This window comes from Streptomyces sp. NPDC090442 (genome assembly GCF_044769405.1).
Lineage (GTDB): Bacteria > Actinomycetota > Actinomycetes > Streptomycetales > Streptomycetaceae > Streptomyces.
This window is the reverse complement of the sequence record NZ_JBIVXW010000004.1, coordinates 1-115,343: the sequence shown is the minus strand read 5'-3', so window position 1 is coordinate 115,343 and position 115,343 is coordinate 1. Positions and strand designations below refer to the sequence as shown.

Annotated in this window: 73 protein-coding genes and 2 pseudogenes (1 of these 75 running past the window's edge); 37 read left to right on the top strand and 38 right to left on the bottom strand. The window is 71.2% G+C overall.

Going from position 1 to position 115,343, the window contains the following annotated elements:
• Positions 1-402 carry the final stretch of a helix-turn-helix domain-containing protein gene (locus tag ACIQU6_RS04875; RefSeq protein WP_403480206.1) on the top strand. Its footprint begins 546 nt before the window's first position, so the window shows 402 of its 948 coding nt (coding positions 547-948); its start codon lies beyond the left edge, outside the window; its stop codon occupies positions 400-402.
• A 564-nt stretch (positions 403-966) separates the two neighbouring features.
• On the opposite strand, the gene ACIQU6_RS04870 is transcribed toward ACIQU6_RS04875, so the two are convergent.
• Complete coding sequence (locus tag ACIQU6_RS04870; protein ID WP_403480205.1) at positions 967-1,212, bottom strand: alpha/beta fold hydrolase; 246 nt, start codon at positions 1,210-1,212, stop codon at positions 967-969.
• Between the two features lie 923 nt (positions 1,213-2,135).
• On the opposite strand from ACIQU6_RS04870, the gene ACIQU6_RS04865 reads away from it, so the two are divergent.
• A complete protein-coding gene (locus ACIQU6_RS04865; protein ID WP_403480204.1) occupies positions 2,136-3,242 on the top strand; it encodes a DUF5954 family protein in 1,107 nt (368 codons plus the stop codon).
• A gap of 99 nt (positions 3,243-3,341) precedes the next feature.
• Here ACIQU6_RS04865 and ACIQU6_RS04860 read toward each other — a convergent pair whose 3' ends face one another.
• The gene (locus ACIQU6_RS04860) at positions 3,342-3,641 is read right to left on the bottom strand and encodes a hypothetical protein (RefSeq protein WP_403480203.1); all 300 of its coding nucleotides are present in this window, start codon (positions 3,639-3,641) and stop codon (positions 3,342-3,344) included.
• Between the two features lie 95 nt (positions 3,642-3,736).
• Here ACIQU6_RS04860 and ACIQU6_RS04855 point away from each other — a divergent pair, with 95 nt between their 5' ends.
• From ACIQU6_RS04855 to ACIQU6_RS04835, 5 genes are all read left to right on the top strand, one after another.
• Entirely contained in the window at positions 3,737-3,886 is a 150-nt protein-coding gene (locus ACIQU6_RS04855; RefSeq protein ID WP_403480202.1) for a hypothetical protein, read from the top strand.
• Between the two features lie 422 nt (positions 3,887-4,308).
• The gene (locus tag ACIQU6_RS04850; RefSeq protein ID WP_403480201.1) at positions 4,309-5,352 is read left to right on the top strand and encodes a PP2C family protein-serine/threonine phosphatase; all 1,044 of its coding nucleotides are present in this window, start codon (positions 4,309-4,311) and stop codon (positions 5,350-5,352) included.
• Between the two features lie 481 nt (positions 5,353-5,833).
• Positions 5,834-6,067 carry a hypothetical protein gene (locus ACIQU6_RS04845; protein WP_403480200.1) on the top strand — a complete coding sequence of 78 codons (234 nt, stop codon included), beginning with the start codon at positions 5,834-5,836 and terminating at the stop codon, positions 6,065-6,067.
• Between the two features lie 34 nt (positions 6,068-6,101).
• Positions 6,102-6,392, top strand: a complete 291-nt coding sequence (locus tag ACIQU6_RS04840; RefSeq protein ID WP_403480199.1) for a hypothetical protein — start codon at positions 6,102-6,104, stop codon at positions 6,390-6,392.
• A 285-nt stretch (positions 6,393-6,677) separates the two neighbouring features.
• Complete coding sequence (locus tag ACIQU6_RS04835) at positions 6,678-7,265, top strand: hypothetical protein (protein WP_403480198.1); 588 nt, start codon at positions 6,678-6,680, stop codon at positions 7,263-7,265.
• Positions 7,266-7,991: 726 nt separating this feature from the next.
• Here ACIQU6_RS04835 and ACIQU6_RS04830 read toward each other — a convergent pair.
• Entirely contained in the window at positions 7,992-9,581 is a 1,590-nt protein-coding gene (locus ACIQU6_RS04830) for a PH domain-containing protein (protein WP_403480197.1), read from the bottom strand.
• Positions 9,582-10,416: 835 nt separating this feature from the next.
• Between ACIQU6_RS04830 and ACIQU6_RS04825 the strand changes: the two genes are divergently transcribed.
• The 3 genes from ACIQU6_RS04825 (at position 10,417) to ACIQU6_RS04815 (ending at position 12,481) form a co-directional block, all read left to right on the top strand.
• Positions 10,417-11,022 (top strand): hypothetical protein, encoded by a 606-nt coding sequence (locus ACIQU6_RS04825; protein WP_403480196.1) that lies wholly within the window; start codon positions 10,417-10,419, stop codon positions 11,020-11,022.
• Positions 11,023-11,515: 493 nt separating this feature from the next.
• Positions 11,516-11,944 (top strand): cupin domain-containing protein, encoded by a 429-nt coding sequence (locus tag ACIQU6_RS04820; RefSeq protein ID WP_403480195.1) that lies wholly within the window; start codon positions 11,516-11,518, stop codon positions 11,942-11,944.
• A 177-nt stretch (positions 11,945-12,121) separates the two neighbouring features.
• Complete coding sequence (locus ACIQU6_RS04815) at positions 12,122-12,481, top strand: DoxX family protein (RefSeq protein ID WP_403480194.1); 360 nt, start codon at positions 12,122-12,124, stop codon at positions 12,479-12,481.
• Between the two features lie 211 nt (positions 12,482-12,692).
• On the opposite strand, the gene ACIQU6_RS04810 is transcribed toward ACIQU6_RS04815, so the two are convergent.
• Entirely contained in the window at positions 12,693-13,172 is a 480-nt protein-coding gene (locus tag ACIQU6_RS04810) for a GNAT family N-acetyltransferase (protein WP_403480193.1), read from the bottom strand.
• On the opposite strand from ACIQU6_RS04810, the gene ACIQU6_RS04805 reads away from it, so the two are divergent.
• The gene (locus ACIQU6_RS04805) at positions 13,102-13,260 is read left to right on the top strand and encodes a DUF397 domain-containing protein (RefSeq protein ID WP_403480192.1); all 159 of its coding nucleotides are present in this window, start codon (positions 13,102-13,104) and stop codon (positions 13,258-13,260) included. The two genes, ACIQU6_RS04810 and ACIQU6_RS04805, sit on opposite strands and share 71 nt — an antisense overlap.
• Positions 13,261-14,045: 785 nt before the next feature.
• Positions 14,046-14,384 (top strand): hypothetical protein, encoded by a 339-nt coding sequence (locus tag ACIQU6_RS04800; RefSeq protein ID WP_403480191.1) that lies wholly within the window; start codon positions 14,046-14,048, stop codon positions 14,382-14,384.
• Positions 14,385-14,531: 147 nt separating this feature from the next.
• Here the strand turns inward: ACIQU6_RS04800 and ACIQU6_RS04795 are convergent, their stop codons facing one another.
• Positions 14,532-14,807: a hypothetical protein gene (locus tag ACIQU6_RS04795; protein ID WP_403480190.1), complete on the bottom strand. Its 276-nt coding sequence runs from the start codon at positions 14,805-14,807 to the stop codon at positions 14,532-14,534.
• 666 nt (positions 14,808-15,473) lie between these two features.
• Between ACIQU6_RS04795 and ACIQU6_RS04790 the strand changes: the two genes are divergently transcribed.
• The 21 genes from ACIQU6_RS04790 to ACIQU6_RS04690 all read left to right on the top strand — a co-directional run bounded on the left by ACIQU6_RS04790 (position 15,474) and on the right by ACIQU6_RS04690 (position 43,128).
• Positions 15,474-16,952 carry a sugar transferase gene (locus ACIQU6_RS04790; RefSeq protein ID WP_403480189.1) on the top strand — a complete coding sequence of 493 codons (1,479 nt, stop codon included), beginning with the start codon at positions 15,474-15,476 and terminating at the stop codon, positions 16,950-16,952.
• A 73-nt stretch (positions 16,953-17,025) separates the two neighbouring features.
• Positions 17,026-18,351 carry a nucleotide sugar dehydrogenase gene (locus tag ACIQU6_RS04785; RefSeq protein WP_403480188.1) on the top strand — a complete coding sequence of 442 codons (1,326 nt, stop codon included), beginning with the start codon at positions 17,026-17,028 and terminating at the stop codon, positions 18,349-18,351.
• Positions 18,341-19,624, top strand: coding sequence for a glycosyltransferase family 4 protein (locus ACIQU6_RS04780; protein WP_403480187.1), 1,284 nt, complete (start codon positions 18,341-18,343; stop codon positions 19,622-19,624). Before ACIQU6_RS04785 ends, ACIQU6_RS04780 begins: the two co-directional genes overlap by 11 nt.
• Positions 19,614-20,984, top strand: coding sequence for a Wzz/FepE/Etk N-terminal domain-containing protein (locus tag ACIQU6_RS04775; RefSeq protein WP_403480186.1), 1,371 nt, complete (start codon positions 19,614-19,616; stop codon positions 20,982-20,984). Before ACIQU6_RS04780 ends, ACIQU6_RS04775 begins: the two co-directional genes overlap by 11 nt.
• The gene (locus tag ACIQU6_RS04770; RefSeq protein ID WP_403480185.1) at positions 20,981-22,540 is read left to right on the top strand and encodes a Wzz/FepE/Etk N-terminal domain-containing protein; all 1,560 of its coding nucleotides are present in this window, start codon (positions 20,981-20,983) and stop codon (positions 22,538-22,540) included. Before ACIQU6_RS04775 ends, ACIQU6_RS04770 begins: the two co-directional genes overlap by 4 nt.
• Before the next feature lie 3 nt (positions 22,541-22,543).
• Positions 22,544-24,466 (top strand): asparagine synthase (glutamine-hydrolyzing), encoded by a 1,923-nt coding sequence (gene asnB / locus ACIQU6_RS04765; protein WP_403480184.1) that lies wholly within the window; start codon positions 22,544-22,546, stop codon positions 24,464-24,466.
• 28 nt (positions 24,467-24,494) lie between these two features.
• On the top strand, positions 24,495-26,687 hold the full coding sequence (locus ACIQU6_RS04760; protein WP_403480183.1) for a bi-domain-containing oxidoreductase: 2,193 nt from the start codon (positions 24,495-24,497) through the stop codon (positions 26,685-26,687).
• A 47-nt stretch (positions 26,688-26,734) separates the two neighbouring features.
• Positions 26,735-28,660, top strand: coding sequence for an alginate lyase family protein (locus ACIQU6_RS04755; protein WP_403480315.1), 1,926 nt, complete (start codon positions 26,735-26,737; stop codon positions 28,658-28,660).
• A gap of 8 nt (positions 28,661-28,668) precedes the next feature.
• A complete protein-coding gene (locus ACIQU6_RS04750) occupies positions 28,669-30,210 on the top strand; it encodes a right-handed parallel beta-helix repeat-containing protein (RefSeq protein ID WP_403480182.1) in 1,542 nt (513 codons plus the stop codon).
• A gap of 1 nt (position 30,211) precedes the next feature.
• Complete coding sequence (locus tag ACIQU6_RS04745; protein ID WP_403480181.1) at positions 30,212-31,435, top strand: O-antigen ligase domain-containing protein; 1,224 nt, start codon at positions 30,212-30,214, stop codon at positions 31,433-31,435.
• Between the two features lie 7 nt (positions 31,436-31,442).
• Positions 31,443-32,684 (top strand): glycosyltransferase, encoded by a 1,242-nt coding sequence (locus ACIQU6_RS04740; protein WP_403480180.1) that lies wholly within the window; start codon positions 31,443-31,445, stop codon positions 32,682-32,684.
• Positions 32,681-33,916, top strand: a complete 1,236-nt coding sequence (locus tag ACIQU6_RS04735; RefSeq protein ID WP_403480179.1) for a class I SAM-dependent methyltransferase — start codon at positions 32,681-32,683, stop codon at positions 33,914-33,916. Before ACIQU6_RS04740 ends, ACIQU6_RS04735 begins: the two co-directional genes overlap by 4 nt.
• A 13-nt stretch (positions 33,917-33,929) precedes the next feature.
• Positions 33,930-34,739: a glucose-1-phosphate cytidylyltransferase gene (locus tag ACIQU6_RS04730; RefSeq protein WP_403480178.1), complete on the top strand. Its 810-nt coding sequence runs from the start codon at positions 33,930-33,932 to the stop codon at positions 34,737-34,739.
• On the top strand, positions 34,736-35,383 hold the full coding sequence (locus ACIQU6_RS04725) for a PIG-L deacetylase family protein (protein WP_403480177.1): 648 nt from the start codon (positions 34,736-34,738) through the stop codon (positions 35,381-35,383). The genes ACIQU6_RS04730 and ACIQU6_RS04725 overlap by 4 nt, the downstream gene beginning before the upstream one ends.
• A 3-nt stretch (positions 35,384-35,386) precedes the next feature.
• The gene (locus tag ACIQU6_RS04720) at positions 35,387-36,412 is read left to right on the top strand and encodes an NAD-dependent epimerase/dehydratase family protein (RefSeq protein WP_403480176.1); all 1,026 of its coding nucleotides are present in this window, start codon (positions 35,387-35,389) and stop codon (positions 36,410-36,412) included.
• On the top strand, positions 36,409-37,683 hold the full coding sequence (locus ACIQU6_RS04715; protein ID WP_403480175.1) for a DUF4910 domain-containing protein: 1,275 nt from the start codon (positions 36,409-36,411) through the stop codon (positions 37,681-37,683). Before ACIQU6_RS04720 ends, ACIQU6_RS04715 begins: the two co-directional genes overlap by 4 nt.
• Positions 37,680-38,978: a hypothetical protein gene (locus tag ACIQU6_RS04710; RefSeq protein WP_403480174.1), complete on the top strand. Its 1,299-nt coding sequence runs from the start codon at positions 37,680-37,682 to the stop codon at positions 38,976-38,978. Before ACIQU6_RS04715 ends, ACIQU6_RS04710 begins: the two co-directional genes overlap by 4 nt.
• A complete protein-coding gene (locus tag ACIQU6_RS04705; RefSeq protein ID WP_403480173.1) occupies positions 38,975-39,922 on the top strand; it encodes a glycosyltransferase family 2 protein in 948 nt (315 codons plus the stop codon). The genes ACIQU6_RS04710 and ACIQU6_RS04705 overlap by 4 nt, the downstream gene beginning before the upstream one ends.
• Positions 39,919-41,214 (top strand): polysaccharide pyruvyl transferase family protein, encoded by a 1,296-nt coding sequence (locus ACIQU6_RS04700; RefSeq protein WP_403480172.1) that lies wholly within the window; start codon positions 39,919-39,921, stop codon positions 41,212-41,214. The genes ACIQU6_RS04705 and ACIQU6_RS04700 overlap by 4 nt, the downstream gene beginning before the upstream one ends.
• A gap of 11 nt (positions 41,215-41,225) precedes the next feature.
• Positions 41,226-41,777 (top strand): dTDP-4-dehydrorhamnose 3,5-epimerase family protein, encoded by a 552-nt coding sequence (locus ACIQU6_RS04695; RefSeq protein ID WP_403480171.1) that lies wholly within the window; start codon positions 41,226-41,228, stop codon positions 41,775-41,777.
• Positions 41,778-41,784: 7 nt separating this feature from the next.
• A complete protein-coding gene (locus tag ACIQU6_RS04690) occupies positions 41,785-43,128 on the top strand; it encodes a glutamate-1-semialdehyde 2,1-aminomutase (protein ID WP_403480170.1) in 1,344 nt (447 codons plus the stop codon).
• 7 nt (positions 43,129-43,135) lie between these two features.
• On the opposite strand, the gene ACIQU6_RS04685 is transcribed toward ACIQU6_RS04690, so the two are convergent.
• The 3 genes from ACIQU6_RS04685 to ACIQU6_RS04675 all read right to left on the bottom strand — a co-directional run bounded on the left by ACIQU6_RS04685 (position 43,136) and on the right by ACIQU6_RS04675 (position 46,229).
• Positions 43,136-43,792, bottom strand: coding sequence for a phosphatase PAP2 family protein (locus ACIQU6_RS04685; protein ID WP_403480314.1), 657 nt, complete (start codon positions 43,790-43,792; stop codon positions 43,136-43,138).
• 294 nt (positions 43,793-44,086) lie between these two features.
• On the bottom strand, positions 44,087-45,349 hold the full coding sequence (locus tag ACIQU6_RS04680; RefSeq protein ID WP_403480169.1) for a pyroglutamyl peptidase: 1,263 nt from the start codon (positions 45,347-45,349) through the stop codon (positions 44,087-44,089).
• A gap of 250 nt (positions 45,350-45,599) precedes the next feature.
• On the bottom strand, positions 45,600-46,229 hold the full coding sequence (locus ACIQU6_RS04675; protein WP_403480168.1) for a dTDP-4-dehydrorhamnose 3,5-epimerase family protein: 630 nt from the start codon (positions 46,227-46,229) through the stop codon (positions 45,600-45,602).
• A gap of 404 nt (positions 46,230-46,633) precedes the next feature.
• Between ACIQU6_RS04675 and ACIQU6_RS04670 the strand changes: the two genes are divergently transcribed.
• Positions 46,634-47,539 (top strand): sugar nucleotidyltransferase, encoded by a 906-nt coding sequence (locus ACIQU6_RS04670; protein WP_403480167.1) that lies wholly within the window; start codon positions 46,634-46,636, stop codon positions 47,537-47,539.
• A 137-nt stretch (positions 47,540-47,676) separates the two neighbouring features.
• On the opposite strand, the gene ACIQU6_RS04665 is transcribed toward ACIQU6_RS04670, so the two are convergent.
• The 29 genes and pseudogenes from ACIQU6_RS04665 to ACIQU6_RS04525 all read right to left on the bottom strand — a co-directional run bounded on the left by ACIQU6_RS04665 (position 47,677) and on the right by ACIQU6_RS04525 (position 112,289).
• Positions 47,677-48,561, bottom strand: a complete 885-nt coding sequence (locus ACIQU6_RS04665) for a GNAT family N-acetyltransferase (RefSeq protein WP_403480166.1) — start codon at positions 48,559-48,561, stop codon at positions 47,677-47,679.
• A 64-nt stretch (positions 48,562-48,625) separates the two neighbouring features.
• Positions 48,626-50,200: a VOC family protein gene (locus tag ACIQU6_RS04660; protein WP_403480165.1), complete on the bottom strand. Its 1,575-nt coding sequence runs from the start codon at positions 50,198-50,200 to the stop codon at positions 48,626-48,628.
• A gap of 32 nt (positions 50,201-50,232) precedes the next feature.
• Positions 50,233-51,393, bottom strand: coding sequence for a DegT/DnrJ/EryC1/StrS family aminotransferase (locus tag ACIQU6_RS04655; protein WP_403480164.1), 1,161 nt, complete (start codon positions 51,391-51,393; stop codon positions 50,233-50,235).
• Positions 51,390-52,373, bottom strand: coding sequence for an aspartyl/asparaginyl beta-hydroxylase domain-containing protein (locus ACIQU6_RS04650; protein ID WP_403480163.1), 984 nt, complete (start codon positions 52,371-52,373; stop codon positions 51,390-51,392). The genes ACIQU6_RS04655 and ACIQU6_RS04650 overlap by 4 nt, the downstream gene beginning before the upstream one ends.
• Before the next feature lie 38 nt (positions 52,374-52,411).
• Positions 52,412-52,807: a DUF5990 family protein gene (locus ACIQU6_RS04645; protein ID WP_403480162.1), complete on the bottom strand. Its 396-nt coding sequence runs from the start codon at positions 52,805-52,807 to the stop codon at positions 52,412-52,414.
• Complete coding sequence (locus tag ACIQU6_RS04640; RefSeq protein ID WP_403480161.1) at positions 52,800-53,405, bottom strand: hypothetical protein; 606 nt, start codon at positions 53,403-53,405, stop codon at positions 52,800-52,802. The genes ACIQU6_RS04645 and ACIQU6_RS04640 overlap by 8 nt, the downstream gene beginning before the upstream one ends.
• Complete coding sequence (locus tag ACIQU6_RS04635) at positions 53,402-55,156, bottom strand: condensation domain-containing protein (RefSeq protein WP_403480160.1); 1,755 nt, start codon at positions 55,154-55,156, stop codon at positions 53,402-53,404. Before ACIQU6_RS04635 ends, ACIQU6_RS04640 begins: the two co-directional genes overlap by 4 nt.
• Entirely contained in the window at positions 55,153-56,913 is a 1,761-nt protein-coding gene (locus tag ACIQU6_RS04630) for an ABC transporter ATP-binding protein (protein WP_403480159.1), read from the bottom strand. The genes ACIQU6_RS04635 and ACIQU6_RS04630 overlap by 4 nt, the downstream gene beginning before the upstream one ends.
• On the bottom strand, positions 56,910-57,839 hold the full coding sequence (locus tag ACIQU6_RS04625) for an aspartyl/asparaginyl beta-hydroxylase domain-containing protein (RefSeq protein WP_403480158.1): 930 nt from the start codon (positions 57,837-57,839) through the stop codon (positions 56,910-56,912). The genes ACIQU6_RS04630 and ACIQU6_RS04625 overlap by 4 nt, the downstream gene beginning before the upstream one ends.
• 83 nt (positions 57,840-57,922) lie before the next feature.
• Positions 57,923-59,416, bottom strand: coding sequence for a D-glycero-beta-D-manno-heptose 1-phosphate adenylyltransferase (gene rfaE2, locus ACIQU6_RS04620; protein WP_403480157.1), 1,494 nt, complete (start codon positions 59,414-59,416; stop codon positions 57,923-57,925).
• Positions 59,406-59,690: an acyl carrier protein gene (locus ACIQU6_RS04615; RefSeq protein ID WP_403480156.1), complete on the bottom strand. Its 285-nt coding sequence runs from the start codon at positions 59,688-59,690 to the stop codon at positions 59,406-59,408. The genes rfaE2 and ACIQU6_RS04615 overlap by 11 nt, the downstream gene beginning before the upstream one ends.
• Positions 59,687-61,315 carry a carbamoyltransferase C-terminal domain-containing protein gene (locus ACIQU6_RS04610; protein WP_403480155.1) on the bottom strand — a complete coding sequence of 543 codons (1,629 nt, stop codon included), beginning with the start codon at positions 61,313-61,315 and terminating at the stop codon, positions 59,687-59,689. Before ACIQU6_RS04610 ends, ACIQU6_RS04615 begins: the two co-directional genes overlap by 4 nt.
• Positions 61,305-62,456 (bottom strand): glycosyltransferase family 9 protein, encoded by a 1,152-nt coding sequence (locus tag ACIQU6_RS04605; protein WP_403480154.1) that lies wholly within the window; start codon positions 62,454-62,456, stop codon positions 61,305-61,307. The genes ACIQU6_RS04610 and ACIQU6_RS04605 overlap by 11 nt, the downstream gene beginning before the upstream one ends.
• Positions 62,457-62,830: 374 nt before the next feature.
• A pseudogene (locus ACIQU6_RS04600) lies at positions 62,831-63,031 on the bottom strand (MbtH family protein); the annotation flags it as partial.
• Positions 63,032-63,044: 13 nt separating this feature from the next.
• Positions 63,045-64,331, bottom strand: a complete 1,287-nt coding sequence (locus tag ACIQU6_RS04595) for a hypothetical protein (RefSeq protein ID WP_403480153.1) — start codon at positions 64,329-64,331, stop codon at positions 63,045-63,047.
• Positions 64,328-65,374, bottom strand: coding sequence for a TauD/TfdA family dioxygenase (locus tag ACIQU6_RS04590; RefSeq protein WP_403480152.1), 1,047 nt, complete (start codon positions 65,372-65,374; stop codon positions 64,328-64,330). The genes ACIQU6_RS04595 and ACIQU6_RS04590 overlap by 4 nt, the downstream gene beginning before the upstream one ends.
• Positions 65,371-67,962 (bottom strand): AMP-binding protein, encoded by a 2,592-nt coding sequence (locus ACIQU6_RS04585; RefSeq protein WP_403480151.1) that lies wholly within the window; start codon positions 67,960-67,962, stop codon positions 65,371-65,373. Before ACIQU6_RS04585 ends, ACIQU6_RS04590 begins: the two co-directional genes overlap by 4 nt.
• Positions 67,959-75,827 (bottom strand): amino acid adenylation domain-containing protein, encoded by a 7,869-nt coding sequence (locus ACIQU6_RS04580; RefSeq protein ID WP_403480150.1) that lies wholly within the window; start codon positions 75,825-75,827, stop codon positions 67,959-67,961. The genes ACIQU6_RS04585 and ACIQU6_RS04580 overlap by 4 nt, the downstream gene beginning before the upstream one ends.
• Positions 75,828-75,843: 16 nt before the next feature.
• Positions 75,844-77,745, bottom strand: coding sequence for an asparagine synthase (glutamine-hydrolyzing) (asnB, locus tag ACIQU6_RS04575; protein ID WP_403480149.1), 1,902 nt, complete (start codon positions 77,743-77,745; stop codon positions 75,844-75,846).
• 5 nt (positions 77,746-77,750) lie between these two features.
• Positions 77,751-79,445: an aspartyl/asparaginyl beta-hydroxylase domain-containing protein gene (locus tag ACIQU6_RS04570; protein WP_403480148.1), complete on the bottom strand. Its 1,695-nt coding sequence runs from the start codon at positions 79,443-79,445 to the stop codon at positions 77,751-77,753.
• On the bottom strand, positions 79,442-80,431 hold the full coding sequence (locus tag ACIQU6_RS04565; RefSeq protein ID WP_403480147.1) for an NAD-dependent epimerase/dehydratase family protein: 990 nt from the start codon (positions 80,429-80,431) through the stop codon (positions 79,442-79,444). The genes ACIQU6_RS04570 and ACIQU6_RS04565 overlap by 4 nt, the downstream gene beginning before the upstream one ends.
• Positions 80,428-82,212, bottom strand: a complete 1,785-nt coding sequence (locus tag ACIQU6_RS04560; protein WP_403480146.1) for a condensation domain-containing protein — start codon at positions 82,210-82,212, stop codon at positions 80,428-80,430. The genes ACIQU6_RS04565 and ACIQU6_RS04560 overlap by 4 nt, the downstream gene beginning before the upstream one ends.
• Positions 82,199-90,397 (bottom strand): amino acid adenylation domain-containing protein, encoded by an 8,199-nt coding sequence (locus ACIQU6_RS04555; RefSeq protein ID WP_403480145.1) that lies wholly within the window; start codon positions 90,395-90,397, stop codon positions 82,199-82,201. Before ACIQU6_RS04555 ends, ACIQU6_RS04560 begins: the two co-directional genes overlap by 14 nt.
• Positions 90,394-93,783 (bottom strand): amino acid adenylation domain-containing protein, encoded by a 3,390-nt coding sequence (locus ACIQU6_RS04550; RefSeq protein ID WP_403480144.1) that lies wholly within the window; start codon positions 93,781-93,783, stop codon positions 90,394-90,396. Before ACIQU6_RS04550 ends, ACIQU6_RS04555 begins: the two co-directional genes overlap by 4 nt.
• Positions 93,780-98,288 carry a beta-ketoacyl synthase N-terminal-like domain-containing protein gene (locus ACIQU6_RS04545; RefSeq protein WP_403480143.1) on the bottom strand — a complete coding sequence of 1,503 codons (4,509 nt, stop codon included), beginning with the start codon at positions 98,286-98,288 and terminating at the stop codon, positions 93,780-93,782. Before ACIQU6_RS04545 ends, ACIQU6_RS04550 begins: the two co-directional genes overlap by 4 nt.
• On the bottom strand, positions 98,285-101,521 hold the full coding sequence (locus tag ACIQU6_RS04540) for an amino acid adenylation domain-containing protein (RefSeq protein WP_403480142.1): 3,237 nt from the start codon (positions 101,519-101,521) through the stop codon (positions 98,285-98,287). The genes ACIQU6_RS04545 and ACIQU6_RS04540 overlap by 4 nt, the downstream gene beginning before the upstream one ends.
• The gene (locus tag ACIQU6_RS04535; protein ID WP_403480141.1) at positions 101,518-107,931 is read right to left on the bottom strand and encodes an amino acid adenylation domain-containing protein; all 6,414 of its coding nucleotides are present in this window, start codon (positions 107,929-107,931) and stop codon (positions 101,518-101,520) included. Before ACIQU6_RS04535 ends, ACIQU6_RS04540 begins: the two co-directional genes overlap by 4 nt.
• Positions 107,932-107,949: 18 nt before the next feature.
• The gene (locus tag ACIQU6_RS04530; RefSeq protein WP_403480313.1) at positions 107,950-110,316 is read right to left on the bottom strand and encodes a penicillin acylase family protein; all 2,367 of its coding nucleotides are present in this window, start codon (positions 110,314-110,316) and stop codon (positions 107,950-107,952) included.
• Positions 110,317-111,374: 1,058 nt separating this feature from the next.
• Positions 111,375-112,289, bottom strand: a complete 915-nt coding sequence (locus ACIQU6_RS04525; protein ID WP_403480140.1) for an NAD(P)H-binding protein — start codon at positions 112,287-112,289, stop codon at positions 111,375-111,377.
• Positions 112,290-113,046: 757 nt separating this feature from the next.
• Between ACIQU6_RS04525 and ACIQU6_RS04520 the strand changes: the two genes are divergently transcribed.
• Entirely contained in the window at positions 113,047-113,592 is a 546-nt protein-coding gene (locus tag ACIQU6_RS04520; protein ID WP_403480139.1) for a hypothetical protein, read from the top strand.
• A 56-nt stretch (positions 113,593-113,648) separates the two neighbouring features.
• On the opposite strand, the pseudogene ACIQU6_RS04515 reads toward ACIQU6_RS04520, so the two are convergent.
• A pseudogene (locus ACIQU6_RS04515) lies at positions 113,649-113,804 on the bottom strand (diguanylate cyclase); the annotation flags it as partial.
• A gap of 107 nt (positions 113,805-113,911) precedes the next feature.
• Here ACIQU6_RS04515 and ACIQU6_RS04510 point away from each other — a divergent pair.
• Positions 113,912-114,445 (top strand): DUF1648 domain-containing protein, encoded by a 534-nt coding sequence (locus tag ACIQU6_RS04510; RefSeq protein ID WP_403480138.1) that lies wholly within the window; start codon positions 113,912-113,914, stop codon positions 114,443-114,445.
• A 494-nt stretch (positions 114,446-114,939) separates the two neighbouring features.
• Entirely contained in the window at positions 114,940-115,278 is a 339-nt protein-coding gene (locus ACIQU6_RS04505) for a VOC family protein (RefSeq protein WP_403480137.1), read from the top strand.
• The last annotated feature ends 65 nt before the right edge of the window (positions 115,279-115,343 follow it).

Here is a 115,343-nt window from a genome sequence, read left to right as displayed (position 1 = left end):
GTCGCCCGCCGCCTGGTCGTTCCACCCCACCGGGCCGGCGGCCAGGCCCAGTTCGTCACCACACCGGTGCCCGCCCAGGACGGCCATCCCCTGGCCGAGCTGCTGCCCTGGGTGATGCGACGGCTGGACCAGCCGCTCACCGTGGAGGACCTGGCCCGCCAGGCGAACATGAGCTCGCGCCACCTGAGCCGTCACTTCCGGTCAGTGACCGGCACCACCCCACTGCAGTGGCTGCTGACACAGCGCATCCGCCGCGCCCAGGAACTACTGGAGACCACGGACAACAGCGTCGACACCATCGCCTCGGCCACAGGCATGGGCACGGCAACCACACTGCGCCGCCACTTCCACCGCACACTCGGCGTACCACCGGACGCCTACCGCCGCACCTTCCGAGCGTGAGACTGCGCCCCTCTCCCGATCGAGCGGTCGACAACTCGCCTTCAGCAGCGGGCACTCGGCTACGCCCGTGGATTCGCAGGCGCACAATTGGCTCTCGACCAGGCTGTGGCGTGGCTCCCCTTCGCCTTGCCGGGAACACTCCAGTTGATCGCCGCACCCACCGAGTAGGAGCCCGCACCAGTACGTGCCGTCTTCGCACTGTCGGCGAAAGTTCTTGGCGCCGCGGCACCGGAGCCGACTCGCTCAGCCTGGTGGGCACCCGTGCCTCGACCACAAAGCAGTGCCTGCTTCCGACGTCCCCTCGGTGAACAAACGCAGCGCACAACCGCGACCGCGGCGTGCGGCAGCGCTCGTCGGCCTACCTCCACAGACGTGGGGGTAGGCCGACGACTCGGCCCCTCCGACTGCACCCTGTCGTCACCCCTGCGCATCACCGCTACAGCAGTTGAGCCGACGCAGCCGTGGTACCGGACTACGCGCGACCCACCGCTGAACCTGCACCGTCAGAGCACGGGAATGTGACCGGATCGGCGTGTCAGCCACCGTGCCAGTCTCCTCCCCGGCTCAGGCCCAGTGCTTCACGAACTCGATCGCTGCGGCGTTGGCCTCAGCGGGGTGCGAAGCACTCCGGAAGTGCTGGCCGCCTTCGATGACCTCCAGGCGTGCCGCCGGAGAACCGGTGAACATCCGTATCTCCTCCCGGGCGTTCGGAACGGAATACACCTGGTCTGCGGTGCCGTGCAGCCACAGGATGGGGCAGCCGACCTCGTCGAGCCTGCCGTGGAGCCCGTCGTGGTCCCCCAGGTGCACCGTGCTGAGGCGCAGGCGGCAGCGTCCGTCGTCACCGGCGTCGTTCGCGCGATAGGTGGCGAGCCAGCGAGGGCCTGCAGGTTGACGACTGCGCTGTCCCAGTAGGTGAAGTGCCGGTACGAGGACCTCGTGCGGCCATGTCCGTAAGGTTCCAGGGCGCGCAGGTTGACCGCGGAGCCGAGCACTGGGTCGGCGAACTGCGGCCGGTACAACTCGGCCGAGGTGTGTACGAGTTGATCAGGATCAGCGTCGGGAGCGCGGGATCGTACGGCCTGCCGAAGGTGTACCCGACGGTCGATCCACCGAGGTGGGGTATCTCAACGGTCTGGCCGATCTTGCTCGTGAACTGCTCCTCTGTTCCTCTGTCCGTGCGCGAGCTGGAGACGGGCGTAAAAAGCTGCAGACCGCCCAAGGGCGCCCGACAGCGCCCAGGTTCACGCCTCCCGCCCCCCCACACACACGACCCCGGCTCCAGCGCATTCCTCAACGACTCTGCCGCACATCACAGAACGTCATCCGCCGCGCGATGGAGCAGGTGCCTTCGCGATCGATGTGATGTACAGCCGCTTCCCGGTGGACTAATGACACCGCCTCTGGCCGAAGCAGCCAACTCGCCAGATCGCTTCCACTCCCCCGCGGAGAAACCATCTCTCCTCGGGCAACAGCCCATCTCGTGGGCCAGGGAGCTGTATCCAACCGGGGCGAAGCAAGCCGCCCTCCGTCGAGCGCGTCGGCTTCCGGATCTGTATCTCGCACGCGAGGCGGCTCAGCGCTCGCGGTGGCGTCGAGCAGCCAATGCACCTGTGCTGCTGGCGCTGATACCGGCCCCGCCCTATACACCCGCACCACGAATCCCGTGTACAGAATGCAGGAATTGGGGCGAATCCCCTCCAGGAGCATGTCGTGGTCGGCAGGATGAGGGCATGGACCATGGGGATGTGCGGCCGGGCGGGGTACGACCGATGGTGGTGCGGGTTCCGGTGGAACCGGTCGAAGCCGCCATGGAGGCCGACGCAGTTGACGCCGCTGCTCAGGTTGGCGAGGTAGCGATCCGCGGCCCGCTGTTCGGTGTGGCCGCGCAGGATGCGGACGACGGGCAGCGGTGGCGGGTGGTGGTTTCGGTGTCAACGGGCTGTCCGCAGATGGCCCGTGACAACTTGAATTCGCTGCTGTGGTTTCGCGCGAAGGACGAGGCCCCGGACAGAACTGAGCGTCGTGCCCTACTGACGGCGGTCGCCCGACTGGAGAGCGAGCCCGTCGACGAACTCACCGTGCTGGGCACCCGCTACCGGATCGTGCGCGCCGAGGAGTACGTCGGTGTGGGCCCGGACGGCATCGAGCAACCGCGCCCCACCGATCCGGAGCCTGTCACCCCCAACTGGGAGCGCGGCTCCCGGGAGGGGAAGATCGATGACGGTTTCGTCCTGGATCCGGATGCGCCGGTCACCCCCGCCCAGGCCGCGGAACGACTGACGCTACGCGGCATGGCCTACGCCGGTACCCAGTACCCCGACGACGTGCTGCTCGATTCGCGTCAGGCCGTGACCACCCACCCCGACATCCTGCTGCTACCCGCGACGTTCAAAATCGTGGAGCGGATCGGGACGGGCTGGAAGTCGGGCAGCGGTCTGCACGTCAGTGCTCATGATGCCCGGAAGACTCTGGACTTCTCCCTGACGTGGTGGGAACCCCGCGGGCGCGGCCTCATCCCCATGGAAGCCCACCCCAATGTCGACGCCCGTACCCGGGTCGCCGAGAACACTGACACCGCGGAAGGCGAGTTGGCCGCCTACGCCGAGGCCGCCGACCAGCTACGCGCCGGCCGGGTCAACCAACTGGAGGTCCTGGGCACGGTCTACCGGATCGGCCGCGTCCGCCGCCTGATGCGCTGGGGTCCTGACGGGCCCGAAGGGCCGCGTCCGTCCGATGTCAGCCAACAGGCCCCCAGCCGCATTCACCTCCCGCTCGACGAGGACGGCAACATCCAGTACGAGCACGAGGGCGACGGCGAGAGCGACGGCGAGGGCTGATTAGACGCCTGTTGGCACGACGGTGAGCAGCTGGCCCACATCGTCGAGGACCAGACCAGCAGACAGTCGACCAGACTTGCGCAGCGGGGCGGGGGAATCCTAGGAGGAGGGGGCAGGACGGTCGCGGCCGTCGAGTGCACCGCGCAGCAGAGCTGCCGTGGTGCCGGCGGCTGCTCGTTCCCCCTCGTCCTCGCTTACCTGGGCACGTTCTTCCAGCAGCACCACGGCCGCGTGTAGCAGGCCAGCCTGGACCGACACCGTCTCCAGCGCTGCCAGGGCGGCCGCGGCCTGCTCCGCGGCCGGGACAGCGCCGGATTCGGCTTGCGGAATGAGTGCGTTGACGCCACGTCGGAGAGCGCGGTCGCGAGGCGGCGAAGACTGGGACGGGATACCGGTCACCGGCACATCATCCCACCGTCTGCGGGTACTCACCGCTGGTCCGCAGGCAGGTCACTCCTGGCGGTAGTCCTGAACGACTTCTTCCGGGAGGGGAGTTGCACAACGCGCACCGGGCGGCTATCGCCCCCGCCGAGGTACCCGGCCAAACCGGCTTCGGCACCGGCACCGGCACCGGCACCGGCACCGGCACCAACCTCCGCATCCCCATGAGAGCCGCACCACACACCACCCCCTCCACTCACTGACGTGCGTACCGTTCCCGAGCCCACACCACACCCCTAACCAGCAGTACGACGGACCACCAGCAGCGCCCGCAGACCGGCCTCGCCGCGGCCACCAAGCCTTCCGGCACCTCGATCCACGGCGAGCACACACTGACGTGGGAGCCATGACCTCAATCGGGCCATGTTCCGCCTAGCCCTGGCCGCCCTGCACGAACCCGCCTCGCCCGCCCACTACGGCCAGTACTGAGCCCGTGGAAGCCCCACGCACGTCGTCCTCCGCCTCGCCCCGCCACGGCATCAGCGCGGCACGTCATTGCAGCCGCGCGACAACAGACGGCCGACTTCCATCCACTAAAGCACTTTGCCCCCTCTGTGTAGATACCCTGTGAAATGTGATCGAGTCTGAACGACCGCGGCTCCTTCAACGCGACCGGTGGAGGCTTGTGCGGCTCTCTCCGGTCGTCCTGACCTGCGTCATCGCCGGGCTGGCATACACCACTCCCCCGGAAACGGCCTTCAGCCGCCTCCTGCCCGCGGCACCGGCCCTCGCCGCCGCTATGTGGCCGGTGCTCCCCACCGTCCTGCTCGGGACGGCCTGCCTGCTGCTCATGATCGGCCTCAGCATCGTGTTCCCTGACCTGGGAACGTGGTGGACGGCCTCGGGAATCATCGCGGTCACCGTGGCGGCCGCGTACGGAAGCCATGTCCGGCTCCAGCGTGAGCGGACCCTCTTTCACGTGCGGCTCGTCGCCGACGCAGCGCAGAAGGTGGTGCTGAGCCCGATGCCCCGCCGCATCGGGAGCATCGAGGTCGAGTCGCTGTATCTCGCGGCCGCGGCGGAAGCCCGGATCGGCGGGGACTTCTACGAGGCCGCCAACACGCGATACGGGGTCAGGCTGCTCATCGGTGATGTGCGGGGCAAGGGCCTGCCGGCAGTCGGGGCTGCCGCGGCGATCGTCAACTCCTTCCGGGAAGCGGCCCACGGCGAGGCCGACATGGCCAACGTCGCCCGCCGGCTAGACGCCAGCAGCACCCGCTACAGCGCCGCCTTCCCTCTCGACGGGCCGGTGGAGCGCTTCGCCACCGCCCTTCTTGTCCAGATCCCGCACGAAGGGGGACGCATCGAGATCCTCAACTGCGGACACCCCTCACCGCTGCTCGTCAACGGCGGGGAACTCCGCTCCCTCGAACCCGCCTCCCCCTCACCGCCACTCAGCCTCGCGGAGCTGATCGGCGATCACTACACCATCGACACCTTCGACTTCGCCGCCGATGGCCTGCTGCTCCTCTACACCGACGGGGTCTCCGAGGCCCGCGCTGGTGACGGCGGGTTCTTTCCGCTGGCGGCCTGGATGCGCCAACAGCCCCTGGCCTCGCCCCACGAGCTGCTCACCGCTCTGCGCCGTGACCTCCTCAGCTACAACGGAGGAAACCTGAACGACGACATCGCCGCCCTCGCTGTGCGCCTGCACGGGCCCTCGGAGTAAGCCCAGCCCAGGTCACGGTCAGACGCGCACTTCCTCCTGCGCGCCTGGGGCAAGATCGACCCGCCCTGCCTCAACGGCGTGGATGGCATGTTCGCTGTCGCGGTCGATGCCCCACACGCCGCCAAGCTGTTCCCTCCTCGGGACTACTCCTTCCTCGGGGTGGTTCCTGCTCGGGGCGGGCTCACCGAGAAGCCGCTCTGCCGGCGGCCGCCGGCGCCCGCAGCGCTCGTCTGCCCGCTCAGGCCAGACGCCTCGAAGCGCAGCTCAGCAAGACCCTGAGCGAGCAAGCCTGCACCTCCGGGGCATCCCGTGCCCGAGCACAGAGGCTGCCCCGCGTGCCCACACCGCTGATGCCCTGCCACGCGACCGGGGACTGTAGCGGAGTTAAGACATCTGATCGGATTGCCCACCACGTGGGACCGGGAATACCTCACGTGCAACAATCAACGGCTTGCGCAAGTAACTAAGTTGGAGGCGATAGATGGCCGACAGGGTCAGCGGTGTGGTCCGGTGGTACAACCAGGTCCGCGGCACCGGGTACATCGACGGGGACGACGGCCGTGAAGTGCGGGTGGACCGCCAGGCCATCGAGGACGGGACCTTCGTGGTCGAGGGTCTGCGAGTGACCTACGTGCCCGTAGAGGACGAGAACGGCTGGCACGCGGAGTACTTGAACATCGTCCGGCGCTCGTCGGGAGCCGCCCATCACGAGTAGCCGGCACGACCGGCAGTCTCCAGGGTAAGCGGACATGCCCGTTCACCTCACATTGACGGAGGATCCGCCGGTCGGGGTCCGGGGTTTGTACGCCGATGCCGAGCAGCGACTGCTCGGCATCATCGTGCGCCGGGGCGGGGCCAGCATGCGACATCCGACCAGTTCGGTCTCCCGGGGGACCGAACCGCTCGCGACCGTCGCGGCGTTCATCGGCCGACCGCCTCGGCCAGGCGTCCAGCCGAGCCCGCGATCAAGCCCCAAGGCACTGTTCGAGATCTTGATGCAGGGTGATGAGCGGACGATTGAGCGGGCGACTCAATTGTGAACCGACCGCGCGCTGAAGGAGATTGAAGTCGTCCGCCGCCTCGCACCCCTGGTGGACGCTCAGTCGGCACCAGGAGTAGTACCGGGGCCACCCGGCCCTCCCCCGGTCGCCCCTCCGTGGGCCCACAGTCGCCGTGCCTCTGTTCAACGGACGAAGACCGTGAGCAAACGCGCTGGGTCGGGCCGTAGTCGAGCACAGCGGCAACAGCCCGAGCGGAAGCCGCCCACCGTACGGCAGACCGCTTGCTGCTATCGGTGTCGCAGCGGAGTCAAATATCCTGTGCGCGTGCCGACCTCGATCTACCACGTGCGCAAGACGTCGCTGGGTCCGAAGCGCAAGTACCGGATCTCCGCCGACGACGGGAACGGGAGACCGGGTAAGTCGCTCGGCTACGCGGAGAAGCAACTGAAAGTCTCCGACGTACTGGACATCTACCGTGACGAGCAGCGAAGCGAGAAGCTCGTGACCGTCCGGGAGAGCTCCAATGGCTGGCTCGCCGCCCTGACCGGCTACGAGGCGTTCGACCACGAGGGCCGGCTGCTCGGCTCTTTCGGGGTACTGCCGAAGAAGTCGGTCGGCCGGACGACCTGGGAGTTCGAACAGCGTGGCCTCGGCACGTTCACCGGTACCGAGCGCAGCGTCGCCACTGCGAGGGCCCGGCGACTGCTGACGCTCTTCGACACGGTCGGAGAGATTGCCGGGGCCTTGGTGAAGTACCACTTCGACTTCGTGCGGGACGGCGAGGTGGTGTTCAGCATCGACAAGCCCAAGGTGTTCGACGACTGGTACCGCCTGACCGTGCACGAGGAAGCCGCCGACAGGCAGTTGCTCTTCGCTCTGGCAGTGACGATGGAGGCGCGGCAACGGGGCTAGATGCAGATGGCACCGATACTCGGCAAGGAGCATCGCGTGAGACTGGCGACTCACCGATATCGGCTTAAGCGAGCACGATCCGCCTGTCCGGGGATGTTCTTGGCACGGTGCCACCACGGAGCAGTTCCCGCGCTCCAGATTCGTCGTCTCGGACGCGGTCTGACACTTTAGGCCACGCACTCACGGACCCGTCGGTAATCGCCTGCCGGGGACCGCTGGTACGCAGACGGTCGCAGTGAGCGGTTGCCAGCAGTTGACGTACCGTCCTGTTCGGAGGCTGGATGGCTCCGGGAAGTGCCAGCGTTGTGCTTCCACGCCATCGCTCTGGGCCACGCGGAAGTCGTCAAGCCACCGCCCCAAAACGAGCACCATCGGCATAGCCGAGGCGTTCAAGGCTGTGTAGTTGGGCTGGCGGGAGCCTTCCCAGGTAGCGGCGCTCTCGGGATCTCTGGGCAGTGCCCTTATGCATACTGACGACACCCTTGCTGACCCTCGGCCAAAGCCGTCGCCTGCTGGCGTTGCCGTCGAGTAATCCATCGGGGCCGAGTTGCGTCGACGATGCGCGCGGCTCTGCACCACTCTCGGAATCCAGGTCCTCTCTACCGAGGGTTCTGACTCCATTGCGCGCGAAACTTCCGCAAGAGCCAGGTCACTTGAGCCCCCTGAGCCTCCGCTCTCTCAAGTGGCCTGGCATCCCCGCTGGCCAATTACTGCCCAACTGGCAGTTCAGTGCGGCCGGTCAGGATCGTCGGAACCCTCGGAGGTCGTGCTGTGTGCGGGGGTTTTCGCGGGGGCCAGTTCGCGGATGACGCGGGTCAGGTCCTCCGGGGCGGCCGCGAGGCGAACTGGTACGCCGGCGTCATCGAGTTCGGCGATGTGCCAGCTTCTGGGGATCCCTTGGCCGTCGCTACCGCGTGCACGCCGCACGTTCTTGACGGTAAGTCGCTCCACCGGCACTCGCTTCGCCGCGAACCGGCCCGGGCCGGCGTGGGGTGTCACCGCGAGCGGGCCGCCGCCCAGGACGATGTGGGTGCCGAAGTGGTACGGGTTGTAGTCGGTGTGCTCCAGGAAGCAGGCGGCCACAAACACGTCCTCGTCGGCGGAGGGTTCCTCGGCAGTCCCTTCGGCCGTCGCGACCTCTTTGGGTGTCTGGACGCGAGTGGCACGCCAGGCCAAGGCGAACAGGCCCAGCGTGCACAGTGAGCCGGCGATCGCCCACGTGATCGCGACGGGAGAGTCGAGCAGGGTCGTGGAGTGGAAGTAGCAGAGCGGCAGTAGCCACAGGGCGGTACCGACGAGCGCGCCCGCGAACGGAAGGGCCGACGGCAGGACTTCGTCGTCAGGGAGCCGGCGCCCGCGCAGGCGCAGCAGTACCTGGGCTCCTGGGTAGCCCGCGGCCAGAGCGAACGCTGCCGCGACGACGGCCACCGAGCCGCCGGTGGGGACGTGGTCGCGCCACACGTAGTGCTCCCCGGCGATCTCCATCACCTTGCCGCGCCAGATGGTCAGTTCGACGCGTGCACCGGACTGGAATCCCGAGGCCGCGTCGTGGGAGACCTCAAGGCGCCTCAGCGGCTGGTTCTCGGTGAAGTACAACCAGCTGCTGCGCTTGGGCGGGTTGACCTCGGTACGCGCGATCACGGCCGGCCGGGTGGTCAGGCACTCGCTGCGATCCTTGGCGGGCGTCGCTGCGGTGCACGGGGCGGCCGACTTCCACGCCTGCGCGTACGACGCGGTGGTGGGCACGAACCATGCGGTCGCGCCCGCCAACACGAGCAGCAGCGCGCATCCGGCCAGCGAGCCGACCCAGCCCCTCCCCGCGGTGCGGTACGAGACGACGGGGACGTGCTCCGATTGCGGGGTTCCGAACTCGCGGTGCAGTGCGCGGAGCGCTTCCAACTTCGCATCGAAGTCAGAGGCGTACCCCGAAACGTCCTGTGGGAGAGGCAGGAGCGCCGTGCGCCCGTCCCGTAGCAGCAGGCTGACGCGGCGGACCTCGCTGACCCGGGGGTTGTTCGCGTGCAACAGGCGTACCCGCACGTCCGCGACGTCACGCCACGGTATGCTCCGGCGGCGCAGCAGCTTCCGGAAGCGCAGGCCATGTGCGTCGGCGGTCAGCTCGGCGGCAACCGTGAAGAGCGACACGATGCCCAGCAGCGCCAGCAGCACGCCGATGCCCACCAAGACATCCAGGATCGTGCCGCCATACGTCACGCGTACCACGGCCAGGCCCAGCCCGATCGCCCCAAGCCCGACGAATGACCAGAGGGTGCTCCTCCGGGAAGACCGGCACGTCACCTCCGTTGTAATGCTCATGTACGGAATCCTGCCATCGGTCGGACTGGTCCGGCTTGTGTGGAGTGCGGCAGCTTCCTGGCGGACAACGCTGCCGATGTACAGAAAATCCTGCCGATTTCGGGAAAGCGCGGCGCGTTGCCGCTTTCCAGTCCGGCCGGGCAACCACAGACGGCCCAGCCCACCGTGTCAACTGCTCGCGCTCCGGTGCCTGTCGAGAACCTCAGGGGCGGTCGGTCGATATCGCCGCAGCCCTCCACATCGCGCGCTCATCATCGACTTCGCAGCACCAGGCACCCTGTCAGTATCGCCACAACGTACCCACATGGCCCCCTTGTTCGAGTCGACGCCCGCGACGCAACCCCGACTCAAGGCGTGCAGAATCGGTCGTGCACGGCGCCAGGACATTCGTCATGTGTCCGTCCGTAGCAGGTGGGCCGGGTTGGGCTATTGACCGCTGCGAGGTGGCTTTCGCGACCGCGGCTGAGGGGCGTTCGTCGGCGTCGTTCTGCATGGCGTGGGCCTGACCGAGCTCTTCGCCCCAGGCATGTGAGCCCATCCCGGGCGGACGGCCGTGTCCCGCAGCGCTGTGAGGCTTGCGATCCTGCCTGTGGGCAACAACGCGTTTGCATCACGGTGGCGTTGAGACGGACATCAGCACCGAATTCAGCCTCCTTGCCCGCGCCACCGCCCGATGACCATGACAACTTCTCGCCCTTGAGCCAGCACTCAACGTCCCGGAATGGTTGGGCGGCGCTCGTTCAAGGCTTCCTGTCGGTGGTCCAGGCAACTCGCCACCCCCATGCCGACGCGAGGCCAGACGAGCGCGTCCCCTTCCGAACAGAACGGAGAGTCAATGAAGCTCAGGAACGGTGTCGCAGCCGTTGTCGTCGCCTGCGGACTCGCGGTGACTGGCATAGCGGGGACCGGTGCGGCACAGGCAACCACGCCCGCCTCCGCAGCCACGCCGGTCAGCCATGGAGTGAAGACCGCGGACCAACTGTCCCTGCAGCAACTCCTCGACGCGGCCGCGGACGAGGTCCACACGACGTTCCCCCACGCCACCCTCATGGTGGCCGACGGCAGTTCGCCCAGCGGCAAGACCCAGGACATGTCGCAGGTGACTGACTGGCGGCTCGTCTACAACACCAACAACTCCGCGTCCCGCATCAAGTCGCTCGAACTCCACGCCACTCTCGGCGGCGAGATCGACCAGCCGATCTACCACACCTCGTCGTGGGCGGGCGTCATGCCGATCACCGACCAGGCCGGCCTGACCCCCGACGAGGCGTACAGCATCCTGCAGGACGCCGGGCACGGAGCCGCCTACCAGTACGTCTCGCTGGTCAAGCCACTCGTGGCCCGGCCGCACCTGCAGTTCCACTTCTCCAACATCCGCGGTGGCTGCGACGGTTACGCGGTCAACGTCGACGACCTCGCCGTCAACCCCATCTGCGGCTGACCGACACCTCTCACCTAACGGCGGGGGACGGCTGGGCCCTGCCCCCTCCCCCGCCGCGCCGCCACACCGCTCCAGGGATCGTGCGCGACAGCCCGGCGCCGCGAGCTCAGATTCATCCCGAGAAGACGGCCCGACCTGGTGTTCCCCTGTGTCGGCCGGATCCCGGAGCGGTGGGCCAACCTTGTCCGTATCTGAGGGCCGGCCATGGAAAGATCCGAGGTCCGGCCAAAGAAAGCGGAACAGGGGCAGTGGGGTCAACTTCGATTCTGCACTGGTGAGTTGCTGGCCCAGGTGGAGAGGCACGTCAGTGGCGAAGCCGAATTCGACGTCGCTCTGTTTTTTGGGGAGTTGTGGAGCCAGGAACGACGTGATGTGTTCTGCGGCCTTCTTCGGGAGATCGGCCGGCGGTTGGGCAAGCCGGTGCTGATGCATCCGGAGGGTGGCCCTGGCGCTCTTCGATAACGTCCAGGCATTCGTTGGCTCGGTAAGCGTGATGGGGCAGCAGAGGCTCACCACCTCGGGAGGCGGGTCCTGGAGCCACGGCAGCCACACCGAACACCGCCTCGCGATCACCGAGTCCATCCTCGCCCCGCACACCCAGGGACCGCCCCAGCACCGCCACGGCGAACACGACGAGGGCTTCTACGTCCTCTCCGGCACCGTGCGGTTCACCGTCGGGAACGAGGACTACGACGCCACCACGGGCACGTTCGCGTTGATCCCACCCGGCACCCCGCACACCTTCGCCAACGTGACCGACCAACCCGCCGTCATGCTCAGCACGTTCACCCCGGACCTGTACGTGCAGTACTTCCGGGACCTCCAGGAGGTGCTCAGCGTCAGCGGCCGGCCGCTGACGCCACAGACCAACATCGCCGTGATGAACCGCTACGCGACCGAGCCCGCCGCCGACCTCGCCTGAAGCCGACGGCGAAGCACCACCCGGCCCGGCCGTCCTCTACTCGACCGGCAGGGCGGTGGCACTGCCGCCTTTCGACGTCCGGCTCCTTCGGACGACGGACCGGGCCGTCATCAGGGCTCTTCTACCAATCGACGCAATCGACGGGCCCCGTGAACCGGTGGCCCATGAACGGGAACCATGAACATCGTCTACTGGATCGTCGCGGGACTGCTCGCCCTCTTCTACTTCTACGCAGGCACGCTGAAGGTGATCCGCAGCCGCGATCAACTCCGACCGATGATGGCCTGGGTCGACCGCATCCCCTTGCCTGCCGTCAGGGCACTGGGAACGGTCGAGATACTCGGCGCGGCCGGTCTGGTCCTGCCGCCGCTGACCGGCATCGCCCCCTCGCTGGCGCCGGCAGCGGCCGTCGGCTTCGTACTCCTGCAGGCCAGCGCGCTCACTCTCCACCTGACGGGCGAAGACCGCCGGATCGCACTCAACGTAGGGCTCATCGTTACCGCGGCCGTGACCGTCTGGCTGGCCACCGGATTGTGATCGAGCACCGTTCTCGACCGGTGGCTGCGACGACGAGGTCCGCCGCGCCGCGGCCGATCGCCCATCACGGGGATTGCGCCGTGGGCGGCGTCCGACTTCGGCGGATGGCCCGACGCCACGCGATCGAGGTCTGGCCGTCGACGCCAAGAACAACCGCAACGCGGTGAGTACGGCAGGTTCGAGGACGAGCAGCCGTCGCGGTGGACGTCGCTCAGACGGTCAGCGGCCGAAGCATGGTCGTGAAGTTCGGGGAGTCCGGGAACGGTTGCTGGTTCCCGACCTTCCGATACCCCCAAGACTCGTACAGGGCCTCCACTTTCGGGTGGTCGGAGTCGACCAGGAGCGCAGCCAAGGTTTCGGGACGCTCCGCCAACAGGGCTTCGTGCAGCTGCTGCGCCATACCGGTCTTCCGCCACTGCGACCGAACCATCAGCTCAGACAGGGCGAAGGTCCGCGGATCGGCCGGCGCCGGATCGAGGGATCCGCGCCACCACTCGTGTCCCTCGGCGGCCGGGGCGCCGTATCCGAAGCCGACGGGTTCGCCGTCGTCGCAGCCGACGACGCAGTCGAATCCCGGGCGGGCGGACCATCTCTCGACGAACCAACCGAAGCGGTCGCGGGTGTGGGACGGGTCGTCCGACTCACCCGCTTCGGCTGCTACGGCTGACGTCGTTCCGGTCCGGGACAGCAAGGCACCGGAGGGCCCCGTCCTCGTCTTCTCGCCTTCCTCCTTCTCCTCCTTCATCTTGGCCGTCAAGGCCGACGCCTTCACTGGCTGACCCTTGGCACGCCGAGAGCAGCAGAACGGCGCCGTTCACCATCGCTTCCGTTCAAGTGGTCGCAGCAACACCCCAGTTCAGAGAGATGGACTTCCAGGTGAGGGAGATCCGGGAAGAGCCCCAAAGCTGCAAGGCCCTGGTCCGTGAGCGAGCGACTACTTCCGGCTCATGACCCAGGGCTTGCAGCTTGGAGGCACGCAGGGGCGTCGGTATCGACTGGGGGCAGTTGACGCGATTGTTCCTCAGCAGCCCGATGGGCAACCTGGTACCTACCCACGCAGCCCTGGGGAAGTGCAAGGCAACGGCGGCACCCGCGTCCGCCAGTCGGCGTGGGCCGCGTCTGGCAGCACCATGGCCATCAGCCGCCGAGCCTCGGCGACCGAGGGAGAATGCGGCGAGGCAGGCACTCTCCCCGAGCAGTTGCCCCCAGATCACTCCACACGACGTCTCGTCGCTCCTACGGCACCAGACCCCAACTCGCTGGAGCAATCGTCAGGCAGCGACTCCGAGTTCAGTGCGGGTCCGACGAAGGAACTCGCGAACGGCCGGCTCGCGCAGTCACGGTCCGAGGGCGCAGTCCCTGACCACAGAGGACCGGAACCGGACGAGTACGACGACGCGCCGGTGGCCGAGTTCGAAGTCGTGGGGCTGCTTGGAGGTAGGCGGCTCCGACGATGGCGAGGCGCCACCCCACCGTTGGGTAGTCCGTTCCGGGAGGAAATTCGCTGGGGCTCACTGGCATCCATCGGTAACCTGCAGGGAAGATCCCAGGGGGTGGATGGCTGATGCGGCCGGTGCTGTATGACCTGGTCTGGGCGACGACATGGGAAGAAGAGGCCAACGACTTCCTCGCGCCCCTTTTGGGACTGCCCACCCTCCCATTCATCTCGTGGACCCAACCGCGGTACCAGCCGGACAACGGCGTGTTCTGGAAGACACCCGAGATCGTCGCCTGGGCACAGGGCCACCCGTTCGCATGGGTCGACGACCAGATCACCGACGCCGATCGCGCGTGGACCCAAGCGCACCACTCAGGCGCAGCCCTCCTCCACCGAGTTGACCCTCGAATCGGCCTGACCGCCGACGATTTCGCGTTGCTGGCGAACTGGGCGAAGGAAACCTGAGCTACTGGATGAGCGTCAATGCGCCATCGAGAGCATCGTTTCCGCGTCAAGGCATCTCCCACACCGCGCACCGCGCGCATTCTGCACACTCTCCGAGCCCCGAGGTCAGCGACGCCTTCCGGCGGAACTCCACGATCACCACGCACTTCACATGATGCGTAATCGGCAAGATGCGTAATCGGCTCCTGCCGGGTAGCCCCCAGGCCGGCTCCTGCCTTCGCGCCTTCCGGCCAGGCCATGCGAGTCGACGAGCGTCAAACGGGCGTCGCCGAGTTGATCAGACTTGCCGCCGCGCTTCGAGCACCCGTTGTTCTTGTCCGCGGCCCTTTCGATCAGTGCCTGGGCCGACGTCGGGGTATGCACCCGGGCGTTGCGGCGGTCGCGGTCGCTTGTGAAGGTGCCGCCAATCACCGACACGACCAAGGCGTGTGCCTCGTTGTGTGGGTCGATCGTCCCGCCCGCCTTGCGTGCCCGCGGCGGCCCGCCGTGGGCACGAACAGCCCGGAGCCGTGGGCGAGTTGGGCGCCGTGGAAGACCCGCTGCAACGCGCCGATCGCTGCCGGGCGGAAGCCGCGCCCAGGTGCCCGGGCCGGTTGTTGGAGTGTGTGGTGGTGTCAAAGTGGCTGTAGACCATTACTGATCGGCAGGTTAAGTGTAAAGCCGAGCACAAGTTACACACATTCCCCTTACATGCCGGCTCCGATGTTCTAGATTGTGCGTGCTTCAGCGGGTCGGGCACGAGAAGACCAGTAATGATCTACAGGCCCGGCGCTACGGACAGCCAGCAGTCGCATGCCCGGCGCCAGACTTGAGAGTGATCAGTTCTTAGGCCCGAAGGGGGGCTTGGGTCCGGGGAGCACCCAAGGTTTCGATGCGTTCCCGCACACCTCGATCGAGTGACTGGCAGGACAGTCAAGTCCGCTGCCGCCAGGGTGCGTTGTTCAAGTAGCGCTGCAATAAGTCGGGATGTCATGCGCAGGGGGGCGTGGGCCTCCTGAGGGGCGAAACAGTACGGGAGGGCGGGGGCCTCCCGGGGGGAGGAACAGTGTTGGGCGAACACGTCGAACCACTGGTGACCTGGGGGGTCCTGTGCGGCAGGGGGGATTAGTCAGCCCGTTTCCGTCGGAACGAAGGCGACTGGCGAACGGGGCAGTCAGCCGGCCCGCGATTGACTGGGAACAGCGGTACCGCCGTACCGTGATCACCAGCGACACCCTGGCCACCGCCTTCGTCGTGGCGGCGATCGGCAAGTTCTTCGGGGCCCGGGACGCGGCCAACTGGCATGAGAAGTGGGGAATTCTCGCCTTCGGCACCGAGCTGCTGGTGCTGGGGACGCTTGCGGTGAACCGGTCGTGGGCTCCGGCCGTGCTCGGCCAGGGTGCCGAGGAATTCCGCCGGCTCGGACGCTCACTGTTCACGGCGACCGTCGTACTGGCGCTCGGCGGGATCGCCCTCGCCTCGCGCAACACCAAGCTCTGGATATTCGTCGCGATCCCCGCGATCGCCATCATCACCATGACCGCGCGGTATCTGCTGCGCCTCTGGCTGCACAGACAGCGCAAGGAAGGACGGTGTCTGCGACCGGTGCTCGCTGCCGGGAGCCCGGCCACCGTGCACGACCTGATCACCCGGACCCGCAAGTTCCCGCACCTCGGTTGGCGGGTGGATGCGGTGTGCACGACGGACGGACTCGGGCCCGACGGTGACCGACTGGACGGGGTACCCGTCGTCGGCCGACTGGCGGACGTCGCAGACCACGTACACCGTGACGGCTACCGTGTCGTCGCGGTCACACCGGACCCGCACTGGTCACCGGACCGCCTCCAGCGGCTGGCTTGGAACCTCGAAGGCAGCGACGCCGAGATGGTCGTGGCCCCCGTGCTGATGGAGGTGGCCGGCCCGCGGCTGCATGTCGACGCGGTGCTCGGGATACCGCTGCTGCGGGTCAGCATGCCGACCTTCACCGGGGGGCGCCGGGCGGTCAAAGAGGTCGTCGATCGGATGGGCGCGGCGATCCTGCTGATGCTGTTCGCACCGCTGATGGCGCTCGTCGCGCTGCTCGTGCTGGTGGACAGTCGGGGTGGGGCGTTCTACCGCCAGCGCAGGGTCGGCAAGGACGGCCGCGAGTTCACCATTCTCAAGTTCCGCACCATGGTCGCCGGGGCGGAAGGGGCACGTGCCGAACTGGCCGACCGCAACGAGGGCGCCGGTCTGCTGTTCAAGCTCCGCCGGGATCCACGGGTGACCCGGGTGGGAACGGTGCTGCGCCGGTACTCGATCGACGAACTCCCGCAACTTCTCAACGTGTTGACCGGATCGATGTCGCTCGTCGGCCCGCGGCCCCCGCTACCGGAGGAGTCCGCTGCGTACGGCCCGGACATCCGGCGGCGGTTGTTGGTCAAGCCCGGGCTCACCGGCCTGTGGCAGATCAGCGGACGCAGCGACCTGTCGTGGGAGGAGGCGGTCCGGCTGGACCTGCGGTATGTGGAGGACTGGTCGCTCGCCCTGGACACAGTGATCTTGTGGAAGACGCTGCGTGCGGTGCTCTACGGGCAGGGGGCCTACTGATGCGCGGGGAACGTCGTCCAGTTGTCGTGCGGACCGCAGGCCGGGAGGGCCTGCCTGGGGGGAGGGACGGGTCATGAGGGTCAGCGTTTTCGGGCTCGGCTACGTGGGCTGTGTGTCGGCCGCGTGCCTGGCCAGCATGGGGCACGAGGTCATCGGGGTGGACGTGAACCAGGTGAAGGTGGACCTGGTCAACGCCGGCAGGGCCCCGGTGGTCGAGGAGCGGATCGGCGAGCTCACCGCCGAGGTCGTGCGGGCCGGAGCGTTGCGCGCCACCGGTGACGTCCGCGCGGCGGTCGCGGGCAGCGAGGTGTCACTGGTCTGCGTGGGCACGCCGTCGGAGCCCAACGGCAGCCTGTGCACCACGTACTTGGAGCGGGTCACCGAGCAGATCGGCGCCGCGCTGGCGGATCGCGGTGGGCGCAGCGGGCGGCACACCGTCGTGTTCCGCAGCACCATGCTCCCGGGCACCTGTCTGAACCTGCTGGTACCGATCCTGGAGAAGTCCGTCGGCGGCACGGCCGGGGTGGACGTCGGGGTCGCGGTCAACCCGGAGTTCCTGCGCGAGGGCACGAGTGTGCGGGACTTCTTCGACCCGCCCAAGACCGTCATCGGCGAGCTCGACCGGGCCAGCGGCGATGCGGTGACGGCGCTGTACGACGGCTTGCCCGGCGAGGTGTTCCGGGTGCCGGTCCCGACGGCCGAGGCGATCAAGTACGCGGACAACGCGTTCCACGGCCTCAAGGTCGGCTTCGCGAACGAGTTGGGCGCGGTGTGCCAGGCACTCGGGGTGGACTCGCACCAGGTGATGGACGTCTTCCTGGCCGACCGCAAACTGAACATCAGCCCCGCCTACCTGCGGCCCGGCTTCGCCTTCGGTGGCTCCTGCCTGCCCAAGGACCTGCGCAGCCTGGTCCACGCGGCGCAGCGGGCCGACGTATCGGTGCCCATCCTCGCCCACGTACTGCCCTCCAACTCCGACCACCTGCAACGCGCGGTGGACCTGGTCGAGCGCACCGGCAAGCGCCGGGCGGGCCTGTTCGGGCTGTCCTTCAAACCCGGCACCGACGACCTTCGCGAGAGCCCGCTCGTCGAGCTGGCGGAGAGACTCTTCGGCAAGGGTTACGACCTGCGGATCTACGACGCCAACGTGAGCCTGTCCCGGCTGCTCGGCGCGAACCGCGAGTACATCGAGACCCGGCTGCCACACCTCGCGCAGTTGCTCGCCGATTCCGTCGACGAGGTGCTGGCCCACTCCGAGGTATGTCTGGTCGGGACCAGGGATCCGGCCGTGCTGTCTGCGCTGCCCCATGGCGACGGCCCGGTGATAGTCGACCTCATCCACCTTCCCGACGCCGAGGCGCGCCGGGCCGAACCGGGGTACATGGGCCTTGCTTGGTGACACATCGTTTGGTGACACGGCCAGCGGCGACCGGTCGAACCGGCGCGCGCTGGTCCTGGTGGAGAACCTGTCGGTGCCGTTCGACCGGCGGGTGTGGCAGGAGTGCACGACGCTGCGCGACGCGGGCTGGGAGGTGCACGTCATCTGCCCCCGGGGGGAGAAGCGGGACACGGAGCCGGAGGCGCTGATCGACGGGGTGCGGATCCACCGCTACCCGTTGCGGGCGGCCACCGGAGGGCCGGCCGGCTACCTGCGGGAGTACGGATCGGCGCTGTGGCATACGGCCCGACTGGCCCGCAAGGTGGGCGCGGTCGACGTGGTCCACGCCTGCAACCCGCCCGACCTGCTGTTCGTGCCGGCTCTGTGGCTGAAGCGGCGCGGCGCGCGGTTCGTCTTCGACCAGCACGACCTGGTACCCGAGCTGTACCTCTCCCGGTTCGACCGCGGCGAAGACCTGCTCTACCGCGCCGTGTGCGCGCTGGAACGGCTGACCTACCGGGCCGCGGACGTCGTGCTCGCCACGAACGAGAGCTACCGGGACGTCGCGGTACGCCGTGGCGGCAAGCGGCCGGCGGACGTCTTCGTGGTGCGCAGCGCTCCGCAGACCGACCGGTTCCAACCGGTGCCGCCCGAGCCTGAGTTGAAGCGCGGCAAGCCCCATCTGCTGTGCTATCTCGGCGTCATGGGCCCGCAGGACGGCGTCGACTACGCACTGCGGGCCCTTGCGAAGCTGCGCGACGAACTCGGGCGGACCGACTGGCACGCGGTCTTCGTCGGCGCCGGCGACGCGTTCGACGCGATGGTGGCACTGTCGCGGCGGCTCGGGCTGTCCGGGCAGGTGGAGTTCACCGGGCGCATTCCGGACGCCGACCTGGTGCGCTACCTGTCCACCGCGGACGTGTGCCTCTCCCCCGACCCGCGCAATCCGCTCAACGACGTGTCGACCATGAACAAGGTCCTGGAGTACATGGCGATGGGCCGGCCCGTCGTGTCGTTCGACCTCCGGGAAGCGCGGGTCTCCGCCGGTGACGCCGCCCTCTACGCGCCCGACAACGACGAGGCCGGATTCGCCAAGCTCATCGCGCTGCTGCTGGACGATCCGGAAAAGCGGGCCCGGATGGGCGAGATCGGCCAGGAGCGGATCAGCGGGCAGCTTTCCTGGCGGAACTCGCAGGCGTCGCTGCTCGCCGCCTACGCCGCTGCCTGCCGTGACCGCACTCCGGTGTCGGCGGGCAACTCGGCCCGGAGGAGAGGCCGCGCCGTTGAGCGATGACACGATACGCCTGGCCACGATCGGGCGGATTCTCCGTCGGCGTTGGCGACTTCTCGCCGCCCTCGCCGTGGTGGGTGCGCTCGTCGGCTACGGCACCTCGGTGGTGTTCCCACCGCGCTACACGGCATCCGCATCGGTACTGCTGCCGGGACAACGGGAGGAGCGCGAGCTGCTGACCCAGGCGGAGATCGCGACCAGTTCGGCGGTACTCGACCGCGCGGCCGCCGCCCTCGGCTGGACGGCCGTCAGCGGCGGCAAGCTACGGGATCGAGTGAGCGCCACGGCCGCCGACGGGAACATCGTCAAGATCTCGGGTACGGCCGACACCCCGGAGCGTGCGCAGCGGCTCTCCGACGAGTTGGCCCGGCAGTTCGTCACCTTCGCCGCGCGGATCGCGGGCGACAACAACACCGCCCCCGACGCAGCTGCGGGGGCCGAGGCACTGCGACAGAAGGTGGAGCAGTCCAACCGCCGCATCACCGACCTGGCCAATGCCGCCGACCCGGGGCAGACCGTGGAGGGCGTGCAGGCCCGCACCGAACTGGAGAAGCTGCGCACCGCGCTGCAGGAGGCCATGAAGAAACTGGACCAGGCCGGCCCGGCGACCAGCACGGCCGGCATGGTCGTCATGGGGCCGGCGGCCCGGCCGACCGGCGAGGCACCGCCGACGAGGACGCAGCTCATCGTCGCCGGGGCGCTGCTGTTCTTCCTGCTCGCGATCATCGGCCATCTCGCCGCCGCACGTGGTAATCGCCGACTCCGCACCGGGCCGGAGATCGCCGCGGCACTGGGCTCAACGCTCCTGGGGAGCGTCGACGTACCCGGTGAACGGCCCGCGCACCGGCCGACCGGCCGTGGCCCGCGGGCCTGGATCCGCCGGCTGTTGGGCATCGATGCCCGCTGGGACATGCCGACCCCGCGGGTGTCCGGCGATGAGGCCGGCGGGAGAATCCGCTACCGGCGGGTGTGCGAGCGCCTCCGGGACCAACTGCCGGCCCCCCGGCGGCTGCTGGTTGTCGTGCCGGACGGCGACGAGGTGGCCCGTCGGGCCGCCGGGCAGCTCGTCGCCGAGGCCGAGAGCGGTCCGCTGCTGCGGGTGGTGGGAGTTTCGGTGACCCAGCCGATGGTGCCGGACCGCGGCACCGAGTCCGGTGCCCTGGTCGTGCTCAGTGCGGGCAGTTGGACCGCAGAGGAGCTCGCCGGCATCGCCGAGGCGTGTGCGGACGCACGGCATGAGGTCGTCGGCGCCGTCGTCGCCGGCACGGTCCGGGCCCGTCCGACACGGTCTGCCGGCCATCCTCCGGACGACGCCACTCCCGCGCTCGCGGTGGGCAGCCACGCAAGGGGAGGCTCGGTGTGACGACGGGCAAGACTTCGCAGTCGTCGACCGCTGCTCCGCTGCTGGACCTGCAGGCGCTGGTGGTGGCGGTGCGCAGGCGCCGCCGCCTCTGGTGCTCGATGGCACTGGTAGGGCTGCTGGTCGGCGCGGCGGTGGCGGTCCTGCTGCCGCCGCAACCGGCCGCGGTGACCAAGGTGCTGGTCGCGCATCAGGCGGACCAACCGAACGACACCGGGACACTGATCCGCACCGACGCCGAGCTGCTGCAGACCACGCAGATCGCCGGCAAGGCCCTGCAGTCCCTCAAGTCCCCGGAAAAACCGGAAGACTTCATCCCGGACTACCGGGGCACCGGCCTGACCAACAACCTGCTGCAGATCGATGTGACAGGTGACAGCGACGCGCAGGCGGTGGCCCGCGCCAAGGCGCTGGCCGATGCCTTCGTCGCGGACCATGTGAGGCGGATCCAGGACGCCGCCAACGCCGAGGCCAAGACCCTCCTCGACCAACGTGACCGCACACGGGACGAACTCGCCCAGGTCAACAGGTCGATCGGAGACGGATCGTCGAAGAGCGGACCGAAGGCGTCGGCGAACACCGAGTCGCTCTTCGCCCGCCGGGCCGAACTCACCTCACAGATCACCGATTTCGGCCGGCGCGCCGCGGAGGCGCGCCTCGGTACGCCCCAACTCGTCGCGGGCACACAGATCGTGGACGCCCCGCACGCGGTGCGACACCCCCTGCCCAGGACCGTTGCCACCGACGCCGCGATCGGGCTCGTCCTCGGGCTCGTCCTCGGGCTCGCGCTGGCCACGGTCGGCGTGGTGGTGGCGGACCGCCCCGTGTTGCGCCGGGACATCGCGGCGAACCTGGGCGCCTCGGTCATCGCTGAGCTGCCCCGCCGGTCGGGCAGGCGGTGGCAGCGCCGCCGGACCCGGGCGGCGCGCGAACGGCTCACCACGACCCTGGCCCGTACCGTGCGCGGCTGCGCGGAACCGGTGTCGCTGCTGGAACTGGGCTGTGCGCGCAGCACGGTGGTGATCGCCCTGGACCTCGCCGGAGCACTGGAGACGCAGGGGCCGGTGGTCATCGTCGATGGTCTGCCGGGCCCGGAGCTCGCCAACAGCCGCCAGAGGCCGGGAGGTCCGGCCGTGGTCGACGGCGCGCGTGCCGCGGCGGTGCCGGATCCGGGGCACCGGCTCGGCGTCGGCTCGGTCGCGCCCGGCACGGCGTGGACCGACCTGCGCCACCTCGGTAGCCAGACCGTGCTCGTCGTGCGGGCCGGGCACGGCAGCGCCGCGTGGCTGCACACCGTGGCGCGGCAGCTCGCGGACCAGTGCGTTGCGGTGATCGGTGTGGTGCTGATCGACCCCGATCCGCGGGACCGGACCGACGGCACGCTGTGGGACGGGCTGCACATCGCGCTGCGGGGGCACGGCCAGCGCTCCGCCCGGCAGAACGAGACGGGCCGGCAGCAGGCGGAGCGGCAGCCGATGTGGGCCAGTGGGGCCTCCCCTGCTCGAACGACGTTGAGAGCTCGGGGACGGATCCCCGACAACGACCAGGAGGCACGGTAGGAGATGTGTGGCATCGCAGGGACCTACCGATGGCCGGACGGGAAGGTCGTGACCGACCGACTCACCGACACCCTCGCCCACCGCGGTCCGGACGGGGCGGGCCGGTACAGCCACCCCGCCGGTGACGGCGAAGTGCACCTCGGACACCGCCGGCTGGCCATCATCGACCTGTCCGAGACCGGCGCCCAGCCGATGGTCTCGGGCGGCCTCGCCCTGACGTACAACGGCGAGCTGTACAACGCACCCGAACTGCGCGCCGAGTTGGCAGCCTCCGGGGTGCGTTTTCGCGGCACCTCCGACACCGAGGTGGTGCTGGAGAGCTGGCGGCGCTGGGACACGGGGTGCCTGCCGCGACTGCGCGGCATGTTCGCGTTCGGGATCTTCGACGAGCGAACCGGTGAACTGGTCCTCGCCCGTGACCAGTTGGGCATCAAGCCGCTGTTCCTGCTCCGGCGCGGAGCGGGCCTGGCGTTCGCCTCCGAGCTCAAGGCACTCGCCGCCGCGACCGGCGGGTCGCTGCAGGTGGACCATGCGGCGCTGGTGGCCTCGCTGCTCTACTACTGGGTGCCGGACTCGCGGTGCGCGTTTCGCGAGGCGGAGAAGCTGCCGCCGGGGAGCTGGCTGCGGTGCCGGCCCGACGGCCGGGTGGAGCGCGGCCGGTTCTGGCGCCTTCGGGACGTCGCCGCCGAGGGCCGGGAGCGGGCCCGGGCCGGCGAGCGACCGGATGTCGCTGCCCTCGTCGAGGAGTCGACCCGGCGCCACCTGCTCTCCGACGTGCCTGTGGCGACCTTTCTTTCCGGCGGGCTGGACTCCAGCTACCTGACCGCGCTGGCGGCCCGCCACCAACCCGGCATCTCCGCTTACACGATCGGGTTCCGCGCCGAGGACGCCAGGTTCGAGGCGATGCCGGACGACCTGCGCTATGCCCGGCGGGTGGCCGAGCGGTTCGGCGTCGACCTGCACGAGATCGAGATCGCTCCGAACGTGCTCGGCCTGCTGCCGCAGATGACGTACCACCTGGACGAGCCGATCGGCGATCCCGCCGCGATCAACACGTTCCTGATCTGCGCGGCCGCGCGGGAGGCCGGGATCAAGGTGATGCTCTCCGGGATGGGTGCCGACGAGCTGTTCGCCGGATACCGCAAGCACCTGGCCAACCTGCTCGCGCTGCGCTACCAACGCGTCCCGCGGCCCCTGCGGCGGGGCCTGTCGCGGGCGGTGGACCGGTTGCCGGTCGCCACCTCCCGTCGGGGGTACCGGTCGGTGCGCTTCGCGAAGCGGTTCCTGTCCTTCGCCGATCTGCCGGAGGAGACCGCGTTCCGGCGCAGCTACACCATGTACGACCAGGAGGAGTTGCTCGCCCTGGTCCATCCGGATCTGGCCGGGGTGGTCCAGGACGTGTTGACCGAGCACGCGGACGTCTACCAGGACAACGACCTCGACGACTTCGTCAACCGCATGTGCCTGGGCGACACCCGGATGTTCCTGCCGGGTCTGAACCTCGCGTACACGGACCGGTCGAGCATGGCCGCGTCGACCGAGGTGCGGGTGCCGTACGTGGACGTCGAGGTGGTCAGGGCGGCGTTCGCCGTGCCCGGCGATCGCAAGATCGTCGGGCGGCAGGGCAAGGCGGTCCTCAAGGAGGCGGCCACCTCGGTGCTGCCCCGGGAGATCGTCTACCGGCCCAAGGGCCTGTTCAGCGCCCCGCTGCGCGCCTGGATGAGCCGGGATCTGGCACCGCTGGTGCGCGAGGTGGTGCACGACGGCGAGCTCGTACGTTCCGGGTTCCTGCGCCGCGAGGCACTGGCGCGGCTCGTCGCCGAGGACGCCGCCGGACAGCGGGACTTCTCCAAGCATCTGTGGCACGTACTGACCCTCGAACACTGGTATCGCGGCGCGACCTCCGGGTCTCGCCTGACGGCATAGCAGACGGCGTAGAAACAAGGGGACTTGGGTGAAACAGGTCGTGCAGAACTACAAGAGCGGCGAGCTGGCGGTGCTCGACGTGCCGGTGCCGGGGTGCAAGCCGGGCGGTGTGCTGGTCCGCAGCGCCTACTCGCTGATATCCACCGGGACCGAGCTCATGAAGGTGTCCGAGGCCGGCATGTCGATGCTGGGCAAGGCCCGCTCCCGGCCGGACCAGGTGGCCAAGGTCATGCAGAGCGTGGCCACCAACGGGGTGCCCGCCACCTACCGCAAGGTGATGGGCAAGCTGGACTCCTACACGCCGCTGGGCTACTCGCTGTGCGGGGTGGTCGAGCAGGTCGGCACCGGGATCGACGAGGTGAAGGTCGGCGACCTCGTGGCCTGCGCCGGCAATGAGCACGCGCTGCACGCCGAGTTGAACTGGGTGCCGAAGAACCTCTACGCCCGGGTGCCGGACGACCTCGCACCGCGCCACGCGGCCTTCGGCACCGTCGGGTCGATCGCGTTGCAGGGCGTCCGCCGCGGCGAGTCACAACTCGGCGACGTGGCGCTGGTCATCGGCCTCGGGCTGATCGGGCAGTTGGTGGTGCAACTCCTTGCCGCCTCGGGCGTCCGCGTGGTCGGGGTCGACCCCGACCCGGTGCGCTGCGAGCTCGCCGAACGCCTGGGTGCCGCGGCCTGCGGCGACCCCGCGTCCGCGGCCGTGGAAGCCGTCGTCGCCGAGCTCACCGACGGTCACGGCGTGGACCACGTGTACCTGGCCGCCGGCGGCGGCAGCAACCAACCCGTCGAACTGGCCGCCCGGCTCTGCCGGGACCGCGGCCGGGTCGTCGACATCGGCAAGTGCCGCCTGGACCTGCCGTGGAACGCCTACTACGAGAAGGAGCTCGACGTCCGGTTCTCCCGCAGTTACGGCCCCGGGCGCTACGACCCGGAGTACGAGCTGGAGGGGCGGGACTACCCGATCGGCTACGTGCGCTGGACCGAGCGCCGCAACCTGGCGTGCTTCCTCGATCTCCTCGCCCGCGGCAGCGTCGACGTGGAGCCCCTGGTCTCCCACATCGCCGACTTCGATGACGCCGTCGAGACGTACCGGCGCCTGAAGGACGGTGAACTGAGGGCCGTGGCCGTGCTGTTCCGGTACCCCGAACACGCGGGGGAAGCGGAGGCCCCGGCCCCGACCGTGGCCGTGCCCGCGGTGAACAGGCGCAGCGGCAGAGAGTCCACCCCGTCCCGGCGGTCCGTCAAGGCGCCCGTGCGGCTGGCGTTCGTCGGCGCGGGAAACTACGCGACGTCGATGCTGCTGCCGCACCTGGCACAGCGCGACGGCGTCGAGTTGTCGACCGTCGTCACCACGACGGCGCTGTCCGCGGCCAACGCGCAGCGGAAGTTCGGCTTCGCCGAGGCCACCACCGATCTCGACGCCGTGCTCGGCGACCCGTCCATCGACGCGGTGTTCGTGGTCACCCGGCACAGCTCGCACGCCGAACTGACCCAACGGGCGCTGCTGGCCGGCAAGGCGGTGTTCGTGGAGAAGCCGTTGGCGCTCACCGAGGACGAACTGGCCGGCGTGCTCGCGGCGGTCAAGGAGTCCGGCAACGACCGGCTGCAGGTGGGCTTCAACCGCCGGTTCGCGCCACTGCTGAACGAGTCCAGGAGGCGGTTCGGCGCCCGGACCGGTCCGGCGAGCCTGCGCTACCTGGTGAACGCAGGCCGGCTGCAGCACAGCAGCTGGTACCTCCAACAGGGCACCGAGGGTTCGCGGTTCGCGGGCGAGGGCGGGCACTTCATCGACACGGCGAGCTGGCTGCTCGCGGCCGACCCGGTCTCGGTGTACGCGGTCGCCACGGCCGGCAACGAGGACCTCCAGGTCGTGCTGCGCTATCCGGACGGCTCCACCGCCACCATCAGCTACGTCACCACCGGCGCACCCGGCTTCCCCAAGGAGACGCTGGACCTGGTCGCGGACGGCAAGGTGCTGCGGCTCGACGACTTCGTCCGTGCCGCCGTGTACGGCCGCAAGCGGTGGGTCAGTTCGCGGCTGCCCAAGGCCCGGGACAAGGGCCAGTCCGCCGAACTGGCCGCGTTCATCAAGGCCGTGCGGACCGGCGGGCCGATGCCCGTGGCGCTGGAGTCGCTGGTCGCCACCACGGCGGCCACCCTCGCCGTACAGGCCGGCCTGGCCGGCGGCGCGCCCGTGACGTTGGCGAGGGCGCGGTGACGGTGAGCTCGGGGAGCGCGGGCTGGTACCTGCGGCGGCTGTCCCGGATGGGACCGCGGGAGGTCGGCGGCCGGGTGGGCGACGCGGTGCGCAGGCGACGATGGCGGTCGACGCTGCCCCCCTGCCCGAACGTGATTGGCGCCCGTTTCACCGCGGTACTGCCCGCCGGGGCGATCGCCGCGGTGCCACCAGACGCCGCGAAACGTCTGATCGCCGAGGCGGACGAGCTGTTGGCAGGGCACGCCGAGTATTTCGGGGTGGGCCGCGACGACCTTGCGGACCCGGACTGGTCGTACGACCCCAAGACCGGGCGCCGAGCTCCGCGGGGCTACGCCTTCGACGTGCCGTACCGCAACGAGGACGCGGTCGGGGACATCAAGCAGATCTGGGAGCTGTCCCGGCATCAGCACCTGACCGTGCTCGCCGCCGCCTACGCGATCACCGGGAACGAGCGGTACGCCGAGCGTGTGGCCGAGCACCTGCGGTCGTGGTGGGCGGCCAACCCACCGCTGTGCGGCGTGCACTGGATCAGCGGCATCGAGTTGGGCATCCGGCTGCTCTCCTGGGTGTGGATCCGCCGGCTGCTCGACGGCTGGCCGGACGCGGCCACGCTGTTCGAGGACAACCCGGTGGCGCTGAACCAGATCTGGCACCACCAGCGCTGGCTGGCCGCCTTCCCCAGCCGGGGGTCCTCGGCGAACAACCACGTCATCGCCGAGGCCGCCGGGCAGTTCACCGCGGCCAGCGCGTTCGGATGGTTCCCCTCCTCGGCGCGTTGGCGGGCCGGCGCGCTGCGGTCGCTGGAGCGGCACCTGCGCAGCAACACCTTCCCCTCCGGCCTCAACCGCGAACTGGCCACCGAGTACCACGGACTCGTACTGGAGCTCGGCCTGGCCGCGGTGGCCGAGGCGGATGCCGCGGGCAGGCCGGTCCCCGCGTCCATCCGGCTGGTGCTGCTGCGGATGACCGACGCGCTCGCGGCCGTGGTGGACGGCCGGTTGCGGCCGCCGCGCCAGGGGGACGCGGACGACGGGCACGGACTCGTCGTGGACGGCGCGGGCACCGACCGCTGGGCCTCGCTGCTGGCCACCGGGGACGCCGTGTTCGGTCGGCTCGCCTGGTGGCCGACGGTGACCGGCACCGATGTGCGCACCCCGCTACTGGCCGCACTCATCAGGCCGTACGCGAAAAACGGCACCGCTGCGGCCGTGACCCGCCCGGCGAGCCGACCGGCCCACTTCGCCGACGCGGGCATGACCATCCTGCGCGGTCCGGCAGGGATCTGGTGCCGCTGCGACGGTGGCCCGCACGGCTTCTTGTCCATCGCCGCGCATGCCCACGCGGACGCGCTGTCCGTGGAGATCCGACACGACGGGGTCGACGTGCTCGCCGACCCGGGGACGTTCTGCTACCACGGGCAGCCCGAGTGGCGGCGGTACTTCCGGTCGACCCTCGGCCACAACACCCTGCAGCTGGACGGCCACGACCAGTCCGTCTCCGGCGGCCCGTTCCTGTGGACCCGGCAGGCCCGCAGCCGCGTCCTGACCGCGGACACCTCCGGCGCCTCCCACGAGGGGACGGCCACCTGGTGCGCCGAGCACGACGGCTACCAACGCTCCGTGCACCGCCGCCGGGTGGAACTGACGGCCGCCAGCAGGGAGTTGAGGGTAGTCGACGAGGTGCGCGGCCCGCGCCGGGCCGCACGCCTGGCGTTCCACCTCGGCCCGACGATCGCCGCGGACCTGGTGGACCACCGGGCGGTGCTCACCTGGAGCCGGGACGGCGAGGACCGCTCCGCGGTGCTCGACCTGCCCGGGCAGCTGAACTGGCGGGCCCATCGCGGCGAGAGTGACCCGCCGCTCGGCTGGTACTCCCCCGGCTTCGGGCGCAAGGAACCCACCACCACGCTGGTCGGCACCGGTTTCGCCGACGACGCGGAGGAGTTCACCACCGTGCTCAGGTTCCACGGCTAGGGGGGCGCGTGGGATTCACGAGGCGGCACCGGGCGTTGGCGGCGGCACCGCTGGCGCTGGCCCTGCTGGCATCGACCGGTTGCGAGGAGAGCGCGCACGACGGCCGAGCAGAGCCGACCGCAGCGCCCACCACGTCCGGGGCGCTGTCCACATCCGTGGCCCGGGTGTGTGCCAAGCCCGCGGCCGGGCCGACCACGGCGCCGGCGGGCGCGGTGACCATCGACCCAGCGGTGGTCGGTGACCTGGCAGCGAAGACCAAGAGCAGCCCCCCGAACACCACGTTCTGGCTTCGACCGGGCCGGCACCGGCTCGACCCGGACCGCTACGCCCAGGTCGTCCCCAAGGAAGGGGACCGCTACCTCGGCGCGCCAGGCGCGGTGCTCGACGGCCGGAGAAAAAACCAGTACGCATTCGGCGGTACCGCCCACCACGTCACCCTTCGCTACCTGACCGTGCAGGGATTCGTCGCACCGCACGACGAGGGCGTGGTCAACCATGATTCGGCCGACGGGTGGGTGATCGAGCACACGACGATCCAGCACAACTCCGGCGCCGGGCTGATGGCCGGTGCCCATCAGCGGGTCCGCGCCAACTGCCTGCGCGGCAACGGGCAGTACGGCATGAACGCGTACAAGGGCGGTGCCCCGATCAACGGCCTGGTGGTCGAGGGCAACGAGATCGTGTCCAACAACACCGACGACTGGGAGCGGCGGCAGCCGGGCTGCGGCTGCACCGGGGGCGTGAAGTTCTGGGCCGTCAACGGCGCCGACGTACGCGGCAACTGGGTGCACGCCAACCACGGAACGGGCGTGTGGGCGGACACCGACAACAACGACTTCCGCATCGAGAACAACGTGATCGAGGCCAACGACGGTGCCGCGCTGATCTACGAGGCCAGCTACAACGCGGTCATCCGGAACAACACGATCCGGCGGAACAACTGGGTCGAGGGCCGCAAGGCAGCCGACCGCGGCGACACCTTCCCTTTTGCGACCCTCTACTTGTCCGAGTCCGGTGGCGAACCAAGGATCCGAGCCCGCACCGACAAGATCGAGATCTACCGCAACGTCCTGGAGAACAACTGGTCAGGAATCACCCTGTGGGAAAACGCCGACCGGTTCTGCAACAGCCCGGCCAACACCTCCTCCGGTGACTGCACGTTGCTGGTGCGGCACCCCGACCGTTGCGCGCGGCCGGCGATCGCCACCGCACCGCTCTACACCGACTGCCGTTGGAAGACCCAGCGGGTGGACATCCACGACAACCGCTTCGTACTGGACACCTCCGTCGTCGACTGCACGGTGAAGTGCGACCGCATGGCGGTGCTGGCCAACTACGGCACCTATCCGGACTGGTCGCCGTACCAGGGCGACCGGGTGGCCAAGGCGATCACCCTTGAGCAGCACAACCGCTGGCACGACAACGCCTACGTCGGACCATGGACGTTCATCGCCCACGACCCCAGCCAGGTCCTCGACTTCGGGCAGTGGCAGGGCATGCCGTACCAGCAGGACGCGGGCAGCACCTTCCGCGCACAGGCGGGTGGTTGAGATGGGCGGGGACACCTCGAAGACCGTCGGGATCGTCTGGGGGCTGCTGGTCCTCAACACGCTCGGCTCGGCCGGGGCGAAGACCATCATCCCGCTGCCCCGCTCCCTCATCCAGTTGGTCACGATGGGCGCACTGGTCGGCGCGTTCGCGCTGGCGCTCGCACTCAATGTCCGGCTACGCATCCAAGCCAGCGCCTTCTTGTTCCTGCTCACCCTGCTGCTGGTGTCGAGCGTGCTCTCCAGTGCGCGCCTGGAGTCCGGGTTCGGCGCGCTGTTCCGCTGCGTTCGTCTGGCTCTCTTCGTCGGCACGCTGTGGTTGCTCAGCCGCTGGTGGGACGGCGGCCCGACGTTCGTGCGGCACCACATCCGGATGTACTTCGCGGTGCTCGCGTCGGTGGCCGCCGGCCTGGTCGTCTCACCGGGTGCGGCCATGCCCGACCTCTACGGCGGGCGTCTTGTCGGCGCGCTGTGGCCGCTCACCCCGCCGCAGATCGGCCAGTACGCCGCGGTGATCACCGGGCTCACCGTGTTGCTCGTACTGGGCCGCCGAACCGACCGGGCCGGCGCGGCGGTCGTCATCGTGCCCTCCCTCGTCCTGCTCGCGTTGACCCATACCCGGACGGCCACCCTCGGCCTGTTCATCGGGCTGGCGTTGGCGATCGGCTCGCTCGTCCTGACCAGTGCCGCCGCCCGCCGGTTCTTCACCTGGGCGGTGCTGTGCGCCACGGTGACCACCGTGGCGCTCGGCTCCGTGCTGCAGGCATGGTTCCTGCGTGGACAGAGCCAGGAGAACTTCTCCAGCCTCACCGGTCGGGCCAAGGTCTGGGACGCCCTCCTGGCAGCGCCCCGGACGACCGTGGAGCAACTGTTCGGCGTGGGCCTGGGCGACAAGTCGTTCGGCGGGCTACCGATCGACAACAGCTGGCTGGCCGTCTACAACGAACAGGGCCTGACCGGCATCACCCTCGTGGCGGCGATCATCATCGTGCTCGGCGGCGTCGCGTTGCTGCGGCCGCCGTCGCTGCCGAGGGCCTGCGCGATCTTCCTGATCAGCTACTGCGCGATCGCGTCGTACACCGAGGCCGGGCTGGGCGACGCCTCGCCGTATCTGCTGCATCTGACCGTCGCCGCCTCGTTGTTGACGGCACCTGCCGCGGCCACGCCCGTCCCGACGCCCGACGTTCCTCAACGACGCATCCCGCGATGGACCGGGATCGGGAGGTGACCTGAGCATGCACGTTCTCGTGGTGCACAACCGCTACTCCTCGGCGCAGCCGAGCGGGGAGAACAAGGTCGTCGACCAGGAGGTGGGGCTGCTGCGCGCGGCCGGCCACCGGGTCGAGTTGTTCGAGCGGCGCAGCGACGACATCGCCGCCCGGTCCCTGCCGGGCAAGGCCGCGGTGCCACTGCTGGTGCCGTGGAACCCGGCGGTCCGCACGGAACTCGCCGCCCGGCTGCGTGCCGAGCGGCCGGACGTGGTGCACGTCCACAACGTCTTCCCGCTCCTGTCGCCCGCGGTGCTGGCCGCCTGCGCCGACGCCGACGTGCCCGCCGTCGCCACGCTGCACAACTACACCCAGGTCTGCCCACCCGGCACGCTGCAACGGGACGGCCGGCCATGCACCGAGTGCGTGGGAGCGACGCCGCTGCCCGCCGTCCGGCACGGCTGCTACCGGGGCTCCCGCCTGGCGACGGTGCCGCTCGCGGTCAGCCTGTCGGTCAACCGGCGGCGGTGGTGGTCCGGCGTGCAGCGGTTCTTCTGCATCTCCGCGGCGCAGCGCGACGTCCTGGTGCGGGCCGGCATGCCGGCCCAACGGCTCGCGGTGAAACACAACTTCGTGCCCGACCCGGACGCCCGCCGATCCGGCACCGGCGAGCAGGTGCTCTATCTCGGTCGGCTCGCGGAGGCCAAGGGCGTGCGGCTGCTCATGGCCGCGTGGGACCAGATCGCAGCGAGCGGCGGTGTGGGCGTGCCGCTCGTGATCGCCGGCGCGGGACCGCTGGAGCGGGAGGTGACCGCCTGGGCCGCGGCCCGGGACGACGTGCGCTACGTCGGCCTGTACGACACGGCTCAGTGCCGGCAGGCCCTCGCGCGGTCGGTCGCCGTGGTGGCTCCCTCGACGTGGCTGGAGGCGTTCGGCCTGGTGGTCGTCGAGGCGATGGCAGCGGGGGTCCCGGCCGTCGCCGCCGGTCACGGCGCCTTCGTCGAACTCGTCGAGGACGGGGTGACCGGGCTGCTGCACCGGCCGGGCGAGGTCGCCTCGCTCGCGTCCTGCCTACGCGGGATCGCGGCCGACCCGGCTCGCAACCGACAGATGGGCCAGGCAGCCCGACGCCGCTACGAGCAGGGTTTCAGCCCGGCCGTCGGCCTTGAGCGCCTGGTGGAGGGGTACCGCACCGCGATCGCGGGTCGGTCAGCACTGGCTCGCGACGGGGACACCCGCGCGAACAGGGGGGATGGGAACGGAAAATGACACGATGCCGACTCTGCGGCTCGGAAGCGATGGCGAGCGTCGTCGACCTCGGGGCGACGCCACCATGTGAAAGCTTTCTCGCCACGGACCAACTGGACCAGCCGGAGCGGGCGTTGCCGCTGCACCTGCGGGTCTGCACCGGCTGCTGGCTGGCGCAGATCCCCCCGCTGATCACGCCGGAGGAGACGTTCACGCAGTACGCGTACTTCTCCTCCTACTCCACCTCCTGGGTGGAGCACGCGCGCACGTTCGTCGACGACGCCGTGCAGCGCCTAGCTCTGGGCCCCGACGCCTTCGTGGTCGAGGTCGCGAGTAACGACGGGTACCTGCTGCGGCACATGGTGGACCGCGGGATCCGCTGCCTCGGCATCGAGCCGTCGGTGAACGTCGGCGCGGCGGCGCGGGACGCGGGGGTGCCCACGCTCACGGAGTTCCTTTCCCCGGCCACCGGCTCGGCCGTGCGCGCCGAGCACGGGCCGGCGGACCTGGTCGTGGCCAACAACGTGTACGCGCACATCCCCGACGTGGTCGGGTTCACCCGGGGGCTGCGCGCCCTGGTCGCCGACGACGGCTGGGTCTCCATCGAGGTGCAGCACCTGCTGACCCTGATCGAGGAGAACCAGTACGACACGATCTACCACGAGCACTTCCAGTACTACACGGTCGCATCCGCGATCCGGGCGCTGGCGAGTGGTGGACTCGCGCTCGTGGACGTCGAGTTGCTGCCCACGCACGGGGGCTCCATCCGGCTGTGGGCCCGGCCGGCCGAGGCGGCCGGCGAGCCGACCCGCCGGGTGGCCGACGTGCTGGCCCGGGAGAAGGCCGCCGGGCTTGAGGAGCTGTCCGGGTACACCGAGTTCTCCGCCCGGGTGGCCAAGGTGCGCCGGGACCTTTTGAGGTTCCTCATCGAGGCGGCCGAGCGCGGCGAGACGGTCGTCGGCTACGGCGCCCCGGGCAAGGGCAACACCCTGCTCAACCACTGCGGCATCCGCCCCGACCTGCTCCCGTACACGGTCGACCGCAACCCCTACAAGCACGGCAGGTTCACCCCCGGCACCCGCATCCCGATCCTGCCACCCGAGCAGATCGCCGCCGACAGACCGGACTACGTCCTCGTCCTCCCGTGGAACCTGCGGACCGAGCTGGTCGAGCAGCTGTCCTTCGTGCACGCCTGGGGCGGCCGGCTGGTCTTTCCCATCCCGGAACTGAGCATTGTCGAGGTCGCGTCTTGAAAGAGGTTGCAGCATGAAGGTCGTTCTGTTCTGCGGCGGTTACGGGCTGCGGATGCGCAGCGGAGCCTTTGACGACGTGCCCAAGCCGATGGCGATGGTCGGCCCCCGGCCGCTGATCTGGCATGTCATGCGCTACTACGCCTACTTCGGGCACACGGAGTTCATCCTGTGTCTCGGGTACGGGGCGCACCACATCAAGAACTTCTTCCTCAACTACGAGGAGACAGCGTCCAACGACTTCGTGCTGCGGGGCGGCCGGACCGAGCTGCTGTCCACCGACATCGCCGACTGGACGATCACGTTCGCGCAGACCGGCGTCGAGTCGCCGATCGGGGAGCGGCTGCGCCGGGTGCGGCACCACCTGGACGGCGACGAGATGTTCCTCGCCAACTACGCCGACGTGCTCACCGACGCCCCCCTGCCCCAGATGATCGACTCCTTCACCCGGCGCGACGCCGGCGCCTCGATGATGGTGGTGCCACCGCAGTCCTCGTTCCACTGCGTGGACCTGGGCGAGGACGGCCTGGTGGGGGGCATCACCGCGGTGAGCGAACTGCCGCTGTGGGAGAACGGCGGCTACTTCGTGCTCCGCCAGGAGGTCTTCGACCACATACCGGAGAACGGGGACCTGGTCGCCGACGGATGCGCCCAACTCGCCAAGCGGGGCCGGTTGGTGGCGCACCAGCACCGCGGCTTCTGGAAGCCGACCGACACCGTGAAGGAGCGGGCCGCGCTCGACGCCGCCTACGCCCGGGGCGAGCGCCCGTGGGCCGTGTGGGAACGGGACGGCGTGCGGGCCAACCTCGCGGTGAGGACCGCATGATCCGGCTCGGGGCCGAGCGCCTGGAACGGATCGTCGCGGTGGGCGCGCACTGCGACGACATCGCCATCGGTGCCGGCGGCACACTGCTGACACTGTGCCTGGCGCGGCCGGGCATCCGCGTCGACGCGCTGGTGCTCTCCGGCGGTGGCGGCGAGCGGGAGCAGGAGGAGCAGGCGGCGCTCGACGCCTTCTGCCCGGGCGCCGAACTGCGCCTGACCGTACTCAAGTTGCCGGACGGCCGGATGCCCGTGTACTGGGACGAGGCCAAGGCCGCGGTCGAGGAGCTGCGCGCGGGGACCGAGCCGGATCTCGTGCTGGCCCCGCGCACCGACGACGCGCACCAGGACCACCGCGGCCTGGCGCGGCTGGTACCCACCGCGTTCCGCGACCACCTCGTACTCGGCTACGAGATCGTCAAATGGGACGGCGACCTCGGCCGTCCGGCGGCGTACCAGCCGCTGTCGCCCGAGATCGCCGAACAGAAGGTGCGACTGCTGCAGGAGCACTACCCCTCGCAGCGGCACCGGCCCTGGTACGACCGCGAAGCCTTCCTCGGTCTTGCCCGCATCCGCGGCATCGAATGCCACACGCGCTACGCCGAGGCGTTCGCCGTCACCAAACTCGCTCTCAACCTGGGGGATTGAACCTTGCGCGTACTGCTGACCGGGCACCAGGGCTACCTGGGCACCGTGATGGCCCCGGTACTCACGGCCGCCGGACACGAGGTCGTCGGCCTCGACGCCGGCCTGTTCGCCGACTGCGTCCTCGGCCCGACACCCACGGATCCGCGGGGACACCGGGTGGACCTGCGCGATGTCACCGCGGAACACGTGGCCGGAGTGGACGCCGTGATCCACCTGGCCGCACTCTCCAACGACCCGCTGGGTTCGCTGGCGCCACAACTCACCTACGACATCAACCACCATGCCTCCGTACACCTGGCCCGACTGGCCCGCGACGCCGGCGTGAAGCGCTTCCTGTACGCATCGACCTGCTCGGTCTACGGCGCCGCCGGCGGTGACGACCTGGTGGCCGAGGACGCCCCGTTGCGCCCGGTGACGCCGTACGCGGAGTCCAAGGTGCGGGTGGAGGACGACCTGCACGACCTGGCAGACGACGACTTCACCCCGGTGTACATGCGCAACGCCACCGCCTTCGGCTACTCGCCCCGGCTGCGCGCCGACATCGTGGTGAACAACCTGGTGGGCCACGCGCTCCTGTCCGGCGAGGTACTGGTGCTCTCCGACGGCACCCCCTGGCGCCCGTTGGTGCACGCCGCCGACATCGCCCGGGCCTTCGCGGCCGCGCTGAGCGCGCCGCGGGAAGCGGTGCACGACCGGGCGTTCAACATCGGTACCGAGACCAACAACGTCACGGTCGCCGAGATCGCCGAGCAGGTCGCCGAGGCGGTGTCCGGTGCGAAGGTGGTGATCACCGGGGAGACTGGTGCCGATCCGCGGTCGTACCGGGTGGACTTCTCCCGGCTCCGCGCCGCGCTACCCGGCTTCGACTGCGACTGGACGGTGAAGCAGGGCGCGCTCGAACTGGCCGATGCCTACCGGAAGTTCGGACTGACCCGCGAGGACTTCGAACGACGCTTCACCCGCCTCGCCGTATTGCGGGCGGCGTCCGACGCCGGCGCCGTCGACGACACCCTGCGGCGGCGCCGATGACCGCGGCCGGCGACCAGATGTACGCACTGGTGGAGCGGCTGTACCCGCTGTGCCGGAGCATCACCGGCGACGGCGTGCGCGCCACCTTGGACATCGTCAACGAGTACGTCCCGCTGCAGGTGCACGAGGTGCCGACCGGAACGCAGGTGCTCGACTGGACGGTGCCGCAGGAGTGGAACATCCGGGACGCGTACATCGCCGACACCACCGGCAGGCGGGTCGTCGACTTCGCCAAGTCCAGCCTGCACGTGCTCGGTTACAGCGTGCCGGTGTCGGCAACCATGCGACTGGCCGAACTGCGCGCACACCTGCACACCCTGCCGGACCACCCGAGTTGGGTGCCGTACCGCACCAGCTACTACCAGCCGCAATGGGGGTTCTGCCTGGCCCAGGAGACCTTGGACGCGCTGCCGGACGGCGAGTACGAGGTCCGCATCGACTCCACACTCGCCGACGGCCACCTCACCTATGCCGAGCACGTGGTCCCCGGTCAGGTCGCCGACGAGGTGATCGTCTCCTGCCACGTCTGCCACCCGTCGCTGGCCAACGACAACCTGGCCGGCATCGCGGTGGCGACGTTCCTGGCCCGGGCGCTGGCGGAGCAGAGGCCGTACTACACCTACCGGTTCGTCTTCGCGCCCGGCACCATCGGAGCGATCACCTGGCTGGCCCGCAACGCGGAGCGGATCGGCCTGGTCCAGCACGGCCTGGTGCTGGCCTGCGCCGGCGACCCGGGCCGGCTGACGTACAAGCAGAGCAGGCGCGGCGACGCGGAGATCGACCAGGTAATGCAACACGTGCTGGCCGCCTCCGAACGCCCGCACCACGTCGTCGAGTTCACTCCGTACGGCTACGACGAGCGGCAGTTCTGCTCGCCCGGGTTCGACCTCGGCGTGGGCTCGCTCAGCCGGACCCCGTACGCCCGCTACCCCGAGTACCACACCTCGGCGGACAACCTGGACTTCGTCTCCCCGGAGGCGATGGCGGACACGCTCGCCGTCTGCCGCGAGGCATGCGCCGTCCTGGACCGCAACCGGCGGTACCTCAACCTCAGCCCCTACGGCGAACCGCAGCTGGGCCGACGTGGGTTGTACGACTCGCTCGGTGGCCGCAGCGACGCGAAGCAGGCCGAGATGGCCATGCTCTGGGTGCTCAGCCTCTCCGACGGCGCGCACAGCCTGCTGGACGTCGCGGAGCGGTCCGGGCTGCCCTTCGACGCCGTCGCCACAGCGGCGGGCGCCCTACACGGCGCCGGACTGATCAAGGCATGACGCCGATGACCATCGAGGAGCAGAAGGCGACGGCGTCGACCCGGTCCGCCCGGCGGGCCGTGGCGGGCAGACTGTCCTGGGGACTGGCCGACCAGGCGGCCTCCAGCGTGTCCAACTTCGCGGTGGGGATCTACGTGGCCCGCTCGTTGGGGTTGGCCGCGTTCGGCGTGTTCAGCCTGGCCTGGGTGACCTACGGTGTGGTGCTCAGCGTCTCCCGCGGGCTGGCCACCGACCCCCTCGTGGTGCGCTTCAGCGGCGTGTCGGACGCGTCGTGGCGCGGGGCGGTGGCCCGCTCCTCGGGCACCGCGCTCGGCGTCGGTGCGGCCATCGGCTCGGCGTGCCTGGTGGTCGGCCTGGCTCTCGGCGGCAGTGTGGGACCCGCGTTCACCTGCCTCGGCGTCATGCTGCCGGGGCTGCTGTTGCAGGACGCCTGGCGGTACGCGTTCTTCGCCGCCGGCACCGGACGGAAGGCGTTCGTCAACGACCTGGTGTGGGGCGTCGCGCTCGTCCCGGCCATCGTGCTGGCGGCCCAGGTGGGCACCGTGTCCGCCTTCGTACTCGCCTGGGGCGTCTCGGCCGCGGTGGCCGCGATGTACGGCTGCCTCCAGTCCGGAATCCGGCCCCGGACAACCGGAGCGCGCGCGTGGCTGCGCGAGAACCGCGACCTCAGCTACCGGTACCTGGTCGAGAACGTCGGCGTCAGCGGGGCCAGTCAGCTGCGGGCGTACGGGCTCGGCGCGATCGTCGGGGTCAGCGCCGTGGGTGTGATCCGGGGCGCCGAGCTCCTACTCGGCCCGTTCATGGCCGTGCTGATGGGCCTTTCGCTGGTCACCGTCGCGGAGGCGGCACGGGTGCTGCGACGAACCCCGCACCGCCTCGGCGCGTTCTGCCTCCTGTTGGGCGGCGGGCAGGCCGTCGCCGCACTCCTCTGGGGCGGGGCGTTACTGCTGATGCCGGACCGGGTCGGCGAACTCGCCCTCGGCGACGTCTGGAGCTCCGCCGCGCAGCTCGTCGTGCCGGTCACGCTCGGCGTTGCGGGCGCCGGCCTCGGCACCGGCGCCGCGGCCGGGCTGCGCGCGCTCGCCGCGGCGCGACGCAGCCTGCGCTGCCAACTCCTCGCCTCCACCTGCTACGTCATCGGCGGGCTCGGCGGTGCGGCCGCGGCCGGCACGGTCGGCTCGGCCTGGGGCGTCGCCGCCGCGACGGTCTGCGGCTCGGCCGTGTGGTGGCTGCACCTGCGGTCCGCCCTGCGCGCGCACCACCAGAACCCCATCCGCGAAGTGAGGACGACATGACCCCCCATCCCCGGTTGAGCATCGGCCTGCCGGTGTACAACGGCGAGGAGTACCTCGCCGAATCGCTCGACGCCCTGCTCGGCCAGACCTACGAGAACTTCGAGCTGGTCGTCTCCGACAACGCCTCGACCGACGGGACCCAGGACATCTGCCACCGGTACGCCGCACGCGACTCCCGCATCCGCTACCTCCGACTCCCCCGGAACATCGGCGCCGCACCGAACCACAACTACGTGTTCACCAAGTGCCGCGGCGAGCTGTTCAAGTGGGCCTCGCACGACGACCTTTACGCCCGGGACCTGCTGCGGCGCTGCGTGGACGCGCTGGACGAGCGGCCGGAGGTGATCCTCGCGCACTCCGGCCAGGCGGTCATCGACGGCGACGGCCGGGTGAAGGTCCCGTACGAGTACGGGCTCGCCACCGACTCGCCCCATGCGCCGGAGCGCTTCCGCAGTTTCCTCTTCGAGCCCGGTGGCGACGACTTCTACGGGGTGCTGCGGGCCGACGTGTTGCGCCGGGTGAAGCCGCACGACAGCTACCACCACGCGGACCGCACGTTCGTCGCCGAGATCGTCCTGCACGGGCCCTTCCACCAGGTACCGGAGGTGCTGTACTTCCGCCGCGACCACCCCACCCGCGCCGAGCGGGCGAACCCCTCCAAGCGCTCCCGGTGCGTCAACCTGGACCCGCGCCGGGCGGGCCCGTTGCACCCGACGCCCCGGCTGCTCGCCGAGTACGTGTGGGGCTTCGTCGCGGCGATCCGGCGGGCGCCGTTGTCCCCGGCCGACCGGCGCGCGTGCTTCCGTCACCTGGCCGCATGGGCGGCCAGCCGGGCCCGGCCGGGCGCCGGCGAACGGGTCGAGGACCGCGCCCCCTTCGCCCCGGGTCTGCTCGCCGTCTCCGTCGACACCCTCGTCGCCGGCAGGGAGGGCAGGCAGGCATGACGTCCACGGACGAAACCCCGGTGCGCGTCGGGGTGTTCGGCCTGCTCGGCTCCGGCAACCTCGGCAACGACGGATCGCTGGAGGCCGTGCTCGGCTACCTCCGCGCCGAACAACCGGCGGCGGTGGTGGACGCGCTGTGCGGCGGACCCGAGGTCGTCGCGACCCGGTACCGGATCCCCGCGACGCGGCTGCACTGGTACCGCGGTGAGTACCGGACCGCGTCCCGGGTGGGTGCGATCGCGGCCAAGGGTCTGGGCAAACTCGTCGACGCCGTCCGCACCGCCTGCTGGGTGCGGCGGCACGACGTGGTGATCGTGCCGGGCATGGGCGTCCTGGAGGCGACGCTACCGCTGCGACCGTGGGGCTTCCCCTACTCACTGTTCCTGCTCTGCGCGACCGGCCGGTTGTTCGGCACCCGGGTCGCACTGGTCGGCGTCGGCGCCGACGCGATCGGCGACCGGCCGACCCGAGCCCTGGTGCGCTGGTCGGCGCGGCTGGCCACGTACCGGTCGTACCGGGACGCCCTGTCCCGCGACGCGATGCGGGCGATGGGCGTGGACACCGCACGCGACGAGGTCTACCCGGACCTCGCCTTCGCCCTGCCGACGCCGCCCGCCCCCGAACTCTCGGCCTTTCCCCCGCCCTTCGGCCGGGAGGGCCCCCCACAGCAGGGAGGTACCCCCCTCTCCCCCTCGGGCCTGGTCTGCGTCGGCGTGATGGACTTCCACGGCGGCAACGACGACCGCGCCCGGGCCGAGGAGATCCACCGCCGCTACCTCGACGGGACAACTCAATTCGTCCGCAGGCTTGTTGAGGACGGCAGGCCGGTCCGCCTGCTCACCGGCGACGCGTGCGATGCGCCGGTGGTCACCGCGATCCTCGACGCGGTGGACTCGCCGCTGGTCACCGCTGCCGAGACCGCCTCGCTGGCCGACCTGATGAAGGAGATGGCGGCTGCCGACACCGTGGTGGCGACGCGCTACCACAACCTGGTCTGCGCGCTGAAGGTCGGCACACCGACCCTCGCACTCAGCTACGCGGCGAAGAGCGACGCACTCATGACCGAGAGGGGTCTCGGCGCGTACCGCCACTCGGCTCGCGAGGTCGACGCGGACCAACTCCTGGAAAGATTCCGAGAGTTGGAGAAGCGATCGGCGGAGCTGCGGCGGACGCTCGCCGAGCGGAACCTGGTCACCACCCGCCGCCTGGAGGACCAGTTCACCACTCTGACAGCGACGCTGTTCCCGGCGACCGACCACCACCACGCCCACGCCCTGCGGGAGACCCCATGAACACGCCCGGAATGAGAGCGACCGAAGTCCCGGCGATAGCCGGCGCGTACCGGTTCGAGCCGACGCCGTACGCCGACGAGCGCGGCTTCTTCTGCCGCACCTTCGACGCCGACGTGGTCCGCTCGGTGGGCCTCGCCCCGGACGCCTTCGTCCAGGACAGCGTGTCCCGCTCGGTCCGGGGCGTGCTGCGCGGCCTGCACCTGCGCTCCGGCGCCGGCGAGGCCAAGCTGGTGCGGTGCTCGTACGGGAGGATCTTCGACGTCGTCGTGGACCTGCGGACGGACTCACCGACATACCGCAACCGGGCCTTCTTCGAGCTGTCCGGAGAGACGCAGGTGACCCTGTACATCCCGGCGGGGTGCGCCCACGGCTTCCAGGCACTGACCGAGACCGCTGACATCGCGTACCGGATCGACCGCCCGCACGATCCGGCCGAGGACGTGACGATCGCCTTCGACGACCCGGAGCTCGCCATTCCCTGGCCGCTGCCGGTCACCTCGATGTCCCAACGGGATCGGGAGGCGCCGAGCCTCGCCAAGGCCCTTCAACGCATGGAGAGTTGAGGTCATCGTGGCCACCGAAGACACCGCAGACACCGCAGAGCTCAGCCTGCCCAGGTCGCGGCAGGCGAACGAGCGACTGCACACCCTGGTCCCCGGGGGTGCGCACACCTACGCCAAGGGCGACGACCAGTACCCCGAGAACCTCGCCCCGGTCATCAGCCACGGCCGCGGCGCCCACGTATGGGACATCGACGGCAACCGCTACATCGAGTACGGCTCCGGACTGCGGTCGGTCAGCCTCGGCCACGCCCACCCCCGCGTGACCGAGGCGGTGCGGCGGGAACTCGACCGCGGCAGCAACTTCGTCCGCCCGTCCATCGTGGAGGTCGAGGCCGCGGAACGCTTCCTGGCCACCGTGCCCACCGCCGAGATGGTGAAGTTCACCAAGAACGGCTCCGACGCCACCACCGCCGCGGTACGCCTCGCCCGCGCCGTCACCGGGCGCCCGCGGGTGGCCGTCTGCGGCGACCATCCCTTCTTCTCCGTCGACGACTGGTTCATCGGCACCACGCCGATGTCCGCCGGTGTTCCGGCGGCGACCACCGAGCTCACCGTGGCGTTCCCTTACGGGGATTTGGCCGCCACACAGGAGCTGCTCACCCGGTACCAGGGCGAGATCGCCGGTCTGATCCTCGAACCCGCCACCCATACCGAGCCTCCGCCCGGGTACCTCGCCGGCCTGCGCGAGCTGGCCGACCGGCACGGCTGTGTACTGATCTTCGACGAGATGATCACCGGCTTCCGCTGGTCCGAGGCGGGCGCCCAGGGCCTGTACGGCGTCGTCCCCGACCTCTCCACCTTCGGCAAGGCGCTGGGCAACGGGTTCGGTGTCTCCGCGCTGGCCGGGCGCCGCGACCTGATGGAGCGGGGCGGGCTGCGCCACTCCCGCGACCGGGTGTTCCTGCTCTCCACCACGCACGGTGCGGAAACGCACTCGCTGGCCGCCGCGATGGCCGTGCAGACCACCTACGCCGAGGAGGGCATCACCGCACAACTGCACTACCTGGGCGAGCGGTTGGCCGCCGGTGTCCGCGACGCCGCGGCCACCATGGGCGTCGGCGACCACCTCGTCGTCCGAGGCCGGGCCAGCAACCTCCTCTTCGCCACCCTCGACGAGAACCGGCAGCCGTCGCAGCAGTACCGCACCCTGTTCCTGCGCCGACTCCTCGTGGGCGGAGTGCTGGCCCCGTCGTTCGTGGTGAGCAGCGCGCTCGACGGTGCCGACATCGACCGCACCGTCGACGTGGTGGCCCAGGCATGTGCGGTGTACCGCAAGGCACTGGACGCCGCCGACCCCACCCCCTGGCTGGCCGGGCGGCCGGTGAAGCCCACATTCCGCCGCTTGGCGTGACGTGATGTCAGCGACGCTCCCGTCGACCGGCGTCGGCCACCCGGTCGACCAGCCACGCGGTCGCTGACGTCACCGCCAGCGCGGTGCACCAACCGCCGAGGACGTCGGTCGGATAGTGCGCGCCCAGGGCGACCTGCGCCCAGCCCATGGCGGCCCCGGCAACCAGCGCCGCGGCGAGCACGAGCAGGGTGCCGGCCGTCCTGCCGAGGCCGAGCCGGCCGGTCGCGAGCAGCGCCAACACGAGGGCGAGCGCGGTGAAGAAGGCAGTGTGCCCGCTCGGGTAGGACAGGTTGCCGCCGTGGATGGTGCGTCCCACCAGGGATTTGAGCAGCGTCGCGGTCCCCACGGTCATGCCGACCGCGGCAACCACGAACACCGCGGCGCGAGGACGCCGAAGCAGCAGACAGCCCGTCACGGTAGCCACGACCAGTGTCGCCGCCCCTACGGGCTCCCCCAAGAAGTCCATGGCCAGAGCGACATGCCGCCACGACGGCCCCACCCCGTCCACCGCCGCCCAGACCCACGCATCCACCGTGCCGGGCTTGCGGTCGTCGGCATACCAGCCCCCGAGCACGACGACCACCAGCGCGGCGAGGGCCACAACCGGCCCGAGCCACGCGCGCATCGACGGGGGCAACACCGCGGGCGCCGGCCGGCCGGTCACGGCGGGTGGGCGTAGCCTCCTGACGACTCCGGTGACCGTGTGTCCGGGCACGCCACGTCCTCTGTGTCCCATCAGCACCTCGGCTCCCGCGGGCAGGTTGGAAACGGCATTGTCGCGGCCACCACGGTCGGGCCGGCTTCGAAGGCCGCTGGATCCACTGGACCACAGCGGCAGGACCTGTTCGCTGCCCGCCTGGCGAAGTAGTCCCCCAGCGACTGCGAGGGAATCGACCAATTGCGGGCGGGCCAGGGACGGCACAGCGACGCCCTGCCACCAACCGGGGCGGGAGCGACGTCACTTCACCTCCGTATTCGCCGCCACCGTCAGGATCGCCCGTAGCTGCGCAACGATGTCCAGCCGGTTCTGCACGAACTGCGGATCCGTGATTCTTCCGGTCGCCGGATCGGTGTTGCCGGTGCCGAACTGGAGCACCGGCGTGTGCACATGCCCGCCTGGCAGCGTGTCGTGCAGGCCCAGCCGGTCGCGCAGCAGGGTCGCTCGATAGGCGATCTCGTTGGAGAGGTAGTTTCCGCCGCCCCCCTCACGGGCCGTGGAGCCCGGGGTGGGGCCGTCGGGGCGCACGACGGGTTCGGTGCTCCCGGTCGGGATCTCGGTGACCTCGGTGTGGTCGTAGCCCGGAAACCGGCCGGTGCGCGCGGTCACCATCGCCTTGTAGGGCAGGGTGGTCGTCGTCCACTGCGGCTGCGTGGCCGGGGCGGCGACCGGGACGGTACCGGTGCTGCTGATGTTGTCGTTGTCGGGGTAGCCTCCGCGCCACGCCCCGTTGGTCCGCTCGACGTCGAAGCGGCCCACCCGGCCCTGGCTCACCGTCGTGTACAGGTCGACCTTCGGCAGGTACGGCGCCAGCGCCCGCTCCACCGTCCCCTCGGCGAAGTCCCGCCAGCGCACCGGGAACGTGACGGCTTCGATGCGGGCCGGGCCGGAGTTGGTCTGGATCACCGTCCCGTCGAGAGCGAGCGCGACGGCCCCGGACGGGTTGGAGATCCTGATGTCCTTGTCCAGTGTGAACGGGTCGAAGCCGGTGACGAGAATGCGCTTGATACCCGTGGCGCGCGACGGGTAGCGGATGTCGGTCTGGCCGCGCGAGGTCCGCTCCAACTGATCCAGCAGGGAGGAGCGTTGCGCGTCGCTGAGTCCGAAACCGGGCTTGTACGTGCGCACGTCGCGCGTCATCCCGAGCCGCGCCCAGTACAGCGGCCGGTCATCGTCCCGGCCGAGGTCGCCGCCCGCGGGGCCCCGCCCCTGCGCCCAGTCGACGGCGCGCCGCCACAGCGCCGTACCGTCCCGTACGACGATGCCGCGGGCCTGTTCAAAGGAGTGCGCCCGGGCCAGGTCGCGGGCGAAGTCCGGGGCCACGGAGCCGAATCCGGAGTGTCGCAGTATCTCCTGCGGTGCCGCCTTGTCGAGGCGCTGCTCCTCGACGGTCGGGGTCGCAACGCCGTGGGCGACCCGAGCCGTCGCCGTGGTCGCGGGTGCGGCCAGCCCCGCCAGCAGGGTCATGCCGAGGATGCCGATCCGAACACGTAGGGAATTCAAGGGACTTGGGGTCCTTCCGTGGTTGAGGGGGTGTTCCACCATCACACTACGCAGCAGCGAGCCGAACAGGCAGGCAGTGAACTACCCGCGCATCCTCGCTGTCCTCGACGAGGCGACCGGAACCCTGCGGGCCAAGGAAATCTGCGAAGCCCTCGGCCACGAACTGCCACCGAGAGAGTCGAAGGCGCCCGGGTCAAGCCCGTTCAAGGCGGGTTGGGGAATCGCATGCGGTCTGGCCGCATGGTCAACGTCAGCCCGCGTCGATGTCGCTGTCAGGGCTCCCTCCTTCCCCTTCTCGCAGGGAGCGGTGGAGGGCGGCGCAGTCCGCGTAGGCCGGCAGCAGGCCGCGCTGTTCCAACTCCGTGAGGTTCGGGGACCGTTGGTCCCTGTCCGAGAGGATCGGGTCGATGTTTTCGGGCCAGGCGATGCCGAGGTCGGGGTCGAGTGGGTGTATGCCGTGCTCCCTCGCGGGGGCGTAGCCGTGTGAGGTGAGGTAGACGACGACCGTGTCGTCGGTGAGGGCCATGAACGCGTGGCCGAGCCCTGCTTCGACGTACAGGCTGCGATACGGGGTGTCGAGCGCAACGGCCTCCCAAGAGCGGTACGTGGGCGAGCCGGTCCTGATGTCCACCACCACGTCCAGCACGGCGCCGGTGAGGCAAGTGACGTATTTGGCCTGGCCGGGCGGGACTTGGGCGAAGTGCACCCCTCGTAACACCCCACGCCGTGAAACGGATCGATTGACCTGGGCAACCGCCGGTTCGTAGCCAAGGGCGTGACGCAGTGACCGACCGCTGTACAACTCCTGGAACTCGCCCCGGTCGTCGGTGAACGCGCGGTTCTCCAACAGCCAGGCACCTTGCACGCCGAGCGGACGCATCCGCCCCTCCTCTCACGATGGTGCGACACGGTATGAACGGTCGCACGGTTCCTGGTGTGTGAGGCTCCTGAGGCCCGCGCCGTGGACGCACGGCGGCACCACCAGGCCGAAGTCAACCTCCACCGCAGCGCCGTGCCCCGCATACGCTGGAGCGAAGCACCCATGGCCCACCCGTCACGGCGCACGGTCGAGGGGAGGCCCGAGCGCGAAGTCGTGCGGTGCCGCACAGGTAGAGGGCGAGTGAGTGGCACGCAAGCTCCACCAGCAGGGCCGGTCATCGGTCATCGCACCGCTCTCGTCCACGACTTGAGGCACAGAGGGGCTTCTGGAGGAGACATGACCCATCCAATGATCCGAGCGGCGCGCCGAATGACCGCTAGCCCCTGGCGTACGGCCTCGCTCCGGTGAGGGGCATAGTTCTGGCGGGCGGGAACGGGACACGGCTGCTGCCCCTCACGCTGGTGGGCTCCAAACATCTGGCCCCGGTCTACGACAAGCCGATGGTCTATTACCCGCTGTCCGTGCTCATGCTCGCGGGCATCAACGAAGTCCTCATCATCACCCGCCCCGCGGAGATCGGACTGTTCCGCAGGCTGTTCGGAAGCGGCAGCAGGCTCGGCATGCGCATCGACTACGCGGCCCAGGAGGAGCCACGGGGCATCGCCGACGCCTTCCGCGTGGGCGCGGATCACATCAGGGGCGAGGACTGCGCCCTGGTCCTGGGCGACAACCTCTTCCACGGCGCCGAGTTGCCCGCCGTGTTGCGCAGAACCACGCAGGGGCTGCGGGGCTGTGTCCTCTTCGGCCAACAGGTCGCCGACCCCCAGCGCTTCGGTGTCGCCGAGGTCGACGCGAGGGGCGGTCTCCTCTCCGTTGAGGAGAAGCCCGAGCACCCGCGCTCCAGTCTCGCGATCCCGGGCCTGTACTTCTTCGACGGCGCCGTGACGGACATCGCGCAAGGTCTGCGGCCCTCCGCACGCGGCGAGTTGGAGATCACCGACGTTCTGCGCGCGTATCTGACGGAGGGGCGAGCCGACCTGGTCCGGCTCGGCAGCGACGTGACATGGCTGGACGCCGGTACCCACGAGTCCCTTCTCGATGCCGGTCTGTTCGTCCGGGACGTCCAGCGTCATCAGGGCACGCGTCTCGGCTGTGTTGAGGAAGTTGCCCTGCACATGGGCTTCATCAGTGCGGACGTCTGTTACGAGCTCGGCGCCGCGATGGGAGACTCCTCCTACGGCCGGTATGTCATGGCGAGCGCCCGCGCGTACCTCCAGAGCCGGGCGCCTGCCACCTTCCCGGAGGAATGACGAGGAAGGATGCAGCTCCTGGTCACCGGCGCTGCCGGCTTCATCGGATCGCATACCTCCGTGTCCCTCCGCGTGCTGCTCACGCCCGGTCTCCTCACCGTTCCCGACGGGTCGTCAGAACCGCGCAAGCCCGGTGTTCATGCCGGCGCGCTGAACACGAGCCGATGCCCCTCCGGCAGCTCGAACGTGAACTCGCGTACGCCCCAGGGTTGTTCGGTGGGAGAATCGACCCGTCCGACTCCCGAGGCGACGGCTCGTCGATGGAGCTCGTCGAGTTCGGTGGCGGCGTCGAGCGCGAGGGTCACCGGAGCGCTCGACGCCTCCGAAGTACTGACGAGTCGGATGCTGGGACCGACGCTCCACGGCCCCAGTACGAGCCCGGCGACCTCGATGGGCTCGCCCACCGAGAAGGAGACCCGGCCGCACAGCACCGATCGGAGCAGGTCGAGGGTGGCCGCTACGTCGGTCACCGCGAGCACCGGCTCGATGCGCAGCACCGGAGTCGGTTCCTGCTTGTGCTGCGGGTTCGACAGACCCAACACGGCCACCTCGTGGGGGTGCGCTCGGTGGCTGTACCGCTGGGCCAGGGCACCTTGGCGGAGCAGGCCCAGGCGTTGACACACGGCGAGCGACCGTGCGTTGCTCGCCTCGACCCAGGCCTCCACCCTGTCGAGTCCGGCGTGTGTGAAGGCGTAGTCGATGACCGCCGCCGCGGCTTCGGTGGCGAAGCCCCGTCCCCAGGCGTGTCTGGCCAGAATCCAGGTCAGCCCGGGGATCTCGACTGCACCGAGCAGGCCGACCAGCCCTACGACCGTCTCGTTTTCGTCCCGGACCGTCCACAGCATGGCGCCGCTGCGTGCGTTCTCCTCGGCCAGCAGGCGCTGTGTTTCGGCCGGCGAGGCGGTCGCCGGACGGGTCCACCAGGTCATGACCTCCGGATCGCCGTACGCCGTGTGCAGTGCTTCGGCGTCCGCTTCGGGGTCCAGCGGTGCCAGACTGAGGCGGGGGGTAGCCAGTTTCACCGGTGTGAGCCCTTTCTTGCTTGGCAGGCATCGCAGAAATGCGAGTTGGACTTCGGGGCCGGTGTCAGAGCGTGTGCTGCTCCGCGCCGACGATCCGTTGGGCGGTGCTCGGGTTGAGCCCCCGGTCGGTCACCAGATGCCGAAGAACGAGCTCTCGTGCCGCGGCGGGGTCCAATCCGATGTCGCGTTGTTGCTGCTCGATGGTCGCCTGCCGTTCCCGGTAGCCGGCCGGCAGTCTTTCCACCGATGCGCAGAGCACAGCGTACTCGGCGGCCAGGTAGAGCTTGCGGAATGTGGAGGCGTGAAAGTACCGACCGTAGTAGCTGATGCCACCGACATGGACCAGTTCGTCGGTGAGGTCCTGCTGCCAGACCGGTTTGCCCTCGTTGGTGGCCGCGGTGAACATGTTCTGCGTCCGGTGTGCCAGCGGCCGCACCGCGTGTGTGCGGTACCCCGTGGCCGCGGCGGCGATCTGGTACCCGACCAGCGTGTCGAAGAACGGTGACTCGACCGGGGCCTGCGGGCGTCCCCGCTCGTCGGCGGGCAGCACCTCCAGCAGCAGGCGGCGCTGGGCGGCGGTGGGAATGCGGCAGTAGGTCCGGTGGTGCAACAGGGGTACCGTGCGGCCGCGCCAGTCGTGGTTCGCCGGGGAGAGATACCTTTTCCTGGCTCGTAGTTCCGCGATGACCGCGGCGTTGAGGAACACCAGGTGAGTGCAGCCGAGCGGTACGCCGGGGGCCGCTTGGTAGGTCCAGATCGCATTGACCGCCACCCCCTCGTCGAACGAGGCGAGTTCGGCGAAGACCTTCGGCTCCAGCACGAAACAGTCGATGTCGAGGTATCCGAAGTTCGTCCTGTTGGCGTCGAACAGGAATTCCCACGCCGTGTTGTCGTCGATTTCCAGTGTGGAGTTGTAGACCGGGCGGTCGAGGTTGTCGTTCAGCCACCGCTGCTCCTCGCCGGTCAGTCCCGAACCGAACAGCACCAGGTTCACCGTCGCCGGAACGTGTTTTTCCGCGGCAATCACCCAATGCAGCAGGCCGCTGGTGAAGAACATGTACACCGGGTCGCGATGGCTCGGGAGACTTGCGTAGAACCGTTCGAACTTGGCGTACTCCGCGCGTTCCTGTCGTGCGAACCGGCGGTCGCGTGCGGCGTTGCGGACCCGTGCGGGGACCGTCCGTTCGGTGAGCTGTCGCAGTGCCGGCCGCCACCCGTCGCCGGCCTCGGCGAAGGCCAGTCTGTTGCTCCAGTCGTCGCAGATCTCCAGCATGCGGTCGGAGAGGGTGGAGATGCCGATGCCTATGTCTATGCGGACACCGCGGGCCCGCAGCTCTCCGGCCACTCGATCGATGTCGTCGACGAGGAAGACGGCGTCCCAGTACGCCTGGTCCGACCGGCGGCGAACCGGGCCGCCGGTCTCTTCCGTGCCGTCCTCGGCTAGCGACAACAGCACGGTGCCGCCGCGGTGTTGGGCGGCGCACAGCGCAGCATGGGGCTGTGCGCCGCCGAGCAGACTGACCTGGTCGAACCCCAATTGGTCGCGGTAGAAGCGCACGGCCCGGTCCAGGTCGCCCACCCGCAGGCAGGGCACCCCCTGCCCGCTGCCGAGTGCCAGTTTCGCGAGTTTCCGTGTCACGCCCACCGCAGCATCTCCTCGCAGTCCGGGTGTCAGGGTTCCTTGATCCCCGCCAACTCGCTCTCCTCGGCCACGGCGGCGCGGAGTTCGGTGGCGACCGTATCGAGCTGTGTGTCGTCGAGCCCCTGGTGCAGCGGGATGCACAGGGTCTCCGCCGCCGCGCGCTCCGTGCCCGGCAGCGTCGGCTGGGTTCCGTAGGCGCTGACCAGGTGTAGTGGGGCATAGCGGAAGCTGGTGTAGATCCCGCGGCGGTACAACCGCGTGGCGACCTCGTCGCGGATGCGCCGGTCCATCTGTACCCAGTAGAAGTAGTACGAGGACTCGTGCCCGGGAGGCGGGGGCGCCGGGCGGCGCAGTCCGGCAACGTCCGCGAGTCTGTCGCCGTACGCGTGGGTGACCTCCTGTCGCCGCCGGACGAACGACGGCAGCTTCGCGAGCTGTACCGAGCCGATCGCGGAGGCGATGTCGTTGGTGATCGACCGGCGGCCGAACGGTCCGATGTGGAACTCCCACCAGCGCCGCCCCGTACTCGCCGCCTGCGCGTATCCGCTGGCCTGTCGCATCCCCAAGTAGGCGAGTTCGCCGGCTCGTTGGGCCAGGGTCGGATCCCTGGCGTAGAGCATGCCGCCGTCGCCCGTCACCAGGATCTTCATCGGGTCGAAGCTCCACAGGCCGATATCGCCGAACGTGCCGCAGGCGGTGCCTGCTACCCGTGAGGCCACCGCGCAGGCGGCGTCCTCGATCAGCGGGATTCCGCGGTCCCGGCACAGTGCGGCGATGTTTTCGACATCGCCCGGGTAGCCGCCGTAGTGCAGGACCAGCACAGCGCGTGTGGCCGCGGTCAGCCGCGGTGCGACATGGGCCACGCTGGGGTTGAGCGTATGCGGATCGACGTCGCAGAATACGGGGGTGCCGCCCCGCGCGGCCACCGCGTTCGCCGCACCGACGAAGCTCACGGAGGGCAGCACCACCTCGTCACCCGGCCCGATGCCCAGTAGTTCCGCGGCCAGGAACAGCCCTTCGGTGCAGGAGTTCAGCGAGACGAGTCGGTCGGCCGGCACACCGAGGTGGGCGGCGAACGCCGCCTCGAACGCGCTGGTCCTGGCCCCCTTTCCCAGCCATCCGCTGGCGAACACCTCGCGGACCGCCGCCAACTCCTCCTCGCCCAGGGCGGGTTCGAATAGATTGATCACCGGCGCGACTCCCGCGGGTCGTCCGGGCGTTCCCAGTGGACTTGGTCGCCGTCGAGGTGCACGCCGGTCAGTCCGGTGCCTGCCATGTAGGTCGCGACCAGCTCGCGCACGCCGGCGTCCGGGGTGAGGGTGATCTCCCCGTCGCGGATGGCTACCCGCTCCACACCGCGTTCCCTCATGAACTCGATGATCTGCTCCTCGAAGTTCCGGCGTCGTCCGAGCAGGCGCTGTCGGTGGTCGCCGTGCAGATCCGGATGCAGCACGTCGAGGATGAGCACCACCCGGTCCTCGGTGCCGCGGTGCCACACCTCGTGTTCGAAGGAGTCGTCGAAGACCAGGCACTTGCCTTCCCGCCACTGCATTTCCCGGTCCGCGACGCGGATGCTCACTCCGTCCGGCACGATGAGCGGGAGGTGGATCCGCAGCAGCCCGTTCGTCGGCCCGCAGTGCGGCATGATGTGGGTGCCGGGGGAAACCCTGGACATCGTGATCACCCCGGGGCTGAGCTCGGTGACGTCCGGGATCTTCTCCACGATGCTCGCCGTGATCGGGAACCGTGCCCGGACGTGACTCTGCCATCGGCCGTCCCGGTACAGGTGTGCCTGTTTCCAGGAGCCCTTGCGGATCAGTCCGGCGTCGTCGGTGGTCGGTAGGACCGGATCGAGCGGAGTGTCGAGGACCTGCTCGACCTCCGCCCTGATCCGCCGGTGGTGCTCCTCCAGGTAACCGATGAACCAGAACTCGCCCGGATCGTGGACCGGTTGTGCGTGCAGCCCGGGGATGTGCTCCCTGGCCCGTTGCAGGGGCTGGTCCCAAACCCCCTGCCGGACGGCCTCGTTGGCGCACTCCATGGCCTTCGCCGTCTCGCCCGCGTAGTGCCAGGCGTCGATCAGGCTGGCGTAGTAGCGCCGGATCATCTGTGTCAGGTAGGCGCGGGTGCCGACGGTGCCGGAGGCGCCCGCAACCTCGTGCTCGGTCATGTTCCCCCCTCTTGTCCTCTCCAGTGGGTGAGGTGCCGTTACACGGCGGACCAGCCGTCCCCGTCGAGGACCGCCCGGCTCCGGTCGGCGTCGACCACCGTTGCGTGGATCTCCGCCTGCCCTGCCACCGCGTCCGCGGCGGGCAGGATGATCTTGGTGCGTCGTTGCCACGGTTCCTCCCCCGCGCCCCTGAAGCTCAGGTAGAGGAAGCGTTCCTTGGGGGTGCCGTGGACGAACGGGCCGCCGAAGTCCTGGCGTTGGGGTCCGGCTGCCCTGCTCGCGCGCACGGTGAGGTCCACTTCGTAGCGCACCGAGCCGTCGGGGGCGCTGGCGCCCTCGACCAGTTCTCCCGACGTGTCCTGCAGGCCGACGCCCTCCGTGTGCTCGGTCGGGTCGGCCCAGGTCACCACCACGTGCAGCGTCTGGTCAGCCATGGTTGCTCCCGGTGGTCGTTTCGGTGACGAGGTCGAAGTCGTCAGGTACGTCGAAACCCAGTTCCTGCTGGCAGAAGCGTTCCCACTGCGGGGTGTGGGCGTCGAAGACGACGTCCTCTCCGGGCCAGATCCCCGAGGTGACGGTGAGGTCGTGGTGCAGGTAGACGAGTGTGTCGTCCGGCGGGGGGTCGCCGTCCGGGCTCTGCGCGGCCTCGGCGGGCCAGTCGGGGTAGGCCCGCAGCGCCTTGAGCGGATAGGCCCGGCAGTAGGGCATCCAGGGGGAGGCCGGGTCTTCGCCGGTGGACTGCTGCACCTTCTCCCGCAGGATGCGGGCCGCTTCCCGGTGGCCGGCCGCCAACGCGATCTCGTACGGCGGCCGTTCGTCCTCGCCGGTGGCCAGCGGGTCCGCCCCCGCTGCCAGTAGGGCGGTCACCGTTGCCGCGTCACCGTGGCCCGCCGCCCAGTCCAGCGCGCTCCATCCCGCCTCGTCCCTGGCCGCCAGTTCCTCTCCCGTCGGCGCCAGGTCGCCGATCGTCTTGCTGTCACCGGTCTTGCTCGCTGTCCACAACGCGCTCGCGCGTCGGCTCCCTGCTGTCATCCGTGCTCCTCTGACGGTGGTGTGTCGGCTGTCCACGCGGTCACCAGGGTGGTGATGGTCGGCGCGCGCAGAAAGTCCGTCAACGCAATCCGGACACCATGCTCTTCTTCCATCCGCTTCAGTAGCACCGCGGCGTCCACGTCGGTCCTGCCGTTCTGGAAGAATTCGCCCGAACGGTGTCCCGGGCCGACGGTCCGCGCCCAGACGTCGAGCAGTCGGGCGTCGATCCGCCCCGCGTTCTTCGTCATCCAGTCGGCCGCGCAGCGGGTGCGTGGCTGCGGCACGGAGGCCCGGGTGATCGTCTCCCCCGCCGCCTGTGGCCGGATTTGTGAGAGTGGGATGTCCGGTCGCTCCAGGACCTGCCGCACCACCGTCCCGTACCAGCGAAACCACCTGGGACCGGCGGCGGCGGTGTACAGCTCGGCGGTACACCGGAGTTGGCACACGAGCGGGCCGGTGCCGTAGTCGAAACAGTTGACGCTGAGATCCGCGTGCTCGGGGACCAGATGCGGCCCGCAGGGGCCGTCGTCCACACCGACCACCGTCGCCGAGAGTCCCGGGGACAGTCGCGCCTCGGCGCGCGGGGCGCTCAGCAGGTTGAAGTAGATCTGCTTGAACGGGTGTGGCCTCAACTCCCGTGCCGGGTCGAGCCCTTGCACCAGGTCGTCGCGTGGCAGGTTCTTCCGGTCGCGGGCGTTGAGCACCGCGTCACTGGTGCGGTGCAGCACCTCGCGGAAGTCCGGGTCGCCGGTGAGGTCGTTGGGTATGACCAGATAGTCCGAAAGGGGGCCCACCAGTCCCGTCGCGAGGCTGCTCCCGCGGTTCGCCGACGAGGACGTGGTGGCCAACTGCTCGACACCGCAGGCGCGGGCCAGCAGGCAGTGGAAGGCCGCCAGCAGCGTCACGAAGAGCGTGACGTTCGCCCGCCTGCTCCATGCGCGGAGCTGATCGCTCACGGTGGGATCGAGGTTCTCGGCGTGCGTCCAGCTGCGGTCCGGTATGCCGGCGCTTCTCGGGTGGTCGGCGGGCAGCGGCAGCGCGGTGATCCCCCGGAGCCTTCGCTGCCAGTCCCGCAGTTCCTCGGCCCGGGCCTGCGGTGACCACTGTGCGGCCTCCCAGGCGGCGTACTCCGCGTAGTCATGGCCGTGCGGGCGCGGAGCTGCCGGACGGCCGGCCAGCGCTGCCTGGTAGAGGGCGCTCAGGTCCTGGCTGAGCAGCGGGATCGACCAGAAGTCCGCGGCGATATGGGGGATCGACATCATCAACACATGGTCGGCGGGGGCGAACCGGGCCAGCGCGAACCGGCAGGGCGGGCGCCGGTCGAGCACATACCCGGTCAGCGCGGCACGGTGCAGTTCCCTGAGTTCACCTCCGCGGTCCGCGTCGGTGGGCAGCGCGCCGAAGTCGACCAACGGCACGGAGATCCGGTCCGTCGGCTCGATGACCTGTCGGGGAGCCCCGTCGAGCACCGGGAATCTGGTCCGCAGCGACGCATGCCGTGCCACCAGCGCGCGCAGTGCGGTGCGCAGCGCAGGAATCCGGAGCGGTCCGCGCAGCCGAAGCAACATCGCGTCATAGAGCGGGGTGGCGCCGAACTCCTGGTAGTGCAGCCAGTCATGGCGCTGGTTCGGGGACAGGTCGGGTGGTTGGCGCCCGGTGAGTTCCGGTACACGGGTTTCGGCGGGCCTCTTACCGCCCCGATCACGGCTGCCCTGCCCCGCCAGCAGCCGGCGCAGCGCTCCGCTCCTCATCGCGTTGCCTCGGTGGTGGCCAGCCGGCGGTACAGCGGGTCCGAGCGCAGGAGCTCCGTGTGACGCCCGGCGCCCCGGACCCGTCCCTCGTCGAGTACCACCACGAGGTCCGCCTGGCGGGCCACCGAGATGCGGTGGGTGACCGCCAGCACGGTGCGGGCCCTGGACTGGTCGACGATGGTGCGCAGCAGGATCTCCTCGCTGTCGGCGTCCAGTTGTGAGGTCACCTCGTCCAGCAACAGCACATCGGCACGGCGCAGCAGGGCGCGGGCGACCGCGAGGCGCTGGCGCTGCCCGCCGGAGACCGAGACGGCGCGCTCGTCGACCGCGGTGTCCAAGCCGTGCGGCAGTCCGGCGAGCCACTCGGCGAGCCCGACGGCGCGCAGGGTGTCGAGCACTTCCCGGTCGTCGGTGCAGTCGGTCCCGTAGCAGACCGCCTGTCGGATGGTCGCGCCGAGCAGCGGGGCGTCCTGTTCCACATAGGCCAGTCGGCGGCGTAGTTCGGGACGGCGGAGGGCCCGGATGTCGACGCCGTCGAGGAACACGCTTCCTCGTTCGGCGTCCAGGAACCGTTCGACGAGGTTGAGCAGGGTGGTCTTGCCGATGCCGGACGGTCCGGTGATGACCGTGAGCCCCCGCGGCACGTGCAGCGAGACCCCGTTGAGGACCACGCTCCCGTCGTAGCCCGCCGACACCTCCTCCAGCACGATGCCGGTGGACGGCCGGTCGGCGGTCGGGTCCGGTGCCGGTGTCGCGTCGGCTTCCGCTGCCTCGGGTTCGGCCGGGAGCTCCAGGATGCGCTGGATCCGGCCCAGAGCGGCGAGTCCCTCCGAGACCGCGCTCGCCGCCTGGGTCATGGCACCCACCGGGGCCCGTAGGTACATGACGTACAGCAGGAAGGCGACCAGGTCGCTGAAGGACAGGGTGCCCGCGGCGATCTTCACCGCGCCCATGCCCAGCGCGGTCAGGAACATCACGTCCATGATCACTCCGCTGCACGTGCCGATCAGCGCGGACCACCGGGCCGCCCGTACGCCCTGCCGGTAGGCGACTTCGGCCCGGCCGACGACACCGCGGGCCTCGTACGTCTCGGTGCCGAACGCCTTGACCGTGCGGAACGCCACGAGCACCCGCTGCAGCCCGGTGAGCATCTCGCCGACGCAGGACTGCGTCGCCTGGGTGGCCTGGTAGAGCCGGCGCAGGACCAGCCATTCGATCCCGGCTCCGAGGACGACGATCGCCAGCAGCACCAGCACCATCTTCAGGTCGACCAGCGCCATCAGCAGCACGGTCGCCAGCAGCACCAACGGGGCGCCCGCGCCCCGGACCAGTGCCTCGGCCACGGCGCGTTCCAGCAGCGTGGTGTCGCTGCCGACCCGGGAGAGCACCTCGCCGACGGGCTCCCGCTGCACCGTCACGACCCGGGCTCGCAACAGCGCGCCGATCATGTCGGAGCGCACGCCGAGCACGATCCGCTGCCCGAAGCGGCCCAGCAGGTAGTTGCTGGTGAACAGCAGCACACCGGACAGCACGGCCACTCCGCTCAGTGCCACCAGGCCGGGTACGAAGCTGGCGCCGGTGGTGACCGAGTCCAACAGCCACTTCACCACGCGCGGTTGTGCCAGCACGACGCCGTAGGAGAGCAGGTCGAGGACGAGCAGCCCGGCCATGGCCGCGCCCATGCCCCGGCCGAATCTCCACAGCAGCGGCAACTGCGACCAGGTGGACGGCCGGGCGGATGGCGTTGAGTCCTTCACCGGTACTCGTACCTGGCCTTTCCGTCCCGGAGTTCGATGGCCGATGCGTTGCTCTCGCGCAGGTACCGGGTGACCAGGCTGGTGACACCGGGGTCTGCGGTGAGCCGCAGGGTGTCCTCGGTGAGCTCGGCCCGTCGGATACCGCGCTCGGTCATGTAGGTGCTGATGCGTTGGTCGAATTCGGAGCGGGCGGACAGGATCCAGTCGCGGACGCTGGGGTCGAGGGCGTGGTGGGAGACGTCGAGCAGCAGCACGACCCGGGGTTGGGTGCCGTCGTGCCAGACCTCGTGCTCGAAGGAGTCGTCGAAGACCAGGCATTCGCCTTCCTGCCAGCGGAGGGTGCGGTCACCGACCCTCATCTTGGGGCCTTCGGGGACCCGTAGGCCGAGGTGGACCCGGTGCCGTGCGTTGGAGCCGCCGCAGTGCGGTCGGATGTGGGTGCCCGGATACAGCCATGACAGGGTGACCACGCCGGGGCCTCCGCTGCTGGCCTCCGGGATGCCCTCGATGACGCTCGCAGTGACCGGGAACCGTTCGCAGACGTCGGCGAAGCGGTGTCCGGCCTCGTAGAACGTCACCTGCTCCCACCGGCCCCTGTCCAGCAGCGGCTCCTCCACCGGGAGGAAACCCCCCGGGGACGCGGCGGTGACCGCGTCGAGTTCGGCACGGATCCTGGGGTAGCTCTCGGCCAGGAAGCCGGTGAACCAGAACTGTGTCGGGTCGAAGACCGGGCACGGCTCCAACGAGGGCACGTAGTGTTCCGGGCGCTGCTCGGGGTGGCGCCAGATGCCCTGGGCGACGGCGAGTTCGGCGCAGGCCACCGCGGCCTCCCGGTCGCCCTCGGCGAGCAGGGCGTCGATGAGGTCGCGGTAGTGCCGTCGGGCGTCGGTGGTGCGCCGGATGCCGGCGCTCCGGGCCGCGTTCATCGAAGACCTCCGGGGAGGGCCACGCCTTCGGGCTGGGTGGGAAGCGGATACCGGCGCTCGCGTGGGGAGGACGTCATGTCGCCTCACGCCCCCTTCTGGTTCCGGCCGGTGCGGTGTTCGCCCGCCCTCGGCAGTGCGTGGATATCGTGGATGATCTTGCTGGTGGACAAGTCGTCGACGGTGCTGAGCAGTTCGACCGAACCGCCCAGCCGTTCCACCAGCGGGGCCTCCGGCAGTGTCCGGCGGGTGTAGTCGCTGCCCTTGACGTAGTGGTCCGGCCGCAGCCGTGCGATGAGGTCGGTGGGGCTGTCCGCCTCGAACGGCACCACCAGGTCGACGCAGCCCAGGGCAGCCAGTACCCGCATGCGCTCGGAGAGCGGAATCACCGGCCGGGCCGGCCCCTTGAGCCTGCGCACGCTCGCGTCGGAGTTCACCCCGACCACGAGCAGCCCGCCGAGTGCCTTGGCCCGACTGAGCAGGGACACATGGCCGCCGTGCAGGATGTCGAAGCAGCCGTTGGTGAACACGACCCGTTGGGCGCGGTGGGGCACGTCGGTGAGCCAGCGGGGCAGTTCGCCGTCCGCGAGGAGCTTTCCGGTGTCCGACAGCCGACGGCGCAGCTCCTCGGCGGTGCAGTGCGCCGTGCCCGGCTTGCGCACGGCGATGTCCGCGGCCGCCGAGGCGAGTTCGGCGGCGGTGCCGGGGTCGGCGCCGGTTGCCAGTGCCATGGCCAGCGCCGCGGTGAAGGTGTCCCCGGCCCCGATCGTCATCCCGAACTCGCCGTCGGCGTAGGTGCGCAGGCTCGGCCGTCCGGCCTGCACGATCACCGCACCGTCGCGGTCCAGGGTGATCGCCGCCAGGTTGGCACCGCTGCGTTCCAGCACCTGTTCGGCGTGGTCCATCATCTGCCGGACCCGCGCGCCGCCGCGCACGGGTGCGGGGAGGCCGAGCAGGTCCAGGGTTTCCGCGTGGTTCGGGGTGACCACGTCAGGCCGGATCGCGCGGAACGCCGCCGGCGCCCTGGAGTCGACGACGAGTAGCGGGCGCCGGGGCGAGGCGGCCAGCGCGGCCCGCACCTCGGGGGTGAACGTGCCGCAGTGGTAGTCGCAGACGATCACCGCGTCGCACCAGTGGAGCTGTTCGGTCAGCCGGGCGGCGAGCGCGGCGGAGGCGCTGGGGCCGATCGGCGCCCTGCTGCCCTCGTCCATCCGCAGCAGCATCTGCCGCGGGGCCAGTACACGGGTCTTGACCACCGTCGCTCGGGTCCGGTCGGTCAGCAGGTGGTCGGTGCCGATCGCGGCCGACGCCATGGCCCGGCGCAGTCGCCGCCCGGCGGGGTCCGCGCCGACGACGGCCAGCAGCCGGGTCTGTGCGCCGAGCGCAGTGAGGTTGGCCGCCACGTTGGCGGCACCGCCGCACTGGTCGCGCACCCCGGTGACCTCGACTACCGGAGCGGGGGCTTCCCGCCCCAACCCGGCCGGGTCTCCGGTGACATAGCCGTCCACCATGGCGTCGCCGATGACGACGGTGCGCACACCGGCCATGGCGGTCAGCAGGGCCAGCAGGTCACTCGTCATGACTCGGCCCCCGTTCGGCGCGGGACCGACGCTGGAGGTGCTCGGCCATCCCGGCGATGGTCTGGGTCTCCATCAGAACGCGGACCGACAGGCTCACCCCGAGCCGTTCCTCGACCGCGCCGATGAGCCGGACGGCGGCGACCGAGTCACCGCCGAGGTCCAGGAACCGTTGCGTGCGGCCGATCCGCTCCAGCCGTAGTGCCGCACACCACAGCCCGGTCAACTCGCCTTCTAGCCTGCGCCGTTGGTACCACGCCCTGATCCCGGAGCTCATGGCCGCCTCCGCCTGCTGACGAGGGTGTGCGGCAGCACCAGGTAGTCCAGGCCGGCGTCCAACAGGGTGCGCACCGCGTCCCTGGGGGTCTCCGCGATCGGCTCCCCCTTGGTGTTGAGGCTGGTGTTGAGCAGCAGAGGCACCCCGGTGCGCGCCTCGAAGGCGCGGATCACCTCGTAGTAGGGCGGGTTGTCCTCACGGCGGACGGTCTGGAGCCGTGCGGTGCCGTCGACATGGGTGACCGCGGGCACGGTCGGCTTGCGCACCGGCGAGGCGCGCAGCATGAACGGGCTGTCGGCGAATCCGAACCAGTCGGTCGCCCGTTCGTTGAGGACCGCCGGTGCGAACGGCCGGAAGTGCTCCCGGAGTTTGATTTCCGCGTTGAGCCGATGGCGCATGGTCGGGCTCCTCGGGTCGGCGAGGATACTGCGGTGCCCCAGTGCCCGCGGGCCGATCTCGCTGGCGCCGTCGAACCAGCCGACGACCGCGCCGTCGGCGAGCAGGTCGGCGGTCCGGCCGCAGTAGTCGTCGACGGTGTCCACGTGCAGCTCGCTCGCGAACTCGTGCAGGGCGCGCCGCTCGGAGTCGGCGGAGTAGGTCCGGACGGAGTACATCAGCTCGGTGTTGTGATGCTGGCGCCTGGGATTTCCCAGGACGTGGTGCCAGTACCACAGGGCGGCACCGATGGCGGTTCCGTCGTCCCCGCAGGCCGGATGGAAGTGGATCCGCTCGAACTCCGAGGCGGTGAAGGCCGGTTCGGTGGCCACCACGTTCAACGAGGTGCCGCCGGACAGGCACAGGTTGCGCCCGATCCGGTTGCGGGCGGCGATCGGGCCGAGCTCGGCGAACAGCGCCCGCATCTGTTCGTCCAGTCCGCACTGCACGTAGTACGCCAACCGCGCGTTGAGCTGCCGGTCCCCCACCGTGATCGGAACCGGGTCCCGGTCGGCGAGGGCGACCAACTCGTCAAAACTCCTGATCCCGGCGGAGGTCGGCACGGCGGGTGCGCCGGTGGCGCCGTAGGGAGCCAGCCCCATCACCTTGCCCGCGCCGACGATGCTCGTCCCGAACAGCCGCTCGGCGACGTAGCAGTAGCCGACGTTGGCGTTGAACCACGCGTCGAAATCGCGCCGCAGCGGATACAGCTTGGTGCCCCGACCCAGGTAGGCGCGGCAGCCGATGGGATCGATGGCGACCGAGACCGCGGAATCGAACGGCGAAGTGTAGAAGCTGGCCGCGGCGTGCAGCAGGTGGTGTTCGGGGTTGACGGTGCACGGCAGGCACGTGCCGTCGATGGCGACCCGTGCATGGCGTTGGTCCACCCAGAACTCCGGCCAGGTCTCCTTCAGGTCCGAGCCGTGCAGCAGGACGATGTCCGGCGAGTCCATGGTGTGCAGGTTGCACAACAGCACATGGTCCACGTCGGACAGCACGAGGCCGGCCTGGTCGAGCAGTTCCGCCAGGTCGGCGGCGCGCAGCCCCGGGTGTTTCTTGCGCCGGGAGAATCGTTCGGTGGTGACGAAGCCCGCCATCCTCCCCTCGGAGAGCAGGACCGCGGCACCGTCGTGGTTGAAGTTGATCGACAGGATGTTCCGGACCGACGCCGCCGGAGGTTCAGTGCGCACCCGAGACCCTCGCTTTCCCCGGCTCGGACGCCGTCGCCCCGAGCAGCCGCGACACCACGGCCCACACCTGGTCGACCCCGATGTCGGACAGACACCTCGGATAGGGACCCGTGGCGGAGGCGTAGGCGATGGGGCAGTCGTGCGCGCAGCGCCGGCCGGCCAGTTCGTCGGCCCGGTGGGTGGCTGCCTGGCACGGATAGCGCAGCGACACCCCGTGGTGGTGTGGATAGATCCTGGCCCAGAGGAACTGGGTACCGGTGGGGCCGTAGAGGACCACGGTCGGCAGGCGCAGCGCGGCGGCCACGTGGGCGAGCGCGGAGTCGTTGCCGACCAGCAGATCCATCTCGGCCAGCAGGTTCGCCGTCCGGTCGAGGCTGTGGCCGGTGACCACCTCGACGACCGCCGCCGGCCGTCCGGCCGTGATGGCGGCGGCCAAGGCGAGCAGGTCCGCGCGCTCCCCCTCGCTGCCCAGCAGGTAGCAGGCCGCGCCGCACTGTCCGATCGCGCGGCGGCACAGTTCGGCGTAACGGTCGGGCGGCCAGCGGCGGTTCCAGTGCGGGGCGCCGCCGGGTTGCACGGCGAGTCGCGGTACGCCGCCGGGCAGGTCCGGCGGCGGCTCGACGGATCTCGGCAACGGCGGCACCACGGCACCCGGCCGGAGGCGTCCGGCCAGGCCGAGCGCCGAGGCGAGTGCCGAGGCGTGGTCGAACAGGTCGGCCCGACCCAACACGGGCGGCGGGAGCCGGAGCGGGTCGGTCAGGTCACCGGGGGCGGTACCGGGGCCGTGCAGTCCCAGGCGGACCGGGATGCCGGCCCGTCGTGCCTCCGGTGCGCCGAGCCCCCTGCTGTCGGGGTCGACGAAGCACACCCGTGCGCCGAGCCCGGCCAGTTGGCGGTGGAACCGTGCCCACCGATGCGGGTCCGGATCGCCCGGGTCCGGGCAGGCCAGCACGTCCGTCGCATAGCTGTGCCGCTGGAAGAACTCCGCGAACCGTCCCGCCACCGTGCTGCCGGTGACCATGGTGAGCCGGGCCGCCGGGAAGGCCCGGCGGAGCAGGGCCAACGCGATGTTGCGCTGCACCAGGTCGCCCAGCCCCGGCTCCACCAACCGGGCGAGGAAACACACCCCGTCCACCGCCATCACTCCGGGCGGCGTGCCAGGCTCGCCTGACCGGTGAGGGTGCCGAGGTCGACGGTGGCAGCGCAGGTCAACGGGACGAAGTCCAGGTTCAGTTGGCCGCCGAGACGGACCGTGCCGGTGCCGGCGGCGAAGTCGGCCCCGGCCTGCTCGCAGTCCGCCTCGACCAACTCCACGCCGAGTTCCGTGCCGCCGTTGGTTTCGGCGAACCGGAGGAAGACATAGCCTCGGTCGATCGACTCCCTGAACGCGGCGGCGGTGCGCTCGGGGCGGAGCGAGACCTCGATCGGGTGGGTACCGGTGGTCAGCCGCTCCACCAGGGTCGGCGTACCCGCGAACGGGTCCTCGGGCACGTCCTCGGACAGTCCGTCGGGGTGTTCCTCCATGAAGATGCGCAGGCTCAACGGGCGCATGTCGGTCCAGACTTCACCGATGTAGGCCAGGCACTCCTCGCGCCCCCCGGTCTTGCCGACGGTGGTCCAACCGTCGGGTACGTCCTGATCGGTGGGCCAGATCGAATACTGTTCCTCGATGTTGCGCACCACGTGGTAGGTACGCTCGTCCACGGTGTCGGTCATGGGGCGGTGCTCCTTATCGTTGACTGAGGTCCGGTAGTGGTGCCGCCGGATCGGCGCCGACCCGGTAGATCAACTGCCGCAGCAGGTCCATGAGTTGGGCCGCGCCGGCTTCGGTGACGTCGGGCTGGACGTGGTCGAGGACAAGCACCGTGTCGTCGTCGAGTTCTCCGATGTGGACGTCGAGCAGCGCACCGTCGTCCGGCGCGGCGCCCAAATGTCCTGTGTGGCCGAGCAGTTCGGCCTCCCTGAACAGCTCGATCGAGAAGAGGCCGCCGGCCGGTGACCCCTCGTTCTTGGTGCGGGCGCTGCGCGGCGGGTTCCGGCAGAAGTGCACGGTGACGTCCCACAGCGCGGCCGTGTGCGGGGTCGGCAGCGCGCCGGTGCGCAGGCCCTGGTCCAGCAGGCGCGGGTAGGGCAGGTAGTGCACCACCGAGTCCAGGAAGCCCGCCTGGGTCCGCTGCATGACCTCGGAGAAGGCCGGGCTCTTCAGTCCGTCGAGGTCGACTCGGAAGGGCAGTCGGTCGGTGAACGGGCCGAGGACCGGACCGAGTTCGTAGGCGTCCCGCAGGTCGAAGTCGCAGCAGAAGCCGGTGCCCGGCCTGCCCTGGGCACGCAGGCACCAGGCCAGCAGGGCGACGACCGCGAGCGAGCCACTGGCTCCCAGGGGGCCGTTGCCGCCGGTCAGCGTCGCCCAGCACTGCGCGTCGACGCGCAGCCGTTCGGAGCGGACCGTCCGGCGGTGGGCCGTCCGGGCACTGCGCACCGGGGTCGCGTAGCGGGGGAGCTCCTTGTCCCACCAGCGCCGTCGGGCCTGGTCCGCGGCGGGCCTCCCGACCGGATCGAAGCCGGCCAGCTCGGTCGGGTCACGGTAGGCCGCGACCCGGAAGCGGCCGAAGTACGCCTGGAACACCGCCCCGAGCGCCGCGTACAGGGAGCGCGCGTCGAGCGCGCGCCGCGGTGCGACCAGGCCGAGTACGTGCCCGTGTTCGGCGAGGGGCACCCAGTGGAACCGGATCGGCGGTCCACCGTCGCGGTCCGCCGGACGGTCGCGCTCGGCCCTGAGCAGCGCCACGCAGGAGGCCATCGGATCGCCCGGCCCGAGTTCGTCCGCGTGGTGCCGGCGCAGGTCGGGGGCGAAGCCGGCGAACGGGGGCGCGGCGGCCACCGTGCGCACCGCGGTGGCCAGACGGTCGGTGTCCACCTCGCCGTCCGCCCGGAGTGCCCGGACGTGCCGTCCCGGGCCGGTTTCCAGGAGTACGCCGGGGGGCGGTGGGATGCGCTCGGACCGCCGTGCCCTCATCGGACCACCTCGGCCCGCGCCGCGTCCCAGGACAGCGGACCGGACATCGCGACCGCCACCAGGCGGTCGCCGGTGTAGGGCTCCCGGCCGTGGGCGGCCAGCAGGTTGTCCACCAGCAGCACGTCGCCGGACTGCCACGGCACCGCGGTCCGCTCGGCCGCGTAGGCCGCCCGGAGGTGGTCGAGCACCTCGTCCGGGATCGGTTCACCGTCTCCGTAGTAGGTGTTGACCGGCAGGTCCGCCTCGGCGAACTGGGCACGGACCGCCCCACAGACTTCCGCCGGCAGGCTGCTGACGTGGAAGAAGACCGCGTGGTTGAACCAGACCTGGGCACCGGTGCCGGGGTGCACGGCGATGGCGGGCCGCACCTGGACGGTCCGCAGGCGGTCGCCTCCGACCCACTCGACCTCGATGTCCCGTTCCTGGCAGTACCGTTCGACCCGTGCGCGCCGGTCGGTCTGGAACGCCTCGCACCAGCTCATTCCCAGACCGGTCCCGTAGTTACGGACGTAGCGCACCCCTCGCTCAGCGAATCCGGCGCGCACGTCGGCCCGGATCCTGCCAAGCACCTTCCTGGCGTCCGCCAAGGGCGTCGCGCCGCCGGTCGCCGCCGGCCGCAGGCAGCAGAACACCAGGCGCTGCGGGAACTCCCGTTGGTAGGAGTTCTCGTGGTGCAGCGCGATGGGTTGGTCGGCGGGGTGGTCGGTGGCGGTGTAGACCCGGTCGCCGAGTGCGGTCCTCGGCGAGGACCGTTCCAGGTAGGGGCTCGGATCGCCGGCCAGTGCGCGCAGTACCGTACCGAAGCGGTCCAGGTCGACGCCGAAGCCGCGGAAGAGCACGGCGCCGTGCGCGTCCAGCCAGGTGCGCACGCGCCGCGTCGAGCGGGCGGCCCAGTGCGTCAGGTCGACGCCCGGTTCCGCGGCGCACACCTGCAGCGGCAGGGTCGCGCCGGTCGGCAGTCCGGCCGTGCGCACCCAGTCCTCGGGGTGGGCGGACACCCGGCGCCGTTGACCGGGTCGGGGACCGCCGGTGCCCGCCGTCATGTCCGTGGCCCCTCCCGCCGCGCGGTGCGGCCCGACCGGTCGCCGCCGACGTCCGGGATGCCGCCGAGCAGGGCGTGCACGAACCGGTCGTTCGGGCGGAGCCGGAGCGGTTCGCGCAGCGCGTCGGTGTCCACCGTGCCGATCGGGCAGAGGCCGAGGCCGGTCTCCGCCGCGACCATCATCAGCAGCTGGGTCATCGCGCCCGCCTCGAACACCGAGAAGTCCCAGGCCAGTTCGCCGTAGAGCGGGGTGATGGCGTCCATCCTGCTGATCAGGTAGAGCACGAACGCCGACTGGCGCAGCGCCGACTGGTTGATCTCGGCGTGTGCGACGGCCGGCACGTGGTGGCCGGTGTGGACGGGAACGAGTTCGGCGCGGGCGGGGTGGAGGTAGTAGGTTCCCGCGTCCAGGTCTGTCACTCGGCCCGGTGCGACGTCGACGTAGACGCCCAGTGGGTAGGCGCTGCCCGCCGAGGGGTACCAGAACCTGGCCTCTCCCTCGTGCTGGCTCCGACGCACGGCGCCGAGCAGCGCCGCGAGTTCGCCGAAGGCTACGGGCCCGGACGCGAACCGCCGGTGGCTGCGGCGACCGGCGACCCGTGGATCCACCACTCCGCCGAGGGCGGTCCCCGCGACCTTGTCGTACTCCTGCCGGATGCCGCGATGGGTGTCCTTGAACGCCTGGCGCGCCACAATGTCGACGAGCAACTCGCCCTCGTTCGCCGGCGGTCCGGCGTCCGTCCCGCTCGCGGGCGGCTCGGCATCCGGGGTGAGGTGCGGGCCGACCAGCACCGCGATCGAGGGGAACCGCAGCAGCTCCTCGACCGCGACGTCGAGCCCGAGCTCCTCCTCGATGACGGTGGCCAGCCGCACCAGTTCCACCGACGTGGCACCCAGGTCGATCAGGTTCATCTCCGGGTCGATCTCGTCCACCGCGAGGACCCGGCAGGCGATTTCGGTGGCCGAGGCCAACAGCGCCTGGTCGTCCGCCGCCACCGGTGGCCGGTCGGCGACGGGCGCAGGGGCCGCGCCGCCGGTCGCGGCAAGCCGGTCGCGGTCCACCCTGCCGTCGGGGGTGAAGGGGAAGGTGTCCAGGATCTCGATCCTGCTGGGCAGCAGGTACGGAGAGACCTTGCGGCGCAGTTGGTCGAGCAGGTCCTGCCCGGTGCGGCGCGTCCCGGGCGCGAGCCGCACGAAGCCGAGCGCGCTCTCGTCGGCCACCGTGACCACCGCGGCGGCCCGCACCCCGTCCGTCGAGGCCAGCGCCACTTCCGTGTCGTGCAGATGCAGTCGCCTACCGTGCACGACGAGTTGGGCCGCGGCGTGCCCGACGGTCTCCACCGTCCCCGACGGGAGCACCCGGCCGAACAAGGCGGTGGGCAGCAGGCGTTCGCCGGACTCCGGATGGGCGGGCCAGCGGTCGGTGCCGGTGGCGGACCGGTGCCGCGCGCAGTCCGCGGCCAGGCCGCCGTGGTGCACCTGCCCGGTGACCCAGAGCGGGCAGATCCCGCCGTTCTCGGCCAGCACGTGGAGGCGTTGGTTGCGCATCGGACCGCCGATCGGCGCCGCCGCCATTTCCCGTTCCGTATCGGTCAGTTGGCAGCAGGTGACCCAGGCCCCGTGCTCCTCGGCCGCGGAGAGGTTGGCGACGACGAGTTCCGGGCCGGACAGTCGGCGCAGGCGTCCGAGCAGGGCGCCGGTCAGCAGCTCCCCGCCCAGCAGTACCAGCCGCAGCGTCCCGGGCAGCCGCCCGCCGCGGCGTTCCACCTCGGTGAGCAGCAGTTCCAGCAGGGTCGGCGTGGAGTTCCACACCGTGACGCGCTCCCGGGCCAGCAGATCGACCCAGGCGGCGGGCTCCCGCAGGTCGATGTCCTCACCGAAGACCAGCGCGGCACCGGTGAGCAGACCGAGGCAACTCTCCCTGATTCCCTGCCCGGAGGCGATCGGGGCGAGGGCCAGGATCCGGTCGTCCGGTCCGAGCCCGAACCGGTCGCCGAGATCGGCCGTCATGTTGAGCAGTTCCCGGTGGCTCATGGCCACCCCGGTGTCGCCGTCGGGGAGTACCACCGCGGGGTCCCGCTGGTCGCGTGGCGGCGGGTCGGCGGGGGCCGCCACCGGCACCCGATCGAGCGCCGTCGTCGCGGTCCCCTCCGGCCAACTCAGCCGGTCCAGCAACCAGGACTGCGAGACGCACGCCGAGATCCCACCCCGGTCGAGCTGCCGCCATCGGGAGATCTGTGGTCGGCCGGGGTCCACGGGCACCGGTACCGCGCCCGCGCGCAGGATGCCGAGCAGACCGGTCAGTTGGTCGGCACCGGGCTCGACGCACAGGGCCACCCGGTCCCCCGCTCGCACCGCCTGCCGGCCCAGTGCCGCGGCGACACCGTCGGCGGCGGCGAGCAGCGCGGCCCTGGTGTGCCGGTGTCCGGGCCCGAGTACGGCGAGTGCGTCGCCCCGTTCGGCCGCCAGCGCCGCGACCGCTTGGTCCACGGTGCCCGGCGGGATCGGCCCGGTCACCTCGTTCATGCGCAGCAGCAGTGTCCGCTGCTCGGCAGGGAGCACCGAGAAGCCTTCCCCGACCATGCTCATGCTGGGTCGCCTCCAGATTCCACGGCTGCCGCCGCGAGGTTCGCGAGTACCGTCTCGAACGCGTTGAACATGCTCTCCACCAGGCCGGGCGGGAACGCCGCGGCGACGAAGTCCCAGGTGCAGACGAGCTTTCCGGCCTGCTCGCCGACCTGGTGGTCGAGGAGCACCTGGGGGGTCTGGCTCACCGCGTACACCGTCCTGGCCCGCCAGGCGGGCACCTGCGCGGCCGGCAGCACGCCGTCCGAGAGGAGGGTGCTGGTGAACACCACGGGCATCGCCGAGTCGTCCCGCCGGCGCGGGTCCGTGCTGCGCAGCATGCGCAGCACCTCGACCCCGGTGACCGTGCGGTGGTCCAGGTCCCGCCAGAGCTGGTCCTGCAGGCGTTTCGCCCGTGCCGGGAACGAGGACTCGCCGGAGCCGTCGACGGCCAGCAGTGTCGTGGCCGTGAAGTCGCCGACCAGCGCGTCCACGTGCGGATGGAGGGGCAGTCGGTTGAACGTGGTGACGTTGAGGGTGAACCGCGGGCTGTCGCTCCAGGCCGCGAGCACCTCGCAGAAGGCGGCGCAGATCGTCGCGGACGGGGTCAGGTCCGCCGCGGCCGACCAGGCGCGCACCGCCTGCCATGCCGTCGGGGTGAGTTCGGTGTGCAGGCGGTGGAACGTGGGGCTGGTGAGCTCGGTCGGCCGCCGCAGCAGTGGCAGGCCGGGGGCGGGCGGTAGTTCGGCGAGCCGGTCGGCCCAGTAGCGCTGCGACCGGCGGTGGCGCGGACCGTCCTTCAGCCCCTCGACGGCCAGTACGTAGTCGCGGAAGGTGCAGCCGAGCGGGGGCAGTTCGGCCACCGGGTCGTGGTACAGGGCGAGCAGTTCACCGGTGAGGATGCGGGCGCTGTGGGCGTCGGCGATCAGCAGGTCGACGCTGATGTGCAGCCGGGTGATGGTGGCGTCGAGGCGGTTGGCGCGCAGTTCGAACAGCGGCCATTCCTCGGGCGGCCGGACCTGGTGGGACATGCTGCCGCGGACCTCGGCGAGCCGGTGTGCCACGGCCTCGGGTGCCCGGCCGCGCAGGTCCGAGGCGTCGAGCCGGTAGGCGGGCACGGTGTTCAGGACCTGCTGCCGGCCGTCGCGCCGGACGACGGTCCGCAGTGCGTCGTGCCGGTCGATCAGCAGGCGGAGGGCCCGTTCGAGCCGGGCGGTGTCGAGGTCGTCGACGTCGAGTTCCAGGTAGCTGTGGGTGGAGACACCGCCGAGCCCGAAGCCGGACCGGCGGCCGAGCCAGTACGCCTGCTGGATGTCGGTGAGCGGGAACGGCTCGCTCCGGGCTTCCGGTTGGGCCGTCAGCGTGGCCGTCGGGTCCGGCTCGGGGCCGGTGTTCCCCTGCGCCTCGGCCACGGCCTCGGCCAGTGCCGCGAGCGTCGGGGTGGTGAACAGCCTGGCGAGCGGGATCCGCACGCCCAGCTCCTGTTGGAGTGTGGCGATGAGCCGGATGGCTTCCAGTGAGGTGCCCCCGAGCGCGAAGAAACTGTCCTGCGGGCGGACGCTCGGCACGGCGAGGAGTTCCGCCCAGATGGCGGCCAGTTCGGTCAGCGTCCGGTTGTGGTGCCGGGGGGCCACGGCGGCGCGCGCTCGCCTCATCCGCTGCTCCCGGGAGGGGAGTTGGGCGCTCAGCGCGGCGCGGTCCACCTTGCCGTTGCCGGTCAGCGGGATCCGGTCGAGTCGGTGGAACACGGTGGGAACCAGGTAGGAGGGCAGCACCGCACCGAGCCGGGTCCGAAGCTCGGCGGGCTCCTGGTGGGATTCGGGTTCGGCGACGAAGAAGGCGACCAGCCGCCGTTCCGTCCCCGGCTCACCGACCGCGACCACGGCGGCCGCCCGCACCCCCGGGAGGCGTTGCAGCGCCGATTCGGTCTCGCCGAGCTCGACCCGAAAACCGTTGATCTTCACCTGGCCGTCCTGCCGACCGAGGAACTCCAGGTTCCCGTCGGGAAGGTGGCGGGCCAGGTCGCCGGTCCGGTACAGGCGCTCGCCGGTCTCCGGGTCGCGCGGGAACCGATACCGGGTCTGCTCCTCGTCGCGCCAGTACCCCAACGCGACGCCGGCGCCGCCGATGTAGAGCTCGCCGGCCACCCAGTCGGGACGCGGTCGCAACCGGTCGTCGAGCACCCGGATCGACTGGTGGGCCATGGGCACGCCGTAGGGGATGCTGCGCCAGGACGGGTCGACCTCGCCGATGGGGTACCAGACCGACCAGATGGATCCCTCCGTCGCGCCGCCGAGGCTCATCAGCCGTGCTGTGGCGGCCAGTTCGCGGAGCCGGTCGGGCAGGGCGACCGGGATCCAGTCGCCGCTGAGCAGTACCAGGCGCAGCGTGCTGAGCGCGGTCGGTGCCAGCTTTCCGGCGTACTCGGTCAGAACCTCCGCCAGCGCGGGCACCGAGTTCCAGACCGTGATCCGTTCCCGGGCCACCAGTTCGGCCCAGTGCGCCGGGTCGCGCCGCTTGTCCGGCGCGGGCAGGACGACCGTGCCCCCGGCGGACAGCAGGCCGAACAGGTCGTAGACGGCGAGGTCGAAGCTCAGGGAGGAGACCGCCAGGACGCGGTCGTGGCGGCCGACCTCGAAGCGCCGGTTGACCGCGTCGATGGTGTTCGCCGCGCCGCGGTGGTCGATCATCACGCCCTTGGGCGTTCCGGTCGAGCCGGAGGTGAAGATGACGTAGGCCAGGTCGGCGGGGTCGGTGCGCACCTGGGGCGGGCCGGCCGAGCGGTCAAGGTCGGCCGGCCGGTCGACGGCGATCGCCTGTACTCCGGCCGGTCGCGGCAGCCGGTCCGCCAGCGTCCGCTGGGTGAGCACGGTCCGCAGTTCGCCGCGTGCCATCAGGTGCCGTAGGCGCGCGTCGGGCAGTTCGGGGTCCAGGGGCAGGAAGGCCATCCCGGCCGCCAGCACGCCGAGCGCGGCGACCACCTGCTGCCAGCCCTTGTCGGTGGCGATGCCGACCAGTGCGTTGGGGCGGTCGCCGGTGGCCAGCAGGGTGTGCGCGACCCGACGGGCCCGTTCGGCCAGTTCCCGGTAGGTCATCCTGGTCTCGCCGTCGACCAGCGCAAGGTCCGCGGGCCGCGCCGCCGCGCGGGCGAACACCGCATCGTGCAGGCAGTGCGGTCGGGGGGTGGTGGTGTCGGCGGCGGTGAGCGCCGACCGGACGGCCTGCTGCGCGGCGGGGAGCGAGGGTGCCGGCCGGCCGGTCCAGTGGGCGGGGTCGGCCACCAGGTCGGCAAGGAGCCGGCGGTAGGCGTCGAACATCCCGTCCAGCACGCCGGGGTGGAACAGTTCGTCGACCGCGTCCCAGTTGAAGACGAGTGCGCCGTCGCGCTCGGCGACTTGGTGGTCCAGGTGCACCTGCGGGGTCTGGGTGATGCCGTGGCCGAGTTCGCCCAGCGGGGCGCGTTCGGCCTGCGCCGGGTCGGCGGCGGTGGCCAACGGCAGGTTCGAGGTGAACACCACCGGGGTCAGCAGTTGCGGTGGGCGGCCCCGTTGCCGGGCCCATTCCCGCATCACCTGGACCCCGCTGAACCGGGCGTGATCCAGGTCGGCCCAGAGCAGCCGGTGCAGCACGCCGGCGCGGTCCGCGAAGGGCGCTTCGGTGCGGTGGTCGACCTCCAGCACGGACAGCGAGGTGAAGTCGCCGACGATCAGGTCGACTTCGGGGTGCACCGGTTCCCGCTGGAACACGGTGAGCATCAGGCTGTAGTGCGGGCGCCTGCTCCATCGGGTCACGACCTCGGCGAAGGCGGCGAGGACGACGGCGGACGGCGTCAGGCCGAACTCGGCCGCCCGCGCCTTGAGCGCCGACCAGTCCGCCCGGTCCAGTGCCCCGGAACGGCGGACGAAGTGCGGCCGGTCGATGCTCTCCGGCGCGGTGGCCAGGGGCAGTTCGGGTCCCTCGGGCAGGTCGGCGAGGCGGTTGATCCAGTACGTCCGGGCCTCTTGGTGCTCCGGCTGCGCGCGGCGACGTTCGGCGGCCAGCACATAGTCCCGGAAGGTCAGCTCCAGTGGCGGATACCCGCGCTGCCGGCCGGTGTAGCGGTCGGTCAGTTCGGCCATCACCAGCCCGAAGCTGTGGGCGTCGCAGATCAGCGCGTCGATGCTGAGGTGCACCAGCGTGTCCCCGTCGGGCAGCAGGGAGGCCCGGACGTCGTACAGCGGCCACCGGTCGGCGGGGAGCAACTGGTGGGAGAGTTCGGTCCGCCAGGCAGCCAGTCGCGCGGTCCGGTCCGGCGCGGCGTCCCGTCGCAGGTCCTGGACGGCGATGCGGTAGGGGGGCACCGAGTCCAGCACCCGCTGCGTGCCGTCGTCGGCCAGCACGGCGCGCAGCATCGGATGACGCTCGATCACCGCGCGCAGGGCGGCCTGGAAGCGGTCGAGGTCCAGTCCGGTCGCGGTCAGTTCCAGGTAGGCGTGGGTGGAAACGCGGCCGAGCACCAGATCGGCGTCCCGGCCGACGAGGTAGGCCCGTTGGATGTCCGTCAGCGGGAACGGGGCGTGCCGCGCCGCCCGGTCGGGGGTCAGCCGCTCCGAGACCTTCGGTACGTCCTGTCGTCCGGCCGTCGCGTCGAGCCGGGCGGCCAGGGCGCGGGCGGTCGACGCCGCGACGAGGTCGCGCAACCCCACCGGTGTTCCGAGCCGCTCGCGCAGTACCGCCGCGACCCGCGCCGCGAGCAGCGAGTTGCCGCCCAGCAGGAAGAAGTCGTCGGACGGACCCGGCCGGCGGGTGACCGGCAGCAACGCGGTGAAGACGTCGAGCACGACAGCCTCGGTCGGCCCGGCGTCCGGTGCGGTCCGCCGCTCCACAGCCGGCGCCGGCTGCGGTCGAAGCGCGCGCAGTCGCCGTCGGTCGACCTTGCCGCTGGCGTTCAGCGGCAGTTCCGCAACCAGGTCCACGGTGGCCGGCACGGCGTAGGTGGGGAGCCGGTTGCGCAGGAATCCGATCACGTCGTGCGGCGGCCGCTCCTGGTCGACGGCGACCACATACGCGGCGAGCAGGGGCGCGCCGATGCGGTCGGGGCGGGTGACGACCGCGGCGTCGCGGATTCCGGGGTGTCGCAGGAGGGCGCGTTCGACCTCGCCCGGCTCGACCCGGTGGCCCCGGATCTGCACCTGTGCGTCCAGCCTGCCGAGGTACTCCAGGTTCCCGTCGGCGCGCCGGCGCACCGCGTCGCCGGTACGGAACCAGCGTTGTCCGGGCCTGCCGCCGGGCAACGGCCCGAACCGGTCGGCGGTCTGCTCGGGGCGTCCGTGGTAGCCGAGGGCCAATCCGGCCCCGCCGACGTGGAGTTCGCCGAATCCCAGCGTCGGCGCCGGCAGGCCGGCCGGGGTCAGTTCCCGGGTGGCCGTGCCGTCGATGGCCCGGCCGATCGGGACCGTCGCCGGATTGCCGCCGGATGGCACCTCGAACGCGGTGGCGTCCGCGGCGACTTCGGCGCAACCGTAGAGGTTGAGCAGCCGGCGGCCCGGCAGACACCGGTGGAACCGTTCGGCCAGGTCGGCGCCGAGCGCCTCGCCGCTGCTGACCCAGGTGTGCAGGTGCGGCAGGTGGAGGTGCAGGTCCGGTTGGTCGTCGAGCAGCATGCGCAGCAGGCTCGGCACCACCACGAGCCGGGTCACCCGGTGCGCGCGGAGCCTGCCGACCAACCGCTCGGGGTCGGCGGTGTCCTGAGCCCCGAGCAGTGCCAGCGGCACGCCGGACAGCAGCGGACCGAAGGTCTCCCCCACCGCGTCGACGAAGCCGGGGGACGTCCTGGCCGCCCAGACCTCCGCACCGGTGGCGGGATAGGTCCGCCGCATCCACCGCACCCGGTTGAGCACCCCGCGGTGGGTGCCGAGGACGCCCTTGGGCGGGCCGGTCGAGCCGGAGGTGTAGATCAGGTAGGCGACGGACTCCCGGTGGACGGGGCGGTGCAGGCGGTGTGCCGGGAATCCCCGGACCGGTTCGCCCGGATCGTCGACCGCCATCAGGGGAGTGTCCGTCGTGGCCCAGCGGGGCAGCAGTGCGGTGGTGGTGAGTACGCACCGGGGTCGGGCGTCGGCGATGATCTCGGCGAGCCGCTCGGCGGGCTGGTCCGGGTCCAACGCCACATAGGCGGCCCCGGCCTTGAGCACTCCGAGCACGGCGAGGACCGAGTCGAGGGAGCGGGGCAGGCAGCAGGCGACCCGGTCGCCGTCCGCCACGCCCCGCGCCCGCAGCCTCCTGGCCAGTTGGTTGGCCCTGCGGTCCAGTGCCCGGTAGGTGACCGAACGCCCGCCGTCGACCACGGCGATCGCGTCCGGGGCGCGGTCGACCCGGCGTTCGAAGGCCGCGGGCACGCCGTCGGTCCGCTCGGCGGCCGCCGGCGGTGCGGGCTCGACAGCGGCCGGCGGGGCCAGTAGTTGGGCGGCGGTCAGCTCGGGGTGGTGTGCGCATCCGACCAGCACGGTGTGCAGCTGCTCGGCGAAGAGCGCGATGGTGGTTCCGGTGAACAGGTCCAGGTCGTACTGGCAGGAGATCCTGATCCCGTCGGTGTGTTCCCAGATCTCGACCAGGAGGTCGAACTGCGCCGCTCCCAGCTCGATGTCCGGCTGTTCGGTCGCCAGTCCCGGTAACTCAAGGGTCGGATGGGTCTGTTGGGCGACGCACAGTACCCTGATCGGGGGGTCGCCCCCACCGTCGGACCGGAGCAGCTCCAGCAGGTGCTCGTAGGGCATTTCCTGGTGGGCGAGGCTCTCCAGGGTGGACGTGCGAGTCGCCGCCCAGAGGTCGTGGAAGCCCTGCCCGTCCTCGATCCGCAGCCGCAGCGGCACGACGTTGACGAAGTAGCCGATGAGCCGGTCGAACTCCGGCCTGGTGCGGCCGGAGACGAGGGTGCCGACCGCGAGGTCGCGCTGCCCGGTCCAGCCGTGCAGCACCACCAACAGGGCGGTCAGCACCAGCATGAACAGGGAACCACCGGTCTCCCGCCGCAGTCCGTCCAGGCGGTCGGCCAGCTCCGGCCCGATCAGGAGGCTGTGGTTGGCGCCGGTGCCGCGCCCGGTGGCCGGCCGCGGATGGTCCAACGGGAGCTCGGTGTACGGCAGGTCAGAGAGCCGGTCGCGCCAGAAGCCGGTCAGCTCGGCGGCTTCCGCCCCGGTGAGCCGGGCGCGTTGCCAGGCGGCGTAATCGTGGTAGCCGAGCGCGGGGAACGGCAGGCGGACCGGCTGCCCGGCGGTGAGGTCCCGGTAGCAGTCCGAAAGGGCCTGGGCCAGCACGCCGTTGGACCAGCCGTCGGTGATCGCGTGGTGGAGGGTGAGCAGGACGAGGTGGTCCTCGGGGCCCAGTCGGAACAGCACCGTGCGCAGCAGCGGTCCGTGGCGCAGGTCGAAGGGGCGGCGGGCCTGTGCCCGCAGCAGCGCCCCGAGCCGCTCGTCGCGGTCATCGGCTCCGGCCAGGCGGGAGAGGTCGACCAGGAGGAGCGGCATCGTGACCCTGGTGGCGATCGAGCACCCCAACGTCCCGTCCTCGGCCTGGTACAGGCTGGTGCGCAGGGCCTCCTGGCGTCGGGCGACGGCGTCGAGCGCCGACCGCAGCGCGACCGGGTTCAGCGGGCCGCGCAGCCGGACGGCGGTGGCGTAGGCGTAGGCGGCCGGCGCCAGTTCGTTGAGCAGCCACATCCGTTCCTGGCCGAAGGAGGGCCGCACCGCCGCGGCCACGGGTGCCGGGGCGGCCGTGGTCGGGCCCGCGGAGAGCGTCCGCTCGAACCGTGCCCGGGCTTGGGGGGACAGCGCGGCGATCCGCTGTCGCAGCTCCGCCGCCTCCGTCTCCGCCAGCCCGGCGAGGATCGACTCCAGTGCCGGTTCCGTCATGGCCGTTCCCCCTTCGTCATCCGGTCACCCCGCCGACGGTCATGCCGAATTCGGCGGTGAGCACACTCGTCGCCACCACCAGCTGCACCAGCCGTTCGCTGCCGGCCCGTTGGTCGGCCGGGCGGGCCAGGAGTTCGTCCAGCAGCCGGCGCACCGCCGCCGGGTGGTAGACGGGGTTGTCCCGCAGGGCCGGCCCCGCGCACATCTCCCGCACCACCGCCAGCAACCCGTCGTCGCGGACGAGCGGCGGGGCGAAGAAGCCGCGTTTGTCGCCCGCGCGCACTTCCCCCGGCAACCGGTCGTGGACCGCGGCGCGCAACACGTACTTGGTGGTGCCCGCGCGGGTGTACCAGGACAGCGGTGCGGTCCGGGCGGTGGCGAACAGGTGGTGGTCGAAGAACGGCAGCCTGACCTCGACTCCGTGCGCGGCGTCCAGCCGTTCGGCACCCAGGATGTAGTTGGGCAGCCAGCTCTTGGCGAACAGGTACAGCGACTGGTGCAGTGGGGCGCGTCCGTCCAGTTGGTGCCGGGACTGGTCCAGCAGGGGCGTGCAGGCGTCGGTTCCGGCCAGCACCTCGGCGAACTCCGGGCGGAGCAGGGACCGTGAGGGTGCCAGCACGGCGAAGTGTCGTTGGGTGAGCCAGCTCGGCAGGAAGCCGAGCCGGTCGAGGACACTGCGCAGGTGCGGCGGCGCGCCGAACGCGGCCAGCTTGCGGTACCCGGTCCGGGCCCGGTCCCTGGCCTTCGGGGATCGGCTCAACGCGAGGTCCTGTTGGAACTGCGGGTACCCGGCGAACAGTTCGTCCCCGCCCTCGCCCGCCAGCGCGGCCTTGAAGCCGCTGGCGCTGATCGCCGCGCTGTGCAGGTATCTGGCGACGCCGTGCGCGTTCTCCTGCACCATTTCGCCGGCCCGGATCGTGGCGACCAGGTTCTCGGCGAAGTCCGCCGGGGTGAGCTCGATCCGGTGGTTGGGCACACCGAGCCGGGCGGCGGTCCGTGCCGCGACCGGGCTCTCGTCGAGCGCGGTGTCGGCGAAGGCGACGGTGAACGTGGTGACCTCGCGGTGGTCGGCGGCGCTGGCGACCATCGCCGAGGAGTCGACACCCCCGCTGAGGTGGCAGGCCAGCGGGACGTCGGCGATCGTCCGCAGCCGCACGGCCTCGTCCAACCCGGACCGCACCCGCGCCAGATGCCCGCTCAACGCGGTCGACGACTCGTGCTCGACCGCGGTCAGCTCTGCGGTCGTCGGGTAGTCGAGGTCCCAGTACCGGTGGACGGTGACCCCGCCCCCGCCGGCCAACAGGTAGCAGCCGGGCGGCACTTGCCGGATGCCGTCGAACAGCGTCCGGTCCGGCGGAAGGGCCATCTGGAGATGGGCGGCGTAGGCCGCCAGGTCCCAACGGGCCGCGAGGCCGCAGGCGAGGAGGGCCTTGATCTCGGAGGCCAGGTAGAGCCTGCCGCCTTGTTCGGCGTAGTAGAGCGGCTTGACACCGAACCGGTCGCGCGCCGCGAACAGCTCCTTCCGGCGGCCGTCCCACAGTGCGAAGGCGAACTCGCCGCGCAGTTTCCTCAGGGCCCGGTGGCCGTCCCTGAGGTAGAGCCGTAGTGCGATCTCACTGTCGCCCCGGGTGCGGCAGGGGTGTCCGGTCTCGGCCAGCTCGGTGCGGATGCGTCGGTAGTCGTAGAACTCGCCGTTCGCAACGAGCCGGGTCCGGCTCGGCTCGTCGCCGAGCGGCTGGGCGCTTCCGTCCGGGTCGACCACGGCGAGCCGGGTGTGTCCCAGCACCGCCCGCCCGTCCGGCGAGCACCAGACGCCGGAGCCGTCGGGGCCCCGCGGACGCAGCACCGCCATCGCCGCGGCCACCGATTCCGCCGACAGTCCCGCCTCGCGAGTGAAGATCCCGATGATGCCGCACATACCGCTCACCGGTCCGGATGCGGAACGCGGAAGGCGAGCACGGCATGCGGGCCGGTCCCCCGGTGCCAGCGCTCCCGTTCGAGGCCGTCGTCGAAGATCAGGCAGCCGCCGTTCGGCCAGGTCCTGGTCTGCTCCCCGATTCTGATGCCGCTGCCGGCCGCGACGGTCAGGCCGAACTCGACCCGCAGGTACGCGTTGCTCGGTCCGCAGCACGCCGGTTCGCGGGTCGGGGGACGGTCGAGCAGCAGATCGACGGTCGCCCCGGGGAACAGCAGCGCCTCGGGGATCTTCTCCAGGACGCCGCGCAGGACCGGCAGCGCCTCGGCGGACGGGGTCCAGGCGCCGTCGCGGTACAGCTCGGTGCGCGCAGCCCCGGGCTTCTGGCCGCCGTCCGGACCCAGCCGGTCACCGTCCGGCGCGGTGCGCAACTCCCGGACGATGGCCTCGTGTTGGACCGCGAGGTGGCCGGTGAACCAGAAGTCGCCCGGGTCGTAGTCCGCGCGCACCGGCAGCTCCCGGTGAAACTCCGCGGGGCGGTGCAGTGCGGAGGCCCACAGGCCCTGGCGGACCGCGAGCTCGGCGCAGTCGGCCGCGGCACCGGGCCGTCCACCGGCGTGCAACTCGTCGATGAGCCCCCGGTAGTGCCGCCGGGCCCGGCCTGCCAACGGTTCGGACAGCTCCGCGGCGCGCCGGTCGCCGCGCCCGCCACGCGCAATGCGGGCGGCGAGCTTGTCCACCTCCGCCACCCGCCGGTGCTCGGTGCGCAGGAACAGGGCATGGTCGGAGATCGACTTGCCCCTGGTCATGCGGTGCCGCTGGTAGGTGTCGTCGAACGGGGCCTTGTAGTCCTGGTAGTGCCGGTGCTCGACGAAGACGCCGGGCACCGGGTAGAGCCGGCCCAGCCGTTGGGCGAGGTCGAAGACCCACTTCTCGACCTCCCACTGCTGGAAGATCGTCGGCACGAAATAGCCGAGGGTGTCGTACCAGGACCTGCTGACGATCGGGAAGTCACAGCCGCCCTCCGGGTACTGCGCCGCATCGAAATACAGGCACAGCACGTCGTCCCCGTGCAGTTCGGCCAGTTCCCCGGCCCGCCGGTCCAGCGCGACGTCCCAGCCGTAGTCCACGTAGAGCTGGTCGTCGTTGGCCATCAACAGGAAGTCACCGTCGGCCTGTTCGGCCAGTTGGTTCCAGGCGGCCGCGACCCCGATCGGAGGCCCGACGTGCAGGGCACACCGGCCGATCGCGCCGTAGCGCCAGCGCGCCCGGTCGAACAGCGCGCGGTACCGGGGCAACGCGGGATCGTCCTCGTCGACGTAGCAGAGCACCTCGATGCGTCCGGGTGCCGCGGCGGTCCGCTGGACGCTGCGCAGGAAGGTGTGGAGGTTGTCCAGGCGGTTCCTGGTCGGGCAGAGCAGGGAGAGCGGGCGCGGTGTTGCGGTGGCCGCCGCCGCGCGCAGCGGGAACGCCGCCTTGGTCCACAGCCGTCGTGGTTCCAGCCGCAGCGCGTAGGCCAGCTTCTGTCGGACCAGGAGGCTGCTGTTGACGGCGTCGACGATCCAGCCACGCTGGTGGCGTTGATCCCGCAGCAGGTCGGTGACGAGGTCCTGGAGTGTCCCGTCACGGTAGCGACCGTGGTGGCCCAGGAGCAGCCTGCCGAGGTCGTGGGCGGCGTCGAGCGCCTTCCGGTTCCCGGTCACCGGTGGGCCTCCTCTCCGGTGCGTACGGCGGTGACCTGCTCCTCGATCCACCGGTAGGTGCGGCGCAGCCCGAAGTCGAGGGGGGTGGAAGGCTGCCAGCCGAGGAGTTGCCGGCACAGTGTGTTGTCTGAGACCCGGCCCAGCGGTCCGACGGGCTTGTCGGGCCGGTAGCGCGGAACGATCTCCTTTCCCGCGACGGCGGAGATCCGGCCGACCAGTTCCGCGATGCTGATCCGCTCCTCGGAGCCGATGTTCACCGGTCGGTCGACGGTGGACCGTGCGAGCCGGAGCAGGCCCGTGACGCAGTCGTCGACGTAGCAGTAGGACCTGGTCTGGGTGCCGTCTCCCCACACCTCGATCTCGCCGGAGCCGCCCGGCACGGCGGCCACCTTGCCGCACAGCATGGACAGGGATTTGGCCCGCAGCCCGGAATAGGCGCCCAGCGGACCGTAGATGGCGTGCAGCCGAGCGACCTTGATGTCCATGGCGTGGGTCCGGCGGAAGGTGTCGCACAGGATCTCGGTGGTGAGTTTCTCCCAGCCGTACTCCATGTCCGGGTCGGCGGGGAACACCGGGCTCTCCCGCAGGGGGGCGCTGTCGGGCCTGCGCTGGAGGGAGTTGGGATAGACGCAGGCGGAGGACGCGTAGACGACGGTGCCGACCGCCGCCTTGCGGCACGCCTCGACGGTGTTGACCGAGATCAGCAGGTTGTCCCGCAGGATCTCGGCCGGGGCCGCGTGCGTCCACCCGATGCCGCCCATGTTGGCGGCCAGCGCGAACACCTGGTCCGCGCCGGCTACCGCCGCCGCGCACTGCTCGGGCTCACGCAGATCGGCGAGCACGAACTCGTCGGCCCCACTGGGCCCGTACTCGGGCGCCCGCACGTCCACCCCACGTACCCGCACCGATGGTTGGCGGGTCTTCAGCGCGTGGACCAGGTGCGCTCCTACGAAGCCACCGGCTCCGGTCACCACGACCAGTGTCACGCTCGCTCCTCATCGATCGCTCGGCGTCGTGCCGCTCTCAGGTCGCGACCCGCTCTGTCCCGGTCGGCCCGGCGTTCCCGTTCGAGGTGCTGCCTGTGCTGCCGGGTGGCCACCATGCGCGGACGGGACACCGGCTGGGCCGGGTCGGCGACGCACGCGGCGAGGCACGCCGTCAACGCGCCGAGCATGGCCCGCACGTGGGATGCGGGAAGCCGGGCCGGATCGTGCCGGGCGAGCAGCCGCAGCTCTTCACCAGGCACGATTTCCAGCACCAGCGGATAGCCCTCGTCGACCACGGTGCGCACCTCCCCGACGCGCAGCCCGCCCGCGGCGCTCCGGCCCGCGGCAGTGGGGAAGTTCTCGACCACCACGATCGTGTCGAACAGGCTGGCGCCCCAACTCAGCCCGATGCCACGGGTGATGCGGCTCAGCGGGACGTGGCCGTGCTCCCGCATCCCGGCCAGACGGTGCTGCAACGCTCGCAGCCAGGGCAGGACCGCGCCGTCCGGCGCGCAGTCCACCCGGAGCGGCACCGTGTTGATGAGCAGGCCGACCAGCTCGGTCGCACCAGGCAGGCCGGGCGGACGGCCGGACACGGTGACGCCGAAGACCACGTCCGTGCGCGCGCACAACGCGGCGAGCAGCAACGCCCAGCCACCGTAGAGCACGGTGCTCGGGGTGAGCCCGTTGCGTCGGCAGAACGCGTCGAGCTCGGCGGCGAGGGCGCGCGGCGCGGTCAGCGTGACCTCGCCGCGGCGTGCGGCGACCACGTGGCCGTGGACGCAGCCCGGCCCCGCGATCCGGGTCGCGGTCGCCATCCCGGCGAGCTGTTCGGCCCAGAACGCCTCGTCGGCGGCGCGGTCCCGGCCCCGGGTCCAGTCCACGTAGTCGGACATGGCCGGCCGCTCGGGTAGTCGGGGTCGTTCGCCCGCCGTGAGGTCCCGATAGCAGTCGAGGAAGTCGGCGAGGACGAGTTGTTGGGACCAGCCGTCGAGGATCAGGTGGTGGTGGGTCCACACGCAGCGGTGCGTGGTGTCGGACTCGCGCAGCAGGGTCAGCCGGAGCAGCGGCGCGCTGCCGAGGTCGAAGCCGCGCGCGCGGTCCCGGTCGAGGAACTCGGTCAGCGCGGCGGCCCGGTCCGCCTCGTCGCGGTCTCGCCAGTCTTGGTGATCGATGGTCAACCCGGCTTCGGGGGCGACCACTTGGCGGGGCTGCGTCCGGTCGCGCCAATCGAAGGAGACCCGCAGCGCCGGGCGCGCGGCCACCACCGCCTGCCAGGCCGCGCGGAACGCGGCCAGGTCGAGGGGTCCGGTCAGCAGGCAGCAGACCTGCACCAGATAGGCGCCCGGGCTGCTGCCGCCGACCGAGTGGTACAGGATGCCTTCCTGCATCGGGCTGAGCGGGTACGCGTCGGGGGCGGGCGGCCGCGGCCGGGCGACCGCGGGCTCCTCCCGCACCGCCCGCTGCGCGACAGCCCGTACGGTCGACAGGTCGAACAGGTCCTGGGCGGTGATCCGCAGCCCGGCCAGCTCCAGCTTGGCCACGATCACGATGGCGTGCACCGAGTCCCCGCCCAGGGCGAAGTAGTCGTCGTCGACCCCGACCCGGTCCAGCTCCAGTACCTCCTGCCAGATCCCGGCGATGGCCCGCTCGGTCTCGGTCCGGGGCTCGGGCGATCGCGCGGGGTCCTCGCTGTCGTGGGCGTCCTCGGCCAACCATCGGGCCAGCAACTCCCGTTTGGTCGCGGACAACCGCGCCACGCGCGGGTCAGTTTCGGACATCGCTTCCTCCGGCTTCCTCCGGCGCGCCCGGCGGGCGACCCGCCGTCCGCAGCAGCAGGGCCGCCTCCTGCTCGGTCAGTGACTCCAGCCGTGCGACGAGTCGGTCGCGCCGGTCGCGCGGCTCGGGCAGCGCCACGTAGTCGATCTTGCCGTTCGGGGTCAGCGGCAGCTCGGCACGCCACTGGATCTCGACGGGGACCAGGCGGCCGGGCAACCGGGAGGCGAGCCAGCCGCGCAACTGCCGGACATCGGGCAGCCGTTCGTGGTGGCCCGGCCGTTGGACCGGAGACCAGTAGGCCACCAGGCGCGCACCGCCGGCCGGCGTCGTGCGCAGCAGCACCGCGGCCCGGGCGACGGCCGGGTGCGCGGCGAGCGCCTGCTCGATCTCGCCGAGCTCCACCCGGAAACCGCGGATCTTGACCTGCCGGTCGGTGCGCCCGTGGAACAGCAACGCGCCGTCGACCATCCGGTGCACCACGTCACCGGTGCGGTAACGGCGTGCCCCGCGGCGCTCCGGGTCCGGGACGAAGGCCGCGGCGGTGTCCGCGGGCCGGCCGAGATAGCCCCTGGTGACGCCGAAGCCGCCGACTGCCAGCTCCCCCGGCGCACCGGTCGGGGCCGGCACTCCGTCCACCAGTACCACGGCCGAACTGCCCGCGATCGGGCCGCCGATCGGCACCGGTCCGGCACCGGTGTCGGCCACCCGCTGGACGCAGCAGCCGACGACGGTCTCGGTCGGCCCGTACTCGTTGAACACCACCGCGTCCGGGGCGACTTCACGCCACGCGGCGATCTGCGCGGAGTCCAACTGCTCGCCGCCGACCACCGTGGTGATGGCGGCGAGCGTGCACCGCTGTGCGGCCAGTTGCGCCGTGAGCGCGGACAGATGGGAGGGGGTGACCTTCAGGAGGGTGTGGTGTCCGATGGCCAGGGCCGCGCCCAACCGGGTGGGGTCCGAGCCGGGCACCAGGTGTGCCGTGCCCCCGGCCACCAGCGGCGCGAGCAGGGCGGTCACGCTCAGGTCGAAGGCGAGTGAGGAGTGCACCGGCGAGAAGGTGCGCCCGGTGATCCCGTACACGGGCAGGCACCAGCGCAGGTAGTTGGCCAGGCCCTGGTGCGGGACGCCGACCAGCTTCGGTGGTCCGGTGGAGCCCGAGGTGGCCAGCACGCAGACCAGGTGTTCCGGGCGCGGGTCGGGGCGGCGCAGCCGGGCCGGCGCCGCGCGGTCGACGGCGTCGGTGCGCAGCAGCGCTTGCGGGTCGACGCCGGTGGGGGCGGCCGTTGCGGATGGCAGCACCATGAGCGCCGCGCCCGCCTCGGCGAGTAGTGCGGGCACCTGGCGCGGTGGGGTTTCGGGATCGACGGGCAGATAGGCCGCTCCGGCGCGGAGGACGGCCAACAGGCCGACGATGCTGTCGATGCTGCGATCCGCCCACAGTCCGACGACGGCCTCCGGCCCGGCCGAGCGTGCCTGTAGCGCCCCGGCGAGCCGGCCGGCCCGCTGCCACAGGGAGCGGTAGCTGACCTGCCGCCCGCCTTCGATCAGCGCGATCCGGTCAGCGCCCCGGCGCACCGCGTCCTCGATCAGGGCGAGCACCGAGGTCGCCGGCGGGGTCGGGAGTTCGGCCGGGGACGCGGCGGCCGGCACGCCACACCGGGCCGCGGAACGGTGCGGCGTCCGCGCGGCGGCCGACAGGGCGGAACGGAACCAGTCCGCGATCTCCGCCGCCCGCTCGGCGGCGCTGCCCGCCGGGTCGGCTTCCAGCAGCAAGCGGAGTCGACCGGACTCCGCGTCGACGTTGAAGTGGGCGGTCAGCGGTACGTACGTCTGGTCGGGCGCCCGGAGGTCGGACACCACGAGGTCGTCGAGGGCGGACAGTTGGCCGTAGAGGTGGAAGTGGGTGAAGACGAACAGCGTGTCGAAGAGTCGGCTCGCGCCGAACTCCCGGTTCAACGCGACCAGTGGGTAGCGCCGGTAGGGCGAGACCCTCGTCTCGGCCGCGTAGGCCAGGAGCGCCAGTTGCGCCCAGCTCGCCCCGGCCGGCAGTGCGACGCGCAGCGGCACGATGTTGTTGAACACGCCCACCACTCGGTCGCCGTCCGGGCGTTCGGGCCTGCCGTTGGTCTCCAGGCCGGTGACCAGGTCGGTGCGGCCGGTCAGCAGTCGGACGATCCGCAGGTGCACGCCGAGCAGGACGTGCTTGAGTCCGACCCCGAGTTCGGCGGCGAGCCCGACGAGCCCGTCCCGCACCGCGTCGTCGATCTCCACGACGGTGCGCTGCTGGTACACCGGCCCCTGCGCCGGCGGCCGTCGGCGTATTCCCCGGGGGAGCGTGCAGGGTTCGGCGCCGTGCAGTTCCGCCGCCCAGAAGGCGCGGTGCTCGGGCGAGCGGAGGGCAGCGCGTTCCAGTGCGACGAAGTCCGCGTACCCGGTGCGGAGTGCGGCCGAGGCGGGCGGTCGGCCATGGAGCGTGGCACGGTACGCGGCGAGCAGCTCGGTGAGCACCAGCGCGGTGCACCAGCCGTCGAGGGCGAAGCTGCTGACGGTCAGTCGGAAGTCGGTGCCGTGGTCATGCACGGTGAACCGCACCAGTGGCCCCTGGTCGATGTCGAAGTGCCGCTTGCGCTCGGCCAGCATCCACGCCGCGAAACCCTTCTCTCGGGCGGGATCGGAGCGCTGGTCGAGCACCTCAAGGGGCGGCCGTGGGACGCTCTCCGGCACGAGCTGCATCGGCTCGGCACGGCTGGCCAGGTCGAAGCGGGAGCGCAGGTAGGGGTGTTGGGCCAGGACGTGGGCCACGGCCTGTTCCAGCGCGGCCGGGTCGATGGTGGCCGCCACCGCGACGCTGGTCACGTACACCTCGTAGCCGGGGTCGTCGCTGCGGTGGACCAACAGGGCCCGTTGGGCCATCGAGACGGGGTAGGCGTCGACCAGTCCGGGCCGCTCGGCCAGTGCCGGGCACAGACCGAACGGCGGCACCGCCCCCTCGGCCCCCCGCTGGGGAGCCTCCCGCCGGGAGTCGAGATACGCCGCCAGCTCCGCCACGCTGGGGTGGGCCAGCAGCTCGGTGACGGTGAAGCCGCATCCCGCCTCCCGCGCCGAGGCGACGATGCGGATCGCCAGGATCGAGTCACCGCCGAGGGAGAAGAAGTCCGTGTGGACGTCGATCCCCGTCCTGCCGAGGTGTTCTTCCCACAGGACCGTCAAGGCCCGTTCGGTCGGGGTGAGTTCCGGGGTGGGCGCCGGGGCGGCCGACCGGTCCCCGTCGGCGTCCCTCTCCGGTGCGGGCAGCGTCCGCCGGTCCAGCTTGCCACTCGCCGTGACCGGCAACGCCTCGACCGCCACGAGATCCGTCGGCACCAGGTAGCCGGGCACCGAACGGCGCAGCCGGTCGCGTAGTACGGCGGGGGGCGAGGCGTCCGGTCCGGTGACGTAGCCGGTCAGCCTGCCGTCGCGCACGAGGGCAACGGCGTCGGTCACGCCGGGCAGCGCCCGCAGCAGTTCGGCGACCTCGCCGAGCTCGACGCGGTTCCCGGCGATCTTCACCTGCTGGTCGGTCCGACCGAGGAAGACGAGCGCCCCGTCGGCCCGGCGCCGGGCGCGGTCACCGGTGCGGTAGATCCGGCGCCCCGGGCCCCCGCGTGGAGCGGGGAGGAACGCCGCCGCGGTCTGCTCCGGCCGTCGGAGGTAGCACGTGGCCAGCCCGTCACCGCCGATGAACAGCTCGCCGGGTACCGTCACCGGCACCGGTCGGAGCTGGTCGTCGAGCACCCGGACCGTGGTGTTGCTGATCGCTCGTCCGATCGGGACCGATCCCGCGTCGGACGGTGCGCACTGCCAGGACGTGACGTCGACCGACGTCTCGGTGGGGCCGTAGAGGTTGTGCAGCTGCGCGTCGAACAGCTCGAAGAACCGGTCTCTGGCGGTGGCCGGCAGTACCTCGCCGCTGCACAGCACCCGGCGCAGCGGCGAGCGCTCGGTGGCGGTGCGCGCCGCCTCGGACAGGAACGGGGCGAACATGCTCGGCACGAAATGGACGGTGGTGATCCGAGTCCGTTCGATGAGCCGCACCAGTTCCAGCGGGTCCCGGTGAGCGCCGGGCGCGGCGAGCACCAAGGTGCCGCCGGCGATCAGCGGCCAGCACAGCTCCCACCACGAGACGTCAAAACCCACAGACGTCTTGTGCAACACCCGCTCTCCGCAACCAAGTTGGTACTCCTCCTGCATCCACGCCAGTCGGTTGACGATGCCACGGTGTGGTACGAGCACCCCCTTCGGCGTACCGGTGGAACCCGAGGTGTAGAGCAGGTAGGCGGGCTGCTCAGGGTGCACGCGCGCCGCATACCGGCGGTCCGGCCGTGCGGCCAGCAGCTCCGTGGTGAGCAGCACCCGGGCGGGCAGGGCCGCGGCGCGGTCCCGCAGGGAATCCTCGGACAGCAGGAACCTGGCGCCGCTGTCGGCCAGCAGCGCGGCATGTCGGGGCGGTGGGTCCGCAGGATCCAACGGCAGTACGGCGCACCCGGCGTTCAGCACGGCGAGGTAGCCGATCGGCAGCTGACGGCCCCGCCGGTGCAGTACGGCGACGGGTTCACCGGGAGCCGCGCCCGCCGCCCGCAGCCCGGCCGCGACCGTGGTCGCCGCCCGGTGCAGCGCCGCGTAGCTCAGCTGCGCGGTGGTGCCGTCCTCCGCGGGTGCGAGGACGGCGGTGGCGTCCGGACGGGCGGCCGCGGCGGCGGCCACCAGGTGGTGCAGGCCGCCGGGGTCAGGCCGGCGCCGCGCCGGTCCGGTCCCGGCGGCCCCCGTGAGGTCCTCGCTCAACGGGATGTCGTCCACCGGGCGTTCGGGCGCCGCCACGGCGGCGCTCAGCACCCCGATGAGGTGCTCCGACAGCGCGGCCACCGTGTCCGCGTCGAACAGTCCGGTCCGGTACTCCCAGCGGCCGATCAGCTCGCCACCCACCAGCGCCGTGCTGAGGCTGAGGTCGAGTTGCGACCAGCGGCGGGGCACCTCGACCACGGAGGCGGTCGCCGCGCCGAACGCCGCGCGCCCGGCGGCCTCCTGGGCCAGGGCGAAGGTGCCGTCCCGCGGTTCGCCGTACTCCTGCTGAAGGACGAACTGGCTCTGCACCAGCGTCGCCCGTCCGGCGTCCCTGGCCGGGGCGAGGTCGGTGACCAGACTGCGGAAGGGGTACCTGCCGTGGGCGAGCGCCTCGCGCAGCAGCGTCGCGGTGTCCGTGAGCAGGGTCGCGAAGGGGGTTCCACGAGGGCAGCGGGAGCGGAGCGGTACCGGATTGACGAAGTAGCCGACGGCGCCGGCGAGTTCGGCGGAGTCCCGGCCGGCCAGCAGTGTGCCCAGCACCAGGTCCGGCTGGCCGGTGCAGCGGTGCAGCAGCGCCCGGTATGCGGCGAGGAGCACGGTGAACAGCGTGCAGTCGCGCTGCTTCGCCAGCGCACGCACCTCGTTGGCCAGTTCCGGCGGCAGTCGGAACGCGGCGGTGGCGCCGTGGAAGTCACGTTGGCGCGGGTGCGGTCGGTCGGTGGGCAGGGCGAGGCCCGCCGGTGCGCCAGCCAGCGTCTCGCGCCAGTACGCGAGGTCTCGTGGGTACGCCGGAGAGTTGGCGTACTCTTCGGCGGCGGCCAGCGCGGTGGCCTGCGGGTGGCCCGCCGGGGTGAGCGCCGCCGGGGTGCCGTTGATCTCCGCGAGGTAGCAGGTGTGCAGTTCGTCGAGCATCACCAGGAACGACCACAGGTCCAGCACCAGGTGGTGCGCGACCAGCACCAGAAGGTGCGTGTGCGGGTCGCGGCGCAGCAGCGTTGCCGTGAACGGCACGGTCCCTTCCAGGTCGAAGGGCCGCTCCACCATCTCCAGCAGCCGCGCCGCGAGTTGCTCCTCCGTCTCCTTCGGCACGTCGATGACGCGCAGTCGCGGGCCTTCCGGTTCCAGCTGGCACCACGGCCGCCCGTCCTGGACCGGGAAGGTGGTGCGCAGTGCCGGATGCCGCGTGGTGAGGGTCCGCAGTGCCCGGTCCAGCGCCGGTACGTCCAGCGGTCCGTCCAGCCTGAGCACCCGGGAGAGGTTGTACGCGGCGCCCCGGGGGTCCAACTCGTGCTCGAACCAGAGCGCTTCCTGGTTCGCGGTCAACGCGAGCCGGCCGTCTCCGTCGGGCGTGCCCACGGTCGTCCACGCGGCCGCCGGCACGGCGTCCGCCGCCAGGATGCGCCGGGCGAGGTCGTGGGGACTGTCACCGTCGACGAGGGCCTCGGCGCCGATGTCCACCCCGTACCGTCGCTGGACGCGGTGGCGCAGTTCCGTCGCCCGCAGCGAATCCAGTCCGAGCCGGACCAGCGGCTCGTCCGGCCGGGGTGGTGTCCCGCCGACGCCGGCGAGCGCCGACGCGGTGGCGGCCAGGGCGGTTGCCAGGGCCGCGACCCGGTCGTCCGGTGCCGTCGCGTCGAGCGTGTCGCGGCCCGGCAGGTCGGGGACCTCCGGTCGGTCGGTGCCCGCGGTGCCGACGACGGGCAGCTCGCCGGCCAGGTAGGACTGTCGGCAGTGCTGCCTGCGGACCTTGCCGCTCGTCGTCTTCGGCACCGCTCCCTTGGGCAGGAAGAGCATGCGATGGACCTCGATGCCGTGGCGGCAGGCGATGGCCTGGCGCACCCGGGCGGCGATTGCGACCAGGTCCGACGCGCCCAGGGGCGTGGCGAGTTCGTAGCAGAGCACCAGGCGTTCGACGCCGTCGACGTCGACCGGGAAGGCGGCTCCGCAGGAGGGCCGTAGTGCCGGATCCGCGCGTTCGGCAGTGTGCTCCACATCGTGCGGATGATGGTTCTCGCCCCGGATGACGATGAGGTCCTTGCGCCGGCCGGTGAGGTGGAGCCCGCCGTCCAGCAGGAACCCGAGGTCGCCGGTGCGGAGGTAGGGGCCCTGGTGGGTACCGGCGAGGCGGGCGCCGAAGGTCTCCTCGGTCTCCCCGGGCCGGTTGTGGTAGCCGGTCGCGATGCCCTCGCCGCGCAGCCAGACCTCGCCGATCCGCCCCTCAGGAAGCGCCGTTCGGGTTTCCGGGTCGACGATCCGCACCTCGGTCCCGGCGACCGGCGGCCCGCTGGAGACGAGCGTGCTGCCCTGCTCGTCCGCCCGCACGGCGGTGACCCGGCCGGCCCGGAGAGCGGCGGGTTCGGCACGCACCGAGGTCGGCGGCCGGTCGAACGGCGTCGCCGTCACGATCAGGGTCGCCTCGGCGAGGCCGTAGCAGGGGAAGTGGGCGGCCGGGGCGAACCCGGCGGCGCGAAATCCCGCGCTGAAGCGGCGCATTGTGGTGTCGCGGACCGGCTCCGCGCCGTTGTAGGCCACCGCCCAGCCCGACAGGTCGAGGGTGGCTCTGGTGGCCTCGTCGATGCGTTGCAGGCACAGTTCGTAGGCGAAGTTGGGACCGCCGCTGACCCTCGCCCGGTACTTGTCAACGGCCCGCAGCCAGTTCAGCGGCGCCCGCAGGAAGGCGCCCGGCGGCATCAGCACCGACCGGGAACCCAGGTACAGCGGTTGCAGCACGTTGGCGATCAGACCCATGTCGTGGAACAGCGGGAGCCAGCCGACGAAGGTGGCGTCCCGGTCGTTGCCACAGGCGAGTTGGATGGCACGCTCGTTGCTCAGCACATTGGCGTGGCTGACCCGCACGCCCCGCGGTGTCCGGGTGGAACCCGAGGTGTACTGCAAGAACGCGGTGGCGGCGGGGTCGGCCGGCGGCGGGGTCCAGCCGCCGGCAGCCGCATCGGGGACGGCGCCGACGTCGGCCCTGGGGAGCCCGACCAGCGCCGCGGGGGCGTCCTCGGCCCGGCAGAGCACCAACGCGGGCCGGGCGTCCGCGCTGATGGCGGCGAGCCGTTCCGCCCCGGCCCCGCCCCGGCCGGAGTCACAGGGGACCGCGACGCTCCCCGCGTACAGGCAGCCCAGGAAGGCTTCGACGTACTCGATGCCGGAGGGGTGGGCGATGAGCACCCGCTCGCCCCGGCAGCCGCGTGCGACCAGCTCCGCGGCGATCGCCCGGGCTCGCCGGTCGACGGCGGCGAAGTCACGGCTCGCCGTCTCCGTGACCCCGTCGGCGAGGAACACGTAGGCGGGGCGGTGCGGGGTGCGTGCGGCGTGCTGCCGCGCGACCTCGACGATGGTGGCTGCCCCGGTGGTCATGTCGGCTCCTCCCCTGCCTCGGCCAACCGCAGCGCCTCCCTGATCAGTGCGCTCCGCTGCCCGGCGCGCACCTGGTCGACGGCCTGGGCCAGCGCGGCGAGGTCGGGCGCCAGGTACACCTGGCGGATCGGGAGGTCGATGCCGAAGGCGGTGACGAGGCGGAAGTGGAACTGGGTGAGCTGGAGCGAATCCCCGCCCAGGTCGAAGAAGTTGTCGTGCCGGCCGATGCCGTCCGGGCTCGGCCAGCCCAGTACCCCGGCGGCCAGCTCGGCGATCGTCGCTTCGGTCGGGGTGGCCGGTGGGCGGCTCCGCGGCCGGTCGGGCTCCAGTGGTGGGGCGGGCAGGGCCGTCTCGTCGAGTTTGCCGTTCCTGGTCAGCGGGAGCGCGGGCAACAGCACAGTTTGACGTGGGATCAGTTGGCGCGGGAGCCGGTCGGAGAGGAAGCTGCGCAGCGGTTCGGTGGCCAGGTCCGGGGCCTGAGCGGCGCTCTCGGCGACCAGGTAGGCCACGAGCCGGCGCCGGTCCCCCGCACCGTGGGCGACCACCACGCAGTCGCGTATGGCGGGGTGCGTCAGCAGGGCCGCTTCGATCTCGCCGGGTTCGATGCGGTAGCCGCGCAGGGAGAGTTGTTTGTCGGTCCGGCCGAGGTAGTCCAGTTCGTCGGGGAACAGCCGCACGAGGTCACCTGTGTGGTAGCGCCGGTCGCCTGGGCGGCCGGGGGCGGGCCGGAACCGGTCGGCGGTCAGTCCGGGGCGGCCGAGGTAGCCTCTGGCCACCCCGGCCCCGCTGACGACCAGTTCGCCCCGGCCACCGATCGGCAGCGGGCGTCCGTCGCCGTCGAGCACCTCGACGTGCTGACCGGGGAGCGCCCGCCCCAGCGGGCTGGCCACCGGGCCGTGCCGGTCGGCCGGCCGCAGCCGTCGGCTGGTGACGTGCACCGTGGTCTCGGTGACGCCGAACATGTTCACCAGCTCGGGCCCGCGGTCGCCGAACCGGTCGAACCAAGGGGCGAGTCTGGCCACTTCGCAGGATTCGCCGCCGAGCACCACGAGGGACAGCGGCAGGGCGTCCGACCCGGTCCGCAGCGCGGTGGGCAGCAGGGCCCGGAAGGCGCTCGGGGTCTGGCCGAGCACGCTGACGCGTTCGGCCAGCAGCGTCGCCCACAGTTCGTCCGGTGCGCGGACCACGTCCGGGGGCACGAGCACCAGCCTGGCGCCGCTGGTCAGCGCGCCCCAGATCTCCCATACGGAGAAGTCGAACGCCGGGGAGTGGGTCATCGCCCAGGTCTGGCGGTCGCGCGTCGCGGAGAGCACGGTCCGGCACGTGGCCAGCACCGCGGTCACCTGCGCATGGCTGACCAGCACGCCCTTGGGGCCGCCGGTGGAACCCGAAGTGAACACGGCGTAGGCCAGGTTGGCCGGGTGCACCCGCACCCGGGCGGGCGCCGCCGGCGCGAACCAGCTTCCGGGCCGGTCCAACAGCAGGAGGTCCGCACCCGGTTCCGGTGGGTGCGGCACGGTGGACCGGGTGAGCACCAGCCGGATTCCCGCGGCGCGGACCAGCTCCGCCCGGCGCCGCGGCGGGTCAGTCGGGTCCAACGGGGCATAGGCCGCGCCCGCCTTGAGGATGCCGAGCATGCCGACCACCAGGTCGATCGAGGGCTCGGCAGACAGCCCGACCAGGTCTTCCGGCCCGCAGCCGGCGGCCCGCAGCGCGGCGGCGAGCCGGTCGGACCGCGCGTTGAGCTCCCGGTAGGTGAGCTGGTCGCGGCCGCAGGTAAGCGCGACGGCGTCCGGCTGCTCGGCGGCGATCCGCTCCACCTCGTGGTGCAGAGCGCCGCTGCCCTCCACCGGGGCGGGGTCACCGGCCGCGGTCGGAGCGGGCGCGAGCGACCGGATCGACGCGAGGGACAGGTCCGGGTCCGCTGCCGCGGAGCGCAGCACGGCCACCGTCCTGGCCAGGATCTCGGCCGCCAGTGCGCCGTGCAGTCGGGACCGGTCGAACTCCAGCTCCAGGTCCAGACCGTTGGGCAGCGGGGACACGGTCATGGTGAGCGGGAACTTCGCGGCCACCGGGGGCGAGGGCAGCGCCGTCGCGGTCAGGCCGGGCAGCTCCACCCGTGGTGCCGGGGTGTTCTGGTAGGCGAACGCGACCTGGACGAGCGGGGTTTCGGCGAGCGAACGCCGAGGGCGCACGGCCTCGACGATCCGCTCGAAGGGGACGTCCTGGTCGTCGAGACCCTGTCTGACGACCTCGCGCACCCGGCCGAGGAGCGCGCCGAAGCCGGCGTGGCCCGACAGGTCCAGGCGCAGCGGCAGCAGGTTGACGAAGCAGCCGACCAGGCCGGCCAGTTCCGGCCGGGCGCGGCCGGCGACCGGGCTGCCGATCACCAGGTCGCGCTGCCCGGACAGATCGGCGACCGCCAGCCCGAATCCGGTGAGCAGTACCGGGAACAAGGGGGTCCCCCATCGGCCGGCCAGTTGCCTGAGCCGTTGCACCTCGGCGTGGCCGAGTCGGGACCGCAGGACCCCGGCGACCTGGCCGGCCGGTGGGCGGGAGCTCCTACCGAGCAGGTCCAGCCGCTCAGGGGCGCCGTCGAGTACCGCGGCCCACCGGGCCAGCCGCTCGCCGACGCCGGGCCCCTGTGCCCGGCGTCGCTGCCAGGCGGCGAAGTCACCGTACTGGAGCGGCAGTTCAGCCATCTCGGCGGGCGTCCCGGCGATGTTCGCCCGGTACAGTGCGGCGAGGTCGGCCAGCAGCACCCCGAGCGACCACCCGTCGCTGGCGATGTGGTGCCGGATCAGGACGAGTTCGTGTTCCGCCCGGTCGAGCCGGAACAGCGCGGCCCGCAGCACCGGGCCGGTCGTCAGGTCGAAGGGGCGGACCGCCAGCGCGGCCGCCCCGGTGCGGACCGCCGCTCCCCGGGCGGGCGCCGGCAGCCCGGTCAGGTCCACCAGCGGCAGCGCCACCCGGTCGGCGGGCAGCACCTCGACGACGGGGCTGCCGTCGACGGCCGGGTAGCGGGTGCGCAGCACGGCGTGCCTGCGCAGCACCTGCTCCAGTGCCGTGCGCAGGGCGGGCAGGACGAGTTCGCCGGTGAGCCTGAGGCGCAGCGGGAGGTGGTAGGAGCTGGCCGTCGGGTGGAAGCGGTGGGTCAGCCACATGCGCTCCTGCTCGAAGGAGAGCGGCACCCGTTCGCCGTCGGCCACCGAAATGCCGTCGCCGGCCTGCAACTCCCTCAGGATTTCGGCCCGGTGCGTGGCGATCTCCGCCTGCACCTCGGCCGTGAGTACCCCGCGTCGTGCCACGCACCGCAGCCGTTCCCCGTCGACGGTGACGGTGATCCCGCGCCGGCGCAGCTCCGCGAGGAGGGCCCCGGCGCTCACAGCAGCACCTCGTCCCCGGTGGCCCGCTCGATCGAGGCGGCCTGGCCCGCGATGGTCGGCGCGTCGAAGAACTCCGCCATCGACAGCTCGACGCCGTGCCGCTCGCGGATCAGGGACAGCAGCCGGAGCGCGATCAACGAGTCGCCACCGAGCTCGAAGAGGCTGTCGTGCACGCCAATGGGATCGCCGCCCAGCAGGCTCGCCCAGTATGCGGCGAGGCTGTGTTCCAGCGGGGTGCCCGGCGCCTGGTACGCGGTGGACAGGTCGGCCCGGTCGCGCCGGAACGGGGCGATCCGCAGGTCGGCGAGTGCCGCGCGGTGATCCTCCGTGCTGAAGGCCGCGTGCCTGGCTAGCAGCGCATCGAGGTCCTGGGGGCAGACAACTACCTGCGGGGTACCGCCGGTTGACAGGATGCGGTGGAACAGCTCGACGCCCTCCGCCCGACTGATCCCGTCGAGCAGGTCGCCGGCCGACGCGGTGCGCTCCGCGGAGCGGCCGTAGCGCGCGACCAGCTCTTCCTGCGCCGAGGCGCGCATGCCCACGTCGGTCCAGTCGGTCCAGGCGATCGACACGGTGGTTCCGCCGCGTCGGTGGGCACGGTGGGCGGCGTAGGCGTTGAGGAACTCGTTCGCGGCCACGTATCCCACTTCGCCGAACTTCAACTTGTGCAGCACGGTTCCGATGGACGAGCACAGCACGAAGAAGTCCAGTTCCCGGTGGCGCAGGACGCTGTCGAGCACGATCGGGCCCAGCGTCTTCGAGGCCATCGCCTCGTCGGTGGCCCGCTGGTCGCGCCGCTGGATCATGCCCGCGGTGTCGGGGCAGCCCGCGGCGTGGACGACTCCGGTGATCGGCCCGAACAGCTCCTCGGCCTCGGTGACGACCGCCCGCATCCGGGTCTCGTCGGTCACGTCGGCCCGCCGGACCAGGACTGCGGTGCCCTTGGCGGTCAGGGCGTTCAGCCGGTGGATCAACCGCGTGGTCTCGTTCCCCGCCGGGTGGGCCGCCAGATACCCACTCCAGTCCTCGGCGGCGGGGAACGGCGTGCGCCGGGTGAGCACCAGCGCGGTGGCGCTGTCGGCGAGGGATTCCGCCAGGCTGAGCCCGATGCCGCCGAGGCCGCCACAGACCAGGTGGACCCCGGCGGTCGCGGCGGCGCGCGACGGGCCGGCCGGGTCCAACCGCATGGGGGTGTGACTCCGTTCGAAGCGCTGTCGCCCGCGGTAGGCGATCTCGGTGGCCGGGTCCGGGGCCAGCAGTTCGGCCACGATCCGGTCCGCCAGCCGGTCCGGGTCGTCATCGGCCGGCCCGACGTCCAGTGCCGTGCAGGACATCGTGGGCAGTTCCCGGGGTATGACCTTGACCGCCGCGGTGACGGTGGCGTGTTCGGGATGGTCGAGGTCGTCGCCGAGCACGGACTGGGCGCCACGGGTGACAGCCACCAGGCGGACCGGTTGACCGTCCGGGTGTGCTCCGAAGGCCCGTGCCAGATGCAGCAGGCTGTGCAGTCCGGCCTGTTGTCCCCGTCGCACCACGGCCCCGTCCGGCGGTCCGTCTCCGTTCGCCGCCGTGACCGGCCACAGGTGCACGACCAGGCGCGGGGCCCGCCCCTGTGCGGCGAGTTCCGCCAACACCTCGTGCAGGTCGGGCATTTGGTCCGGTCGCTGGTGGTCGGACGGCACGGGGACCGGGCGCACGCCGAGCGCAGTCAGCCGACCGGCGACCGCCGTGCCGAGCGGGCCGTCGGCGAACAGCAGACACGTCGCGCCGTCCTGTCGGGCCGGCGCGCGCACCGCGACGGTGTGCCGCCAGCCGGGCAGATAGGCCCAGTTGTGGAGCCGCGGTAGGGGCGGCGGTCGGTCGGCGACCGTGGCGGCGGCCGGCCGCACCCCGCCGGCGTCCCCCGGCGCGTCGGACCAATAGCGCTTGCGCTGGAACGGGTACCCCGGGACCGGGGTGCGTCGCGGCCGTTGCGGCCGGTGGAAGGCTGCCCAGTCGACGGGGCACCCCGAGGTCCACAGCGTTCCCACCGCGCGCACCAGGTGTGCGGTTTCCCGTTCCGCCGCCGGGTCGCCGGCGTCCGCCGGCAGACAGCTCGCGGTCGACGCCGAGCCGGGAGCCAGCCTGCGGGCCGCCAACCGGGCCAGCCCGGCGTCAGGGCCGAGCTCCAGCAGCACGGCCGGTGCCGACTCCGCGAGGTGCCCGGCGCAGGCGTCGAAGAGCACCGGCCTTCGCATGTGCGCCAGCCAGTATTCCGGGCAGGTCACCTCGGCGGGATCGGCCCAGTCGCCGGTGACGTTGGAGAGGAACGGCAGCAGTGGAGCGGCGAATTCCACCTCGACCAGGGCAGTGCGGAAGCGGGCGACGACGGGGTCGACAGCCCTGGAGTGGAAGGCGTGCCGGACTGTCAGCATCCGGGTCCACACTCCTTCTCCGTCCAACCCCGCGGCCAGTGCCGTCACCACGTCGGGGGCGCCGGTGACCACGCACCGGTCCGGGGAGTTGACCGCCGCCAGGGTGAGGCCGTCGTCGAGCAGCGGACGCAGCGCGTCGGCGCTCAGCGCGACGGCCAGCATCCGGCCTTCCGGAAGCGTGGCCTGTGCGCGGGCGCGGACGGCGACCAGCCGCAGCGCAGTGGGCAGCGGGAACACACCGGCCACGGTGGCGGCGACGTATTCGCCGAGGCTGTGCCCCAGCATCGCGGCCGGTTCGACGCCCCAGTCGATCAGCGTGCGGGCCAGGGAGTGGGACACGGCGAACTCGGCCACCTGGAACGCGGGCTCGGCCCCTTGGGGGCCCACCTGTGCGGCGCGGAGCATCGCGAACAGGTCCACGCCCTGTTCGGCGAGGAGTCGCGCGCAGTCGTCGAGGTGTCGTCGGAAGTCCGGCTCCCCCGCGTGCAGTCCCAGCGCCATGGCCGGGTAGCCGTAACCGTGGCCGGGGAAGAGGAAGGCGACCCGCCCGGTGCCTTGGACCGCTCGCGCCGGTGACGGTCCGCACAGGGCCGTGGCCGCGTCCGCGGCCGTGGTGGCCGCGACGGCCCGCCGATGGCGGTGCGCCCGTCGGCCCCCCAGCGTCGCGGCCACGTCACCGAGGTCGGCGTCCGGCCGGGCGCGCAGGTGCGCGGCCAGTTCGTCGCCGGCCTGGGCCAGTGCCGTCGTGGAACGCGCGGAGAGCACGAGCAGTTGGCACGCCCTGCGTTCGCGGTCGGGCGCGGTCGTGGCGGGCGGCTGGGCCAGCACGATGTGGGCGTTGGTACCGCCGATGCCGAAGGAGCTGACGCCGGCGCGGCGCGGGGAGTCCGCGGCCGGCCAGGGCGTGGTCGAGGCGTTGACGTAGAACGGGGAGGTGGCGAAGTCGATGGCCGGGTGAGGTTGTTGGTAGTGCAGGTTCGCCGGGATCACGCCGTCGCGCACCGCGCCGACGGCCTTGATCAGTCCGGCGATGCCGGCGGCCGCGTCGAGGTGGCCGATGTTGGTCTTCACCGAGCCGAGGGCGCAGAAGCCGACCCGGTCGGTGGTGGTGCGGAACGCGGCGGTCAGTGCCGCCACTTCGACGGGGTCGCCGAGGTTGGTGCCGGTGCCGTGCGCCTCGACGTACCCGACGCTGCCGGCGTCGATCCCGGCCACCGCCTGCGCCTCGATGATCACGTCCCGTTGGCCCTCGACGCCCGGGGCGGTGTAACCCGCCTTGCGGCGGCCGTCGTTGTTCACTGCCGATCCGAGCAGTACCGCGTGCACCGGGTCGCCGTCCCTGCGGGCCTCCGACAGCCGCTTGAGCAGGACCAGCCCGACGCCGCTGCCGCCGACCGTGCCGGAGGCCGCGGCGTCGAAGGCCGCGCACCGCCCGTCCGGCGAGTAGATGGCGTCCTCGGCGTACACATAGCCCTGCGCCTGCGGGACCTGGAGCGAGACGCCGCCGGCCACCGCCATGTCGCACTCGAAGGACTGCAGACTGCGAAGGGCCAGGTGGACCGCGACCAGTGAGGAGGAGCAGGCCGAGCCGACGCACATACTGGGGCCGGTGAGGCCGAGTTTGTAGGAGACCGTGGTCGCCGCGAAGTCCTTGTCGTTGTGGATCAGCAGCGGGAAGCCGCCGTGCGTGCGGAGCAGTTCGGTGTTGGGGAGGAGGTTGCGCACCAGGTAGGAGCTGAGGCCGCAGGAGAGGAACACGCCGACCGGGAAGGGCAGCGCCGCCGGGTCGTAGCCGGCGGTGTCGAACGCCGTCCACGCCGCCTCCAGGCTCAGCCGGTGCTGCGGATCCATCACCTCGGCCTCGCGCGCGGAGTATCCGAAGAACTCCGCGTCGAACTGCGCCAGGTCCCCCAAGGTGCCCTCCGCACCGACGAAGCGGGGCCGGTGTTCCGTTCCCGGGTCGGGGAACCGACTGATGCTCTCGGTCTCCGCGCGGAGGTTGGCCCAGAACGCGTCGACGTTCTGCGCTCCGGGGAAGCGGCAGCTCAGCGAGATCACCGCGATCGGCTCGCAGCCGTCGTGCTCGGTCATCGCCCACCCTCCTGCTCGGCCGCCCGGCGCGGCGCCCCGCCGGCCCGCCGGCGCCTGCGACCGCGGACCAGCGCCGGGGAATCCGCCGGCGTCGCGCCGACCCCGGCCCGGCCGAGGTGAGCGGCGAGGCCGGCGATGTCGGGGAACCGGAACAGGTCGACCAGCCGTAGCCCCGGATGGACGGTGCGGACGAGGGCGTTGTGCAGCCGGAGCAGAGCGAGAGAGTTCCCGCCGACGTCGAAGAAGGCGTCGTGCACACCGACCCGCTCGATCCCCAACACCCGCTGCCACTCCCGGGCGATGGCCCGTTCCAACTCGGTCCCGGGGGCCGCGCTGCGCGGGTGCTGCCGGCGGACCGCTCCGGCACGGGCGGTCAGCGCCGCCCGGTCGATCTTGCCGTTGCCGTTGTGCGGCAGGTCGGCCAGGACCACCAGATCCGCGGGGATCATCACGGCGGGTAGGAGGGTGCGCAGCGCGGCCAGGGCCTGCTCCGGGGGGATCTCCCGGCCTGGTGCCGGACTGGCGAACGCCACCAGCCGCCGGTGTTCGGCCACGCCGTCGAGGACGACGGCAATCTCGCGGACCGGTGCCACCGCGCGCAGCGCGTGCTCGACCTCCCCGAGTTCGATCCGCACCCCGCGCAGCTTGACCTGGGTGTCCCGGCGACCCACGAACTGCAGTTCACCATCGGCTCGGCGGCGCACCAGGTCCCCGGTGCGGTAGACCCGGCTGCCAGGCCGGCCGTACGGGTCGGGGACGAACGCCGCCGCCGTGCCGGCCGGGAGGCCCCCATAGCCCCGGGCCAACGCCGGCCCACCGATGAGCAGTTCCCCGACCATGCCGTCGGGGACCGGCCGGCCGCGGTGATCAGCCGCCCAGGCCCGCGCGGTCCCGATCGGCGTCCCGATGGTGGGCGGGCCGTCGCCGGCACCGACCACGGCGGCCGTCGCGTAGGTGGTCGCCTCGCTGGGCCCGTAGAGGTTGCGCACCACGGTGCGGACCCGGCGGCGGTGCAGCCGGACCGCCAGCTCCCTGGACAGTGGTTCGCCGGCGAGGTTCACCGAGGTGACCGCGTCGGGAATCGCGTCGGCGTCCAGGAGGGCGGCCACCGCGGACGGAACGGAGTTGAGCAGGCTCGCCCCGGCCGCGGCGGGGGTTTCCGGCACCCGCAGGGCGTCCTCGGTCAGCACCACGGTGCCCGCGTGGACCAGCGGTGCGAAGAGCTCGAAGAAGGCGAGGTCGAAGCCGACCGACGTGGTGGCCAGGACCCGGTGCAGCTCGCCGGGGTCGAATGCCTGGCCCGCCCAGCGCAGGAACGCCGCGGCGCTACGGTGCTCGATGGCCACCCCCTTGGGCCGGCCGGTGGATCCCGACGTGTAGAGCACGTAGGCCAGCGCCGTCGGCGGCACCGTCACCCGGCGCGGCGGGGGCGACCGGTCGGGGCGCGGCGCGCACACCCCTACGGTGGGCGGCAGTTGGACGCGCCCGGCGCCACGGCGTGCCAGCAGCTCGTCGTCGCCGACCAGGAGCCGGGCACCGGTCTCGGCCAGCATCGGCAGCACTCTTTCGGCGGGCTGTTCGGTGCCGATCGGCACGTACGCCGCTCCGGTTTTGAGCACTCCCAACAGGGCCACGAGCAGTTCCGGCGTCCTCGACAGCCAGACCCCGACCACGTCACCGGGGCCGCACCCCCGGGCGAGCAGGTGCGCGGCGAACTGGTCGGACCACTGGTCCAGTTCGCGGTGGCTCACCTGGCGGGAGCCGTGCACCACGGCCACCGCATCCGGGTGGCGTGCCGCGGTGGCGGCCACCAGCCGGTGCACCAGTTCGCCCGCGCCGGGATCCACGGCCGCCGGGGCGCGCACACCGCGCCACTGCCGGGTGGTCAGCAGCGACCAGCGGGAGACCGGCCGTTCCGGTTCGGCCGAAGCGGCGGCGAGCAGGGTCCGGAACTGCCGGCACCAGTCGGCCAGTTCCACGGCGGTGCACCGGCCGCCGTCCGCCTCGAAGACCAGCTCAAGGCCGTCGGGGGTGTCCGCCGCGGTGACGGACAGCTCGTACTTGGCCGCCGCCGCGGGCACCTCGACGAGCCGCGCCCCGATCCCCGGCAGGCCGGGAGGCCGTGGCGGCTGCTGGTACGCGAACAGCACCTGAAACAGCGGGGAGGTCCCCAGTTCCCTGGGCGGTGCGAGCGCGTCGACGATCCGCTCGAAGGGCAGCAGATGGTGTTCGAGCGCGTCGAGGAACGTGTTCCTGGTCCTGCGCAGGACCTCGGCGAAGCTCGGCTCACCGTGCAGCCGTAGGCGCAGCGGCAGGGTGTTGATCAGCAGGCCGACGGTGCGGGCGGTCTGCTCGTCGTCGCGCAGCGCGACCGGCGAGCCGATGACCACGTCGTCCTGCCCGCAGTGCCGGCTGACCAGGCATCCCAGTACGGCCAGCAGCGCCATGTACGTGGTGGTTCCGGTATGCCGGCACAGCCTTGTCAGAGCGGTGAGTTCGGCGCGGTCGAGCCGTTCCACCCGGCGCAGCGGGCGGGTCGGCCGCCCGCTCCGGCCACCGTTGAACGGGGTGCTGCGCGGTGGCGCCGCGCCGAGCTCCTCCCGCCAGAACGCGACCGAGTCGGCCGCCTTCTCCGCCAACGCGCCCTGCAGGTGAACGAGTTGTGGATAGCTTGCGGTCCGGGCGAGCGCGGGCGGTGCGCTGCCGGTGGCTCCGCAGCGGTACAGCGCCTCGATCTCCTCGCGCACCACGGCGAGCGACCCGCCGTCGAACACCAGGTGATGGACCGACAGCACGAGCAGGTGTCGCCGCGCTCCCAGTCGCAGCAGCAGCCAGCTCACCGGTGGCCCCGCGGCCAACTCGAACGGCCGGGCCGCGAGCGCAGCGAGCAGCCGGTGCGCCTCCTTCGTCGCAGCCCGCTCCCCGACGCCGGACAGGTCGACCAGCCGGAGGCGCGGTGGCGCCGCGGTGAGGTACTGGGCGGGCTCCGAGCCGTCGTTGGTGAACGCGGCGCGCAGCATCTCGTGTCTGCTGCCGAGCCGGTGGACGACCGAGCGCAGTGCGAGCGGGCTCAGCGGTCCGGTCAGCTCGATGGCGGTGCAGATGTTGTACGCCGGGTTGTCCGGCTCCAACTGCTGCAACAGCCAGAGCCGTTGCTGGGCAGCGGTGAGCGGCAGCCGACCGTCGCCGTCGCCGCCCCGCACCCCGTCGTCGGCCGTCTTCAGCACGCTCATGCCTCGTCACCCTCGGGAGCCGCGGCGAACACCCCGCCGTCGGAGGTCACTTCCGCCCCCGACGCCCTGGCTTCGTCCACCACGGTCGCGAACTCGGCAATGGTGGGCGCGTCGAACAGCCTGCGCACCGACAGCCGGGTTCGGAACAGCTTGTTCGTCGCCGCGATCGCCTGCATCGCGCGCAACGACTCGCCACCGACGTCGAAGAAGTGGTGGTGCACCCCGACCCGGCCGACCTTGAGCACCGTGGACCAGATGTCGGCGAGCAGGCGTTCGGTCTCGGTACCCGGTGCCACATACGGCAGTTCGGCCACCGGATCCGGATCGGGGAGCCGCGTCCGGTCGACCTTGCCGGTGCGCGTCAGCGGCACCGCGTCCAGCACGGTGAAGGCGCTGGGCACCAGGTACCTCGGCAACCGGTCCCGGACGTACTTCTGTAGTTCCGCCCGGTCCGGCCGCGCCCCCGGTTCCGGCAGCACATAGGCGACGAGTTGCTGCTCACCGGCCTCCGCGCCACGGGCCATCACGATGGACCGCTGCAACGAGGGGTGGGCGTCCAGCACGGCCTCGACCTCCATCGGCTCCACCCTGAAGCCGCGGATCTTGACCTGGTGGTCGTTGCGGCCGAGGAACTCCAGGTCCCCCGTGGGCAGGAACCGGCCGAGGTCGCCGGTGGCGTAGCGGCGGGCGCCTGGGGCCGCGCCGCTGGGGTCCGGCCCGAACACCGCCGCGGTGGCGGCCGGTTGCCCCAGATATCCGCGGGCCACGGTGGCCCCGCCGATGTGCAGTTCCCCGGCCACCGCGACCGGTGTCGGTCGACCGTGCTGGTCCAGTGCCTGTACCCGAGTGTTGGCCACCGGGCGGCCGATCGGCAGTTGGGGCTGCTCCACCGGCCCCGGGCCTGTCCACACGGTGCTCCACACCGTCGCCTCGGTGGGGCCGTACTCGTTGGCAAGCCGGGCGTCGGGAGCCTTCGCGCGAAGCTCCTCGTACAGCGCCGAGGGGGCCGCCTCCCCCGCCGTGATCACCCGGACCAGGGATGCCAGTTCGCGCGGGCCGGACTGTTCCAGCAGCGGGCCCAACAGGGAGGGAATGGACAGGGTGTGTGTCGGACGCCGACGGCAGATCGCGGCGGCCGTGCTCATCGGGTCGAGCTGGGTGCCCTCCCCCGGCAGCACCAGGGTGCCGCCGGTCGACAGCGTCCAGAAGATGCCCGCCACCGAGCTGTCGAACGCGAAGGAGGACAGCAGCAGGAACCGGTCGACCGGCTCCGCGTATGCGGCATACCGGGCGCTGACCGAGGCCACCGCGTTGCGGTGCTCGACGACGACCCCCTTGGGCCGGCCGGTCGAGCCCGAGGTGTAGATGACGTACGCCGCGTCAGCAGGGCCGGTACCGACGTCCGGGGTGTGCGCTGGTTCCCGGTCGACCGCCCGGAAGCCGCGGTCCACCACGAACGTTTCGGCCGCCGGCGGAACCCGGCCGGCCAGATGCTCCTGGACGAGCACCACACGCGCGGAACTGTCCGCCACCAGGAGCGCGGTGCGCTCGTCCGGTTGTGCCGGGTCCAGCGGGAGGTAGGCGGCGCCCGCCTTGAGCACGCCGAGCAGGAAAACGATCTGGTCGGTGGAGCGCTCGGCGAGCACACCGACGATGTCCTCGCGCCCAACTCCCCTGCCTCGCAGCGCGTGTGCGATCCGGTTGGCGCGCTCGTTGAGGAGTCGGTAGCTGACGGCCGTCCCGTCGAACTCCACCGCGATCCGGTCCGGGGTCGCGGCCGTGCGCTCCTCCACCAGCGTGTGCAGAGCGCGATCCGGCACGGGGGTGCGGGCACCCTCGGTGAATCCGTCGAGCAGTTCGCGGTCCCGGGCCGGGAGTTGGTCGACGGTGCCGTAGTCCGTGGTCGGGTCGGCCGCGATCGCCGTCAGCACCCGCACGTAGCAGTCCCGGATGCTCTCCATGACCTCGGCGGAGAACTGCAGGCTGTCGTACTCGATCCGCACCTCAAGGCGGTCGGTGGTCCGGTTGAGCCGGAAGATGCCGCAGAACGGGAAGGTCGACTCGCCGTAGAGCTCATTGGCCACGTGCTCGACGCCGGCCTCGATCCACCGGTCCAGCACGTCGAACACGTGGTAGTTGGTGAAGAAGAACAGCGTCTCGGCCAGCGGCTCGTTGCCCTGGTGCCGCTTGAGTTCGGCCATCGGCAGCCGTCGGTAGGGCATCGACTGCCGCTCGGAGCGCAGAGTGGCCTCGATCAGCTCCAGCCAGCTGCCACCGGCCATCTTGACCCGCAGTGCCAGGCTGTTCACGAACAGCCCGATGGCGGTGCTGCCGTCGACGACCTCGGGGCGGCCGTTGGTCACGGTGTAGGTCAGCGTGTCGACGTTGCCGCCGTAGGCCGACATGACGGCGAGATGGGCGGCGAGCAGCACGCTCTTGAGCGGCACCGCGTGCGCCGTGGCCACCTGCTTGAGCCGCTCGGACAGTTCGTGGGGCACCGGGACGACGATCCGGACGATCTCCCGGGCGCCCTTGTCGGCCCGCGGGCCGGCGGCGGCCCCGGTCCTCGGCAGCCGCATCAGCGTCGCGTCGGCGAGGTAGCCGTCCCAGAAGTCGTAGTTCTCCTTGCGCCCGAGCGCTTCCAGTTCGAGGGCGACGGCGTCGCTCATGCCCGTCTTCGGCGACCGGATCGCGAGCGGCTCGTCGAACATGAGCGAGAAGTAGTGGCTGAAGAGTTCGGTGATCATCAGGGCCTCGCTCCAGCCGTCGACGATCTCGTGGTGGAAGCCGTAGGTGAACTGGAACTCCTCGTCGCTGCGGCGGTGCACCATGAACCGGATCAGCGGGTAGTCGTGCAGTTCGAAGCCGCGCAGCTTCTCCCGCTCGATCCACGCACCGACCCTGTCGTCCTGTTCCGGCTCGGACAGCCCGCGCAGATCCTCGGAGTACAGGGGCGTCTCGAAGCTGCCGTGCACGATCTGCAACGGCCTGCTGTAGGTCGTCATGTCGAACGACGTCCGCAACATCGGGTGGCGTTCGACGAGTTGCCGGACGACGGTGCGCAGCACGTCGAGATCGAACGGTGCGCGCAGTCGCACCGACGCGATCGCGTGGTAGACGGCCGACTTCGCGGCGAAGTCGCGGTGGAAGATCATCCCTTCCTGGAGCAGGCTCAGCGGGAAGGCGTCCCGCGCCTCGTCGGGGAGCCGGGCGCGGTCCTCGGCGTCGATCAGGGCGAACGGGGCGGTGGTCGGCGCGTCGGGTTCCGGGTGCCGTTGGTCCACGGCGGCCGCGCAGTCCGCGATGATCGGGTTCTGGTGCAGTTCGGCGACCGTGAGGTCCAGCCCCCGGGACTGCGCCCGGCTCACGACCATCACGCTGCGGATCGAATCGCCGCCCAGCACGAAGTAGTTGTCGGCCACCCCGACCCGGTCCACCCCGAGGACCGTGGCGACCGCGCCGGCCAGGATCTCCTCGGTATCGGTGCGCGGGACGACGTAGGCGGCACGTTCCGCTGCCGACCGGCTCACGGCCGCGGGGGCCGGTAGTGCGGCCCGGTCGAGCTTGCCGTTGGCCGTCATGGGCAGCGCGTCGAGCACCATGACGGTCGTGGGCACCAGCAGTTCCGGCAACCGGGTGCGGCAGTGTTCGACCAGGAGGCGGGGGCTCAGGACCGGACCGTCGGTGTCCTTGCCGGGCACCACATAGGCCACCAGCCGCAGTTCCCCCGTCAGTGGTGAGGAGCCGCCCGGGTCCTCGTCCCGTCGGGCGACGACCACCGCGTGCTCGACCCCGGGGTGGGCGCGCAGCGCGCTCTCGATCTCGGCGGGCTCCACCCGGACGCCGCGGATCTTGACCTGCTCGTCGGTACGGCCGAGGAACTCCAGGATGCCGTCGCTGCGGCGGCGGGCCAGATCGCCGGTCCGGTACAACCGGGAACCGTCGGTCGCGAACGGGTCGGGGACGAAGCGCTGTTCGGTGAGGTGTGGCGCACCGAGATAGCCGTCGGCGACGCCCGCGCCACCGATGCAGAGCTCACCGACCGCTCCGTCGGGAACCGGACGACACCGCCCGTCCACCACATGCACCCGGGTACCGGCGATCGGCGTCCCGATCGGCACCGCCCCGTGCCACGGCCCGCCCGCGTCGAGCCGGTGGGCGGTGCTGCCGACCACGGTTTCGGTCGGACCGTATTCGTTGACCACCGTGGCACCGGCGGCGTGGAACAGCGCGGCGCTCTCGGCGCGCAGCGCCTCGCCGCCCACCACCACCGTACGCACGCTGCCGGTGATCTCCTCGGGAGTGACCAACTGGCCGACGATGTCCAGATGTGTCGGGGTCAGCTTGACCAGACAGAGGTCCCGCCTCTCGCGCAGTACCGACACCAGCCCGGTCACCCCGGCCGATTCGGGCAGCAGGATGACCCGTTGGCCGGTCAGCAGCGGGCCGAGCAGGCCGGTCAGCGTCAGATCGAAGCTGATCGAGGTGTGCACCAGCGCGCCGTCGCCCCGGTCCATGGCGTAGGCGGTGGCCGCCCAGGAGAGGTAGTTGGTCAGCCCCCGGTGCGGGACGACGACTCCGTTGGGTTGTCCGGTGGTGCCGGAGGTGTAGAGCACGTAGGCGGTGTCCTCCGCGGTCACCGGCGCGTCGACCGGGGTGCGCGGTTGGGCGGCCAGCTCGGCGGGGGGTCCGTCCATCGCTAGCGCCGGCAGCCCCGTGCCGCCGAGCCGGTCCAACACCTCACCGGTGGCCAGCAGCATCTTCGGGGCCGCATGCGCCAGCACGAAATCCATCCGGGCCCGCGGGTAGCCGACGTCGACGGGGACGAACGCGGCACCGGCCTTGAGCACGCCGAGCAGCGCGACCATCAACTCCGGCGACCGTCCGATCGAGACCACCACCCTGTCCCCGCGCGTCACGCCGGAGGCGATCAGGTGACGGGCCAACTGGTCGGCCCGCGCGTCCAGTTCGGCGTAGCCGAGTTCGGCACCCGCGCAGGCGACGGCGACCCTCTCCGGATACCGGGCGGCCTGCCGCGCGAACAGTTCGTGCACGGCTGCCGCCGGAACCTCGGTGACGGGGCCGACGCCGGAGGCGAGTACCCGGTCCCGGTCCTCGGCGGAGAGCAGCTCGATCTCCCCGATCCGTACCGTCGCGTCATCGAGCACTGCGCGCAGCGCGGCCGTGAAGCCGTCGGCGAGGGCTCTGGCCGTGGCGGAATCGACCAGGGCGATGTCGTAGCGGACCTCGACGGCGAGGGCGTCGCCGGTCCGCACGCAGCTCAGCGCGATATCGGTGGAGTCCGCCCGCCGCTCCTCGGTGATCGTGCAGCGGACGCCGTCCGCGAGCATCGGCTCGGCGGCGACGCGGAAGTCGAAACGGGCGTGGACGCTGCGTCCGGCCGCCCGGTGGCCGACCAGCGCGGCCGGGTCGAGGTGATCGATCCGTTGCTCGGCATCGCGACGCCCGTGGGCGGTATCGCGTGCGACGGAGAGGAACTCCTCCTCGGCCGTGAACGCGCCGCGCAGCGGCAGTTCGCGCTCCAACGCACCGACCGTGTGGTCGAGCGCCGGGTGACTGCGACCGGACGAGGCCAACAGGGCCAGGCAGTCGCGCTCGCCCGCCACGCGCCATACGACCACCCGGAACACCGCGTCCAACACGGCGCCGGCGTCGAGCCCGTGGGTCGTAGCGAAGGCGTCGAGCGCGCCGGCGGCCGGGACCGGCGCCGGACAGTAGACCAGCCGGTCGGGCTGGTGCCCGCCGGCCGGGGCCGCGTTGCCCAGTACGGCACATCCGTGGGCCTGGGCCAACCGGTCGGCCCAGGCGGCGCGCTCGGCAGCCCCTTCGGCGGCCGTGAGCAGTTCGTTGTGCCAGGCCGCGAAGTCGGCGTACTGCACGAGGTCCGCTACGGGTGGCCGCACCTCGTCGCCCGCGTACGTGACGGCCAGTTCCTCGGCGACCAGGCGCAACGAGCTGAGGTCGGCGATCAGCACGTGCGCGGTCAGGAGGAGTACCGCCCGGTGGGCTCCCAGGTCTGCGAGCAGCGCCCGGAACCCCCGGCCGTTCCTGGGGTCGACCACCGCCCGCTCCACGTCGGCGAGTTCGTCCAGCGCCGAGGAGGCCGCCGCCTCCGAGTCCGAGGCCACCCCAGCGGTGCGCAAGTCGACCTCGACGGGGTCGCCGATGACCTGACTGGGCTCCGCCCTGCCGTCGCCGGCGGCGAGACTCGTGCGCAGCGACTCATGCCGACGCACCACAGCGGACAGCGCTGCGCGCAGCCTGTCCCGATCCAGCACACCGTCCAGCGCCACCCGGAGCTGCACCGCGCGGTGCGGGCCGACGAGCGGCGATTGTGACCAGAGTTGGCGCTGCTGCGGAGAAACCGCAAACCCTGGTGTGTGCGTCACTGACATCAGCCACCTCCGCTACATGTGCGTGCGCTGCAAGCCCGAATACCGCCATGCGACGACGGTGGTCTTCCGTGCCGGATCCGCGAGGATCGCCGGCCAGGTGAACAGGCAGTCATGTGCCCTGCCCTGTGCGAACAGCCCCTGCTGGTCGGCGAAATGCGGCGAGTCCGGGTCGATGGACTCCGAGAAGGTGAGCAGTCCCTTGGCCACCGGGCCGTGCTCGGTGAACTGGACGGCCAGCAGCATGCTGGTGCCCGAGTTGACTCGGAAGCCGTCCTGCGGCGGGACCGGTTGGACGGTGGTGCCCGGCTCCGGGGTGTACTCCACGACATCGAGCGCGCCGAGTGCGTCGACGGTTCCCGGCATGGGCAGCCGCTTCCCACCCTTGAGCTGTTGCTGGACGGCGCCGAGCGGGACGTCGAGGGGAAGTCCGGAGGACTCCAACGTGTGCTGCGCGCCGAGAATCGCCGGTCCCAGCACTGCGGGGTCCGGCTTCGGGGTACCGGGGGTGTGTACCGGATCGCGCGGGTCGAACGGCGTGCCGAACAGCGGGCCCGCCGACGTCAGGGCGTCGGGAGCGACGGCCAGCACGTGCGCCATGGTCTCGCGCCACAGCACGGCCCCTCGGCTGCCGACGGAGAACCGGCCGTCCCAGTCGTCGAGTACGTGGCAGGCCTTCGCCGCCTCGACGTGCGCACGGCACAGCTCGCGCACCGGGCCGAGCAGCAGCCGGGAACTCAGCGCCTCGTTGGACAACACCGCGGACATCAACTCCCGGACGCCGAGGCGACGCTCGCGCCCCTGCCCGGAGTCGGCGAGAAGCAGGGCGTTGAACCGCGCCCTGGCGTCCAGCGCCGACCGTTGCTCCCCCAGCACGGCGGGAAAACCTTCGAGCGGCTGTCGCGGATTGGCGATCCACGGGCTGTTGTTCGCGTTGAACACATAGTCCCGGCGGGTGAGTTGCGGCCACCGGCTCGGCGGCAGCAGCCCCGGCGCGGCCGCTTGGGGGCTCATCAGCCAGTCCTGCCGGGGATCGCTGCCGTTCAGGAGGCCGATCGGGCTCGCCAGCCACGCCTGGGTCGCCGCTCGACCGAGGTAGGGAGTGCTCGCCGCGTCCCCGTACCAGGCGTTCCCCGTCCGGTCGGCGGCCAGGGTGTTCAGCCACGGCGTGCCATACCTCGCGTTCGCGGCGGCGACCTCCGCGACGCTGCGGGACCGTGCCATGTCGAGCCAGAAGTCGAGCTGACGGGTATTGCCGGCGTTCGCATCGCGGAAGGCGATGGCGCTGGTGGTGCTCCACCCGTAGCGCCGGTCCAGCGCCGAGAGATCGACGATCGGCCCGTAGTCGGTCGACCACAACGTCCTGGTGACCGTGCCGAGTCGGCCGCCAGCCAGCCTGACCTCGACCGACTCGGTGGCCGGCCGCAGCCGTTGGACGCGGTCACCTCTGCGGTAGCGCGTCGGGTCTCCCGCGACCAACTGGAGCTTGGCGAAGGTGTAACGGGCCCCCTGTGCGACCGTGTGAGTCCAGGCGACCTTCTCGTTGAAACCGATCTGGACTCCCGGCAGACCGCCGACTCCGGCACCGTAGACGTTCAACTCGCCGGGGACGGTGAGTTGGCACTCCCATAGCTGGAGCTCTCCCTGCCAGGGAAAATGCGGGTTGGCCAGCAGCGCCCCCCGGCCGGTGGTCGAGCGCTCGCCGCCGATCGCCCAGCCGTTGCTGCCCGGTACCGCACGACGGGCTCCCGGCAGCGACTGCCGGACCGAGTCGGCGACGGCAGACGGTGGTACCCGTAAGTTCCGCGGGTGCCGGGGATCGGCGGGGCGGGCGGCCGGCGGCTGTGCCACGGCGATGGCGGGCAGCACGGCCCGGCCACTGGAAACGATCGCGAGATCCTGCTCGTAGGCGAGGAGGTCCACGGCGGTGAGCGGCCCCACCCACGGCTGTCCCGCGCACCAGCCGTGCACTCCTCGCGGCCCGACCGTGGCCAAGTACCGGTTGTACCCGGCGGCGTAGCCCTCGATCATCGACCGGGCGCGGCCCGACAACGTCGGAAGGGACCGTCTCGCCCGGTCCACCAGGCGCAGGGCCCGATACCCCAGGTCCGAAGCCAGGTAGCGGTCCCCCGGTCCGGGGCCGAGCCACCGGGCGCGCTCGCCACGGACCTTGACCACCTGGTCCGCGAGGTCGCACAGCCGGTCCTGGGCGTAGGCCCAGCCCTGGCCGAACGCCACACTGCCCAGATCCGCTGCCCGAATATGAGGAATTCCATAGCTCGTTCGATAAATCTCGGCGCGGTAACCACCCCCGCTGGCCGCAAGATATCGGCCACCGGCGCGCGCCGGTGTCGCGCTCCCCAGCGCCGGTCCCGGTGTCACCACCGGCAACAGGCACGCGACGACGAACACCACGGCCGGTAAAGCCAGCGAGGCTCGGCGCCGGTGCTCACGGGCGTCAGGGATCGTGGACAGAACTCCTCGCCTCCAACAGGCACGGCCTTTCCGGAATCGCGAAAGACTTTCAGTCCGCAGCGGAACCCTCCCCACCCCAACCCGGACTGCTAGAAACTTCTACACACCGCCGCCCGCAGAAACAAGAGGACGGGAAGACCGGCTTTCGGACTCCATCCGGTCCGTGCAGGCGACAGCTTCGCCGAACAAATGAACGGCGCTCACGGCCGGAACTCCCCTCGCCACTCGCGGTTTTGAGGCTCCAGGGGAAGCAGCGCCGGATGGGAAGAGAGTAAACGAAGCACTACATCGAAAGATTAGGGCGGGATGCACTAGCGATGACCAACCCACGGACCACACGACCATGCGAACTGGCCGAAACCCCTGGCTTTACGGCCAATGTCGCCGACATATTCCAGCCAGCCCCATCGGCGGTCACCACAGCGCCGGTCAACCTCCCTCGGGGTCAACCGCCTTGATCACCACCCGAAAAGAATCCCAGCTCGCACGAACTTCCCTATTCTCTCTACGACTTGACGAAACAGTGCCACGGAATGCCGCCAAGGGAGACCCGTCAAGGGCGAACGGACCGACGGGCGGAATCGCGACGGAGAAATTTCCGGAGCAGTCAGGAATCCGTCCACGCCACTCCCGTAGTCTCAGGCCCCAGCTCAGCGGTCGATATTTTCTGCGGCTATAAGAGGGCCGGCGATCCGGCGAACGGAACACGATTCCAGGCGGCAAGCAGTCACGAAAAACGGCACACCGATGGCCTGGAGGCCGCGCTCCGCGATCAGGTCCTCGGCGGGCTTCTGATGGACGCCAGCACCACGACGCTGCGGCCCCGGGTGCTCTGCCCGGAGGGCAACTCTGCAACCATGCATCCGCTGTAAGGCACAGGACTTGGCGCAGGCCGTCCTGAGGTTGTGCAGAATTCAACGCACAGGCTTTTGCGTCAGGTAGGTATTTCGCCCGACGGAACCCGGCTAGGGCTGCAGGGCGGGGGTGTCCCTGATGAAGCTGCCGAACTCCCGCGGGGGACGCCCGAGCAGCTCGGCGACGTCGTTCGTGGCCCGGTCGTAGCGGTTCTCGCGGTGCAACCGCGCCATGGTGGCGATGTGCTCGAAGACGTGGGGTGGCAGGTCCTGTGTCCTGAGATCGCGTTCCAACCACTCCTCGTACGGCACGTCGACGTAGGTCACGGCGCGGCCCAGGGCAGTGGAGAACTCGGCAGCGATGGTCGCCATGTCGCGGGAGCGCGCCCCGGTCAGTTCGTAGACGTGCCGGGACGGCGGAGCCGGGTCGAGCAGCAGGCGTGCGACGGCGTCCGCCACATCGGCTGCGGCAACCGGCGAGGTACGGGCGGAGCCGAACGGGAGGCGGATCGTGCCGTCGCGCAGGATCGAGGCGACAGCGACCCGGGCGAAGAGCGGATTCTCCATGAACACCGTGGGCCTGACATGGACGACCGGCACGCCCGACCAGTCGAGGACGTGCTCGGCCAGCCAGTGCAGCCGTTGCTGCCGAGATTCGGCATCGCTGGTGAGGTCCATCTGCGAGACCGTCATCTGCGAGATGCTCACCAGCAGATCGAGACCATCGCCTTCCTGAGCGGCCGCAGCGACCGTCGTCGCGGCCTCCAGGTACGCGGGCGACACGCTCATTCCGAAGTAGGCCCGGCGGCAGCCCTCCAGGGCCTTCACCACGTCAGCGCCGCGTGTGAGGTCGCCGACCACCACGTCGACACCGGCCATGGCCCGCAGGTCCGAGGCCCGTTCGTCGTCGTGATGCACAAGAGCCCGGACCGGCACGCCCTTCGCATGCAGCCGGTCGAGGACCGTTCGTCCGACTCCGCCGACTCCACCACCGACGCCGGTGACAAGGATAGGACGGTCATGCATGGTGATCGCCTCCTGCCTTGCGGACCGGGGAGTCCGACCCGCTCGGAATGACTGCAAGCTATCGACTGTTTCGCTGCGCTCCTCCTGCGACGACTGTGTACCCCGCCCCGAACCTCCTCTCCCTCCACAGAGCGGAGGTGCCAGGAATCCCCGTCGGACACCGGTTTGCTCTCTCAAGCGGCGGCGCGTGCCCACTGTCGGAGGGCAGGCTGGAGGAGCCCGCAGCAATGGCTCAATTCGTGCGCACGCCAAATGAGCGAGCGCAGCACGTTCCCGGAATCGGCCACTCGGGAGAACGTCACCGTGGTGCTGGTTGATCACCAGGTGGGCCTGCTGCCGGCGTCCGTGACATCACCGTCGACGGGCTCAAGCACAATGTGTGGCGCCGGCCAAAGCTGCGACGGCACCAGGCCTCCCACTGGTCGTCACCACCGCGGTGGCCGAGAGCATGTGGGGACCGCCCCCGGAGCTGGTCGAGGCGCTGCCCGCCGGTCAGCAGATCATCGACCGCACGCGGTCAACGCCTGGCACGACAATCGCGTCCGCGAGGCCGTCGAGGCCACCGTCGCCGTCCTGGTCGGTCAGATCTCCGCGGCCTACCAGGCATAGCGGCCCGCTGCCCGGCCCTCGCTCCCGGCGCTTCCCCGTGCCAGGATCGAGGTGACGGTCGACACTGCCGTGCCGACCACGCCCCACAGGCGCGTGGCCACGCCCCACCCCGCCCCACACCGCAGGACAACACGAGGGAGGCCACGACATGACAGCCACCGACCCTGCAGCCGACGTCCCGCGCATCACCACATCACCGCGGCAGGTCACACGCTTCGACATCACCACCGAACACAGCTACCACGCTCTTCGGGCGCGATTCGAAGCCGCCGTCCCACCCGTCGACCACCAGGCCATCGCCGAACTCGTCGAACGAGGCGCCCCCTGGGAGGACTTCCTCGACCTGGCAGCCCGCAACGCCCCGCACCACTTCATGACCTACTTCAGGTGGCAGGCACAGCCGATCTTCTCCCTCGCCGGGGACAGCGCCGAGTGCACCGAATACCTCATGGGCAACCACACCATCGCCCAGCGCATGTTCCACCACCACCCCGGCGTCATGCTCCACGCACCGCTGCGCACCGTCATCTACGCCGATGCCAACCAGCGGGGTGTCGTCGCTTTCGACCGCCCCAGCGACATGTTCGCCTCCCTGCCCCACCCCGGCATCACCCGTGTGGCGCGCGAGTTGGATCGTCTCACCGGCCTCCTGCTGAGCCACCTCGACGTCCCCGTCCCCGACGACCTCACCTGACCTCCTCGCACCACCGCGCCGGGATCCCCACGCGGACAACGCCCCGCGAATGCCAGTCACCCGGGCCAGCCGGCATTCTGGATGACCTCCACGAAGTCACCGCACTGGAAGCCGGGAAGGTAGTGGGCCAGGACGTCCGCCTTGACGTTGCCGAAGGTGGTCTGCGGGCGGCCCATGATGCCGTCGGCGAAGGCACCGAGGATCCGGTTCTCACCCCTGCAATCCCATCCACAGCCACCCCACCCCAGGTCCGTATTGTCGTGCCCCTTACGGGATACCCCGCTCGCAACGAACTCGTCTCCATCGGACAATCGACCCCATGGTCTTCTCACCTCCCGTCCGGTTGTGGCTGCTTCCCAGCGCCGCGTTGCTCGCCGTGCTGGCTCTCTGGGGCGTCCTTCGCTACCCGCACCTGCCGAACCGCATACCTCGGCACATCGGCGTCAACGGAGTCGACGCCTGGACGGAGCGGTCGATAGGCAGCGCGTTCGTGTTGGTGTTCGTGTACGTCGGTGTCACGGTGCTGCTGACCGCCTGCGCCGAACTGACACTCCGGGTGACTCCGCAGGACGAACTCCCCAAGGACACGGCATCGTTCGGCAACGGGCTGACCGGAACGTCGCTCAACCGGCCCCGCACGCGTGCGTCGGCAATCCGCGCCGCTCGGGCCTTGCTGGTGCTGAACGCCTCCGTGGGAATCTCGCTCCTGGTCGGCTGCGGCGTGCTGTGGCGCTCCACCGCCAACCAAGAGGTACCCAACTGGCTGTTCGCGGCGATGCTCCTGCCGCTCCTCGCCGGGACCGGTGTGACGGTGGCGGCCGGCCTGAAGGATCGGCGCACGCCCGCGAGTTGAGCACACGGGCGGGTATGGGCGTCCTGGAGACCCGGTGTCAAAGGCCGGCCAGCGGAACCAACCACGGTTCACCGCCGCGAGGAATTCACCCTGCCCCGTAGCGAATGACCAGGGCGAATTCTCCACAGTGGGCGCAGGACTCTCAAAACCACGGTACGAAGCTGCGTGACCGCCGGCATCGACCGATCGGTGGATGGGGCGGGGGAAAGGGCTGCGCGCCGAGCAAGGCCGATGGAGAAGAGAGGCCGCCGGCCGCTGTCGATGTGAGGTAGCCGCACTGGCGAGGCGATTCTGTGGGGCCCTGTGAGGCTTGTCAGCGCAGGCGAACGGGCGAGCAGGCGGCGCGCCGGTCGACGGTGAAGCTCCGCGCCCATGGGTGAGGATGAGCGTAGGAGGAAGGCCGCGTCCCCTCTTTAGTCGGAATTCATCGCTGACCGGTTGAACCTTTCTCGGTTCCCTTCGGAACGCCCTTCCCGTTCCGTAGCGTTGATGCCATGAATGCGTACGTAGAGCGAATAAACGTGGAATGTGTCGACCCCGTGCGCCTCTGTGCCTTCTGGTCCCAGATCCTGTCCGGCGAGTCGGCTGCCTCTGAGGGCCAACCGGTGGCGGTCACGTCCGTCGGCCCGGTCGCGATGTCCTTCTTCCGGAGGCGCTTTGCCGCCGGCACCCGCTCCTGTGTGGACATAGCGGTGGATTACCTGGAGTTGGCCGTGGTCCGCGCCGTCGGGCTGGGTGGGACGCCGGTCGGCGGCATCGATCGCAGCGGGGAACGGCCGTTGCAGGTCATGAAGGACCCCGAAGGCAACGTCTTCCGCTTCCTTGCCCGATGACCGGCGGCCTGTCGCTGCGGCAGCTGGAATACCTGACGGCGGTGGCGGACGAGGGGCGCCTGACG

Excerpts from the sequence above, each read along its gene's own strand:
- ACIQU6_RS04865 (WP_403480204.1), top strand. The coding sequence starts at position 2,136 with ATGGACCATGGGGATGTGCGGCCGGGCGGGGTACGACCGATGGTGGTG.
- ACIQU6_RS04845 (WP_403480200.1), top strand. The coding sequence starts at position 5,834 with ATGGCCGACAGGGTCAGCGGTGTGGTCCGGTGGTACAACCAGGTCCGC.
- ACIQU6_RS04840 (WP_403480199.1), top strand. The coding sequence starts at position 6,102 with ATGCCCGTTCACCTCACATTGACGGAGGATCCGCCGGTCGGGGTCCGG.
- ACIQU6_RS04830 (WP_403480197.1), bottom strand. The coding sequence starts at position 9,581 with ATGAGCATTACAACGGAGGTGACGTGCCGGTCTTCCCGGAGGAGCACC.
- ACIQU6_RS04825 (WP_403480196.1), top strand. The coding sequence starts at position 10,417 with ATGAAGCTCAGGAACGGTGTCGCAGCCGTTGTCGTCGCCTGCGGACTC.
- ACIQU6_RS04820 (WP_403480195.1), top strand. The coding sequence starts at position 11,516 with ATGGGGCAGCAGAGGCTCACCACCTCGGGAGGCGGGTCCTGGAGCCAC.
- ACIQU6_RS04815 (WP_403480194.1), top strand. The coding sequence starts at position 12,122 with ATGAACATCGTCTACTGGATCGTCGCGGGACTGCTCGCCCTCTTCTAC.
- ACIQU6_RS04800 (WP_403480191.1), top strand. The coding sequence starts at position 14,046 with ATGCGGCCGGTGCTGTATGACCTGGTCTGGGCGACGACATGGGAAGAA.
- ACIQU6_RS04785 (WP_403480188.1), top strand. The coding sequence starts at position 17,026 with ATGAGGGTCAGCGTTTTCGGGCTCGGCTACGTGGGCTGTGTGTCGGCC.
- asnB (WP_403480184.1), top strand. The coding sequence starts at position 22,544 with ATGTGTGGCATCGCAGGGACCTACCGATGGCCGGACGGGAAGGTCGTG.
- ACIQU6_RS04755 (WP_403480315.1), top strand. The coding sequence starts at position 26,735 with ATGGGACCGCGGGAGGTCGGCGGCCGGGTGGGCGACGCGGTGCGCAGG.
- ACIQU6_RS04745 (WP_403480181.1), top strand. The coding sequence starts at position 30,212 with ATGGGCGGGGACACCTCGAAGACCGTCGGGATCGTCTGGGGGCTGCTG.
- ACIQU6_RS04740 (WP_403480180.1), top strand. The coding sequence starts at position 31,443 with ATGCACGTTCTCGTGGTGCACAACCGCTACTCCTCGGCGCAGCCGAGC.
- ACIQU6_RS04735 (WP_403480179.1), top strand. The coding sequence starts at position 32,681 with ATGACACGATGCCGACTCTGCGGCTCGGAAGCGATGGCGAGCGTCGTC.
- ACIQU6_RS04730 (WP_403480178.1), top strand. The coding sequence starts at position 33,930 with ATGAAGGTCGTTCTGTTCTGCGGCGGTTACGGGCTGCGGATGCGCAGC.
- ACIQU6_RS04725 (WP_403480177.1), top strand. The coding sequence starts at position 34,736 with ATGATCCGGCTCGGGGCCGAGCGCCTGGAACGGATCGTCGCGGTGGGC.
- ACIQU6_RS04715 (WP_403480175.1), top strand. The coding sequence starts at position 36,409 with ATGACCGCGGCCGGCGACCAGATGTACGCACTGGTGGAGCGGCTGTAC.
- ACIQU6_RS04710 (WP_403480174.1), top strand. The coding sequence starts at position 37,680 with ATGACGCCGATGACCATCGAGGAGCAGAAGGCGACGGCGTCGACCCGG.
- ACIQU6_RS04705 (WP_403480173.1), top strand. The coding sequence starts at position 38,975 with ATGACCCCCCATCCCCGGTTGAGCATCGGCCTGCCGGTGTACAACGGC.
- ACIQU6_RS04700 (WP_403480172.1), top strand. The coding sequence starts at position 39,919 with ATGACGTCCACGGACGAAACCCCGGTGCGCGTCGGGGTGTTCGGCCTG.
- ACIQU6_RS04695 (WP_403480171.1), top strand. The coding sequence starts at position 41,226 with ATGAGAGCGACCGAAGTCCCGGCGATAGCCGGCGCGTACCGGTTCGAG.
- ACIQU6_RS04675 (WP_403480168.1), bottom strand. The coding sequence starts at position 46,229 with ATGCGTCCGCTCGGCGTGCAAGGTGCCTGGCTGTTGGAGAACCGCGCG.
- ACIQU6_RS04650 (WP_403480163.1), bottom strand. The coding sequence starts at position 52,373 with ATGACCGAGCACGAGGTTGCGGGCGCCTCCGGCACCGTCGGCACCCGC.
- ACIQU6_RS04645 (WP_403480162.1), bottom strand. The coding sequence starts at position 52,807 with ATGGCTGACCAGACGCTGCACGTGGTGGTGACCTGGGCCGACCCGACC.
- ACIQU6_RS04640 (WP_403480161.1), bottom strand. The coding sequence starts at position 53,405 with ATGACAGCAGGGAGCCGACGCGCGAGCGCGTTGTGGACAGCGAGCAAG.
- ACIQU6_RS04635 (WP_403480160.1), bottom strand. The coding sequence starts at position 55,156 with ATGAGGAGCGGAGCGCTGCGCCGGCTGCTGGCGGGGCAGGGCAGCCGT.
- ACIQU6_RS04625 (WP_403480158.1), bottom strand. The coding sequence starts at position 57,839 with ATGAACGCGGCCCGGAGCGCCGGCATCCGGCGCACCACCGACGCCCGA.
- rfaE2 (WP_403480157.1), bottom strand. The coding sequence starts at position 59,416 with ATGACGAGTGACCTGCTGGCCCTGCTGACCGCCATGGCCGGTGTGCGC.
- ACIQU6_RS04615 (WP_403480156.1), bottom strand. The coding sequence starts at position 59,690 with ATGAGCTCCGGGATCAGGGCGTGGTACCAACGGCGCAGGCTAGAAGGC.
- ACIQU6_RS04605 (WP_403480154.1), bottom strand. The coding sequence starts at position 62,456 with ATGGCGGTGGACGGGGTGTGTTTCCTCGCCCGGTTGGTGGAGCCGGGG.
- ACIQU6_RS04595 (WP_403480153.1), bottom strand. The coding sequence starts at position 64,331 with ATGAGGGCACGGCGGTCCGAGCGCATCCCACCGCCCCCCGGCGTACTC.
- ACIQU6_RS04590 (WP_403480152.1), bottom strand. The coding sequence starts at position 65,374 with ATGACGGCGGGCACCGGCGGTCCCCGACCCGGTCAACGGCGCCGGGTG.
- ACIQU6_RS04585 (WP_403480151.1), bottom strand. The coding sequence starts at position 67,962 with ATGAGCATGGTCGGGGAAGGCTTCTCGGTGCTCCCTGCCGAGCAGCGG.
- ACIQU6_RS04580 (WP_403480150.1), bottom strand. The coding sequence starts at position 75,827 with ATGACGGAACCGGCACTGGAGTCGATCCTCGCCGGGCTGGCGGAGACG.
- asnB (WP_403480149.1), bottom strand. The coding sequence starts at position 77,745 with ATGTGCGGCATCATCGGGATCTTCACTCGCGAGGCGGGACTGTCGGCG.
- ACIQU6_RS04560 (WP_403480146.1), bottom strand. The coding sequence starts at position 82,212 with ATGTCCGAAACTGACCCGCGCGTGGCGCGGTTGTCCGCGACCAAACGG.
- ACIQU6_RS04555 (WP_403480145.1), bottom strand. The coding sequence starts at position 90,397 with ATGACCACCGGGGCAGCCACCATCGTCGAGGTCGCGCGGCAGCACGCC.
- ACIQU6_RS04545 (WP_403480143.1), bottom strand. The coding sequence starts at position 98,288 with ATGACCGAGCACGACGGCTGCGAGCCGATCGCGGTGATCTCGCTGAGC.
- ACIQU6_RS04540 (WP_403480142.1), bottom strand. The coding sequence starts at position 101,521 with ATGAGCGTGCTGAAGACGGCCGACGACGGGGTGCGGGGCGGCGACGGC.
- ACIQU6_RS04525 (WP_403480140.1), bottom strand. The coding sequence starts at position 112,289 with ATGCATGACCGTCCTATCCTTGTCACCGGCGTCGGTGGTGGAGTCGGC.
- ACIQU6_RS04520 (WP_403480139.1), top strand. The coding sequence starts at position 113,047 with ATGACAGCCACCGACCCTGCAGCCGACGTCCCGCGCATCACCACATCA.
- ACIQU6_RS04510 (WP_403480138.1), top strand. The coding sequence starts at position 113,912 with ATGGTCTTCTCACCTCCCGTCCGGTTGTGGCTGCTTCCCAGCGCCGCG.
- ACIQU6_RS04505 (WP_403480137.1), top strand. The coding sequence starts at position 114,940 with ATGAATGCGTACGTAGAGCGAATAAACGTGGAATGTGTCGACCCCGTG.